The following is a 112,528-nucleotide window of genomic DNA, read 5'->3' as shown; positions in this document are numbered from 1 at the left end:
GCAACACCGAGGGTGGCGTTGGGGGTAGTGCGAGGGTCCATGACGCAAGCCTTCTTGCAGGGGGCAGAGGGTGATAATTTATTGCGTTGCGCCTGAAAAGTGCCCTCGTTTACCACCCAAAAAATGAGAAATTCTTGCACATGAAACCTGCGCTCGACGACTTCGACCTTGCCCTGCTCGATGCCCTGCAACAAGACAACAGCCTGCCCCTGCGCGAGCTGGCCGAGCGGGTGCACCTGTCCTCGGCGTCGGTGCAACGGCGCATCCAGCGGCTGAGAAAGACCGGCTACATCCAGGCCAATACGGCAGTGATCGACCCGGAAAAAGTCGGCCAGGTGATCACCTTGATGGTCGAGGTTCACGCCGACCGTACCCAGTCGGCAGACCTGGAATCAATGAAGCAGGCGTTTTCGGGGCCCGAGATCCAGCAGTGCTACTACGTCACCGGTGACGCCGACTTCATGCTGGTGCTGACGGTGGCGAGCATGAGCGAGTTCCAGGCCCTTACCCAACGGTTGTTCCACGATAATCCCAACGTGAAATGGTTCAGGACAATCGTGGTACTGGAGCGGGTCAAGTCGACCTTGCACGTGCCCCTTGCCTCTAACCCATGAGGGAGGCACGCAGAACTCTTGTGGGAGCAACTGTGCCGATCAGTCTGCTCGGTGGGAGCGGGCTGCAAGGGGCCCTACCTCAATCCTGCTCCAGCGCCTGGCGCAGTTGCTCGGCCGTGGCGAATTCACGCTGTGCCACTACCTGCCCCTTGTCCAGTTGCAACCACAGCACCTTGTCTTCGGCGCCTGCATAGCGCGTGGCGACGCTGCCCTCACGGTCCAGCAGCACGCGGTAGCTGTAGTCGCGCATCGCCGGGATGGCGAAGAGCTTGGAGATCAATGCCGGCATACGCTGGATGTCGGCGACAAACACCGCGTTGCGCTCCTCCAGGTAGCCCTTGGGGCGATCAGCCAGTGCAGCCTTGACCAGCTTGGCGCCATCCATGTTGCGCGCCACCAGCAAGGTGCGGGTCTGGTCGTTGAGGCTGTAGGCCTGGTCATGCTGATCCAGCAGGGTCCAGGGCGCCAGGCGCTCGCCAACCTCGACGGCCTGTGCCAACAGCGGCATCAGGCTAAGCAGCAGAACTATCGGGTATTTCACAGGTAACCTCGTTGCTGAAAAAAACCAATGCCGATCCTACCTTGAATGCCAGCCCAGGGTGTCACTACATCCACCCCAGCCACTTCCACCAGGTCGCCGCAAACACCAGCATCAGCAGGTACCCGATAACAGTGATCACTATACCGACGCGGGCGAACTGCCGGGCGCTGAAGGTTTCGGTCCCCAGGCACACCATGTTCTGCGGTGCGTTGATCGGCAAAATGAAGCCGTAGCTGACCACGAAGCCCAGGGCCATGGTCATGCCCAGGCGACTGAAATCACCCGGCAAGGTCTGCAACACCGAGATCAGTATTGGCAGCAGCGCCGAAGTCAGCGCCGTGGCACTGGCAAAGCCCAGGTGAATCAGAATCAGGAACGCCGCCAGGATCGCGAACACGCCAAGGGTGCCGAGTTGATCCAGCCCGGTGTGGGCCACTACCTGCGCGCCCAGCCATTGCCCGGCCTGGGTGGTCAGTAAAGTGGTCCCCAGGCTGATACCGACGCCGAAGACAATCACCGTGCCCCACGGAATCCGTGCCTGCACGTCTTTCCAGGTCATCACCCCAAGGCGCGGCAACAGCAGGATCACCAGGCCCGCATAAGTGGTCGAGGTGGTGTCGAAGTGGTGCAACTTGCCTTCGCTGGCCCAAGCCAGCAACAACAGGATCGAAACTCCCAGCAGTCGCTTCTGCGCCCCGCTCATCGGGCCGAGCTCGGCGAGGGTCTTGCTCACCGCAGCCTTGCCGCCGGGAATACTGTCACTCTCGGGCGGCATCATCTTGAGCACCACGAAGATCAGCACCGCCGACATGATCAGCGCCCACGGAGCACCGGCTATCAGCCAGTCGATCCACGACACCCGGGCGCCGAGCATCTTGTCCATGAAGCCCACCGTCAGCAGGTTCTGCGCCGCGGCCGTCTGGATACCGATGTTCCAGATGCTGGTGCCCTGGGCGACGATGATCATGATCCCGGCGGCGATGTTGGAGCGCTTGTCGACACCGAACGCTGCAATTACCCCCATCATGATCGGCACCACGCAGGCACTGCGCGCGGTGGCACTGGGCACCACCAGGCTGAGCAGGATGGTCACCGCCACCGCGCCGAGCAGAATGCGCCGGGTACTGACGCCAACGCTGGACAGCGTCACCAGGGCAATGCGCCGGTCAAGGCCGGTATGGGTCATGGCTGCGGCAATGAACAACGCGCCGACCACCAGGGCCAGGGCGCTGTTGGAGAACCCGGTCAGCGCCAGGCTGATCGCCGCAGACGAGCCATAGGTCACCGAGGGGTCGGCCACGGTCGGCGCCGTGCCGAGCAAAAAGGCCATGAGCGAAGTGATCATGATCGCACTGGCCTCGTACGACACCGCCTCGCTGATCCACACCACCACGGCAAACGCCAGGATCGCCAGCACCCGGTGTCCGGCCACCGGCAAGTCAGCCGGCAACGGCAGCAAGAGCACGCCAATCAAGGCGGCAACCCCCACCAGCAGCCCGACTGGAACCTTCATTCGGGTGGTTTGCGCATCGGGTGCGCTGGCCGACGAACTCATGTGAATCTCCCTGCAATGCATGAGTCATGCATGATCGAACACATCCTCGGCAAGTGAACTGATTCGCATCAATTCCCAAGGAATCGGGCATTGTCCGACAAAAATGTAGTGCTCGAAAAAAATCACTACAAAACATATTGACGCCGTTCATCGGCCCTTGCATGATGAGGCCGTCTCCCCGATCGGGGACACTGGCAAGGGTGTTCCAGGCAGCTCGAAGGATCCATGAGCTGTATGCGGATGGGTACTGCCCAAAAGGCAGCGTGTAAAAGCCCCCAGTTGCGACGCTGCTGTAGCAGCTTTCTTTCAACGCTACATGTGATGTGCGCCGAGTTTGAACTCAACTACGAATGGTCTAGGGGGCTTTATGATGAATCTGAACAATCAACCGACTGTCGACGAATTGGCCCGGCTGTTCGCCGCGCGCAAAGACACACTCGACAGCCACATCCTCTGGGTATGCGAACGCGGCGAAGTTCGCCTCGACAGCCTGGGGCCGCTGACCGATGAAGCGCAGTTCGAGCAACGTACGCCGAACATGCGCGCCCGGTTGAAGATGTACCGCCGTGGCCAGGGTTATGTCGGCAAGAAAGCCGCCGCCGACACCCAATACGTTGGCCGCGTCCTGCAGACCCTGCAACATGAGTGGGCTGCGCTGCAGGACAAACCGGGAATCGCGGTGATCGACCGCCTCTGCTGAGGTCACGCAACGGCAACACTGAAGCCCGATCCGCAAGGATCGGGCTTTTTTCATTGGCGGACGGCCTGGGTACAATGGCCTTTTCCCTTCAAGAGCCCCGACATGAACAGTCCCGCATTCGGCACCGGCGATGCCTCCTACCAGGCCGCTGGCGGCATTGATGGCCTGCGCCGCCTGGTCGATGACTTCTACCGCCTGATGGACCAGAGCCCAAGTGCCCAGCCGGTGCGTCGGATGCACCCGGACAACCTCGATACCTCGCGCGACAAGCTGGCCTGTTTTCTCAGCGGCTGGCTCGGCGGCCCGGCGCTGTTCAGCGAACGCTATGGGTCGATCGCCATTCCGGCCTTCCACGCCCAATGGCCGATCGATCAATCCCACAGTGATATCTGGTTGAGCTGCATGGAGCAGGCCATTGCGCTACAGCGCTACTCGCCGGAGTTCGCCGAGTACCTGCTGCGCCAGTTGCGCGTGCCGGCCCAGCGCATTGTCCAGGCCAGCCGCAACCGCCACGCTCAGGCCTGACGGCGCAGCGGCGCCTGTTCCAGCGGCAGCCAGCCGCTCACCAGCGCCCGCGCCCGCTCGACACCCCAGGCCATGGCCCGGGTCATGGTCTCGCCGGGGCGATTGTCGTAGTACTCCTCCACCATCGCCTTGCCCTGGCGCGCATAAATGCCCAGGAACAATTGCGTGGCGCCCGTGCGCGACAACCGGACCTGGACGTCGATGCTGGTGCCGTCACTGAGTGCCTCTTCATGGCTGCGGCTGTGCAATTGCGCATCCGCCCATTTCCAGAAAGTTTCTTCCCTGATACGCATCGGTTGGCTCCTGTGTAGTTAACGGCGGGGCAAGTAACTCACACATGCGCAACACAGGCGAGCGCCCGTTTCGCATACGTTGAGCAAGGTCAAACAATGCAGAAAAAACCCCGCCTCAACGGGCGGGGTGATGTGAACCTGTTCACTTTTTTGGCGGAACCCTGGGCATGAACCTGCCCTGCTTGGCGCGCTGCAAATGGCTGGGCTGAATCTGCTGCGAGTCATCCAGGGTCATGTGGGCAAAACCCAGGCGAAACGCCGCCTGACCGCACCGCACCTGGCTGTTGATGGGGAATTCGTCGCCGTTGTCCTCGAAGTAGGATTCGCTCATGCCCTGTCTCCCTCTGACAGCGGGACGGTACCGGCAAGCAGATGTTTGCCCAGGAAAGTACCGACCCAAGAGCCTCTGAGACTAGCCGGTCATTTACGGACTTCCTGCCCGAAAATCGAGTAGGAGGCGGATTCACACCCGCCGTCCTCTCACACCACCGTGCGTACGGTTCCGTACACGGCGGTTCAGGTTACGCGGCTAAGCCGGTTAATCGTATCCAGTATCGAGACCAGCCCGAGCCGGTCCCACAGTTTCTTTGGCAGCGCGTAGTTCATATGTTGCGCTCCCGAATTCCACCATGGACCTCGGCCATTGAAGGCTGACTTGTTGGCACGCTCCTCGCTCAACCCCAGGCGCATCAAGTTTCTCAGCCTCGTGGGAGGCTGCTTCCATTGACGCCAGATGACGCAGCGGAGTTTGTGCCTGACCCAACCATCCAGTTCCTCAAGCGGCCGCTTGCTCTGGCTGAGCTTGAAGTAGCTAGCCCAGCCTCTCAGGACGGGGTTGATCCGCTCGATGACAGTCGCCATTTTGCGAGCCCGTACGCTGCGCAGCAGCATTCTGAGCCGGTCGCGTAAGCGGTCTAGGCTCATCCTTGCCACGCGCAGCCTTGGCTGCTGGTGCCAGCTTATCCCATAGCCTAGGTAGTCGCACTTCCACGCCCTTGCCACTTGGCTTTTCTTCCTGTTCACCGTCAGCTTCAGACGTTCTCTCAGGAAGCGCTCGACGCTGACCAACACCCGTTCGCCGGCCCGGGGACTGCGTACATAGATGTTCGCATCATCGGCATAACGTACGAAGCGATGGCCCCGTCGCTCCAGCTCGCGGTCGAGTTCGTCGAGCAGGATGTTCGACAGCAACGGCGAAAGCGGGCCGCCTTGCGGCGTCCCCTCCTGCCGTGGGCTGACGACACCGCCCGACATGATCCCGGCTTCAAGGTAGCGGCGGATAAGCCTGAGTACGCACTTGTCTTTGATCCGACGTTCGATGCAGGCCATGAGGATGTCGTGATTGACCCGATCGAAAAACTTCTCCAGATCGAGTTCCACGCACCAGCGGTGTCCCGCTGTCACATGAGCACGAGCCATCTCGATGGCTTGATGCGTACTTCTGCCCGGACGAAAACCATAGCTGTAGTCCGAGAACAGTGGGTCGAAGATAGGTGTGAGCTGCTGCTGCAGTGCTTGCTGGATCAGGCGATCCACGACGCTGGGGATTCCCAGTTGCCGTGTGCCGCCCTGCGGCTTGGGAATTTCAACCGCTCGCACTGCTTGGGGCTGGTATTCACCGGCCAGTAACCTGGCCTTGAGGGTTGGCCAATACTGTCTCACGTAGCCCGCCAAGTCAGCAACCGTCATGCCATCGGCACCCGGTGCTCCCTTGTTGCTGACCACGCGTTGATACGCACGTCTGAGGTTGGCCGGTGCAAGCACCCGCTCCATCAGCGTGTCCGGCTCCGCGTTCGTCCACGTCACGGACGCCGTCGATACCTTTGCACTGTCAGGCGTCACCCTCGGCTTCTGGCCGGAGCTCGGGATGACAGTTTCCGCTGTGGGAAATTTCTGCATTACGGTTACCAACGAGACGGCGACGCCTACTGGCGGCATAACCTGTTCGGCCCTTGGTGGCGCGGTTAACCGCCACTTACTACGGCTTCGGCTGACTTCTGCACGCTCATCCCGTCGCCTTTCGACGCGCGGTAGCACAATGGCAAACGTACAGATCTCCCAGGGTAATTCGCGCGACCTTCCTGCTTATGCCTGTCGGATCTACGTCACAGCGTTCCGTGCAAGTATTGGGCTTTGGCGATTTGTGCCACCTCACCCCGCTGTGCCGCCTCTATCCGCTTCCTGTTCGTCAGGCCAGCATTTTGCCTCGGGCTTCCTTCAGATTCGCGGTCACCCGCGACACCCTTGCCTCCGGCTAACACTTCCCCTTGCCGGGTGTGTAGAGGACTTTCACCTCCAAGTCACCCGCTTGGCCACCACAGCCAAGCGGGTTGCGCTTACGCGCAACGCGCCATGCCTGGCGCACACAAAAAAGCCCGACCAATGGCCGGGCCAGATTGTCGCACCCCGGGCTTACCTGAGCTTGACCGCGGTACCGGTGACGAACACCACGACCATGCCGCCACGGGACGACGGCATGCTGATCTCGTAGTCCAGGCCTACCACGGCGTCGGCCTGCAGGCTGCGGGCCCGGGCCTTTATTTCATCGGTGGCCTGGATGCGGGCCTCTTTCAAGGCGCTTTCCAGGGTTTGCGAACGACCACCGAAAAAGTCGCGAAAACTGGTGAACACATCCCGTACCACGTTGATGCCCTGGACCGACTCGGCGCTGACCACGTCCAGGTAGGCGACGATCTGACGGCCTTCGACAGTGCCTGTGGTGGTGACAATCATGGAGCTCTCCTTCGGTGCTGCACGCGCCGGCAAAAGACGACGATGGTAGCAAAAACCCGTCCCTGGCCAGGCGCCTATTTATGCAAGCCATAACTTGTTTAACCAGACTCGCACACCTAGACTTCCTGCCACCCAGCCCGTGCGAAGGAGTCGCGCATGTCTACTACCCCTGCCCCTCGGAACGCCTCCTGGGCGCAACTGCTCAAGGGCCGCAACGCCCTGCGCTCGATTGCCCTGGCCGGTGGCGTGGGGTTGCATGCCATCAACGTCTACATCGTCACCACCATCCTGCCGACGGTGATTGCCGACATCGGCGGGCTGGCCTTCTATGCCTGGAGCACCACGCTGTTCGTGGTCACCTCGATCATTGGTTCCACCCTCTCGGCGCAGCTGCTTGAGCGCCTCGGCGCCCGGCGCGCCTACCTCCTGGCCCTGGTCGTGTTTGCAGCAGGCTCGGCCCTGTGCGCCGCGGCACCGAGCATGGCGGTGCTGCTGGCCGGTCGCAGTGTGCAAGGATTTGGCGGCGGCATCCTGTTTGCCCTGAGCTACGCCTTGATTCGCCTGGTGTTCGATGAGGCGTTGTGGCCGCGTGCCATGGCCATGGTCTCGGGCATGTGGGGCGTCGCCACCCTGTGCGGGCCCGCCATCGGCGGCGTGTTCGCCGAGCTCGGCCACTGGCGCTGGGCGTTCTGGTCATTGTTGCCGGTGGTGGCGCTGCTGGCCGCGATCGTGATCCAGCAATTGGGCAGCACCGTCGCTGCCGCGGCGGCGCGTTCGCGCCCGCCCTATGGCTTGATCGCCTGCCTGGTCGTCTCGGTACTCGTCGTCTCGACCGCCAGCCTGTCCAGCCAGTTGCTGTTCAACCTGCTGGGCATCGGCGCGGGCCTGGCCATCACCGTGCTGATCGCCCGCCTCGACCGTCACCCTGACCGGCGCCTGCTACCCACCGGGGCCTACTCGCTGGGCACGCGCCTGGGCGTGCTGTACGGGATGATGTGCCTGCTGATCACCGCCATGACCACCGAGATTTTCGTGCCTTATTTCCTCCAGCAGATCCACGGCCTCGGCCCGCTCGCCGCTGGCTACATGACCGCCGCCATGGCCGCCGGCTGGACCCTGGGCGCCCTGTTCGGAGCCGGGCGCGCGGGCGAATCGGCCGAGCGCCTGATGCGATCCGGGCCTGTGCTGATCGTCATTGCCCTCCTGGCCCTGGCGCTGATGACGCCCCGAATCAACTGGCTGGACAACAGCGCCGGCGTGGCGAGCTACTGCCTGGCCCTGGCCGGCGTCGGCCTGGGTATCGGCCTGGGCTGGCCGCACCTGCTGACCCGGGTCCTGAGTGCCGCGCGCCCGGGTGAAGAGAACCTTGCCTCGGCCTCGATCACCACCGTGCAGCTGTACGCCACGGCTCTCGCCGCGGCCCTGGCCGGCTCGGTCAGCAATGGCGCAGGCCTGGTCGACCCAGGCGGTGTGAGCGGCGCCCAGCATGCCGCCGCCTGGCTGTTCGGACTGTTCGCCCTGGCGCCGGTGCTGACCTTGGTGCTGGTCTGGCGAATCACCGGTACGCCGGCCAAGGTCCCGGCCTGACGCATGCGTTCAACCCCTTTGCAGGACGTCCATCGTGCATGACACCCCCGCTTCCCCGACCCCGACGGTTACCGCCGAACGCATCCTGTTCCTGCTCAAGACCCGCGGACCGCTGAAAACCACCGACCTTGCCAGACTGCTGCAAATCAGTTTCGAGGCCACGCGCCAGCAATTGCAGAAGCTGCAGGGCACCGACCTGATCACCGGTCTCAGCACCCCGGCCACAGGTGCCGGGCGGCCTTCGCAAAAATGGATACTCACCGAGGCCGCCCAACGGCGCTTCCCCGATACCCACAGTGTGCTGACCCTGCAACTGATCGAATCCGTCGAGCAGGTGTTCGGCACCCACGGCGTCGATCAATTGATCAGCCGCATGGAGGCCAGCAACCTCAAGGAATACCAACACGCCTGCAGCCAGGCCCGCAGCCTTGAAGACAAGGTCCAGGTCCTGGTCCGGCTACGCGACCAGGCGGGCTACATGGCCCGTATGCAAGCCTGCGACGATGGCTGGCTGATCATCGAACACCACTGCCCGATCTGCGTTGCGGCCAGCCGCTGCCAGGGCTTCTGTCGATCGGAGCTGCAGATCTTCCAGGCGGTAATCGGCGACCAGGCCCGGGTCGAGCGCTGCGAGCACCTGCTCGCGGGCGACCGGCGCTGCGTGTACCGGGTCACCCCCAGGCCGGCCCTCATGCCCACGGCAGGTTGAACACCACAAAGGCCAGTAACGCCCAGAGCACCAGCACCAGGTGCGTGAGTTGCAGGCCTTCCTGACGAATCCAGTAGCCGAACCACAGCCCGCCCAGCAGCATGCAGAAGGTAAAGCCGAGCATCGCGCTAAGGGCCAGGTTCAACCAGGGTCGCGCCGGCTCGAGACCCGCCCCGAACAGCAAGGCGTAGCTGCCGGTCAGCACCGCCAGCGCAGCGACACCCTGCAGCACCAGCACCACCGCCAGGGCAAGGCGGTGCGCCACCGGCGAATGCAGGGCACGCGATAACAGCGGGAGGTCGATCGCAGGTGCCTGGCGCAACGGTGCCATGGCCATGGTTGCCCCCACCGCTCCGACCGAGGCGGCAAAGGCCTGGAGGTTATTGAGTACCGCGATGCAGAGCCACAGGCTCAGGCCCAGCGCCAGGGTGACCTGAAACAGCCACAGGGAAACGTGCAATTCCATTTGATGCCTCGTCCTATTACACAAGTGAAAGCTTGGATATTAGGACCGCACCGGTGAATTCACAAGCGGGTTCCCTGCCTCAGGCCTCGCCCTGACTGGCCAGCCTGCGGGCCGCCAACAGCCGAGGGCCGAAAACATTGATCAGCAACCCGGCCATCACCAGCAGTGCACCCCACCCCTGCATCGGGCTCAGGCGCTCATCCAGCAGCAACGCCGAAGCGCTCAGGCCGACGACCGGAACCAGCAGCGAGAACGGCGCGACCTTGCCGGCCGGGTAACGCGACAACAGATAGCTCCACAAGCCGTAGCCCAGCATGGTGGCCACGAACGCCAGGTAGGCCAGCGACAGGATCGAACTCCAGCCGATACCCCGCAGGGCGCTTTCGATCAGCACCGGCCCTTCCAGCCACCACGACAGCGCCAGGAACGGCAGCGGTGGAATCAACCCGCCCCAGATCACCAATGCCACAAGGTCGATGTTGCCGAAGCGCCGGGTGATGATGTTGCCCATGGCCCACATGGCCGCTGCGCACAAGGTCAGGACCAAGGCGAAAAACGGTACGCTGGCACCGTTCTCGCTGCCGATCAGGGCCAAACCTGCCGCGGCGACCAACAGGCCCAGCACACTGGCTGCGCGCAGCCGCTCACCGAGGAAGATCGCGGCAAAGAACAAGGTGAAGAACGCCTGCGATTGCAGCACCAGCGACGCCAGCCCAGGCGGCATGCCATTGCCCATGGCCTCGAACAGAAAGGCGAACTGCCCCAGCGAAATGGTGGCGCCATAGGCGATCAGCCAGCGCCACGGCAACTGCGGTCGCTTGATCAAGAACACTGCCGGGAACGCCACCAGAGCGAAGCGCAAGGCCCCCAGCAACATGGGCGGCAGGCCATCCAGGCCCACCTTGATCACCACGAAGTTGACGCCCCAGGCAACGATCACCACCAGCGCCAACAGCAAGTCCTTTAATGGCATTGTCCACACCCGCTCTTTGTAATATTTCGCAACATCATAACCACGAAACAGCAGCGACCGCACACCCGCGGCTGGCTCTACAGCTTCGCCGAGGGGATGCGGTTATCGGGCCGTGCGCTTTCCAGCTTGATGGCAATGAACTTGGAGGTCGGCGTATAGGTCCGGTCGCCGTAGCTTTCCAGCGGCACCAAGGGGTTTGTTTCCGGGTAGTAGGCCGCCGCCTGCCCCACGGGAATGTCATAGGCCACCAGGGTAAAGCCGCTGACCCGGCGCTCGCGTCCATCCTCCCAGAGCGAGACCAGGTCGACCTTCTGGTTGGGCGTGAAGCCCAGGCGGCGGATGTCCTGCTCGTTGGCGAACACCACTTCTCGCAGGCCGAACACCCCGCGATAGCGATCGTCCAGGCCGTACAGGGTGGTGTTGTACTGGTCGTGGGAGCGCAGGGTCTGCAAGATCAGGTCCGGAGTGTCGCCACGCGCCAATACCGCTTCATTGACCAGTTGCGCGGGCAGCACGCTGGGGGTGAACTGCGCCTTGCCCGACGCGGTCTGCCACTGCCGCGCCGCAGCGGCATTGCTCAGGTGAAAGCCGCCCGGGTGCTGCAGGCGGGCGTTGAAGTCCGCAAAGCCTGGGAGGACGTCGGCGATCAGGTCGCGAATGCGCCCGTAGTCGGCCACGGTCCAGTCCCAGTCGATGGGCCGGTCGCCCAGGGTGGCCTTGGCCATGCCGGCGATGATCCACGGCTCCGAGCGCAGCAAGGGCGAACGCGGTTTCAACTGGCCATACGACACATGCACCATGCTGAAGGTGTCTTCCACCGTCACGCCTTGCGGGCCCTCGGCCTGCATGTCGATTTCGGTACGGCCCAGGCATGGCAGGATCAAGGCGTCGCGGCCGGTCACCAGGTGCGAGCGATTGAGCTTGGTGGCGATGTGCACGGTCAGCTCGCAGTTGCGCAGGGCCGCATGGGTGCGTGGGCTGTCAGGGGTGGCCTGGGCGAAGTTGCCACCCAGGGCGATAAATACCTTGGCGCGCTTTTCTTCCATGGCCTGGATTGCCAGCACGGCGTTGTGACCATGCCCGCGCGGCACGGTGAACGCGAAGCGCTGCTCCAGTGCATCGAGCAACCAGGTGGGCGGCTTCTCGTCGATGCCCATGGTGCGGTCCCCCTGCACGTTGCTGTGGCCTCGCACCGGTGACAGCCCGGCGCCCGGCTTGCCGACGTTGCCGCGCAGCAACTGCAGGTTGATGATCTCCTGCACCGTCGGCACCGAATGCCGGTGCTGGGTCACGCCCATCGCCCAGCACATGATCACCCGCTCGGCACGCCAGTACATCCGCGCTGCCAGCTCGAGCTCGGCCAGGCTCAGGCCCGACTGCTCGACAATGTGCGACCAGGGGGTGGCGTCCACTTCAGCCAGGTACGCATCCAGGCCCGAGGTGTGCTCGGCAATGAAAGCATGATCGAAGACTGCCGGTTCGCCGTTGGCCTGGGCTTCGCGTTCCCACTTGAGCAGGAACTTGGCGATGCCGCGCATCACCGCCATGTCGCCGCCCAGGGCCGGGCGAAAGTAGGCGGTGTTGGTTGGCCGGGACCCGTTGCTGAGCATCTCCAGCGGATGTTGCGGATGCTGGAAGCGTTCCAGGCCACGCTCCTTGAGCGGGTTGAAACACACTACCTGGGCACCGCGCTTGACCGCCTCGCGCAGGGGCTCGAGCATCCGCGGATGGTTGGTGCCGGGGTTCTGGCCAATCACGAAGATCGCATCGGCCTGTTCCAGGTCGTGGTACACCACGGTGCCCTTGCCCACGCCAAGCGCCTCGCCCATCCCTACCCCACTGGCCTCATGGCACATGTTCGAGCAGTCGGGAAAATTGTTGGTACCGAAGGCGCGCACGAACAACTGGTACAAGAATGCCGCCTCGTTGCTGGCCCTGCCCGAGGTGTAGAACTCGGCCTGGTCGGGCGACTCCAGTGCGTTGAGGTGCCGGGCGATCAGCGCGAAGGCCTCCTCCCACGAGGTCTCGACATAGTGGTCGGTGGCCGCGTCATAGCGCATCGGGTGTGTAAGCCGCCCCTGGTACTCGAGCCAGTAGTCGGTCTGGTCGGCCAGGGCGCTCACGCTGTAGCGGGCGAAAAAGTCCGGGTCGACGGAGCGGCCGGTGGACTCCCAGTTGACCGCCTTGGCGCCGTTTTCGCAGAACTTGACCATATCGCTTTCAGGCGACTCGCCCCAGGCGCAGCCGGGGCAGTCGAAACCACCGTTCTGGTTGGTCTTGAGCATGGCCCGCAGGTTCTTGAACGCGTTGTCACTGCCCAGCCAGCTCTTGGTGACACTTTTAAGTGCGCCCCAGCCGGCGGCCGGGCCATTATAGTTTTTGATGTGTTCGTCTTGACTCATCACGGTAGTCCTCGATGTGCACGCAAGCGATTTGAACAATTTCAAGGCAACACACAGCCACACGGCCAATTAACCGGTGTTATTCGAATAACAGTCAGTCACTGGCCAGCCACGGTTGAAGTTGTTCTACCGTTTGAGCCTATTGTTCCATTCACGGCACGTCCAATCGAAAGTAATGACAGCATGATCAAGGATCTCTATCACGCCAGAAGCTGCAAAATACGGTGCTTCCAGCCGTGATAGACGACACTTATCGGTTGGTCACTAAAAGCAATTTGACGCCCTCTCCCGCGCTACCTATGCTCGACACAAGTTGGAATATTTATTTAATTAACTTCAAACAATGCGTTCACCACCACGACCCATTCGCATTAAAAGAGGTAATGGCAACTGTGAATGCAACTGAAAAGACACTGGTCGACGGTTTCAATCGAAAGATTGATTACTTGCGCATGTCGGTAACCGACCGATGCGACTTTCGTTGTGTCTATTGCATGGCCGAAGACATGCAATTCCTGCCGCGCCAGCAAATCCTCAGCCTTGAAGAGCTGTACCAGGTGGCCGAGCGCTTCGTCGCCCTGGGCACCCGCAAGATCCGACTCACCGGCGGTGAGCCCCTGGTGCGCAGCGGCATCGTCGAGCTGTGCGCCCGTATTGCCGCGCTGCCTGGGCTGCGCGAGCTGTGCATGACCAGCAACGGCTCGCAACTGGGGCGCCTGGCCGGGCCATTGTTCGATGCCGGTCTGTCGCGCCTGAACATCAGCCTCGACAGCCTCGACGCCCAGCGCTTCAAGGCCCTCACCCGCACGGGTGACCTGGCACAGGTGATCGCCGGCATCGATGCGGCACGCGCCGCCGGCTTTCGTCGCACCAAGCTCAATTGCGTGGTGCTCAAGGGCCGCAACGATGGCGAAGTCAACGACCTGGTGCGCTTTGCCATCGACCGCGACCTGGATATTTCCTTCATCGAAGAAATGCCCCTGGGCATCATCAGCGAACACCAACGCAGCGAGTCCTACTGCTCGAGCGATGAAGTGCGCGCGCGCATTGGCGAGCAGTTCACCCTGATCGAATCGGCCGAAACCACCCAGGGGCCGTCGCGCTACTGGCGCCTGGCCGAAGCACCGCACATTCGCATCGGCTTCATCTCGCCCCACAGCCACAACTTCTGCGCCAGTTGCAACCGCGTGCGGCTCACCGTCGAAGGTCGCTTGCTACTGTGCCTTGGCAACGAGCACGCCAGCGACCTCAAGCAAGTATTGCGCGCCCACCCGGGCGACAGCGCCCGCCTTGACCAGGCCATATGCAACGCCATGGCCCTCAAGCCCTATCGCCATCACTTCGAGGTCGATGGCGATGTACAGATCCTGCGTTTCATGAACATGACCGGCGGCTGAGTGCTGCCGCCGATAGGACCCCCATGATCGTTCACCCCAAACCCAACCTGCTCAACGTCCTGATCAGCCTCAAAGGTTCCATCGCCAAGCGCATCGCCCGACGCACCCTCATGGTCACGGCGCTCGCTTCGCTGATTGTCCTGATCGAAAACCTGCACCCGGCGCTGTTCTCCAAGGTCAACGCCACCCCCTTCACCTTGCTGGGTATTTCGTTGTCGATCTTCATGAGCTTTCGCAACAACGCCTGCTACGACCGCTGGTGGGAGGGCCGCAAAGCCTGGGGGCTGGTGATCATCGAGATGCGCTCGTTCATCCGCGAGAGCTGCGTGATTGCCGACACCGCACTGCGCGAACAACTGCTGCTGGGCCTGTGCGGCTACGCCCACGCGCTCAATGCCAGGTTGCGCGGTGAAGACGAAGTGAAGGCGGCGCGCAAATGGGTGCCGCAGGTGCACACGCTGGCGCAACACAACGTCAGTGACGCCATCTTGCAAGACACCGGCAGCACCTGCTCGCGCCTGGCGCAAGAACACGCCATCAGCGAATGGCGCTACATGACCCTGGAGCAGCGCCTGCACGGGTTGTCCGAAGCCCAGGCCGTGTGCGAGCGGATCAAGAGCACACCGCTGCCCTTCCCCTACACCTTGCTGCTGCACCGCACCATCTACATCTTCTGCGTGCTGCTGCCCTTTGCCATGGCCCAGCCGCTGGGTTGGCTGGCGCCGATTTTCACCGCCATCGTCAGCTACACCTTCTTTGGCCTGGATGCCATCAGCGATGAACTGGAAGACCCCTTCGGCCGCGAAGAAAACGACCTGCCCACCGATGCCATGGTGCGCACCATCGAGCGGGAAATACTCACCGCGATCGGCCGCACGGACTTGCCTGCGCCCTTGCAGCCAGTGGACTTCGTGCTCAGCTGAGCCTCGCACCGCTGCGCTCTTACTGGCCTGCGCCGTACCTGTGGGAGCGGGCTTGCCGGCGATCGGCCGCTCTGCGGCCGTAGGCCAGCCCCCCGAAAGTGCAGGCTGTACCGGCCCCTCGCGGGGCAAGACGGTATCACTCCATCAGACTGGCAAACGGAATGAAGTCCAGCCAATCGCCCGCCTTGAAGGTGACGCCCACCGGTACCTCCAGCAGACCATCGGCCCAGGTGGCGCTGAGCAAGGTTCCCGAGCTCTGGTTGGGCTGCAATACCGCACGCCCCTGTTCAAGACTGACCCGCAAGTACTCCTGACGTGTTCCCGGCTTGGGCCAGTCGAACCCACAAGCCACCGGCAAGCGCATCGGTTCAACCTGGGTACGTCCCATCCGGCGCAGAATGTAAGGCCGGGCCAAGATCAGGAAGGTCACCAGCGACGACCCCGGATTACCCGGCAAGCCAATGAACGGCACGCCGTTGAAATGAGCGAAGGTGAAGGGCTTGCCAGGCTTGATCGCCATCTTCCACATCAGCACTTCACCCGACTCTCGCAGCAGTGCGCCGATGCAATCGGCATCTCCAACCGACACTCCGCCACTGCTGATGATCAGGTCGGCGCTGTCGGCCCGCTCGAGGGCTGCACGTATCAGCGCCGGTTCGTCTTTGACCTTGCCCAGGTCGATGACCTCGCAGCCCATGCGCTGCAATAACGTCTGCAACACCACACGGTTGCTGTCGTGGATCTGTCCGGGGGCCGGCACCTCGCCCTCGCCCACCAACTCGTTGCCCGTGGACAGCAAGGCGACCTTGAGCCTGCGCACCACCGAGATCCGGTAGATACCCTGGCAAGCCAGTACCCCGAGGGCCACCGGACTCAACACCGTTCCTTTGCCCAGCAGCAACTGACCGACGCCGGTCTCACTGCCCTGCAGGCGAATGTTGGCGCCTTCGCGCAGCGTACCGTGCACGGCAATCCTGCCGTCCTCCAGCACCGTGCAGTTTTCCTGCATCTGCACGCAATTGGCACCTTGGGGAACCGGCGCCCCGGTGAAAATCCGTGCACAGGTGCCAGGTGCCAGCGGCTCACCCGCCTGGCCGGCAAAAATGGTCTGGGAAACGGGCAACGCAAACCCAATGGCCTCGACCAGGTTGAAGGCGTAGCCATCCATGGCGCTGTTCGACCACGCCGGTGCATCGACAATCGCCAACACGTCACAGGCCAGCACGCGACCCTCGGCGTCGGCCAGGCGCAGCGTCTCGACGGAGTCGAGGAGCGCGCGCCCGGCCAGCGCCATCAGCTGGCTCAGCGCATCGTCAACCGCAACAAGCGCTGGTTTATTCATTGGCGCGACTCGCACAGCAGTCCGGGCTTGAGGTGGGCGACAAAGTTGCAAGGCCGGTGACGGGCGTCGAGCTGCTCGGCAAGGATCCCTTCCCAGGCGGTGCGACAGGCGCCGGTGGAGCCCGGCACGCAACATACCAGCGTGCCGTTGGCCAGGCCCGCGAGGGCGCGGGTCTGCACTGTCGAGGTACCGATATCGAGGATCGACAGGGCGCGGAACAATTCGCCAAAGCCCTCAATGTGCTTGTCGAGCAAACAGGCGACCGCCTCGGGCGTGCTGTCGCGGGCAGTAAAGCCGGTGCCACCGGTGACCAGCACCACTTGCACCTGCTCATCGGCGATCCAGGTCGCCACCTGGGCGCGGATCTTGTAGATATCGTCCTTGACCAGGGCACGGGCCACCAGGCGATGGCCCATTTCCACCGCCCGGGTGGCCAGCAGTTCCCCGGATGTATCGGTTTCGAAGGTGCGTGTATCACTGACCGTCAGCACGGCAATGTTGAGCGGCACGAAGACCGCGTCCAGTTTCACACTCATGTCGTCAGGCTCTTCAAGGTTCATTGTTCCCGGGCAAACTAGTGTCAAACGCCAAGGCCGTCCAATCGACAGTTCCCAACACCCCATCGACCACGTCTATTGGCCGCGCACCGCTCTGGTCCGGCCTTGATCGACCTCACCTATCGGCCGTTCACGATTTCTCATTGGACGGATATTACTGCCATCGGTGACACTGGATGATCGCTTCAAATCAACTGCCGGGCCGTGCCATGGACATCAAACAACTCAAGTTTCTCATCGCCTTGGACCAGACCCGCCACTTCGGCCAGGCTGCCGCCCTGTGCCACGTCACCCAGCCCACCCTGTCGATGCGCCTGCGCAACCTGGAGGACGAGCTGGACCTGGTGCTGGTTACCCGCGGCCAGCGCTTTGAAGGCTTTACCGAGGCCGGCGAGCGCATCCTCGCCTGGGCCCGGACCCTACTGGCCGCCTACGATGGCCTGCAGGCCGAAGCCGCCAGCTGCCGCGGGCAAATCGTCGGCAATCTGCGCCTGGGCATGGTGCCGCTGTCGAGCATCAACCCCATGAGCTTTCTCACCCCGCTGGCCCAGCGCTACCCAGAGCTGCAGTTCCAGCTCTCGTCGTTGAGCTCGGAGCAGGTCATCGATGGCTTGAGCCGCAACCAGCTTGACCTGGGTATCTGCTACCTGGACCAGATCAACACCGCCTACTTCGAGGTGATCGAACTGGGTTCCACCAGCATGGGCCTGCTGTACGACACGCGCCACTACCAGTTCGAGCAGCCCGAGCTGCCCTGGGACCTGATCAGCGATCTGCCCCTGGGGATGCTTTCCAAGGGCATGCACTATCGCCAGTCGGTAGACCTGAGCTTTCGCAGCCGTGGCCTGTACCCCAAGCCTGTGCTGGAGAGTGATTCCACCTACCAGTTGATCCAGGCGATCTGCACAGGCATCTGCTGCGCCATCATGCCGCTCAACTGCGGGCTGGACGACTTGAGCGAACACATTCGCATCGTGCCGATTGCCAGCGCCAGCGTGCATGCGCCGATCGGCCTGTTGCTGCGCCGTACCGAACCGCGCTCGGCCCTGGCGGAAAAATGCTTCGCCGAGGTCAAGGCGATGCTCGACGCGCCGTAACAGCGTGGGCACCGGTCACGGTGTGCGCTCGGCCAGTTCCTCGAGCAGATCGGCTGACGGCACGAAGAACAGCCCTCCGGTGACCGCCGTGCTGAAGTCCAGCAGGCGGTCATAGTTGCCTTCGGGGTTGCCGACGAACATGTTCTCCAGCATCCGCTCGATAGGCGCCGGCGAGCGGGCGTAGCCAATGAAATAGGTACCGAACTCACCGGCGCCGGGCCGGCCGAAGGGCATGTTGTCGCGCAGGATTTTCAGCTCCTGCCCGTTGCTGTCGGTGATGGTCGTCAACGCACTGTGCGAGCAGCTCGGCTTCACCGATTCGTCAAGCTCGATGTCCGACAGCTTGGTGCGCCCGATGACCCGCTCCTGGGCTTCGACCGACAACGCATTCCACGCCGTCATGTTGTGCAGGTACTTCTGCACCAGCACGTAACTGCCCGCCCTGTACGCCGGGTCTTCATCGCCGATCAGGGTGAAGGCCTCGGCCTTGCGCCCCTCGGGGTTCTCGGTGCCATCGACGAAACCGATGATGCTGCGCATGTCGAAGTAACGAAAGCCCTGCACCTCATCGACCACCGTGACCGCATCGCCCAAGCCCTGCATCAACTGGGTGGCCAGCTCGAAGCACAGGTCCATGTGCTCGGCGCGAATGTGCAGCAACAAGTCACCCGGGGTAGCCAGGGCGCGGCGCTCTGGCGGGCCGAACTCGCGAAAGCCGTGCAGGCTTGCCGGGCGCACCTGGCCGAACAGACGGTCCCAACCGTTGGCAGAAAAGCCACAGACGCACGACAGGTTGCCACCTTGCGAGCGCTTGCCCACCGATCGGGTAAGCCCGGCGATATCGGCGCACCAGCCACGGACCCGCTCGGCCGCCTCGTCGCCAGGGTTCAGGGTGACCACGAGGTAGATGGCGCTGCGGGTGATCGGGCTGCACACGGCTTGGGGTTCGGGCGTTGAATCAGGCATGGCGGTAGACCCTGTCGAGCTGAAAAGCTGCAGCCTAGCAGAGCTGCAATCTTTCGACACAATTGCTTGACCGTAATTGTATATACATGCTCATATCTGTAGCCATCACCGCCCCTGCGTCCGGCCGGTGATACGACCGCTCGACAACAACAATATGCGGAGATCCACAGCAATGTCCCAGGCCAGCGCTTCGCGCAGCAAGCCCTTGATCGAGCGTCGCTCGATCGACTACATCCCGGAAAACGAACGGCACGGACGCCTGTACAGCCAATTCACCCTGTGGCTGGGTGCCAACCTGCAGATCACTGCCATCGTCACCGGGGCCTTGGCCGTGGTGCTGGGCGGCGATGTGTTCTGGTCGTTGATCGGCTTGCTGATCGGCCAACTGGCCGGCGGCGCGGTCATGGCCCTGCACGCTGCCCAAGGGCCCAAGCTGGGTTTGCCGCAGATGATTTCCAGCCGGGTGCAATTCGGCGTGTATGGCGCGGCCATTCCGATCGCCCTGGTGTGCCTGATGTACCTGGGCTTCACCGCCACCGGCACGGTGCTCTCGGGCCAGGCCATCGGCCAGTTGCTGAGCGTCAGCGACAGCACCGGGATCCTGATCTTTGCCGCAGTCATCGTCCTGGCCACGGTGCTGGGCTACCGGGTGATCCACTGGATCGGCCGCATCGCCAGCGTGCTGGGGATCATCGCCTTCGTCTACCTGTTCAGCCGCATCATGGCCATCGCCGACATCAGCCAGTTGCTGGAAAACCGCCACTTCACCTGGGCTTCGTTCCTGCTCGCGGTGTCGCTGTCGGCGTCCTGGCAGATCGCCTTCGGGCCTTACGTGGCCGACTACTCGCGCTACCTGCCCAGCAGCACCTCATCGTTCAAGACCTTCCTTGCCGCCGGCCTCGGCTCGGTCGTCGGCGCCCAGGCGTCGATGATCCTCGGAGTGTTTGCCGCCGCCATCGCCAACGGCCAGTTCTCCGGTCGTGAAGTGGCCTACATCGTAGGCCTGGGCGGTACTGGTGCCACCGCCGCGCTGCTGTACTTCAGCATCGCTTTTGGCAAGGTGACCATCTCCACCCTCAACTCCTACGGCAGCTTCATGTGCATCGCTACCATCATCAGCGGCTTTCGCGGACACATGGACGTCACTCGCCGCCAACGGCTGTTCTTCGTGCTCGCCATTGTCGGTGCCTCGACCGTGGTGGCGCTGCTCGGCCAGCACTCGTTCCTCACCGCGTTCAAGTCGTTCATCCTGTTCCTGCTGACCTTCTTCGTGCCCTGGAGCGCGGTCAACCTGGTGGACTACTACTTCATCACCAAGGAGCGCTACGACGTACCGGCTCTGGCCGACCCCAAGGGCCGCTACGGACGCTGGAACATGCCGGGCATCATCGTCTACACCATCGGTGTACTGGTGCAGATGCCGTTCATTGCCACCAAACTCTACACCGGTCCGATGGTCGCGTACCTGGGCGGCGTCGATGTGTCGTGGATCATTGGCCTGGTCGTGCCGAGCGTGCTGTACTACCTGGTGGCCCGCGGCAAGGCCGCCCAGGCACCGGCACGGATGATCCTCCCGGACGCCGTTCGCTCTTGAGCTGAGCCCTGCGCTGCCCACCGCCCTGGCGGTGGGCAGCTACCGTTCGGCACCCCAGCCAATAGCGACATATTTTTATGCTGTAATTGATCTTGTAGGCCACTTCACCCCTCGAGGGTACTGCCATGAAGATCAGACTGCCTCTCGTGCTGCTGCTTGCAGCCTTGTGCACACTCCCCGCCCTGAGCCCCGCCGCACAACCCACCCCGCCTACGGCCGACTCGGCCGCCCTGACCACCCGACTGGCCCTGCGTGACCTGTGGGTTGAGCATATTTTCTGGATACGCAATTACGCCCTGGCCAACCAGGCCGGTGATCGCCCGCAAGCCGAGGTCGCAAGCCAGGAAGTGGTCAACAATGCCACGGCCATCGCCAACAGCATCGCCCCGCTCTACGGCCAGCCTGCCGCCGACCAGCTGTTGAAACTGCTCGGTGGACACTGGGGAGCGGTCAAGCACTACAGCGATGCCAGCGTCAGCCAGTCGGCCAGCGGCAAACAGGCCGCCGTGGCCGAGCTGTCCAGCAATGCCAAGGCCCTGGCCAATTTCCTCGCAACCGCCAACCCCAACCTGCCGGAGTCGACGCTCAACACCCTGCTCGCCGCCCATGGCGGGCACCATATCGCCCAGATCGACGAATTCGGCAAAAAGGACTACAAGGCAGAAGCGGCCACCTGGAAACACATGCGCGAGCATATCCTGGGCCTGGCCGATGCCCTGGCGGCGGCCTTGGTCAAACAGTTCCCGGACAAGTTCTAAACGAGGTCGGTCGATGTTCGAAGGCTTGGGACGTACCCAACAGGATCTGCTCTCGGCCCTGCTGTACAAGCCCGGGGGCATGAGCATCGAAGAACTGGCCAACCAGCTGGCGGTAACCCGCACGGCGGTGCGCCAGCACCTCTGGGCGCTGGAACGTGACGACCTGGTGGTGCGCGGCGACCTGCGCGCCACCGGTCGGCGCCCCGAGCAGTTGTACCGCCTCAGCCGCCAGGGCCAGGAGTTGTTCCCGCGCCACTACCACCTGCTGGCCAACCTGCTGATTGGCGAGGTCGCCAGCCTGATCGGCCATGAGGCACTGGTCAGCCTGATGCGCAGCCTGGGCGAGAAAATGGCCCGGGACCTGAGCGCAACCCGTCTCGACGAAGCGCAGATCGCCGCGCACATGAAGGAGGTCGGCTACGAAGCCGAAGTGTTTTTCCGCTCGGGGGGCCCTGCGCAGATCGTCGCCCATAACTGTGTGTTCCATCAGCTGGCCGAGGCTCACCCGGAAATCTGTGAGCTCGACCTGGCGCTGATCGGTCGCCTGGGCGGCGGGCAGGTGCAGCACCTGGAGTGCATGCTGCGTGGCGGACAAGTGTGTCGCTTTCAACTGGCGCGCGACGCCTCATAGCTTGGCGATCGACACCTCGGTGGATTTGACGAAGGCAATCACTTCGCTGCCCACCCGCAACTCCAGCTCGTGCACCGAGCGGGTGGTGATCACCGAGGTGACGATACCGGCGGAGGTCTGCACGTCGATCTCTGAAACCACCGGCCCTTCAATGATCTCCTTTACCGTGCCCTTGAACTGATTGCGTACGTTGATCGCCTTGATGGTCATGCCTGCTTCCTCGTTCTGGATGCACTGCCGCGCAGTGCTTGAGGTGAAGAGTGCGCTGCGGCGATTAAAATTAAAAAGAATAAATACTTACTTGATTAGATTTTTTAGAAATATCAAAAACGACATATCTAAAGATCTACAAGTTATTTATTTTCAGTTTTTTAGATCATTTAGCATCACTACATCTCTCAAAGCCCCTCAGTGAGCGCACCTTGCATATCGCCCCCTCAACCCCATTGCAGACGGCCCGGGCACTGGCCAGCGAATTTGCCCGCACCGTCGTCGAGCGTGATCGCCAGGGCGGCACGCCTAAGGTCGAGCGCGATGCCATACGTCGCAGCGGCCTGCTGGCCCTGAGCATTCCCCGCGAGTTCGGCGGCCTGGGCGGTAGCTGGACGCAGACCTTCGAGGTGGTCCGCGAATTTGCCCGGGTCGACAGCTCGCTGGCCCACGTCTTCGGTTTTCATCACCTGATGCTCGCCACCGTGCGCCTGTTCGCCACCCCGGCGCAGTGGCAGCCCTGGTTCGAACTGACCGCGCGCAAGCACTGGTTCTGGGGCAATGCCCTGAACCCGCTGGACACCCGCACCGTGGTCAAGGACCACGGCAGTTACCGCGAGTTTTCCGGCAAGAAGAGCTTCTGCTCCGGCGCCAGCGACTCACAGATGCTGATCGCCTCAGCCGTGGATGAAGGCGCCGGCGGCAAGCTGCTGATCGCTGCCATCCCCAGCGGCCGCAGTGGCATCACCCTGCATAACGACTGGCACAACATGGGCCAGCGCCAGACCGACAGCGGCAGTGCCACCTTCGAGCGGGTGCGGGTGGAGGAAAGCGACCTGCTGCTCGACCCCGGCCCCCTGAGCACGCCCTTTGCCTGCCTGCGACCGTTGATTGCCCAATTGCATTTCGCCCATGTCTTTCTCGGCATTGCCGAGGGCGCCTTCGAAGAAGCGCGCCACTACGCCCTGAACGAATCGCGGCGCTGGTTCAAATCGCCTGTCGATCAGGTGCACCAGGACCCATATGTGCTCAACCGCTTCGGTGACTTCTGGGTACGCCTGCAAGGGGCGCGGGGCCTGGTCCAGCAGGCCAGCGCCGCGCTGGACGACGCCTGGGCCAAAGGCTCGGCGCTCACCGCCGAGCAACGCGGACGCCTGGCGGTCACCATCGCCACGGCAAAGGTCGCCGCCAGCCGCGATGGCCTGGAGATTTGCAGCAAGGTCTTCGAAGTCACCGGTGCCCGTGCCACCCAGTCCTCGGTGGGCCTCGACCGCCACTGGCGCAACCTGCGTACCCAGAGCCTGCACGACCCGCTGGACTACAAGCTGCACGAACTCGGCGAATGGGCCCTGAACGGGCAACTGCCGACTCCGACCTTCTACTCATAGTGTGACCGCCATGCAATTGTTGACCCTCCCGCCCTCACCGGCCCTGGCCACCTCGATCCGCGCCACGGCGCAAGTGTTCGAGGACCCCAAGTCCCGGGCGCTGCTCGCGCACCTGCAACAGGTCGCCCCCAGTGAAGCCAGTGTGCTGATCATCGGCGAGACCGGTACCGGCAAAGAACTGGTGGCCCGCCACATCCACAACCTCAGTGGCCGACGCGACAAGCCCTTTGTCGCGGTCAACTGCGGTGCGTTCTCCGAGTCGCTGGTAGAGGCCGAACTGTTCGGCCATGAAAAAGGCGCCTTTACCGGCGCCCTGGCTGCCAAGGCTGGATGGTTCGAGGAAGCCAACGGCGGCACCCTGTTCCTCGATGAAATCGGCGACCTGCCCATGGCCATCCAGGTCAAGCTGCTGCGGGTTCTGCAGGAGCGCGAAGTGGTGCGCCTGGGGTCGCGCAAAAGCATTCCCATCGACGTCCGGGTGTTGGCGGCCACCAACGTACAACTCGAGAAAGCCATCAACGCCGGGCATTTTCGCGAAGACCTGTACTACCGCCTGGACGTCGTCAGCCTGGAACTGGTGCCCCTGCGCGAGCGGCCCGGCGACATCCTGCCGCTGGTGCGCCACTTCATCCAGTCCTACAGCCAGCGCCTGGGCTACGGCGCGGTGAGCCTGAGCAGCGAGGCCGAAGCCAGGCTGCGCAGCTATGGCTGGCCGGGCAACATCCGCGAACTGGAGAACGTGATCCACCACACCCTGTTGATCTGCCGCGACGGCGTGATCCGCCAGCAAGACCTGCGCCTGTCGAACCTGCGCATCGAACGGCCCGACGACAGCAGCGACGGCGACGACTCGGCCGAAGGGTTGCTCGAGCGCGCCTTCCAGAAGCTTTTCGAGCAAGCGCCGGGGGCCTTGCACGAGAAAGTCGACGATGCGCTGCTGCGTGCGGCCTACCGCTTCAGCCACTACAACCAGGTCCACACCGCCCAACTCCTGGGGCTCAGCCGCAACATCACCCGTAGCCGATTGATCAAGATTGGCGAGCTGGCGGTGAACCGGCGAAAACCTGCCGGGAGTGTCCAGGGAGAGCGGGTGTTGAACCTGTCGATATGAGCTGATCGCGGGGCAAGCCGCTCCTACAGGTAGACATCCCGTCCCGCCTCGGGTGCCAGGCGTCGAAACACCAGCGCCGACGCCATGCATACCAACGCACACCCGCCAATCACCGTGGCGATATCCGCCACCCCCACCTGCTGTTCACCCTTGAAGCTCATCAACGCACCCAGCAGTGAGGCGGCTATCCCCACCGACAGGCTCATGGTCAACTGCACCGTGGCCGCCGACAGGCTGCTGGCCCTGCTGTGCAAGTGCGCCGGCACATCGGCATAGGTCAATCCGCCCATGGCACTGAACTGCAACGAACGAATCAGTCCACTGCCAAACAGCACCATCACCACCAGCCAATAAGGCGTGTCCAGGTCGAAGCGGGCACAGGCCAGCAGGCTCAACCCAGTCATCAATGCGTTCAGGCTCAAGGTCCGCCGAAACCCCAGGCGTCGCACGATCCGCACTGCCAGCAGCTTCACCACGAACGCGCCCACCCCGCCGGTGAAGGTCAACAACCCCGCCTGCAACGGGCTCAAGCCAAAACACAGCTGAAACAGCAACACCATCAAGAACGGCTGCGCCGCAGTCCCCAATCGAAACAGGTTCCCGCCCCAGAAACTCAAGGCAAAACTGCGCACCCGCAGCGGCGAAAAATCCAGCAAGGGCTGCGCGCATCGCCGGGCGTGGCGTACATACAACAGCGCCGCCAACACCCCAACCGCCAGCAGCACCAGCACCCACGGGCGTGCCAGCAACCCATGGCCCAGGGCCTCGAAGCCAAACACCAGCGCCCCCAGGGCAACGCTGCTGAGCGCCAGCCCGCGTCCATCCAGCGGCCGCTCGCTCGCCCCCGGATAATCCGGGATATGCCGCAACACCAGCCAGACACCCAACACGCCGATAGGCAGGTTGATCAGAAAGATCCACTGCCACGACAGCAGCGTGACCATCAGGCCGCCTAGCGGTGGCCCGAGCATCGGCCCGATCAACGGGGGGATGGTCAGGTACGACATGTTGCGCAGCAGATCTTCCCGCGGCGACCAACGCAGCAGGATCATCATTCCCACCGGCACCATCATTGCTCCCGCGGCCCCCTGGCAAAGGCGCGCCAGGCACAGTTGCAACAACGAGCCGGCCATCGCGCACGCCAGCGAAGACAGGGTGAACAGCACCATCGCCAACACGAACAAGCGCCGTGGCCCGAAGCGGTCGGCCGCCCAGCCGCTGACCGGCACCGCCAGGGCGGCGGCGAGCATGTATAGCGATACCACCAGGTTCATCCGTACGCTGGGTACGCCGAACTCAACGCCCATCTGCGGCAAGGCGGTCATCACCACCGTGGCGTCGATCAGCTCCATCAACAGCGCGCAGCCGATGATGACCGGCACCCGCCGCGAGGTGCTGGCGACGGGTAGCAGGGGCGGCGCCTGTAGCGCGCCCAAGTCAGAACAACCCCGAGGTCGGCGGTGGCGTGTCGGTCAGGTGCCAGGCGCCCACCGCCGCCGCCTTCCAGTGACGCGGGTTGTGGTTGGCGACGGTGCGGGCATTGCGCCAGTGACGGTCGAGGTTGTGGCCACGCCCAGTGGTCGAGGCCCCGCCGACATCGAACAGCAGCTCACCGGCCTTGAGCGCCGACTCGGCGGCGATGTACTGCGCCTGGGCGACGTCGATGGCGGCCTGGTCGACCAGCGCCGGATCGAGGTCGGCAGCCCAGGCCCGGTCGATGGCGCCTGCCGCGCGCAGCACCACCGCTTCGGCGGCGAAGGCGCGGGCAGCGATGTCGCCAACGCTCTGTTGCACGTAGGGGTCATCCACCGAACGCGTGGCGCTGCTGTGCTTGATCGGCCGGGCGTGCTCGCGGGCAAAGCGGGTGGCATCGTCCAGGGCATTGCGGGCGATCCCGGCCTGCACCGTGGCCAGGAACAACTGCAGGAACGGCGTGACGATGGTGCGCTTGCCCTCCTCCACGGTGCGCGTGCGGATTTCGTCGGCATACACCCGCACATCGTTGAGCCGGGTGGTGCCGCTGGCCGTCAGGCGCTGGCCCATGGCGTCGAAGTCATCCAGCAGTTCAAGGCCCTGGCGGTCACGGGGCAGCACGAACGATACCGGCTGATCGTCCTCATCCAGGGCCACGGCACTGATCCAGTCGGCGTACAGCGAGCCCGTGCTGTAGTACTTGCTGCCGCTGGCGCGGTAGTGCTCGCCATCGCGCACGATGCGCGCAGTGATCGCGCCATTGACCCCGCCCACCTCCCAACCGGCATTGCCCAGCACCGCGCCGTCCAGGTAGCGGGCGAACCAGCGCTGGCGCTCGGCCTCGGCGCCCTCGGCGCGGGAGGCCAGCAAGCCTTCGACAAAGCCGAAGCCGGGGCGCAGCGCCTGGGCGACGTTGGAGTCCACTGAGGCGATGCGCAGCAGCAGGCCGATCACATCGCTGACGCTTGCGCCCGGTCCGCCATGCGCCTTCGGGATGCGGCAGGTGTAGAGCCCGGCCTCGGCGATCAGGCGCACCGCTTCATAAGGCAACTGGCGCTCGCGTTCACGTTGCGCGGCGCCTGCGCCAATCAGCGCCAGCAGGTTTTCGGTATTGCCCTTGAGCTCGTCCAGGTGACGGCGTTGGGGTACTGCAGATAAACCAGGCATAAAGCATCCTTGTAGAATCGGGCGAATCAGATCGCCAGGCGGAGAAATTCGAAGCTGGTGCGCCGGCCGCTTTCCAGGTGCGGGATGGCATCGAGCAAGGCGCGGGTATAGGGGTGCTGCGGACGATCGAAGACATCGCGCACCGGGCCGGATTCCACCGCCACGCCGTCTTTCATCACCAGCACCTGGTCACTGACATGGTTGATCACCCCCAGGTCGTGAGAGATGAACAGGCACGCCAGGCCCAGGCGTTGCTTGAGGTCGTCGAGCAGTTCGAGGATTTGCGCCTGCACCGACACATCCAGGGCCGAAACCGGCTCGTCGCACACCAGAATCTGCGGCTGCGCCGCCAGGGCGCGGGCAATGGCGATGCGTTGGCGCTGGCCACCGGACAGCTCGATCGGCCGACGCTCGAGCAGGCCTGCCTCCAGGCGCACCAGCTCCAGCAGCTCCAGGGCCCGGGCGCGCCAGCTGGCGCGCAGATGGCCGGCCACTTCCAGGGCCTCGAACAGCACGCGCTGCACGGTGTAGCGTGGATCGAAGGAGCTCAGCGGGTCCTGGAACACCACCTGGATACTGCGGCGCAACTGGCGTTTTTCAGCATCCGCCAGGCTCAACCAGGACCGGCCCTTGATCTGGATGTCGCCGCCATCGGGGGTTTCCAGGCCGAGGATCATTCGGGTCAGGGTGGTCTTGCCCGAGCCCGACTCACCGACGATGCCCAGGGTTCGGCCCTTGTGCAGTTGCAGCGACACCCCGTCGACCACCGTGCGCAGTTGCCCGTCCGGGCCCTTGAAGGCCTTGCTCAGGCCCTGCACCTGCAACAGCGGCGTGGCGGTTTCGACCGGGGCCTGGGCAACCGCCGCCAGCGCCGGCACTTGCGGCCGGCGAAAATGCACGGCAGCTCCGGCCTTGAGCAGGTACTGGGTATATGGGTGCTGCGGATCCTGCAGCACCGCCTCGACACTGCCCTGCTCGACGATCACCCCGTTGTGCATCACCGCCACCCGATTGGCCAGGCGCGAAACCACCGCCAGGTCATGGCTGACGATCAGCATGGCGGTGCTGTCGCCGCGCAGCGATTCAAGCAGGTCCAGCACCTGGGCCTGCACCGTGGCATCCAGCGCAGTGGTTGGCTCGTCGGCGATCAGCAGGCGCGGATTGCAGGCAATGGCCGAGGCGATCAGCGCCCGCTGGCGCAGCCCGCCCGACAACTGCCAGGGGTATTGGCGTGCGCGCAACTGGGGCGACGGCACGCCCACCAGGCGCAGCAGTTCCAGCACCCGTGCCTGGCGCTGCTCGCGGTTCAAGGCACTGTGCAGTTGCAGGGGCTCTTCGATTTCCTTGCCCACCGGGCGCAACGGGTCGAGCGAGCCCAGGGCATCCTGCATGACAAAACCGATCTGCGCGCCGCGCACCTGGCGCCAGGCACGTTCGTTGAACTGGCGCAGATCGAGACCGGCGAAGGCCAGGCGACTGGCCTGGACCTGGGCATGGGCACCGGTCAACCCGGCCAGGGTGCGCGAGGTGACGCTCTTGCCCGAGCCCGACTCGCCTACCAGCGCCAGGCATTCGCCGGCCTGCAAGCTGAAGCTGATGCCCTTGAGCACCGGTGCACCGTGGGCAAAACGCACCTGCAGGTCGCGCACATCAATCAGCGGCTCCGGCGGTTGAATGCGAGCGTTCATAGACGTTTACCTTCGTTGCGGCGCAGCAGTTCGCGGCCGATGGCGGTGATCGAAACCACCGTGAGGGTGATCGCCAGCGCCGGCCAGGCCGCCAGCCACCAGGCGTTGGCGAGATAATTGCGGCCGATGGCGAGCATGCCGCCCCACTCGGGCTCGGGAGGCGGCGCGCCAAAGCCAAGAAAGCTCAAGGCAGCACCGGCGACGATGGTGCTGCCGATGCCGATGGTGGCCAGGATCAGGATCGGCTTGATGGCGTTGGGCAGCACATGCCGCCAGATCACCTGGCGACGTGCCAGGCCCAGGGTGGTGGCCGCCTCGACGTAACCGGCACCGCGCACCACCAGGGTTTGCGCGCGCACCAGGCGGGCATAGCGCGGCACGCTGGCGATGCCCACGGCGATGATGGTGTTGACTGCGCCCTGGCCGAAAAAGGTGATGATCACCAGGGCCAGCAGCAGGTCGGGGAACGCCAGCAGCACATCCACCAGGCGCATCACCGCGCCATCCAGCCAACGCGGCCCCAGCCCCGCGGCCAGCCCCAGCACGGTCCCCAGCAACAGGCCCAGGGCGGTGGCGCTCAGGCCCAGTACCAGCGAGGGGCGCACCGCGTATACCAGCCGCGCAAGAATGTCGCGGCCGTTTTCGTCGGTACCCAGCCAGTGCAGGCTGCCCGGTGCCTGGAACGCCTGGCGCGCGCTGGCCTCCAGCGGGTCGGCCGACACCAGCCAGCCAGGGGCCAGGGCCGCCGCCACCAGCAGCGCGACGAACAGTGCAGCCAGCACCAGCCCCGGGCGCACGGCCAGTTGTTGCAGGCTCCGGCGCCGGGCGCCGAAGCGCGCCTGGGCCAGGATCGGCCCGGCGCTCGGCAACACCGCGGCAGTTGAATTGATCGGCGCCATCGGGCACCTCCACGTGCAAAGGGTTGCGGTTCAAGGGGCCGGGTTGGGCACCCGGCGATGGATCTGCTCGATGCGCGCCAACGCCTGCGGGTCGAGCTTGACGTCGAGCGCGCCGAGGTTGTCGGCCAACTGGGCAAGGCTGGTCTGCCCGGTCAGGGCGCTGCTGACAAAGGGCTGGTTGATGACAAAGGCCAGGGCCAGCTGCGCCGGGCTCAGCGACAGCTCGGCGGCCAGCGCCACATAGGCGGCGATGGCCTGGTGGGCGCCCGGGCTGTCGTAGCGATTGAAGGTGCGATACACCGACGACAGCCGCGACCCCTCGGGCAAGGCGCCGTTGAGGTACTTGCCGGTCAGGGCACCGAAGGCCAGTGGCGAGTAGGCCAGCAGGCCGATGTTTTCACGCTCGCCGAACTCCGACAGGCCGCCCTCGTACAGGCGATTGAGCAGGCTGTAGGGGTTCTGGATGCTGACGATGCGCGGCAGGTTCTGCTCACGGGCCTGGCGCAGGAACTCGGCCACGCCCCAGGGCGTCTCGTTGGACACACCGATATGGCGAATCTTGCCTGCGGCCACCTGCTCGGCCAGCACCTGCAAGGTTTCGCCGATGCTCACGACCTGGGCGTCATCGGCGCCGTAGGGGTATTCACGCTGGCCGAAAATATTGGTGGTGCGGTCTGGCCAGTGCAGTTGGTAGAGGTCCAGGTAATCGGTTTGCAGGCGCTTGAGGCTACCGTCCAGGGCCGCGACGATATTGGCCCGGTCATGACGGGTGCGTCCTTCGCGGATATGCGCCCCCGCCCCCGGTTGGCGCGCCGGGCCGATGATCTTGCTGGCCAGCACTACCTCACTGCGCCGCCCGCTTCTGGCCAACCAGCTGCCGATGAAGCGTTCGGTGCTGCCCCAGGTTTCGGCGTGGGTGGGCGTGGGGTACATCTCGGCGGTGTCGATCAGGTTGATGCCGGCATCCAGGGCCGCGTCGAGTTGCTGGTGGGCGTCGCTTTCGCTGTTCTGGTGGCCCCAGGTCATGGTGCCAAGCCCAAGAAGGCTGACCTGGATATCGCTGTTGCCTAGTGTGCGTTTGATCATGGTGAGTCCGTGTGCGCAAAAGTGGGATCAGACAGCCGCGGCTGCCCGTTGATACTGGCTGGCCGGGTACGGCAGGCCCAGGTGCTCACGCAGGGTGCTGCCCTGGTAGTCGTGGCGAAACACGCCGCGCCTTTGCAGCAACGGCACCACCTCGTCGACGAACACCTCGACGCCGGAGGGAAACATGTCGGGCATGATGTTGAAGCCGTCGGCGGCGCCGGCACGGAACCAGTGCTCCAGGGTGTCGGCCACCTGCTCGGGGGTGCCGACAATCAGCCGGTGCCCCACCAGGATCCGCCGCGACAGCTCGCGAATGGTCAGGTTCTCCCGACGCGCCAGGTTCAACTGGGCCTCGAGAAAACCGTGGGAGCCGCGCTCGAAGGCGTTGACCGGGCCGATCCGCGCCCACGGCAAGGGTGCATCCAGTTCCAGCTCGCTGACCGCCAGCCCGACCCGCGCCGCCACCTGGTTGATCAGCCCTTCTTCGCCGTAGTAGGCGTTCAACTCGTCGAACCGCGCCTGGGCCTCGGCCTCGCTGCTGCCGATCACCGTCGACAGCCCCGGCATGATCTTCAGGTGCTCGGGGTTGCGCCCCCATTGGCGGGCGCGCTGCTTCATCTCCTGATAGAACGCCAGGCCATCGACCAGGGTGGTCTGGGTGGTGAAGATCGCATCGGCATAGCGCGAGCCCAGGGCCTTGCCGCCTTCGGACGAGCCTGCCTGCACCAGCACCGGCCGCCCCTGCGGCGAGCGCGGCAGGTTCAACGGGCCCTTGACCGAGAAGTGCTCGCCGACGAAGTCGATGGCATGGACCTTGGACGGGTCGGCAAAGCGACCGCCTTGAGCATCGCCGATCACCGCGTCGTCTTCCCAGCTGTCCCACAGCTTGAGCGTCACATCGATGAACTCGTCGGCCCGGGCGTAGCGGTCGACATGCCGCGGCGCCCCGGCCAGGCCGAAATTCTGCGCGGCAGCATCGCCAGCGTTGGTGACCACGTTCCAGGCCGCGCGACCGCCGCTGATATGGTCGAGCGAACTGAAGCGCCGGGCCAGGTTGTACGGGTCGTTGTAGCTGCTCGATGCCGTGGCGATCACGCCGATGTGCTGGGTGGCGAGGGCCACCGCGGTGAGCAGCACGGTCGGCTCCAGGCGCCCGGCGGGCTGCTGGGCGATGTCACCGACCAGCGCCGGGCCGTCGGCGAGAAAGATCGCATCGAGCTTGCCGCGTTCGGCGATGCGGGCGATGTTGCGGTAGTACTCGACATCCAGGTAGGCATCGGCGGCCACCTCGGCCTTGCGCCAGGCCCCGGCGTGGGCGCCGAAGCCAAGGATGTTCATACCGATGCTCATCTGTGGGGTGGACTGGCTCATGGCAACTCCAAGGTAAGGGGGTTCAAACGGCACTGGCTTCATCGCGCGCGCCGGCATCCTGTTGCGCGGCGTGCAACACCCGCCAGGCCGCACCGGGGCTGATGCCGTTGAGGTAGTAGTTGCCCAGCGCCTGCTCGCGGTAGATCGCCGGGTTGTGCGAAGCCAGGGTGCGGGCGTTGCGCCAGTGGCGGTCCAGGCGTCGGGCCTGGCTGGTGGCCGAGGCTCCGCCCACCTCGAACAGCAGTGTGGTGGCTTCAAGCACCTGCTCCAGCACCACCTGCTGGGCCTGGAAGGTGCGAATGTCGGCTTCCACGTAGTCGGCCTCGGTGACCGTGCCACCCTGCTCGGCCTCATGGACCTGCTGCAGCACCTGGGCCACGTCCAGCACCACGGCCTGCGCGGCATAGGCCAGGCTCGACAGGCGTCCGACCACCCGTTGCACCAGTGGGTCGTCCTTGGGGCTGGACTGCCCCGGAATGCCGAAGGCGCGGGTGCGGCCCTGCACGAATGCGCACGCATCGCGCTGCACGGCGCGGGCGATGCCAGACAGGGTGGCCAGGTGGAACAGCTGGTAGAAGGCCGAGAGATACGACTCGGCGCGCAATTCGCCGGGCTTGAAGCGGCGCAGCACCTGCTCGGGTGCCACCGCCACCTGGTCGAAGCGGGTGGTGCCGCTGCCGCTCAGACGCTGGCCGAAGCCGTCCCAGTCGTCTTCAAGGCGCACTCCGGGCGCCCTGGTCGAGACCACCACACTGACAAAGTCCTTGTCGTCCACGGCCACCGCTGCCAGCCAGTCGGCATAGATAGCGCCGGTGCAGTAGTACTTTTCGCCGTCCAGCAACCAGCCAGCTTCAGGTGCCTGGGGGTCGGCCGGGCTGAGCAGCACCGAGTTGCCGGTGGTGTCGGTGCGCTCGGCCATGGCCGCGCCCCACAACTGCCCCGCCGCCACCTTGGCCAGCCAGTACTGTCGCGATGCGCCGTCGTCGCTGGAGAGTCGGCCTTCGACAAAACCGAAGTGAGCCCGGAAGATCTGCGGCAGATTGGAGTCTGCCTCGGCCAGGTCGATCAGCAGGCGAAACAGCACCGGCAGGCTGACCTGCGAGCCGTCCAGGGCCCGAGGCACACGCAGCGCGCCAAAGCCGGCTTCACGCAGCCAGGCCACTGGCTGGTGAGCCAGTTCACGCTGTTGTTCGCGCTCGATCGCGCCTTCGGCAATACGGGCGAACAGCGGCGCGAAGCGCGCCAGCAATTGCGGGTAGTCCAGGCCAGCGCTGGCGGTGGCCTGCGGGGTGTGCAGTTGATGGGCAGTCATGGTAGGTCCTTGATACGGGTTCATACCCGAGTGCTACGGGGGTCGACCCAGTGGTTGATCAGGTCGACGAGAAAGTTGACGACCACATAGATGGCCGCAGCCAGCAGGGTGATGCCCAGCAGCAACGGCATGTCCTTGCCCAGGGCAGCGTCGAGCATCAGCCTCCCGATGCCCTGGCGGGCAAACAGCAATTCAATGATCACCGCCCCGCCCAGCAGGCTTGCGAAGACAAAGCCCGACAGCGTCACCAGCGACACCAGGGCATGGCGCAAGGCGTGCTTGAGGCGCACGCCGGTCTCGGACATGCCACGGGCCCGGGCCATGGCGATAAAGGGTTGTTCGAGGATGTCCTCGAGCTCCTGGCGCAGTACCTGGGTCAACACCGCGGCAACCGGCAAGGCCAGCGCCAGGCTGGGCAGGATCAATGCCTGCCAAGTGCTGGAGCCCGACGGCGGCAACAGGTGCCAGCCGAACGAGAACAGCAACAGCAGCACGATGCCGATCACGAACGACGGCGCCGACGACAGCACCAGCTCCGTGCCGGACACCAAGGAACGCACCCAGCGTGGCCGGTTGGCACTGAGCACCGCGCACACCACCGCCAGCAGCACCGACAGCACTGCAGCGGCCAGCGACAGCTGCACCGTGGCGCCCAGTTGCCCGCCGATGACCTGCAGCACCGGCATGCGCAGCCGGTACGACTCACCCAGGTCGCCCTGGGCCAGGCGCCCCAGGTACTGGCCGTACTGCACCAGCAGCGGTTGGTCCAGGCCATATTCGGCGCGCACCTGGGCAATCAGCTCGGCGCTGGGCATCGCCTCGGGGCCGCCGAGAATCGCCAGCGCCGGGTCGCCGGCACTCAGGTTGATGGCCAGGAAGGTCAGGGTCGCTGCACCCCAGAGCACACCGATACCGGCGGCAAGGCGCCAGAAAATACGCTGCAGCGTGTTCATATGCCCTCCTGGTCGAGCCAGACGCTGGTGAAGAACGGGGTGTTGTGCGAGGTGTCGAAAATCACCCCCTTGACCGCCTTGCGGTAGGCCAGCAGCACATGGCTTTCGAACACCGGCACGGCGGGAATGGTCTGCGCCAGGCGCTCCTGGGCGGTGCGGTAGAGCCCGGAAAGTTCCACCGGATCGGTGGTGCGCCGGGCCGCGCTGAGTACCCGGTCCAGCTCGTCGTCGCGAAACCGCCCGACGTTCTGGCCGATCAGCTTGGCCGTGCTGATCGCCTGGCTGTGGTAGAGGATGTACAGCCCGTCCGGGGTGTTGGTATGCCAGTAGCCGCCGCCGATCAGTTGGAAATCGCTGGCGTAGCGGCGCTGGGTGACTTGCGCCAGCGGCAGCAGGTCGATGTCGATCTCCAGGCCGATCTTTTTCAGGTCCGACTGAATGGCCACGGCGATGCTGCTGGGGTAGGCAGCGGTCTCGTAGGTGAGCAGGTGCGCGGCCAGGCGCTGGCCGTTCTTGACCCGATAGCCCTGGGCATCGCGTTGCTGCCAGCCGGCCTGGTCGAGGATGCGGTTGGCCTCTGTCACGTCGTAGGTCAGTGCGTCCTTGAACGCCGGGTCGTAGTAGCGGGTGTTGGCGGCCAGGAAATCGCCCTTGGCCATGTATTCGCCAAAGCCTGTGATCCACGCCAGGCCGTCGCGGTCGATGGCCTTGGCCACTGCCCGGCGCACCGCGACATCCTCGAAGGGAAAGCGCTCGACGTTGAAGGTCAGGCTGCGAAACGGATTGGCCTTGCGGATGCGGCTGCGCAGTTCAAGCTCGGGGTTGGCGCGAATGGCCCGGGCATTCTGGGTCGGGGCATCGACGGTAAAGTCCGACTGGCCCGACTCCAGGGTGCTGAAGCGGATCATCGGTTCGGGGACGATGCTCAGTTCCAGGCGATCCAGGTAGGCCTCGCCCTGGTGACGGGTCACCGGCGGCGCCCAGTTGTAGCCCTTGCGCTTGACGAAACTTGCCCCCTGGTCGCGGGTGTAGCTTTCCAGCACGAAGGGCCCGGAGCCGATCGGATGCTCGGCGATGCTCTTCGGTGCCTCAAGGATCTGGCGTGGCGAAATCATGCTCAGCCAAGACTGCGCCAGCACATCGAGGAACGGCGAGTACGGCTCGCGCAGGTGCGCCTCGAAGGTGTACTCATCGACGATGCGCCCGTCCACATAGGGGGCGATGTAGGCCGCCGCCAGGGGCGACTTGGTGGCCGGGTCGCGCATGTGCTCGAGGTTGACCTGCAGCGCGCGGGCGTTGAATTTCTCGCCGTCGCTGAAGGTCACGTCATCGCGCAGGTGAAAGGTATAGGTCTTGCCGTCGGCGGAGATGTTCCAGGCCTTGGCCAGCCACGGCGAGATGTTGCCCTGCTCGTCCTGGTACAGCAGGCAATCGAACAGGATGCGCCCCAGCCACTGCACATTGCCGTGGGAAATCGAATGCACATCCAGGGTGGTGGTGTCCGAGGCGGTCGATACCCGCAAAGTGCCGCCGGGCCTGCCCGGTACAGCCTCGTAATAGTCCTGGGCGACATAGCTCAGGGTGCCGTTGCTGAAGCTGCCATCGATCGCGCTGGTAGCGCCCTGCCCCACGTCGCCCGCAGGCTCGCAGGCCGTGAGGGCCAGCAGCGCGCCGAGCACGCCCAGCCGTGTGAATACACTCATGTGGTTCTCCCGCAGGTGACGCGCGAACGGCACCTGCCCCTGGCTCAGAAGTTGTAGGCAATACCGGTGTAGGCACCGAAACCGTCGCCCGGATACAGCGCCGCGGTGTCCTGGCCCCTGGCGTCGTAGGTGGGCAACAGGGCGGTGGCGTAGTCCTTGTCGGTGAGGTTCTTCAGGTCCAGGTACACCTGCCATTTGTTGTTCGGCGCGTCGTAGCCCAGGCGTGCGCCCCACAGGGTGTAGGACGGCGCGTAGAAACTGTTGGCGTAGTCCACCGCCGTGCGCGAGGCCGAGCGCACGTTGACGCCTGCGTAGAAGCCGTTGGCGTACTGGTAGAACAGCTCGCCCTGGTAGATGTGCTTGGGCAGGCCGGGCAGCTCGTTCTTGCTGAACAACGGGTCGTGCTGGTAGTGGAAGTCGTTGAGGGTGTAGGCCTGGCGCCAGCTCAGCACATCGCCGTTGGCCCGTTGCCACAGCTTGGTGGTCAGCCCCGCCTCGACGCCCTGGTGAATGGTCGGGCTGGCGTTGGCGGTCGAGACCACAGAGGCCGAGGTGGTAGTCGCCGGGATGATCTCGACGTTGAGCAGTTCATCCTTGATCCAGGATTTGTACAGGGTCAGGCTGCCGTCGAAGATCTCCGAGCGACCGCGAATGCCAAGTTCCACGGTGTTGGCGCTTTGCGGCACCAGGGTCTTGGCGAAGTTGGTGGTGACCCCGGAGCCCGAGCTCGACCAGGAGCTGGGCGGGTCGATCGAACGGCTGACGTTGCCGAACACCTGCACATCGGGGGTCAGGTAGTAGCGCAGGCCTACCCGCGGCGCCAGCTTCCATTCCTGGTAGCGGTAGTGGCTGGGAAAGCTGCTGGTGTTGGGCCGGTCGCTGAAGGTCACATCGACATTGCGCTTGACCTCGATGGCCGAGACGCCGGTGGACAGGTACAGGTTGTCGGTCAGGCCCAGGTCGTTGCCCAGGGTGAACACGTGGTCGAAAGAGCCGTCGTACTCGACCTGTTTTTGCAGCACGCCGAGGTCTTTGTCGCCCCTGTAGGTGCGAACCCCCGAGCGGATGTGCTGGGTGCTGGTCCAGCCCGCGGTGGTGATGCTCGGCAGGCCCAGCAGCTCATCGTTGCGGGTGTAGTTGAGCGAGTAGTTGATGTCGCGCCAGTCCCAGTAGTTGGGGTTGACCGTGCTCTTCTTGCTGAGAATCTGCGGGTAATTGTGATAGACCAGGCCGGCGACCAGGGTCGAGTCGTCGTCGAAGGTGTAGGTGGTCTTGCTGCCGACCCAGGTCGAGCCCTCCTTGGTGGAGTCGGCCCGGGTGGCCTGGGTGGCCGGGTTGGTCTGGGAGGAATTCTTTTTCAACTGCGCCAGGGTCAGGGTGCCCGAGTTCTCGTGGTACTCCTCGCGGTAACGGATATACAGGCGGGTCTCGAGCTTCGGGTTGAAGCGATAACCGAAGTTGGTGACCACGCCCTTGGCCTTGGTGAAAGTGAAATCCTGGTACCCGTCGCGACGCGAATTGTCGACGCTGATGAAGTAGTCGCCATTGCCCGCCGCGCCGCCGGTGCTCAGGGTCTGCTTTTGCCAGCCGAAGCTGCCGCCTTCGACCTTGATGCGGTTGCCCGGCGCGGTGAGCCCCGACTGGGTGACGAAGTTGATCGCCCCGCCCAGCGACAAGGCGCCGAATTCGAATGCGTTGGCCCCGCGCAGCACTTCGGTGTAGTTCAGGCCCTGGGTGTCGAGCAGCTCATAGGGCGTGCCGCCGGCGCCGGTCAGGGCCAGGCCGTCGAACAGGAACTTGGTGCCTTCGCGAAAATAACCGGGCGAGGTATTGGCGCCCGAGCCACGGATGGAAATCTTGATCGCATCGTTGCCACCGGCAGCCTGGGCATACACGCCCGGCTGGTAGGCCAGGGTGTCTTCCAGGGTCGCCGAGCGGCCCTTCTCCACCTCGGCCTGGCTGACCAGGCTGGTACCGCCGGGGATCTCGTCCAGCTGTGCCTGCGCCTGCTCCACCGGGGTGACTTTGGCGGCCTCGACCGTGACGGTCTGCAGGCGTTGTTCGGGTGCTGCGCCGTCCTGGGCCTCGGCCAAGGGAGCCAGTGTCAGCAGTGCTGCGCCAACGCCGGCCAGTGTCCAGTCCCTCCCTACTACTTTGGTCGAATGAGTGCGTATTGCGGATGTTGCCCGAGGCACGAAATTCAAGGTCTTGCTCCCCACCTGATTAAAAAAATAGGCGAGTTTCTATTGGTATAGTCAATCTCGAAGGTAGCTGTTGCAGCGACCGTGCCAACCTTTAAAACCCTTGATTTACGGGCACTTGGGACACAACTTGAGGTTAAACAATTGTTCGAAATACAGGCTATGTGTGGATCTGCTGTTGCCTGGCGAACAGTTGGCCGAGCGATAGATAAAGCCTTGGTAAAGACAGCCTTGATAGATGCGCTCGATAGGATCATCGACACCCTTGATTAGCCCGTACATTCCGTAAGGGAATACACTACCGCGCATCCGCGTCATCCGAGCCCTGCGCCAGACAGGGCCCTCGACCAATCGTGACCTCACCCCAGCCAACTGCGCTTGCGACGCCTTGTTGCCGGGCATGCCTATGCCCGTGGCTTTGTGCAGCCGCCAGAAAATGGCCGCCACTAGAATAAGGAGATACTTATGGGACTCGGCAGACGCCAGTTCTTCAAGCTCTGCACCGCCGGTGTCGCCACCGCCACCTGCGCCACTCTGGGCTTTGCCCCCGGCATGGCCCAGGCCACGCAGTCGCGCCAGTACAAGCTGTTGCGCGCCAAGGAAACCCGCAACAACTGCACCTATTGCTCGGTGGGTTGCGGGATTCTGATGTACAGCCTGGGCGACGGTGCCAAGAACGCCAAGGCGCGCATTTTCCACATCGAAGGCGACCCGGACCACCCGGTCAGCCGTGGCTCGCTGTGCCCCAAGGGCGCGGGCCTGGTGGACTACGTGCACAGCGAACAGCGCCTGCTCTACCCCGAGTACCGCGCACCGGGCTCGGACAAGTGGCAGCGCATCAGCTGGGACCACGCCATCGAGCGCATCGCCCGGTTGATGAAGGACGACCGCGACGCCAACTTCATCGAAAAGAACGCCAAGGGCACCACGGTCAACCGCTGGTTGAGCACCGGGATGCTCTGCTCCTCGGCGGCCAGCAGTGAAACCGGTTCGCTGGACCAGCGCTTCACCCGCGCGCTGGGAATCCTGGGCACCGACAGCCAGGCCCGGGTGTGCCACGCACCGACTGTATCGGCCCTGGCGCCGACCTTCGGCCGTGGCGCGATGACCAACAACTGGGTCGACATCAAGAACGCCAACGTGGTGCTGATCATGGGTGGCAACCCGGCCGAGGCGCACCCGGTGGGCTTCAAGTGGGTGATCGAGGCGAAGATCCGCAATGGCGCCAAGGTCATCGTCGTCGACCCGCGCTTCAACCGCAGCGCCGCGGTGGCCGATATCTACTCGCCGATCCGCGCAGGCTCCGACGTGACCTTCCTGATGGGCGTGGTCAACTACCTGATCAGCCACGACAAGGTCCAGCACGAGTACGTGCGCCATTACACCAACGCCAGCCTGATCGTGCGCGAGGACTACCACTTCGACGATGGTCTGTTCAGCGGCTATGATGCCGGCAAGCGCAGCTACGACCGCAGCTCCTGGACCTACGAGCTGGATGAACAGGGCCATGCCCGGCGCGACCCGACCCTGAGCCATCCGCGCTGCGTGTGGAACCTGCTCAAGGCCCACGTCAGCCGCTACACCCCCGAGGTGGTCAGCAACATCTGCGGCACGCCCAAGGATGACTTCCTCGAGATCTGCGCGATCCTGGCCAGCACCTGCGTACCCGACCGCACCGCCACCTTCCTCTACGCCCTGGGCTGGACCCACCACACCAACGGCGCACAGATGATCCGTGGCTCGGGCATGATCCAGCTGCTGCTGGGCAACATCGGTATGGCCGGTGGTGGGGTGAACGCCCTGCGCGGTCACTCCAACATCCAGGGCTACACCGACCTGGGCCTGCTCTCGCTGCGCCTGCCCGGCTACATGAACCTGCCCTCCGACGAGCAGGCCACGTTGGCCACCTACCTCAAGCAGACCACGCCCACGGCGCTGCTCGAAGACCAGGTCAACTACTACAAGCACACGCCCAAGTTCTTCATCAGCCTGATGAAGAGCCTCTGGGGCGACAAGGCTACCCGGGAAAACGACTGGGGTTTCGACTGGTTGCCCAAGTGGGACGACAGCTACGACGTGCTCAACTACAGCAACCGCATGTTCGAAGGCAAGGTCAACGGCTACATCGCCCAGGGCTTCAACCCGGTGGCGGCCTTCCCCGACAAGAACAAGGCCCAGGCGGCACTGGCCAAGCTCAAGTTCCTGGTGATCATCGACCCGCTGGCCACCGAGACATCGAGCTTCTGGCAGAACCACGGCGAGCAGCACGACGTCGACACTGCCGCGATCCAGACCGAAGTGTTCCGCCTGCCCTCCTCCTGCTTCGCCGAGGAAGACGGCTCGATCGTCAACTCCGGGCGCTGGCTGCAGTGGCATTGGGCAGGCGCCGCGCCGCCCGGCGAGGCCTGGCACGACGGCAAGATCCTCGGTCACCTGTTCATGAAAATCCGCGAGCTGTATGCGCAGGAAGGCGGTGCCAACCCGGCACCGATCCTCAACATGGCCTGGGACTATGCCGACCCGTACGACCCCAAGCCCGAGGAAGTGGCCAAGGAGTCCAACGGCCGCGCCCTGGCCGACCTGCACGACGAGCAAGGCAACCTGATCCTGCGCAAGGGCCAGTTGCTCAGTGATTTTTCGCAGCTGCGCGATGACGGCAGTACCCAGTGCTTCAACTGGATCTTCGCCGGCTCCTGGACCGAGCAGGGCAACCAGATGGCTCGCCGCGACAACGCCGACAGCGGCCTGGGTTGCACCCCCGGCTGGGCCTGGGCCTGGCCGCAGAACCGACGCATCCTCTACAACCGCGCCTCGGCCGACCCCCAGGGCAACCCGTGGGACCCCAAGCGCAAGCTGATCGGCTGGGACGGCCAGCGCTGGAGCGGCGTGGATGTGCCCGACTTCGCCATCAATGCCGCCCCAGGTGGCAAGGTCAATCCGTTCATCATGCTGCCCGAAGGCCTCGGCCGGCTGTTCTCGGTCGGCGCCCTGAACGACGGCCCGTTCCCTGAACATTACGAACCGACCGAAAGCCCGCTGGCGAACAACCCCTTGCACCCGAACGTCACCTACAGCCCCACTGCACGGCTGTACGAAAGCGACCGCAAGCGCATGGGCAAGCGCGAAGACTTCCCCTACGTGGCCACCACCTATTCGATCACCGAGCTGTTCCGCCACTGGACCAAGCACGCGCGCCTGAACGCCATCGTCCAGCCCGAGCAGTTCATCGAGATCGGCGAAAAGCTCGCCCACGACAAAGGCATCGTCCAGGGCGACACGGTCAAGGTGACCACCCAGCGCGGCTACATCAAGGCCAAGGCCGTGGTCACCAAGCGCATACGCCGCCTGGCGGTGGATGGCCAGGATGTCGACACCATCGGTATCCCGTGCCACTGGGGCTATGAGGGCGCCACGCGCAAGGGCTTTTTGGCCAACACCCTGACCCCGGGCATCGGCGACTCGAACACCCAGACGCCGGAGTACAAGGCGTTTCTCGTGAACATTGAAAAGGTCTGAGGGCGAAACCATGTCCATGCAATCCCAAGACATCGTCCGCCGCTCGGCCACCAGCGTGCTGACCCCGGCGCCACACACCCGCGATCACCAGGCCGAAGTGGCCAAGCTGATCGACGTGAGCATCTGCATCGGCTGCAAGGCCTGTCAGGTGGCGTGCAACGAATGGAACGACCTGCGTGACGAGGTCGGCCACAACGTCGGCGTGTACGACAACCCGGCGGACCTGTCTGCCGAGACCTGGACGCTGATGCGCTTTGACGAAGTCGAAGACGAAAGCGGCAAGCTCGAATGGCTGATCCGCAAGGACGGCTGCATGCACTGCGCCGACCCCGGCTGCTTGAAAGCCTGCCCGCAACCGGGGGCGATCATTCAGTACGCCAACGGCATCGTCGACTTCCAGTCCGAACATTGCATCGGCTGCGGCTACTGCATCGCCGGCTGCCCCTTCGATGTGCCGCGCATCAGCCAGAAAGACAACAAGGCCTACAAGTGCACCCTGTGCGTGGATCGCGTCTCGGTCGGCCAGGAGCCGGCGTGCGTCAAGACCTGCCCCACCGGCGCGATCAACTTCGGCAGCAAGCAGGACATGCTGCACCAGGCCAGCGAACGGGTCAGCGAACTGCAGGGCCGCGGCTTTGCCGGCGCTGGCATCTACGACCCGCAAGGCGTGGGTGGCACCCATGTGGTGTACGTGCTGCAGCATGCCGACAAGCCGCAGCTGTACCACAAGCTGCCCACCGACCCGCGCATCAGCACCGCGATCCAGGGCTGGAAAGGCTGGATGAAACCGGTGGCGGCGGCCGCGTTCTTCGCGACCCTGGCCGGCACCCTGTTCCACTACATCGGCGTGGGCCCCAACGAGGTCGATGAAGCGGACGAGAAACATGAGGAGGATACCCACGCATGAACACCGACAAACTGATCCTGCGCACCCGCTTCATCGACCGCGCCTGCCACTGGTTCATGGTGATCTGCTTCTTCGCCGTGGCGCTCTCGGGGCTGTCGTGGTTCTTCCCCTCGTTCAATGGCCTGAATGCGGTGTTCGGCACCCCGCAACTGGCACGCATCCTCCACCCGTTCTTCGGGGTGGTGGTGTTCGTGCTGCTGATGTTCCTGTTCGTGCGTTTCGTGCGCTACAACCTTCCCGAACGCGAAGACGTGCAGTGGTTCAAGAACGTCAGGCAGGTGCTGGCCGGCAAACATGACCCGGCGCTGAACATCGGCAAATACAACGCCGGGCAGAAAATACTGTTCTGGGGAATCATGGGCCTGATCAGCCTGTTGCTGCTCAGCGGCGTAGTGATCTGGCGGCCGTACTTCGCGCCGCTGTTCAGCATCCCGACCATCCGCATCGGCCTGCTGGTGCACGCCCTGGCCGGCATCGCGCTGATCCTGCTGATCATTGGCCACGCTTACCTCGCGTTCTGGGTCAAAGGCTCGATTCGCGGCATGGTCACCGGCTACGTCAGCCGCGCCTGGGCCAAGACCCACCACGACCGCTGGTACCGCCAGATCAGCAAGCAGGACAAGCCCGGGAGCAAGCCATGAGCATCCAGATGACTCCACTGCAGACGCCCACCGGCGGCGTCAACGAAATCGTCGCAGTGCTGCTGCCCTCGCTCAAGGACCGCTACAGCAAGCGTGCGGCGCGCCTGCAACAACTGGCGCAAGCCCATGCCATGGGCGACTACCTGGACTTCTGCGCGCAACTGGTCCAGGCCCAGCACCAGCTGCTCGAACGCATGCCGCTGCCACCGGTGCTGGCGGCCGGGCTGGGCGAGCGGCTGGGCCGCGGCCAGGCCCCGCTCGACAGTGCCGACTACCCGCGTGACCCGTACTGGCAGCAGCTGCTGCAGGGCTTGATCGACGCCTTGCATGCCGACGCCAACCCGGCGGTGCGAGCGACCCTCGATGGCCTTCGCGAGCATACGCCTGAGCAACTGGAAAACCTCGCCGGCGCGTTGCTGGCTGGCCACTTCGAGCAGGTCGGCAGCGGCCAGGCGCTGTTTGTCTGGGCCGCGCTGTCGCTGTACTTCACCCAACTGGCCAGCGCCCTGCCGGCGTCGGCCAGTGCCGCGCTGGGCGAACAGCGCCAGCACTGCCCGGTGTGCGCCAGTGCGCCGGTGGCAAGCGTGGTGATGACCGGTGCCCAGGCAGGCTTGCGCTACCTGCACTGCAGCCTGTGCGAGTGCCGTTGGCACATGGTGCGGGTCAAGTGCAGCAACTGCGAAGGTACCGGCGCGCTGGACTACTGGTCGCTGGACCGTCAGGATGCCGCGCTCAAGGCTGAAAGCTGCAACGACTGTCACAGTTACCTGAAAGTCTTCTACCCGGAAAAGGACCGCGACCAGGAACTGCTGGCCGACGACCTGGCCACCCTGGCCCTGGATGCCGAGGTAGAACGTGAAGGGTACGGGCGTAGCGGCGTCAGTCCGTTTCTGTTTCCGGGTTGATGTCGCCCACTACCGAGGTTTCCCATGGGTCTGAAAAAATCGTCTGCTGAACTCAAGCGCGACCTTAAAAGCGTCGCCTCGAACCTTGAGCGCACGGCGGGAGAAATCAGCAAGCTGGCCGAACGCATCGACGGCGTCGACGTGGTGGCCGTGCTGCACCTGATGAACCGCCTGTACAAGGACTCCGACAAGCTTCACGCCTACGCCGACGAAATCAAGAGTGGGCGTATCGTGCGCGGCAAGGCCGAGTAGGACATCGCTGGGCAAATGTGGGAGCCGGATTTGCCCAGCGAACGCAGCAGGTCAACTCACCCGCCCCGCCACGATCAGTACGCCGATCTGCTCCGCCACCCCCAGCAGTTGCAGGTAGGCCGTACTGTCTGCCAACAGGCTGCGCCCTTGCCCCTGGCGCACCAGCGACCCCGCGCCGACCCGGTCGCCGAACAACATCAGCGCCCGCGCACTGTCGTCCTGGCGTGATGTCCAGCAAAGTCCCTGGACGTGCGCGCATTGCCGATGAATCGCCTCGGCCCAGCACCGGGTCAGCGGGTACTGATCCTTCTCGGTGTCGATCAACAACTTGCGCGGCACCCCCAGCTTGCGCAACGCCTTGCTGCCCAGGTCCACCAGCAGCAAGTCCTGCACGCAGTGCAGCAGCGAGTGCTGCTGACCTGCCAGCTTGCCCTTGTCATAGGTTTTGAAACCGGCGGCAAAGGGCACGTCATGAAACACTGTCTCCATGGCCGCACAGTCGAAGCTGGTGCCCCCGTAGAGCGTCGGGATCGGCTGCCCGTGCTCGTCGTGGATCGGGCTGAAGCGCGCATTGCCCCGGATACCCGGGTTGAACTGGTCGGCGCCATAACAGTCGAGATGCACCCGGTGGATCGGCGTTCCGGCCGCCCAGGTCAGGGTCGAGAGCTGCAGTGTGGCCGGCGGCTGCGGCGTATCAGCCATGGGCAACGACCTGCAGCTCGTCCTCGGCTGCAGCCAGCACCCGCGCAGGCTCCCGGGCCAGCAGGTCGAGGGGGCGCTGCCCGGCCAGGAAGCTGTTGGCCGACATGAACCAGTAGGCCAGGCCCCAGCTGTCCTTGTGCTCGCCAAACCGCTCCAGCACCGGGGCCATGGCCTTCAGGGGCCGGTACCCAGCGCCAGCGTCCAGTCCATAGGCCGGAAAGTAATCCACGCCATGGTGGCGCAAGGCAAAAATCGCCCCTTCACGCTTCCATTTGTTCGGTTGGGCGCTGGGGTTGCTCAGGCTGAACCCGGCCAACCCGGCGATCTGCGCCGCGGTCAACCACTCGCCGCTCTCCAGCACCGCCGTGCGCGCCTTGGCCAGCATTGCGGCCTCCTTGAGCGCGGTGGGCGTGGGCGGCACCTTGGGTACCAGGGCTTCGACGATGGACTCCAGGGCCTGCCGGTGCTGGCGGCCGACCAGGTCCTTGACCAACCCGGCAATGTTGGCAAAGGTTTCGGCGATGGCATCCGCCTCGCGCGGGCTGGCCTGGGCCAGGGCCACCGCGACGACTTTTTCGGCTTCGCGCAGGCGCTGTTGCTTGGAGTCGGTCCGGCGGTTCATGGGAGCTCCGTGTGATTAGATTGGATATGACGAATCCATACTAATCCAGATCATACATCACCACCATCCACGCACAGCCGTGCCGACGACCGGCGCGCAAATCCTCCGGGCCGTCTTACACTTGGGGGAGTGTCTTTCCTTCTGCGTGCATGGAGCGCAACACAATGCCGAACCTGGATTTCCTCATTACTTCCCTGATCGTCGTGCTGATTCCCGGCAGCGGTGTAATCCTGACGATTTCCACCGCCCTGGTCGCAGGCAAGCGGGCCAGCCTGTACACCGCGCTCGGTTGCACCGCCGGCATCGTCCCGCACCTGCTGGCTTCGATACTCGGCCTGTCGGCCATCCTGCACACCAGTGCCCTGGCCTTCCAGGGGCTGAAGTTCGCCGGTGTCGCCTACCTGCTGTACCTGGCCTACGCGACCTGGCGCGATCGCTCGGCCTTCGCCGTAGACAGCAACACCCAGGTCGGCAGCGCCGGCAGCCTGATGCTGCGCGCGGGCCTGTTGAACATACTCAACCCCAAGCTGACTATTTTCTTCCTGGCGTTCCTGCCCCAGTTCATCACCCCGCAGGGCGGTTCGGTGACCGCCCAGATGCTCGGCCTGAGCGGTGTGTTCATGCTCATGACGTTCGTGGTGTTCGTGTTGTACGGCCTGCTGGCCAACCTGTTCCGCCGCGCGGTGATCGAGTCGCCGCAGGTGCAGAACTGGTTGCGCCGCAGTTTTGCGGCATCCTTTGCCGGCCTGGGCCTGAACCTGGCGTTCGCCCAGCGCTGAGGAGCGCGTGCGATGAACCGTTGTGAGGTACTGATTGTCGGCGCCGGCCCCACCGGGCTGGTGCTGGCGTTGTGGCTGAGCAAACTGGGGGTGAAGGTACGCATCGTCGACCGCACCGCCGGCCCTGGCACCACCTCCCGGGCGCTGGCGGTACAGGCCCGAACCCTGGAGCTGTACCGCCAGCTGGACCTTACCTCGGCGATTCTCGAACAGGGCCACCGGGTGCCGGCGGCCAACCTGTGGGTCAAGGGCGAAGCCGCGGCGCGCCTGCCCTTCAGCGATATCGGTGCCGACCTTACCCCCTATCCCTTCCTGCACATCTACCCCAGGACCAGCACGAGCAACTGCTGATCGAACGCTTGCAAGGCTTTGGCGTGGAGGTGGAACGCCAGACCGATCTGCAGGGCTTTACCCAGGATGAGCGCGGGATCAGCGCGCAGTTGCACCACGCCGACGGCCTGCAGGCGCACTGCGAAGCGGCTTACCTGGCCGGCTGCGACGGCGCCCGCTCGACCGTGCGCAAGGCGCTGGGCATCGGCTTTCCGGGTGGTACCTACCAGCAAGTGTTCTATGTGGCCGATGTGCAGGCCCAGGGCCCGGCACTCAACGGTGAGCTGCATGTGGACCTGGACGAAGCGGATTTCCTGGCGGTCTTCCCCCTGGCGGGCAGTGGCCGTGCGCGCCTGATCGGCACCGTGCGCGATGAACGCGCCGAACACCCCGACACGCTGCGTTTCGAGGATGTCAGCCGACGGGCGATCGAGCATATGAAGGTGCAGGTGCAACAGGTGAACTGGTTTTCCACCTACCGGGTACATCACCGGGTGGCCGAGCAGTTCAGCCAGCAGCGGGCCTTCCTGCTCGGCGACGCCGCCCATGTACACAGCCCGGCCGGCGGCCAGGGCATGAACACGGGCATCGGCGATGCCATCAACCTGGCCTGGAAGTTGGCCAGCGTGTTGCGCGGCCAGGCCGAGGACAGCCTGCTCGACACGTTCGAGATCGAACGCAGCGCCTTTGCCAGGCGGCTGGTGGCAACCACCGACCAGGTGTTCAACTTCATCACCGCCGATGGCCGCCTGGCCGGCCTGCTGCGTACCCGCCTGGCGCCGCGGCTGTTCCCGCGGGTGGTGGCATTGAAGTCGGCGCGCGAGTTTCTGTTTCGCACCGTCTCGCAAATCGGCATCAACTACCGCGACATGCCGCTGAGCGTCGGCAGCGCGGGAGATATCCAGGGTGGCGATCGACTGCCCTGGGTGGCCGACGGTGGACGCGACAACTACAGCAGTCTTGCCCGCATGAGCTGGCAGGTGCAGGTATACGGCGCAGTGGGTGCCGACCTTGTGCAATGGTGCGGCACCCGTGGCATACCGGTGGAGGTGTTCAACTGGAGCGAAGCCCATGAAGCCGCCGGGCTGATGCGCGATGCCGTGTACCTGCTGCGCCCCGACAGCTACGTGGCCCTGGCCTGGAGCAATGCCGGGGCCGACGTGCTGGAGCAGTACTTTGCCGAACGCGGCCTGACCGGCCGCCTGTAGACGGACGTCAGATCATCGCCTCGCCGCTCTTGCGGGCCGCACGCACATCGCGCCAGAGGGTGACCAGCAGCACGATCAATACTCCCAGCGAGATCGCCGGCCAGACCAGAAAATACAGAGTCAACCACATACCACTTCTCCTTGGATCGAGGATTGTTCACGCTGGAACGAGGTCACCCGCGTTGCCAGCAGGTCGAAGTCGAAGCGCTCGTTGTTGCGCAGGCTCAGCGCCACGCAAACCACCGTGCTGACCCCATAGGCCGTCAGCGAACCCAATAGCACGATGTACTCGCGCAGGGTGCCGATGAACACCGGCAACATGAGCGCCAGCGCCAGCGCAGCCACCGCCAATGCCGCCGTGCGGCCGAAGAAGCCGAAGGTCATCAGCCCCAGTACCACTGCGCCACCGATTGCCGCGCAGACCTCGAAGAACACAGCTACCGCACCGTCGACCGGCACCAGCTCGAAGCGCACTACGGTGAACAGCAGCACCGCCGACAACACCGACCAGACAAACGCACGATTGTTGACCCGGTCCCAGTAGCAGCTGGCGATCACCGGGAACACGATCGCGCCCCACAAGGCGCCGACAAAGACCAGCATCACCAGGATGTCGAACTTGAGGCTGGCGAACACCACCCCGAACAGCGTGGCGATCACCATGGTCGCGCGTCCCCACCACAGCATGCGGCGCGGGTCGGGGTTGCCCCTGGCGAGGTTCTTGCCATACACATCGGTCATGACAATGGCCGAGAGTGCGGTGAGGTCGGAGTCGGCGGTCGATGACAGCGAGCCGATCACCAGGATGAAGAACAACGCGATACCGATGGGCGGCAGGTAGGTGGAGGCCATCTGCGGAATGATGTTGTTCATGTCGCCATTGACAGGCTCAAGGCCGGTGAACAGCGCCAGCAGGCCAAGCATGCCCAGCCCGATGACGATCGCGCCGTAACCGATGGTGGCGGTGAGGAAGGTGGGCTTGATGAGGTCTTCGCGTACGGCGAACAGGCGCTGGGCAATGGTCTGGTTGCCAATCGCGTAGGCCAGCACCGCGACAAAGTACGGGGCCCCCTGCTCCAGGATCGCCTTGGTGGAATAGAAGTCCGCCTGCTGGGCATCCAGGCGCCACATGTTGGCGGCCAGCAGGTCGGGACCACCGGCATTGAAGAAGATCAGCGGAATAATAATAACCGCGGCCAGGATCATCGCCACCAGTTGCGCGAAGTCGGTCATCACCGAGGCGCGAAAGCCCGACCACAGGGTATAGGACAACACGCCGAGGCCGGCGATCAGCACGCCCTGGATGAAGGTCAGCGGGCTGAGCATCGACACCAGTGCACCGGCGGCCGTGAAATTGACCATCAGGCTGATGCAACTGCCAATGATGTTGGACACCGCCATGATCATCTGGCTGGAGGTGCCGTGGCGGGCGTGAAGGATTTCGGCCAGGGTGTGGGCCTTGGGCGCCAGTTGGCGAAAGCGCTTACCGAAGGGATAGATGAACAGGATCATCAGCGCGCCCCAGAAGCCATAGTGCAATGGCCCGGAGAGGCCGTACTTGAAGCCTGAAGTGGCGCTGGCATAGAACGAGGCAGCCCAGATCCAGGTGGCGATCATGCTCGCGCTGGACAACCCGAAGCCCACGGCGCTGTTGGAGACCATGAAGCCATCGACGTTTTCGTTTTTCTCACGAATCAACAATGACAGCAGGAAGGTGGCGCCGTAGAAGCCGACCAGCAGCAGTATCGCTGAGGTGGCTGACAGCTGGTAAAAAGCAGTTTCTTGCATCGTGTTTTCCCTTGTCTTTCGCAGGTTCGGTCATGCATGACCAGAGGTGGCTGCGAGCAGGCCGTTTGCGCGGGATGCGATGGGCGGCGAGCCCCATGGCCGAGCCGTCGAAACACTGAGCAGAAATGCGGATGCGCGCAGACCTGCGCGAACGTGCAAGACGCGCCACCGGCGCGAGGTATCTGCAAAAAAGGCAGAGCGTGCTTCGACGCTTGGCGTCGGGTCACTGAGCGTGACCTGGATGGCGACCCCGCTGCTGCAGGGTCAAGGTGAATTGCGAGACGGGGAGTATAGGGATGTCGGGGGCGATGGTCCAGCCTAGGGATGGCGCCCCCTGTGCGCTACAGCGGGCGATCGGTCACACCGGCAGTTGCGAAGCGGTAGGTGGTCACCCCGCACAACAGCAGGCCGACCACGGCCAGCGAGCCTCCCACCAGGCCGATGTTGGCCAATCCCATGTGCACGCTGACCAGGCTGCCGATCAAGGCCCCGGCGCCGATACCGATGTTGTAGATCCCCGAGAACATCGCCATGGCAACGTCGGTGGCATCGGAGGCGAGGATCAGCACTTTTGACTGCAGCGCCAGGCTGAAGCACATGATCGAAATGCCCCAGAACACACTCAGCGTACCGAGCAGGCCGAAGTCGGCGGACAGCGGCAGCAACAGCAATAGGCAGGCCGCCAGCATGGCGATGGCGGCGATCAGGAAACCACTGGGGAAGCGCTCGCTGTAGCGACTGAACAGCACCGAGCCAAACACCCCGGCGCCGCCGAACAATAGCAGCAGCACGGTGGTCAGCTCGCCACTGATCTGCGCGACGTTCAAGGCGAAGGGCTCGATGTAGCTGTAGGCGGTGAACTGTGCGGCAATCACCAGCGCTACCAGCACGTACACCGTGACCAGCGCCGGACGCTTGAACAACACCGGCACACTGCGCAGCGAGCCCGAGTTCTGGCTGGGCAGCAACGGCAGCGACTTGACCAGGCAGATCAAGGTCGCCAGGGCTACGCCGCCAATCGCCAGGAAGGTGGTGCGCCAGCCCAGCGCCTCCCCCACTACCCGCCCCAGGGGAATGCCCATGACCATCGCCAGGGTGGTGCCGGTCGCCAGCAGCCCCAGGGCCTTGGCTTGTTGCCCAGGCGGCGCCACGCGCACGGCCAGCGATGCGGTGATGGCCCAGAACACGGCGTGGGCCAGCGCGATGCCGATACGGCTGAGCAACAGCATGCCAAAGCTCTGGGCCACGCCCGACAGCAGGTGGCTGACGATGAACAGCGCAAAGACAATGGTCAGCAACTTGCGCCGCTCGATGTTGCGCGTGAGCAGCATCATCGGCAGCGACGCCAGGGCCACCACCCAGGCATAGATGGTCAACATCAGGCCAACCTGGGCGGTAGGCATCTGGAAGCTTTCACCAATATCACTGAGCAGTGCCACCGGAACGAACTCGGTGGTATTGAAGATAAAGGCCGCCAGGGCCAGGGCGATCACACTGAGCCAGCTGCCGGCTCGCGCATCCACGGGGGTATTCATCGGTGGGGGTGTTACTCCAGATCGTTTGCAGTCGCAAGGCACGGATCGTGCGCCCAGCATGAAGCACCCAAGGCCATCGGACCTGAGTGGAAGCGTGTGCGCAGAGGAATTGGTTATAAGTATGCGGGGTATCGCTTGGCGGCAAGGATAGTACGTCGTTGGCCGGCTCACAACCGCGTGGCGGGCCGGCGGCGGCAGTTTCAGCGGGCACTGCTACACTGAATTCGCACGCGGAGGATTACACCATGTCCGACAAAGAAATCACCAAACTACTGACCCTTATCGACCATCGGCAGACTACATTGGCCAGCGCCTGCAAAGAGATTGCCGACTGGATCGACCGCCAGGGCGATATTCCGGTGGCCGGCAAGATCCGCGCCAGCCTCAAGGTGGTGGAGGCCGACGAAGCCCTGGTCAAGAAGACCCTGACCTCGCTCAACGTCGAACGGCCGCTGCCGCGTTTTCGCTGATCGTTGCCACACCCGACATAAGCTCAATCCGGCTTCATGGCTGTGCTGCCGCGTTTTCCATAATCGCGAGGACTTGTCATGCGTATGCGTACCCTTCTGCTTGCCGCCCTGCTTGTCGCCAGCCCGCTGGCGCTGGCCAAGACCGAATGTTCCAAGGCCGACAAGGTCCAGTGGCAGGACCCGGACAACTTCCAGCAAGAGCTGAAAAAGCAGGGTTACGAGATCAAGAAGTTCAAGATCACCGACGGCAACTGCTATGAGATCTACGGTTGGGACAAGGACAAGCGCAAAGTCGAAATCTACTTCGACCCGGTCACCGGCAAGAAGGTGAAGGAAGAGATCGACTGAGGTGAAGGCCGATACCCTGCGCCTCTGGGACCCATTGGTGCGGTTTTGCCACTGGTCGCTGGTGGTGGCCTTTGTCGGCGGTTACTTCTTTACCGAAGAAGGCGATGGCTGGCACCGCTGGCTGGGCTACTACGCCGTGGCCATCGTGCTGATCCGTACGCTCTGGGGTTTTGTCGGCACGTCTGCGGCGCGCTGGGTGGATTTCTGGCCAACCCCTGCCCGGCTCAAATGGCACCTGCACGCCTTGATCCACGGTGAGAACTATCACCGCCTCGGCCACTCGCCCATCGGCGCGCTGGTCATGGTACTGATGTTGCTGTTGATGGTCGGCCTGGGGCTCAGCGGCTTCCTGATGGAGGAAGTCGATTACTTCTGGGGTGAAGAACTGCCGCGCGATATTCATGAATACATGGCCAACATCTTACTGGGGCTGGTCTGTGTGCACATCGGCGCTGCCGTGTTCGAGAGCCTGCGCCTCAAGGAGAACCTGCCGCTGTCGATGATTACCGGTAAGCGGCGCAACCTCTGAAATCATTCGCGGGGCAAACCCGCTCCTGCAGGTAGGAGCAGGTTTGCCCCGCGATGCCGTTCATCAACCTCAGAAGCGGTAGTTGGTGCTCAGCTCCAGGGTACGTGGTGCGCCCGGGGTGATCAGGTCGACCGAGCCGTGGGCCGAGGCGTAGTAGTCGCGGTCAAAGACGTTGCGCAGGCGCAGCGCCATGTCCCACTTCGGCTGGTTGTACAGCAAGGCCGCATCTACCGTGGTGTACGACGGCATCACCACCACGTTGTCCAGCGCGGTGTAGCGCTCGTCCACATAGTTTGCGCCCATGCCCACCCGCCAGGTTTCGCTCAGGGAACGCACCAGCCACAGGTTGGCGCTGGTGCGCGGGGTCAGGGTCGGGGTCTGGCCTTCGTTAGGTACGCCATTGGTGCTGCTGTTGGATTTGGTGATTTCCGCATCCAGGAACGCGAAGCCGCCATACACCTGCCATTTGTCTGTCAACTGGCCACTGACCGTCGCCTCGAAACCATCGGTTCGCTGTTCGCCCGACAGCACCAGGTTGGCCGGGTTGGCCGGATCGGTGGTCTTCATGTTGGTGCGCTCCAGACGGAACAGCGCTGCGGTCACCGCCAGGCGGCTGTCGAGCAGGTCCCACTTGGCGCCGATTTCATAGTTGGTGGTTTCTTCGGGCTCCAGGCCCTGGTTGCCGGTGCTAAGGGCGAACACCTCGGAGGATGGCTGGTAGGAGCGGCTGACCGACACATAGTAGGACTGGATCTGGTCGGGCTGGAACACCAGGCCCACACGAGGACTCCAGGTGGTGTCGGTACGGGTAAGGTCGGCACCGCTGAGGTCATCGGCGTATTCCTGGTCGAACACGTCGTAGCGTACGCCGACCAGGGCCTTCCACTGCGGGGCCAGCTCGATCAGGTCCTGCACATAGAAGCCCGCGGTGTCCTGGGTGGTGGTGCCTTTGGCGGTCTGGCGGTTGGCCTGGAATGGCACGTCGACCAGTCCATCGCGGAACACCGGCACCTGGGCCACGTTGTTCTGGCTGAACACCGACTGGTCCTTGACCTGGCGGCCCAGTTCCATGCCATAGAGCAAGTTGTGGTTCATGCCGGCCAGTTGCGCCTGGTGCTTGAGCTCGGTCTGGTTGAACCAGCCGTCTTCGGTACGCTGCACGTTGCCACGGTTGAGCTTGACCAGCAGATCGCCGTTTGCGGCGGTGACAAAACGCGTGGGGCTGGTGTCGGCCAGGGTGTTGTTGCGGTCCAGGTCGTAATGGTAATAGCGACTGGTGTTGCTCAGGGTGAAGTCGTCGTTGAGGCGGTAATCAACCCCGGCGGTGAACGAGAACACTTCGCTGCGGGCGTAGTCGTCGTCCGGATCGCCGGCGCCGAAACGCTTGTCGCGGTCGACATCCACCGGCCGGTCGCCCAGGGCCGGAATCCCGAAGTCGATCAGGCGCTTGTCGTACAGGTAGGTGGCGCCTACGGTCAGGTCCAGGTCGTCGGAGAGCTTGAAATAGGCGGTCGGCGCGATGGCCTTGCGGTCGATGTAGCCGTCATCGCGAAAGGTGTCGCTGTCCTCCAGGGCACCGGTGACCCGAAAAGCCTTGTCGCCCTGCTGCTGGTCGGCCCAGCCGGCATCGAACTGGGTACGGCGCTTGCCTTCACTGTCGAAGCTTGCGCCCACTTCCTGCACCGGGCTGAAGGTGGGCTTCTTGCTGACGTTGTTGATCAGGCCGCCGGATGACCCGCGCCCGTAGAGTACGGCCGCCGGGCCCTTGATCACCTCGACTCGCTCGACGTTGGAAAGGTCGCGGTAGTACAGCGCATCGTCACGCAGGCCATCAACGTACATGTCGCCAATGGCGCTGAAGCCACGGATGGTGACCTGGTCGCGCTGGCCGTCGCCGTTGGACAGGCCAATGCCGGGCACGTTCTTGAGCACGTCTTCCATCGACTGTGCCCCCTGGTCCTTGATCACGCTTTGCGGCACGACGTTGACCGTCTGCGGGATGTCGCGCAGCGGTGCGTCGATCTTCAGCGCCGTTTTGCTTTCACTGGCCTTGTAGCTCTGTTCTTCATAACTGCTGTTGACCGAGGTTGCCGGAATGGCCAGGGTTTCGGCTTGCAGCGCTGGAGCGACCAGCATGCCCAGGACGGAGAGAGAAGCCGGGCGAATGCGCGAAAATGCCACCATGCGTTCCTTTTTTTATTTGTAAAGATTGTAAAGGGGCGCGAATGGTAACGATTTGTAAATGAGAAGTGAATGCTTTTACTGCGAAAATATTTGAAGCCACGCACAAAAAAGCCAGGCTGCCGTTCTTGACGGCAGCCTGGCTTGTTCATCGCGAGCGACGCGGGGCAAGCCCGCGTCTACAGCGAGCTGGCGATCAATGCATGTGTTCGTGGCCGTGCATTTCGGCGTTCAGTGCGCGCACCGGAGCCTTGATCTCGAGGGTCTGCTTCTGGCCCTTGGCGTCTTCGATCACCAGGGTCAGGGGCACCTGCTCGCCCTCCTTGACCTGTTGCTTGAGCTTCATGAGCATCACGTGATAGCCGTTGGGGTCGAGGCTGACCGCCTTGCCGGCCGGCAGCTCGACGCTTTGCACCTGCTTCATGCCCATGACGTCGTTGTCCATGGTCATCTGGTGTACCTGGACGATCTCGGCCACAGGCGATTGCACGTCCACCAGCTTGCTGTCGCTACTGGCGGTCAAGGTCATGAAGGCACCGGTGGACTGCTGGTGCGCCACGGTGGCGCGCACCCAGGCATCGGTGACGCTGGTGTCGGCGAAGGCCGGCAACGCCAGGCCGAAAACAGCCAGGGCGGCCAGGGTGCGTTTGAGAGTTGGGTAGCGCATCAACATACCTCCATGACCGTGAGCAGATCTTCCGTGCACTCTTTGGCGGTCAGTGAATGAGACAGTCCCAGGCGCAGCTGGCCACGGGAGTCGAAGACATAGCTGGTCGAGGTGTGCGAGATCGTATAGGTATCGCCCGCCGGGACCTTTTCATAGAACACGCCGAATTCCTTGGCGGCTGCGGCGGTTTCCTCGAGGGTGCCGGACAGCGCCACGAACGAGGGATCAAACGCCTTGACGTAGGCATCGAGCACTTCGGGCGTGTCGCGCTCCGGGTCCAGGCTGATGAACACCACCTGCAAAAAGCCGCCATCGCGGCCCATCAGCTTCTTGATCTGCGCCGCGCGCGCCAGGGTGGTCGGACACACCGCCGGGCACTGGGTAAAGCCGAAGAACACCATCGGCATGGTGCCCCAGAAGCTGGACAGCGTACGTTCGTTGCCCTGGGTGTCTTTGAGTTTGAAGGAGCGGCCAAGGATCTTGTTGCTCATGTCCTTGCCGTACTTGAACGACAAGGCGCCACCGCCTCTGTCGCAACCTGCCAGAACCCCGAGGCTCAGCAGGCTGATCCCGGCCATGACCTGGCGCCGGGTCAGTAAATCAGTCATGTAACCATCCTTTTGGGAGGGTGTTGCGCCTCGTAGGTGAGGCCTGTCGAAAAAGCGCGACATTTTGTCATGTGGGCCGCCCAGGGTTCCAGCGCCGATCGCCCCGTACGTCTGTAACCCTTTAGTTTCGGGGTGCGGCCCGTTGTCGCAGAATGTGACAAGAACCTCATCCGGCCTTTCCAGCCTGATCACCCTGCGCGGCTTTGCGCCAAGGGTTTCAGAAAGCCTATCTGTTTCGCTATATATTTTTGTATATTGCGAAGCGGGCAGACTGGCCAGACGAGAAGGCAGATGGAAAACATGCTGTATCAGGACACTCCGAACTCACCCACCGGCGTGACCTATGTGAGCGAACGACTGGTCGAGAAAAAACCCAATGAACCGGGCCGGCGCAATCGCGCGCTGATTTTGCGGGTCGCAGCCAAGGCCTTCGCCCGTAACGGCTTCGCCGCTACCACCCTGAGCGAGGTGGCGAAGCTGAGCGGCCTGCCCAAGGCCAACGTCAACTACTACTTCCAGTCCAAGGAAAACCTTTACCGGCAGGTGCTCGACAGCGTTGCCCAGCGCTATCTGGACGCGTTCGCCCAGTTGCACCCCGGCAATGCCCCACGGCCGGCACTGGAGCGTTTGATCGGCGCCAAACTCAAGATCATCCGCACGCGCCCCTGGGCGGCGAGAGTCTTCGTGGCAGAGATGATGCACGGTGCGCGGCACTTGCCCGGCGAACACGCCGCGCGCCTGCAGGATGAAGTGGGTAAAGCCGTTGCGTGCCTGCAGCAGTGGATCGACAACGGCCAACTGGTCGCTGTGGACGCCCGGCACCTGCTGATCAGCCTGTGGGCGACCACCCAGGCCTATGCCAATTTTGGCGCGCACTTTGCAAACGATGCGCACAAGGACAAGCCCCGCGACGAGGACCTCGACCACGCCGTCGCCAGCATCACTCGCCTGGTGCTGCAAGGGGTGTTGCCGGGTTAGACCGCCTGCGCCTGGGCGTCGTCGGCCACCACGCAATTTCGCCCCCCCGCCTTGGCCCGGTACAGGCGCTGGTCGGCGTGCTTGAGAATCGCCTCGGGTGTCGGCGTGTCCGCGCTGCGGCAGGCCACACCGATAGAGATCGTGAGGGTGCCCACTTGAGCTATTTCGGTGCTGGCAAGGGTCTGGCGGATACGTTCGGCAATATCCCTGGCCGCTTCCAGGCTGGCCTCGGGCAACACCAGCACGAACTCCTCTCCCCCGGCCCGGCAGCCCAGGTCCTGGTCCCGGGAGCACTGGCGGATAATGCCTGCCACCTGCTTGAGGGCCACGTCGCCTGCATCATGGCCGAAACTGTCGTTGACCCGTTTGAAGTGGTCGATGTCGAGCGCCAGTACCGCATAGTGCCGGCCCGACTGATCAAGCGCCTGAAGGGCCGCATCCATCGCACGGCGGTTGGCCAGCCCCGTCAACGCATCGCTTTGCGCGGCGTGGCTGAGGCTGCCGATCTGCTGTTGCACCAGTTGCACGCTGTTGAACAATGCCCGGCGAATGGCTGCGACCTCTTCGTACCAGGCATTGATGCCACGCAAGTCCTCGGTGGCGGCCGGGTCCGAGAGGTGGGTCGCGCTTTTGGCCAGTTGCCGCAAGGGCCGGGTGATCAGCATGGTACCGAGCAGAATCAACACCAGGCCTACCAGCCCGGCCGGCACGATCTTGATCAACATATCGCGCATCAGCTTGTTCAGCGGCGCCAGCGCCAGGTCCCGTGGCTGCTGCGCGACCACTGCCCAGTTGGCATTCGTCACCTGGGCGTAACCGGCGAGCATTTGAATGCCCTTGTAGTTCGGTACATCCATCGCCCCGTTCTCGCCCCTCAAGGCTGCATCGACGGTCGGGCTCGAAGTGAGCACCTCGCCAATGCGCGCATGATCGGAGTGGTACAGCAGGCGCCGGTTCTCGTCGGCAACGAAGGCGTACGTGCCGTCATGGTGATAGTGGTTGCCGATCAGCGTGTGCAGCACACCTTGCTGGCGGATGAACACCGACGCGCCGATAACACCTAGAAACTGGCCCTTCGCGCTGAAGATGGGGTTGGAAATGAACACGATCAGGTTGCCCGCTACCGTCACGTAGGCATGACTGACCAGTGGACGGCGTTCCTTCAGCGCCTGCTGGATTTCCTCGGACTTGAGGGTGGTGCCCGTGATGTGCGCCTGGTCGGGGTAGGCCTGCACGACCTTGCCGCTGGCATCGATGATGCGCACGGCGTTGAAGTCGGTGTCCTGGCCATGAAGGCGGACGGCTTCGTCCCGGAGCAATTGAGGGTTGCCGAAATCCTCGGCAACCCTCTGGCTGCTGTACCCCAGGTGCTGATGCGCCGAGCTCAGGAACTGCCCGATGCTGGAGGCCACCTTCGAGGCATAGGCGCGGTTGGCTTCCAGCCGTGAGTGGACCAGCGCATCGCGTTGCACCCCGTAAGCCACCCACAAGCTGTTGCACAGCGTGGCCATGACCGCGAGGAGGACGAAAGTAAGAATCAGGCCGCGCAGGCTTATGGAACTCGGACGTAAGTACTTCATGCTTCCTGCCGTAAGAAGATCCCGCGCTTGAGCCTAGCTGTTCTGGATCGCGGGGCAAGCTCGCACACAGCCCGTGATTATGGATGGCTAGACCACATCCACCCACTGCGCGCCGACCAAGGTCGCCATGTGCCCCGGCTCGATGCGTACGGCCGCGTTGGGCGCACCGCCCGCCGGGAACACTACCGGGAAGCTCTTGAGCGAGACATCGCAGTACACCGGCAACGGCCGGGCCAGGCCGAACGGACAGACGCCGCCGACCGGGTGGCCGGTCGCCTCTTCGACCTGCGCGGCATCGAGCATGCGCGCCTTGACGCCAAAGTGCTGTTTGTATTTGCGGTTGTCCAGGCGTGCATCGCCACGGGTGACCAGCAGGATGACTTCCTCGCCCACCCGCAGCGACAGGGTCTTGGCGATCTGGCCATGCTCGACACCCAGGGCCTCGGCGGCCAGGGCGACGGTGGCGGTGCTGGTGCCCAGCTCCACCACTTCGATGTCGGGGGCGTGATGGGCGAAATAGGCCCGGACTGACTGCAAGCTCATGGTTTGTCCTTGTTATCGAGGCGTTGCGATTTGACACAAAGCCCCAATGGAACATGACACCGCCACGCTTGGCAAGCGCAGCGCCGGTCAGTGCAGCGCCCGGGTTACCAGGTAGTTCTGCAAGTCGGGCTCATCAGTGAGCTCGATCATCCGGGTGGGTCGCGGCAGGTTGTCGAGCACCTTGCGCCAGAACGCCTGAGCGGTTTCGTCCTGGTCGTAGAAACGGATCAGCCAGTCGCTCTCCCCGCTCATCAATACCTGGCTGGCCAATGCGCTGGCGATGCCCTTGCGACGATAACGCTTGAGGATGAACAGGTCGGCCAACTCCAGCGCGTTGAGCCCCGGCAGTTCACTGCGCTCGATCAGCATGAAACCTGCAATGAAGCCATCGACCAGGATCAGGTTGGCGCTCCAGTCCGGCTCTTGCCAATAGCGCAGCAGATGCTCGTCGTGAACGTAGAAGCGGCCGTCCACCTCGACGTCCTCCTGTTCCCAGTCCGAGGACTCGTAGGCATAGAACTGGTACAGGTTGCGGATCAGTTCGACATGCTCCGGGCCGGTCTGCAGCAGCTCGACGGTGAGCTCGCTCATGACCGGGCCTCGTGGACGGTCGGGCAGGAATCGTGGATCGAAAGCATAGGGATCTCGGTCTATAAACAAGGGTGCCTGTTTGGCGGGCACCATTGTTATCAATGCCGGATCGCGGGGCAAGCCCGCTCCTACAAGGAGGTCCTTGATGAGCCCGATCGACCCACCACCGATGCGCCGGCGCACCGCCGTCGCCTACGCCATCGGCCTGCCCCTGGCACTGCTGGCCTTGATCTTCCTGCCCGCCGGCAACCTCGGCTGGGCACCGGGATGGTGGTTTCTGGGTGTAATGGTGGTGGGCTTCGGCGTCTCGGCATTGGTACTTGCACGGGTCAATCCGGTGATCTACCGCGCCCGCAGCCGCTTTCAACCTGGCACCAAAGGCTGGGACAAGGCGTTGCTGGCCATGATTCTGCCGGCGATGACGGCGGTGCTGCCTGTGGCGGCGCTGGATGCCGGGCGCTTTCATGGATCGGCGGTGCCGACCTGGCTGGTACTGCTGGGTTACCTCGGCATGCTGGCCGGGATCGCGGTCACCGCCTGGGCACAGGCCGTCAATCCCTTCTTCGAGCCCGGCGTGCGCATTCAGTCCGAGCGCCAGCAACGGGTGATCGACAGCGGCCCCTACGGTGTTGTCCGTCACCCAGGCTACATCGCCGCACTCTGGTTGTTCTTCGGCATGGCCCTGGCTTTGGGCTCGTTCTGGGCATTGCTTCCGGCCACCCTGGCCGCAGCGCTGCTGATCGTGCGCACTGGCTGGGAAGACCGACTGCTGCAGACCGGGCTTGCCGGCTATGCCGACTATACCCGGCGCGTGCGCTGGAAACTGATTCCCGGACTTTGGTAGAGGTGGCGCTCCCCCCGTCGAGCGCCGCGTTGCGCTCGATCAGTAAGTGCCGCGCAGGGTCAGCATGAAGTTGCGCGGGTCGCCGTAGTAGTTACCGTAGGTCGAGGTACCGACGGTCTGATAGTACTTCTTGTCGAACAAGTTGTTGCCGTTGAGCGCCAGGTCCCAGTGCTCGTCCAGTGTGTAGTCCACCAGCGCGTTCCAGGTGGCATAGCCGCCCTGGCTGAAGTCGAACGGCACGTTGCTCTGGGCCGCGCTGCCATCGGCATTGAAGCGCGTGGTGGTACCCGACACATACGTGGCGCTCTGCACCTGCACGCCGCCACCGACCTTGAAGTCCTGCAGCACGCCAGGCAGGCGGTAGGTGGTGTAGAGCTTGAACAGGTGCTTGGGCATCACCGTGCTCAGGGGCGAATCGGCGCTGCGGTTGCGATTGAGGTTGAAGGTGTAGCCACCGATCAGGGTCCAGTCCGGCAGCAGCTCGCCCGAGGCTTCGATGTCGACGCCCTTGCTCACCACCTTGCCGTTGCTCAGGTAGCAGCAACTGCCGGCGAACAGGCTGCTGGTACCGGCGTAGGCCGGGTCGATCACCGCCTCGTTTTCGCGAGTGGTGTAGTACAGGGCGATGTTGGTGTTCAAGGCGCCATCGAACAGCTCGCCCTTGAGGCCGGTCTCGTAGGTCTTGCCTTTCATGGGCTCGATCGGGCTGCCCGGCTGCGGGCCGGACAGTTTGTTGGCCTGCGGTTTGTAGATTTCCGAGTAGCTGGCATAGGCCGACCACTGGTCGTTCAGGTCATAGACCACACCGCCGAAGGGGGTGAGCTTGGTACCGATGCGCTGGTCGACATCCGACACCGGGCTCCACACATCGCCGTTACGGGTCTGGTAGGTCTGGTTGAAGTGATAGCGCTGGGCGCGGGCGCCGACGATCAGGTGCAACGGCTCGGCCAGTTGCAGGCGCAGGCTGGAGTACAGGCCGTACTGACGCTGGGCGTTGGGGTTGTAGTCGCGGCTGTAGTCGGTGTGGTTGGCCGGCTCCTCCCAGGGCGTGGCGCCCGGATCGAAGACGTCCACCGGCCCGCCGAAGCCCGGATGCGGCGCAGTGCCCAGCCAGCGGCTGTCGATGCGCTGGTAGTCGGCACCCAGCACCAGTTGATGATCGAGGCCAAAGGCCTGGAAGTCACCGGCCAGGTTGACGTCGTACAAGTGCTGCTCGTTTTCCTGGCGGCTCTGGGTGCCGTACCAGGTCACGCCAGTGCCGGTGGTGGGGTTGACCGCGTTGAGGGTGCTGGCGGTCTTGAACCAGGACACATCCCAGATGTTGGTGTACGACAGGTTGAGCTTCCAGTCGTCGTTGAAGCGGTGATCGTACTTGGCGAAGTACTCACGCGCGGTGGTGTCGGCAAACGCCCAGTTCTGGGTCAGGCCGGTGTGCCGGGGCAGGCCCAGGTCGGCGCCATCGCTGTAGCGTGGCACCGAGCTCTGCGTGCCGTTCTCATGGGATTTGTTGTACCGGACGCCGAAGGTGAGCATGTCGGCGTCGGTGATATCGGCTTCCATCACGCCGTACACCAGCGGCTTTTGCGTGCTGCGCTTGTCGACGAAGTACTGACGGTCGGTGTTGGCCACCACCAGGCGCCCCCGCAGGCGACCGTCCCAGCCCATCGGGCCGGTGAGGTCCAGCTCCTGGCGGTAGTTGTCCCAGCTGCCGGCGCTCAGGGTCAGCTTGAGCTGGTTGTAGGCCATCGGCCGCTTGCGCACCAGGTTGATAATCCCGCCAGGGTCGCCCGACCCACCGAACAGGGCCCCCGAACCCCGCAGCACTTCGACGTGGTCGAACTCGGCCAGGTCAAAGATGTTCGAGGAATAGAACGAGCCCATGGCAGTGCCCAGGGCCTGGGGCGCGGCGCCGTCGATCTGCAGGTTCTGGATGGAGAAGCCGCGGGAAATGAAGTCCTGGATACGGAAGGTGGTGCTCTGGGTAATCACCCCCGGGGTGGCCTTCATCGCCTCGTTGATGTCGGTCATCTGCTGGTCTTCGATCAGCTGGCGGGTAATCACCGAGATCGACTGCGGCGTTTCTCTCAGGCTGGTGGGCGACTTGGAGCCAACGCTGATCAGGCCCGGCGCGTAGCTGCCAGTGTTCTCCGTGCTTTCCCCCATGCCCTGGCCGGCAACCGTGGTCACACCCAGCTCAAGGGTTTGCCCGGACTGCAGGTCGACCACCGGCAACAGCACGTACCCCTTGTCACTCTGGCTGATGCGATAGCCGCTGCCGTCGAGCAAGGTGGCAAAGCCGTCCTCCACGGAGTAGGTGCCGATCAGGCCATGGCTGGTACGCCCTGCCAGATCATCGGCCTGGAACACCAGCGCCACACCGGCTTGCTGGGCAAAGCGGTTCAGCGCGGTGCCCAGCGGCCCGGCCGGAATGTCGTAGCGCTGCTGGGACTGGGCCACGGCCAGCTGCGGCATGGCCACGACCACCCCGGCACAGGCCAGGTGGATACACAGCGCTATGGGGCTCAGGGTCGGTGAAGCAGCAAATCGACGCATGGTGAAACGGCTCCTGTTTTAATCATGTTGGCCCTTTGCTTGACGGGCCACGCTGACAATGCGGAACCGATGGGAATGATTATTTTTCCGCAGGCAGTCGTTCGATGCGCGTCCACAGCGGGGTGAACGACTGCAGGCGGATCGGCAAGGCCTGGGCCAGCAACTGCAACGCACGCTCGGTATCGTCCAGCGGCAACACGGCAGACACCTTCAGGTCGGCCAGGGCCGAGGCATCGAATTGCACATGCCCGCGACGCTGGCGCCCGAGTGCCTCCAGCACCTGGGGCAGCGGCCATTGCTCGACCACTAGTTGATGCCCCTGCCAGGCCTGCTCGAAGCTGGCGGGGTCGATATCCGGCAGCCGGCCAAGCGCATCAGGGCGCACCCACACACGCCCACCGCTGCGCACCTGCAGCGACTGGCTGTGGTCCGCGCTTTGTGCCGCCACGCTGGAGTGCAGCATGCTCAACTCGCTCTGCTCGTCTCCACGGCTGACCACGAAGCGCGTGCCCAGGGCCGTGAAACTACCGTCGTCGGTCACGACCACGAACGGCCGGCCGGGATCGGGCGCAACGTCCACCAGCACCTGTCCGCGCTGCAGCTCGACACGGCGCTGGCCATTGTCGAAGTTCAGATCGACAGCGCTGTTGCCATACAGGGTGATGCGCGAGCCGTCCTCCAGCGTGCGGGTTTGCCACTCGCCAGGCGCGGTGTGCAGGTCGACGAACAGGTCATCGACGCGATATCCGCCCAGGTGCATTGCCAGGCCCAGGCTGGCCAGCAACACGCCGATGCCCAGCAGATGGCGCGCGCGCGGTATCTTGCTGCGGCGCTTGCCGCTGACCTCCAATGCGGCCCGCACGGCACGGCGCTGCGTGCGCAGGCTGTGCAGTTGCGCAACCACGCTGTCGATGCGGTCGAAGGTGGCCTGGTGACGGCTGTCGAGCTGGCGCCAGCGCTCGAACGCCTGGCGCTCCTGCTCGCTCAGTTCACCTTCGCTCAGGCGCAGGACCCACTCGGCAGCCTGGGCCTCGATGCTGTCATCGGCGTGCACCGGCCTCACACATCCAGTGCCTGGTTGCAGTGCATCAGCGCCTGCAGCAGGTACTTGCGCACCATGCGTTCGGACACCGCCAGGCGCTGCGCAATCTGCACCTGGGTCAGCTCGTCGAGGTAATAATCGACAAAGGCCTGGCGCACCTTGTCGGTCAGGCCTTCGAGCACGAAGGCGATCTGTTCCAGGGCTTCGAGGGTGGTGAGGATCTGCTCGGGTGACTGATGGCCTTCGAGCACGTCGACGGTCAGGGCCAGCTCGCGCAGGTAGGCGTCTTCGATATGTTGGCGGCGAGCCTTGTCGATGATCAACCGGCGCGCGGTGGTGCTGAGGAATGCCCGCGGCTCGCGAATGCCCACCAGCGAATCCCGTGAGCCCAGGATGCGCAGGAACGTATCCTGGGCGGTGTCGGCGGCATTCTGCGGGCAACGCAGTTTGCGTCGCAGCCAGGTGAACAACCATCCATGGTGCTCGCTGTACAGCTCATGGATCGCACGTTGGAAGGTCGGCTCGGCAGCAGACATGGACGCACCTGGCAGGGATGTAAGTGAGAATTGTTCCGAATGGTATCGACACAACGGTCTGCCGGCAACCGTAGAATCGGCAGGCGCCTGCCATTCAGCCCAACGCGCAGCTCCACAACTCCACCGCAGGCTGGCTCGCCTGTGGCGGCCCCAACCAGTGGCTCAAGGCCAGGCAGCGGCCATCGATACACAAGTGATAGTCCCCGGCCTCGGGCGAACGCCCCAGGCGCAGGGGCTGCAAGGGTGGCAACTGGCGCTGGAAGCGCCAACTGCCGTCATGCAGGCGGGCATCGTCGGGGATTTCCATACCCGCGCCGGAGCCCTTCACACGCGCCTCGCCCAGCAGCAACCCCGAGGGCGTGACGCGATAATCCTCTTCCCAGCGGATCTTCTCGATGCTGTGGTTCCAGGCCAGGGTGAAGTCGCTCAGCAGCAGCTGACTCCACACCACTCCGGCCAGGCCCATGCACAATCCGATCACGCCAGCGCCGCCACCCTGCGGGTACGCCACAGGTGCTGGCCGAGCAGCAGCAAGCCCAGGGCAAAGCCCACTTCATCGGTAAGCGGCACTGCCAGGATCAGCAGGCCGCCCGCGAGCAGCGCCAGCAAACGTTCCCACCAGGCCAGCGGCCCGGCCAGATAGCCGATCGACGCCGCGCCCCAGAGCCCGATGGCAAAGGCTGCCTTGCCTATCATGTAGACACTCGCCCACACGCTGTCGCCTTGCAGCATCAGCGCCGAGTCGTACACCGCCATGAACGGCACCACGAAACCGGCAGCGGCAATACGCACGGCCCACAGGCTGATCTTCAGGCCCGACGCCCGGGCGATCGGCGCAGCGGCGAAGCAGGCCAGTGCCACCGGTGGCGTGAGGTCTGCGAGGATCCCGAAGTAGAACACGAACATGTGCGAAACGATCAGGGGAACGCCGAGTTCCATCAATGCCGGCGCGGCGATGGAGCTGGTGATGATGTAGTTGGGGATGGTCGGGATGCCCATGCCCAGTACCAGGCAGGTAAGCATGGTCAGCACCAGCGACAGCAGCAGGCTGTCTTCACCGATGGCCAGGATGTAGCCGGCAAAGGTGGTGGCGATACCGGTGAGGCTGACGATGCCGATGATCACCCCCACCAGCGCACAGGCGATACCCACCGGCACGGCATGGCGGGCACCTTCGACCAGCGCATTGAGGCAGACCCGCAAGGTATCGCGCCCGCCCTTGATGAACCAGCACACCGCTACCAGGGCCGCGATCACCGCAAAGATCACACTGATACCCAACTGGAAGAACCCGGCGCACAGAACACCCAGCGCGATCCAGAACGCTATCCGCAAGCCGTTGCTGGACACCTTGAGAATCAGTGCCGAACCGAGAATGACGATCGCCGTCAGGGCAAGGCCGATAGTGCCCGAGAACAAGGGCGTGCGGCCGGAGAACAACAGGTAGACGAGCACGAACAAGGGAATCAGCAGGTACCAGCGTTCACGTACCGCGGCCCAGGCATTCGGGCACTGGTCCTTGGGCAGGCCCTTGAGGTCGGCCTGCTTGGCCGACAGATGAACCATCCAGAACACCGAGCCGAAAAACAGCAGCGCCGGGATCAGCGCAGCCTTGGCCACTTCGATATACGGCACATTGATGGTCTCGGCCATGATGAACGCCACTGCGCCCATCACCGGCGGCATCATCTGGCTGCCCATGCTGGCGGTGGCCTCGACGCCACCGGCAAAGGCCGACTTGTACCCGGAGCGCTTCATCAACGGAATGGTGAACTGCCCGGTGGTGACCACGTTGGCCACCCCGGAGCCGGTGATGGTACCCATCAGTGCCGAGGACACCACCGACACCTTGGCCGGGCCGCCCACCTTGTGACCGAACAGGCCCATGGAGAAGTCGGTGAACAGCTTGATCATGCCGGCCTGCTCGAGGAAGGCACCGAACAGGATGAACAGGAAGATGTAGCTGGCCGATACATAGGTCGGCGTGCCGTACAGCCCCTCTGTACCAAAGGACAGCTGGTTGACGATCTGGTCCAGGCCGTAGCCGCGATGGGCCAGCTCGCCCGGCAGGTATTCGCCGAACAGGCCATAGGCCAGGAACAGCCCGCAGATGATCGGCAAGGCACTTCCCATAACCCGACGTGCGGCTTCGAAGACCATGACGATCAGGATCAGTCCGATCACCATGTCCGCCTGGGACAGGTCACCCGATCGCTGGATCAGATCGCCTTCGAACCACCACTGGTACAACGCCGTGCCCAGACCCAGCAACCCCAGCAACCAGGCCAGGGGCTGGTAGGGGCGCGCCTTGCCCAGGGCCGGGTAGCTGAGGAACACCAGCATCAGCAAGAAGCCCACGTGCCCGGCACGTTGCACCTGGCTCGAGAACGGGTGGAAGGCTGCGGTGATTATCTGGAAGGTGGTAAAGGCCAGGGCGACGAAAAACAGCGCCTTGGGCCAATTGCCAACACCGGCCGTCAGGCCCTGTGGTTGTTCACTCATGGATCGGTACCTCGGTGATCACAAACGCGCAACAAGTCGAGCCTGGCGATACCAGGCCCGACCGGCGAATACGCGGGGGGAGTTAAAGGGCACCTTGCTCTTTGTAGTAACGCTCGGCGCCGGGGTGCAGGGGAATGGGCAGGTTCTGGGTCGCCGTCTCGAGCGCGATGTCCTTGGCCACGGAGTGGGCAGTGGACAGGCGGTTGAGGTTGTCGAACATCAGCTTGGTCATCTGGTAGGCCAGCTCGTCGGAGACTTTCTCCTGGCTGACCAGGATGTTGGCCACCGCCGCCGTCGGCACGTCCGTGTCCTGGCCGTCGTAGGTGCCGGCTGGGATGATGCCAGTCTGGTAGGCCGGGTTACCGATGCTGGCGACGACATCGTCAGGAATGGCCACGAAGCGGATCTTCATGGTCGAGGCCAGATCACGAATAGCCGCCATACCCAGGCCGGCCGACTGCAAGGTGGCATCGAGCTGGCGGTTCTTGATCAACTCGACCGACTCGGCGTAGGGCAGGTACTCGACCTTGCCCATGTCGTCATAGGAGAGGCCGGCAGCCTTGAAGATCGCCCGGGCGTTGAGCTCGGTACCCGACTTGGGCGCGCCTACCGAAATGCGCTTGCCCTTGAGGTCGGCCAGGGTCTTGATGCCGGACTCTTCGCTGGCAACCACCTGGATGTAGTTGGGGTAGGTACTGGCGATCGCCCGGAGTTTTTTCAGCGGCGTCTTGAAGCCCGCTTCCTCCTCGCCATTCCAGGCGTCGGCCACCGAATCGGCCAGGGCCAGTGCCAGTTCGCCACGGCCGGCTTGCAGCAGGTTGAGGTTTTCAACCGACGCCTTGGTTGCCTGCACTGACGTCCTGGAACCCTCGATACCCGCGCTGTAGGCCTGCGAAAGGCCTACGCCAATGGGGTAGTACACCCCGCTGGTTCCGCCGGTGAGGATATTGATGAAGGTGGGAGCGGCGAATGCCGCAGTGCTGGCGGTGAGGGCCGCCGCGGCAGCAAAAAGGCCCAGGCGCATGCTTGGTCGCATAGGGTTGACTCCACGATGATTTTGTTTTTCGAACCCCGGATTATAGGTATCGCCTACTTGATACCTCCTTCGGAAAGCTCTGAAAAAAACGTCAAGATTGTCTGCCCTGCTGGCCCCCTGCCCTCCGTCACATTGGCAAACTCACTTTCCTTTCAATAGCTTAGGTAGGCATCATGCGGGCTTATGGATTGACCCTTGCAACCGTTTTTCTCGCCACACTCTCCCTTGGCGCCCACGCCAAGGCACTGGGCCAGAATGATCGCTACGTGTGTAGCTGGGGGTCGGATATAGCTGCCGGCGCGCAACAATCGAAGCTTTCCGGGGTGACCCTGTACTCGGCGCGCAAACGGCTGCAGGTGCGCAAGTTCCCCAAGCCCTGGATGCGCATGACCGCCATGGGCATCACCGAGCAGACCTACAACAGCCAGTCGCGCCTCAAGCCTGCCGCCATCAAGCAGACCTACTACGAGCAGTGTGTTCGCCACGCGGTGGCACGCAGGTAACCGTCGCAGCGCGTGTATCATCCTCGCCGGACTTTCCACGGACGCTCGATTGATGAATGTGATCTACCACGGCAGTTGCTTGTGCGGCGCTGTTACCTACCACATCGACTCGCCGATCAAGGCCGTCAGCCATTGCCATTGCAGCCAGTGCCGCAAGGGCCATGGCGCAGCCTTTGCGTCCTATGGCAGCGTGCCCGTCGCCCACCTGACGTGCCTGGACCCACAGGGCCTGGTGCGCGTGTTCCATTCCTCGCCCACGGTCAGCCGCAGCTTTTGTTCATGCTGTGGCGCGAACCTGTTCTGGGCCGATGCAGCAGGCAGGTTTGCAGACTGGATCAGTGTCGCCCTGGGGACGCTGGACACCCCCTTCGAGCCCGCCCGGCAACAGCATGTGCATGTCGACTCGAAGGTGTGCTGGCTGGCGGCGCCCGTGGCGTGACCCGAGCACCCAGTTGGACAACCCCACAAAGCCCACCATACTGACTCGTCACTGCAAGCACGCACGCAAGCAGCCCCTGAATGATCTACACACTCCAAGGAGCTCCCATGGCAGGTTGGTTCGAGTTGGGCACCAGCAGTGACGGTCAGTACCGCTTTGTTCTCAAGGCCGGGAATGGCGAAGTCATCCTCACCAGTGAGTTGTACAAGGCCAAGGCCTCCGCCGAGACCGGCATTGCCTCGGTCCAGGCCAATAGCGGCACTGACGAGCGCTATGAAAAGAAGGAGGCCAGCAACGGCAAGTTCCACTTCAACCTGAAGGCGGCCAATCACCAGGTGATCGGCACCAGCCAGATGTACGCCAGCGCGCAATCACGCGACGCGGGCATAGCCTCGGTGAAAATCAACGGCAGCAGCAAAACCGTCAAGGACAACACCTGAGCGCGCCCTATCGCGGGGCAAGCCCGCTCCTGCCGATAGGAGCGGGCTTGCCCCGCGATACCAGGGTGACCCAGTAACGGCTGCGCGCCAGCACCGTCAGCGGCAGACTGACGGCCAGGCGATCAAGTATGGAATCGGTGTCATGCAGCTGGAACGTACCGCTGACCCTATGAGATTCCAGCTCCGGCTCCCAATGCAGCGCGCCTGGCCGATAGCGTGAAACCTCACGCAGAAAATCGCCCAACGGCTGATTCTCGACACTCAGCACACCGTCACGCCAGTCCGGTGCATGCGGATCGAGCCGCCCCATGGCGCCACTGCCATCGGCAAATACCGTCAACTGGTCGCCGTAATGCAGCGCCAGTGGCATCTCCTGTCTGACCTGCACCTGTACCGAGCCATACAGCACCGAAAGCCGGCACATCCTGTCATCGCAACGCACGGCGACCTGCGCCTGGCCCACGGTGACCCGGGCCACCCCGAAATCGACATGCAAGGGGCGCGCGTGGTTGACGTTCAGGGCGATCTCGCCCTCGATCAGCCTTACGCAATGCTGCGCCAGGTTCAGGTTGACCGCCGTTGCGGTGTTCAACTGCAGCACGCTGCCATCCTCCAGGCGCACCCCGCGCCGCTCGCCAACCGCCGTGCGCAGGTCGGCACTCCATGCAGCCAACGGCAAGTGCCGGGCCAGCAACCAGCTGCCCGGCACCGCGACCGCCAAGGCCAGCCCGCGCCGGAGCATGCTGCGACGACTGGCCTGTGTGCTCCCTGCCACCTTCATGGCCAACCCCTGTGGCACGAATAAAGCCGCAGATGCTAATTGGCCATCACCTGATCAGCCAGCACTTTCTGATTTTGTCCGCGCAGGTGTCTATTGCGTGGATTGAAACCGTGGACACTGCCCCTCCAACCGATAACGCAACGTCACCAGTCGCCCGCTCGCATCCTCATAGGTCATCAGCATCGGCGCCGCTTCACAACCGCGGGCCTGGGGGGTCTGCTCGATCAGGCGCGCCACCTCGACGTGAGTGCCGTAGGTGTAGTCCTGAACTGCAGGGACGTGTTTGCCGGTTCTTGCCGCATAGGCCTGCACTGCCTGCTCATGGGCAACCAGACGCGCATCCTTCACTTCTGGTACCGAGGCCAGCGCGTCCTGGCCGGCCAGTAGCACGATGGCTACCACCAAACCTTGCATGCGCTTCATTTTGGCTTACCTCGCACGTAGTGGAACGAATTGCCAAGCCAGACACTGCCGAGCTTACGCCCGCAATGGCGGACCGGCTACAAGGCGACACCCAGTGCATTGCGCAGCGTTGCGCCGCGGCTGTCGGACGCTGCGCTGATCAGGGCGTAGTTATAGTCACCCCGAGACCAGTAGCGGGCCTGCAACTGGCCGTCGGTTCGCTCGCCACTGGGCATGCGCGCATAGCGCTCGCCGGGTGAACGCAGAAACAGGCTGACCCGCTGGCCCTGGGCATCTTCGAACACCAGCAAGGCAGCCGGCCCCTGTTCGTTGCTCAACAGCCGTGCCCCCACCGGCGTGAAGCCGTAGACGGAAAAATCCGGCAGATTGCCGACATGCTTGAAGTGCTCGCCCAGCCAGGCCTGCAGGCGCGCCGGATCACGCGCGCTAAGGTCCAGGGCACTGGCATCGGCAAACAACCGGTGTGCCTGCACGGCATCGGCCATGGGCGGGCTACTGGCCAACAGGCTCGACTCGCGCACCTGCCACCCTCCCAAGCCGCCAATGCCCAGGGTCACCAGCAATACAGCGGCATTGGCCCAACGCCGCTGGCGCTTGCGCCGCAGGTCACGGCGAATCGCCGCGGGGTCCAGTCGCGGGTTGGGCGCGTGCCCGGCAAGGCCAGACAACGCCGCGCGCAAGTGCCGGGCATCGTTGCGCCAGCCCTCGACCCGGGCCGCCTGCTCGGGATTGGCAGCCAGGTATCGCTCCACCGCGCGCCGACGCTCGCTGTCCAGACGCTCGTCGACATAGGCATGCAGCTCTTCTTCAGAGGGGATCAACTGACTCATTTCAATCTCCGCAACGCCGGTGGCGGTGTATTGCCCTCGGCCAGTTCTCGCAGCGCCGAACGGGCTCGCGACAAACGCGACATCACAGTGCCGATGGGTACCTGCAACGCCTGGGCGGCCTCCTTGTAGCTCAGGCCCTCGACGCTGATCAACAGCAACAAGGCCCGCTGCTCGGTAGGCAGGTGGGCGAAGGCGGCGAGGCCCGACTGGGCCAGGACAATGTCTTCGGTGGCATTGCCGCCCTCCTCTGCACGCCCGAACCATGCCAACCAGCGCGCATGGCGACGCTCCCGACGCTTGCCGTCGATGAACTGCCGGTACAGGATCGAGAACAACCAGGCCCGCAGGCTACCCTCCTCACGCTGCTGGCCGCGGTGGGTCAAGGCACGCTCGACCGTGGCCTGGACCAGGTCGTCGGCACTGCTGGCCTCACGGGTCAGCCACAGGGCAAAGCGGCGCAGCCGCTCCAGCATCTCGCGCAGTTGGTCGTCTTCCAGGTCATTCATTGGCAGGGCCTTGGGTAGGAGCGGGCTCTCCCCGCGATCAAACTTCAAAACAGACGCCGAAGAAAACAGTTTATTCCCTGGTGCGGGAATAAATACCCGTCACCAGCGTCGTACCGGCTCATTCACTGACCGGATTGCTCCCATGAACACACCGTTACGCGGTGCACCGCGCGCCTTGCGCCTAGCAGCCATCGGTGTCGGGCTGGCGGCCCTCGGCGCAACCTTTGCCTACGCCGCCGGCTGGATCGGCGCCGAACGCCTGACCCCGCAGCGCATCATCGACACCTTCGAAGCCCAGGGCGGCCACTTTCCTGGCTACCGTAAAAACCACGCCAAGGGCCTGTGTGTCAGTGGCTACTTCCAGGCCAGCGGCAAGGCCCAGCCCCTGTCCCGCGCCAGGGTGTTCAGCCAGGACAAGGTGCCGGTGATCGGGCGCTTCGCCATCGGCGGCAGCAACCCCTACAGCCCCGACACCAGTGTGCCGACCCGCAGCCTGGCACTGCAGTTCAGCAGCGATGACGGCCAGTATTGGCGCACCGGCATGAATACCCCTCCCGTGCTGCCGGTGAGTACCCCCGAAGCCTTCTACCAGCAGGTCCTGTCCATGAAGCCCGACCCCGCCACCGGTAAACCGGACCCGGCCCGGATCCAGGCCTTCTTCGCCGCTCACCCGGAAAGCGCGGCCTTTCGCCAGTGGGCCAAGGACTACAAGGCACCCGACAGCTTCGCCAATTCCAGCTTCCACAGCATCAACGCCTTTGCCCTGGTCAACGCCAGCGGCGCCCGCCAGTACGTGCGTTGGCGCCTGGAGCCGCAAACCCCGTTCGCCGCCCTGCAAACCCCGGTGGATGACCGCGACTACTTGCAACACGACCTGCAGCGGCGCCTGGGCCTGGCCCCCCTGCGCTGGACCCTGCACCTGAGCCTGGCCGAACCCGGGGACCCGGTCGATGACCCGGCCCAGCCCTGGCCGGCGCAACGTCGCGACATCGACGCCGGCACCCTGGTGATCGAACAGGTCGACGGCCCCGAGCAAGGGGCCTGTCGCGACCTCAACTTCGACCCGCTGATCCTGCCCTCGGGCATCGAACCCTCGGACGACCCGATCCTGGCGGCGCGTTCGGCCGCCTATGCCGTGTCGTTCAATCGCCGCAGTCGCGAAGCCGGCCACCAGGGAGCGCAACCATGAACCCCTCCTCACCCTTTGCCTTTCACCCCTTGGCACGGCTGCTGCACTGGCTGATGGCGCTGCTGATCCTGGCCATGCTGTTCGTCGGGGTGAGCATGGTCGTCGACCTGTCGCCCCGCCACACCGTGCTGGTCAGCCTGCACAAAGCCATCGGCCTGGCCTTGCTGGTGCTGGTACTGGTGCGCATCGCCGTGCGCTTGATGCTGCCCCATCCACCGCTGCCCAGCGACCTGCCACCCTGGCAGCGCCTGGCCGCCGGGGCCTCGCACCTGATGCTGTACGCCTTGATGCTGGCCATGCCACTGATAGGCTGGGGCATGCTATCGGCCGGTGGCTACCCACTGCCACTGCAATTGCCGGCCCTGCTGCCCCACGACCTGGAGCTTTATGCCGTGTTGCGCCGGGCCCACGGCTGGCTGGCCTATGTGCTGTTCGCCACGGTGCTGGTGCACCTGGGCGCGGCATCGGTCCACGCCCTGGTACGCCGCGACAGCGTGATGCGCAGCATGTGGCCCGGGCCGGTTCGGCGCGATCAGTAGCCAAGCCATGGCAGGTATTGTCGGCCGGCCTTTTGCGGCACAATGCCCGGCCCGCCTTCACTGCCTTGGATAGCCCATGAACGCCGCACAGGACCCTGCCCAACCCGAGATTGCCCAGGCCAGCTTCGACCTGCGCCCGCTGCTGATCGCTAATATGGCCTGCACCATGGCGATGATGGCGTTCGTCGCCCTGATCGGCCCCATCGCGCGCACCTTGGGGCTGGCCACCTGGCAGGCGGGGGCCGCGGTCACCGTGGCCGGGGTGATCTGGATGCTGCTGGCCAGGCCCTGGGGCCAGGCCAGCGACCGCCTGGGCAGGCGCCGAGTGCTGCTACTCGGCACCGCCGGCTTCACCGTCGCCTACTGGGCCTTGTGCCTGTTCATCGACACCGCCCTGCATGCACTGCCGAGTGCGGCGCTGGCCTTCGCGGGCCTGGTGATCGGCCGCGGCCTGATCGGCGCGTTCTATGCCGCCCTGCCGGTTGCCGGCGCTGCGCTGATTGCCGACAACATCGCCCCGCAGTACCGTGCCCGCACCCTGGCCTCGCTGGGTGCGGCCAACGCCGTGGGCCTGGTGATCGGCCCGGCCCTGGCGGCGCTGCTGGCCCGCCACAGCCTGAGCCTGCCGTTCTATGCAATGGCGATCCTGCCGATGCTGGCATTCCTGGTGTTGCTGCTCAAACTCAAGCGCCAGGAGCTGCACCTCAAGCAACCCCCGCGCCCGGTGCGCCTGACCGATCCACGCCTGCGCCGTCCGCTGCTGGTGGCCTTCGTGGCCATGGTCAGTGTGTCGGTGGCGCAGATCACCGTCGGCTTCTTCGCCCTGGATCGCCTGGGAATGGGCCCGGCAGAAGCGGCGCAAACGGCCGGCATTGCCCTGACCATGGTGGGCGTCGCCTTGATCGTGGCGCAATTGCTGGTGCGCAAGCTGCAGTGGCCACCCCTGCGGATGATCGCCGTGGGCGCCAGCATCGCCGCCGTGGGCTTTGCCGCCGCCGCCTTTGCCACTAGCGCGACCCTGTTGTCGGCGTGCTTCTTTGTTTCGGCCTGCGGCATGGGCTGGGTGTTCCCGGCGTTCTCGGCCCTGGCGGCCAATGCCATGGACGCCTCCGAGCAAGGCGCCACGGCCGGCTCCATCGGCGCCGCGCAAGGCCTGGGCGTGGTAGTCGGTCCGCTGGCAGGCACCCTTGTCTATGCCGTCGACCCCCGCCTGCCGTACCTGATCGTCGCAGTCTTGCTGCTGCTGATCGGCCTGTGGCCGCACCCGCGCCCGGCAACCGTGCAAGCGGACCGCTAATACATGACGGAATGTGCTTTAATGCTTCGCCCAAAATTTTCAACTTATAAGGCGGCTATGGACACGGGGACACGACTCAAACTGGTGCGTGAACGCAACAAACTCTCCCAGCGGGAGCTGGCCCGTCGCAGCGGGTTGACCAACTCGACGATCTCCCAGATCGAGCAGAACCGCGTCAGCCCTTCGGTCAGCTCCCTGAAAAAACTGCTCGAAGGCATTCCCATGTCCCTGGCGGAGTTCTTCAGTTTCGATGAGCCGCCACGCGAGGAACGCTTTGTCTTTCGCTCGACCGAACAACCGGACCTCGGCAATAGCGGCCTGCGCCTGCTGCTGGTCGGAGCCAGCGTCGAAGGCCGGCAGATGCGCATGCTGCGCGAGCTCTATGCCCCTGGCGCAGACTCCGGCGACGAGCCGATCGTGCATGCCGAAGGCGAAGAGTGCGGCCTGGTGACCCGTGGCACCATCGAGCTGCGAGTCGATGGCCAGGTCAGCATCCTCAACTCCGGTGACGGCTACTACTTCCCCACCACCCTGCCCCACAGCTTCAAGAACATCGGCCCCGACGAAGCCGAGATCATCAGCGCCAACACCCCGGCGAACTTCTGACAGGGTGGCCGTCGTCGATCACGACGCGGCCTTGCCAGGCGCTGCAGCCGCCGCACCTGGCAAACGACCGTTGAGTACGCCATAGGCCAGCAGGCCGATCACCAGCCCCCAGAACGCACCACCAATGCCCAGCAGGTTGATATTGGCGGCTGCCGCCAGGAAGGTGATCAGCGAGGCTTCACGTGTGCGTGTATCGGCCACCGCGCTGGCCAGGCTCGCACCGATCGTACCCAGCAAGGCCAACCCGGCCAGGGTAGTGATGAAGCTTGCCGGAAACGCCATGAACAGCGCAGCCAAGGTCACGCCGAACACACCGACCACAAGGTAGAACAACCCGGCGGCGATGCCGGCGATCCAGCGTTTGGACGGATCCTCGTGCGCCTCCCTGCCCGTGCAGATCGCCGCCGTGATCGCCGCGATATTCAGCGCATGCGAGCCGAACGGCGCCATCAAGAACGACCCCAGCCCGGTGAGCGTGACAATCGGGTTGGCGCTGACCGTGTAGCCGTCATTGCGCAGCACCAGCATTCCCGGCATGTACTGGCCCGTCAGGGTGATCAGGAACAGCGGCAAGGCCACACTGAGCAATGCATTGACTGAGAATGTGGGCTCGGTGAACACCGGTGTTGCCACCTCCAGCCTCAACCCGGCCAGATCGACCCGCCCTTGCATCAGCAGCACGCCCAACCCCAGCAGCAGAATGCCAACCACCGCATAACGGGCGCTGAAGCGCTTGAACAACACGTAGGCGACGATCAGTCCGCCCACCAGCAGCGGATCCACGCTCAGTCCGGCAAATGCACCGAGACCGAACGGCAGCAGGATGCCGGCCAGCAGTCCTCCGGCAATCCCTGCCGGCACCAGGCGAATGATTTTCTCGAAGTAACCCGACATGCCCAGCAGCACGAAGGCAGCGGCTGAAATCAGGTAGGCGCCCACGGCTTCGGCGTAGGGTGTGTTGGCCAGGGCCACCACCAGGAACGCCGCCGCCGGTGTGGACCAGGCAGTGATGACCGGCTGGCGGCTGACCCAGCTGAGTACAAGCCCCGTCACCCCCACGCCAATCGATACCGACCCTACCCACGAGGCCGTGAGTGCGGGGCTCAGCCCTGCCACTTTGGCGGCCTGGAACACCAGGATGAAGGTACCGCCATAGTTGACGATGACCGAAATCAAACCGGCCACCAGCGGATGGAACAGGTCGCCAGGGCGTAACGTTGAATGAGGCATGAGGCTGTACTTCCTTGTCGGAGACTGGGACGTCGCAGGGCTGAAACGCCGTTGCGACCGCCCCAGTCTACGAATAAGCTGGCCTGCCAGATCAGGCCAGTTCACGGATGTACGGCAGACCACATGGCAACCACTTTCGAACTCGACACCCTCAAGATTCGCCTCAACGACCCCCACCTCCAGCACCTGGACCTGCACCAGCGTATTCAGCGAGCCTTGCGCGGCCTGATTCTCGACGGCGCGCTCGACCCCGGGTTGAAGCTGCCCGCAACCCGGGCACTGGCCCAGGCCCTGGGCATGGCCCGGGATACGGTGGAGAACGCCTATGTGCAGTTGCACCGCGATGGTTTCATCGAGCGGCGCAAGGGCTCGGGGAGCTACGTGTCGCAGACGCTGGGCATGGAACTGCGCGGCGCGGCCCGCCGGCGCATCAGGCGCCAGGATGCCCCGCCGCCGCTGCCCGCCGCCGCCGAGGGCTTGAGCCTTCGCGGCCGGGTGATCCATGCCAGCGGCGGGGTCAGTGATCAACAAGCGATCAAGGCCTTTGCCACCGGCCTGCCGGAAACCCGCTCGTTCCCCACCGATGTGTGGGAACGTCTGCAGCGCCAGGCCATGAGGGACCACCGCGGCCACGTATTGCTGCATGGCGACCCACAAGGCGCCGAGTCACTGCGCAACGCCATTGCGGTTTACCTGAACCTGGAGCGTGGCGCCAAGGTCTCGCCGGAACAAATCCTGGTGCTGAGCAGCACCCGCCAGGCCCTGTACCTGTGCGCGCAACTGCTGGTGGATGCCGACAAGCCGATCCTGATGGAAAATCCCGGCTATTTCGGCGCCTGGAAAGCCTTCGAAGCGGCCCAGGCCCGCGTGGTGCCTGTCGATGTCGATGCCCAGGGCATCCGCACCGACCTGCTGGTGGCCGACCGCAGCGGCGCCCGTTGCGTGTACGTGACGCCCTCGCACCAATACCCCACAGGCGCCACGATGAGCCTGGAACGTCGACTGGAGCTGATCAACTGGGCCGCCGACGGCAGTAAATGGATCATCGAGGACGACTACGACAGCGAGTTCCACTACGACGGATTGCCGACCGCCTGCGTGCAGGGCCTGGATGCAGCGTCGCGTACGCTGTACATCGGTACATTCAGCAAAACCCTCTACCCGGGCCTGCGCATGGGCTACATGGTGTTGCCCGCCGAGCTGGTCAAACCCTTCGCCCATGCACGCAGCATCATCGACGGGCATACCCCGCAGATCCTGCAGTTGACCCTGGCACGGTTCATGGAAGACGGCCACTACAACGCCCATGTACGGGCCATGCGCAAGCTCTATGCCACGCGCAGGATGGCGATGCTCGATGCCATTGACACACACTTGCCCGGCATCGTCAGCGCACTGCGGCCCCAGGGTGGGCTGCAGATACCCTGCTTGTTGGCCGAGGGCTGGTCAGAGGCGCAGACCATTGCCCAGGCCGCCAACGCCGGCATTCAACTGCCCGGCCTCAGCCGCCTGTATGCCGGGCCGCACAAGCGACAGGGCTGGCTGCTGGGGTATTCGTCGTTGACCGCCCATGAAATCGACACCGCCATGAAGCGCCTGGCCACAGCCCTGCAAAAGTGACCCAATGCCCGGCGGCTGCATTCACTCGGTCGCATCGGGTCGCGGGGCATGCCCGCGCTCGGCCAGCAGCTGCTGGATCACTTGTTCCTGCTCGGCATACGCCCCTTCACCGAAGTGCACGTAGCGCACCTGCCCGCTTGCATCGACAAAGTAATGCGCCGGCCAGAACTGATTGGCGAAGGCATTCCAGATCGCATAGCGATTGTCGATGGCGACCGGGTATTCGATGCCCAACCTGGCCACCTGCTCCCGTACGTTGTCGATGTCGTTTTCATAGTCGTACTCCGGCGTATGCACGCCGACCACCACCAGGCCCTGATCCGCGTACCGTTTGGCCCAGCTGTTCACATGCGGCAGACTGCGCCGGCAGTTGATGCAGTCGTAGGTCCAGAAGTCCACCAGCACCACCTTGCCCTTGAGTGCCTCGCGGTCCAGGGGTGGCGAATTGAGCCACTGCACCGCGCCACTCAAGGGCGGCATCGGCCCCAGGCTGTCCAGTTGCCTGCTGTCGGCGAACAACCGCCCGCCCAGGACCGCCAGGACACCGGTCAGCACCATGGCAATGCCGACCCTGCGCCGTGTGGGGGTGAGGCGGCGCAAGGCGCCACCCAGCGTAGTTTTCATTGGCATGGACCATCACTCCTTGTGGGGGCTTAGCCGCCTTCGTGGCAGCCATTGGTGGTGTAGGTCTGGTACTGCACGCTGCGCGGCTGGCCGTGGGAATCGAGGTAATCCATCTGCGCGGTGGTCACGCCACAGCCTCGGGCGTTGTCTTCATGCACAGCCAACACTTTCTGCACATCCAGTTGCTGACCGTAATGGTAGCGCTGCACCGGTACGCCAGTGCCGGCAAAGGCGCTGAGCGCACCCAGGCCAAGGGTGGCAAACAGGCCGATACGGGCCAGGGTCTTGAGGGTCATGTCGAGTCTCCCGGGTGAACACGTCACCGTTTGCCGAAGAGGAACAGCCCTCCCCGTCGAGACTTATTTGAAGCGCGCAAGGTATCGCCGATGTGTCTGCAAACCGCCGCATTGCCTCACCAGGTATCTGTAGCCGTTGCAGATACACTGCAATACAAACCCCGGCAGGCAGCCGCCACGGGGCTCGATACACTGGCGCCAGAACCCTTGAACAGGAGCCCGGCATGGACCATGTCGACCACGTACTGATCGTCGATGACGATCGTGAAATCAGGGAGTTGGTCGGCAACTACCTGAAGAAGAACGGCCTGCGCACCAGCATCGTCGCCGATGGCCGGCAAATGCGTGCCTTCCTGGAAGCCAATGCGGTCGATCTGATCGTGCTGGACATCATGATGCCCGGCGATGACGGCCTGCTGCTGTGTCGCGAGCTACGCGCCAGCAAGCACAAGGCCACCCCGGTGTTGATGTTGACCGCACGCAACGATGAAACCGACCGCATCATCGGCCTGGAAATGGGCGCCGACGACTACCTCAGCAAACCCTTCTCGGCCCGCGAACTGCTGGCGCGGATCAACGCCGTGCTGCGTCGCACACGCATGCTGCCACCCAACCTGAGCATCAGCGAAAGCAGCCGGCTGATCGGGTTCGGCCATTGGCGCCTGGACACCACCGCGCGCCACCTGCTCGACGCCGACGGCACCCTGGTGGCCTTGAGTGGTGCCGAGTACCGTCTGCTGCGGGTATTTCTCGACCATCCGCAACGGGTACTCAGCCGCGAACAATTGCTCAACCTCACCCAAGGCCGCGAGGCGGACGTGTTCGACCGCTCCATCGACCTGCTGGTCAGCCGCCTGCGCCAACGCTTGCAGGACGACGCCCGCGAACCGGCCTATATCAAGACGGTACGCAGCGAGGGTTATGTGTTCTCGCTGGCAGTGCAACGGGTCGAGGCCCAGCCATGAGCGCTCCCCTGCGCTGGCCGCGCACCCTGGCCTCGCGCCTGGCGCTGATCTTTTTCACCGGGCTGGTGCTGGCCTATGGGCTGTCGTTCAGCTTCCAGTTCTATGAGCGCTATGTCAGCGCACGCTCGATGATGCTGGGCAATCTGGAGCTCGATGTATCGACCTCGGTGGCCATACTCGAGCGCCTGCCTGCGGCGGAACGCGAAGCCTGGTTGCCACGCCTGGAACGACACAACTACCGCTATCGGCTCGATGGCGGCGAACCGGGCCAGCCCCTGAAGCTGAACGATGCGCCGATGGCCGCACAGTCCATCGACAAGGCCATCGGCGGCCACTACATTCTCGACTACCAGAGCATTCCCGGCCCGCGCCCACACTTCCAGGTGCACCTGCGCCTGGCCGACGGCGAGCCGCTGACCGTGGACGTCACCCCGACCACAGTGCCTTTGTCGACCTGGTTGCCGGTGGTGCTGGTGATCCAGTTGCTGGTGCTTCTGCTCTGCACCTGGCTTGCCGTCAAGACTGCCATCAGCCCGCTGACCCGCCTGGCCAAGGCGGTGGACAGCCTCGACCCCAACGTGCCGGGCCCGCGACTGGAAGAACGCGGGCCGCGAGAAGTGCAGTACGCCGCAGTGGCGTTCAACTCATTGCAGGCGCGGATCGCCGCTTATCTCAAGGAGCGCATGCAACTGCTGGCCGCGATTTCCCACGACCTGCAAACCCCGATCACACGCATGAAGCTGCGGGTCGAGGTGATGGACCCCTCCCACGAAAAAGACAAACTGTGGAGCGACCTCGAAGCCATGGAGCACCTGGTGCGCGAGGGCGTGGCCTATGCCCGCAGCATCGACGGCAGCACCGAGGCCCGCTGCCGGGTCAACCTGGACGCCCTGCTCGACAGCCTGGTGCTCGACTACCAGGACAGCGGCCAGCAGGTCGCGCTGGGGGCAACCACGGGCGCGGTCATCGACACCCGCCCCCATGCCTTGCGCCGGGTGCTGGCAAACCTGATCGACAACGCCCTGAAGTTCGCCGGCGCCGCACACCTGGAAGTGGTGGCGGGTACCGACGACAGCTCGGTGATCCGGGTGCTGGACGACGGCCCCGGCATTCCCGCCGAAGAGCTCGATGAAGTGCTCAAGCCCTTTTACCGCGTCGAAGGCTCGCGCAACCGCACCACCGGCGGCACCGGCCTGGGCCTGGCCATCGCCCAGCAACTGACCCAGGCCATCGGCGGCACCCTGACCTTGAGCAACCGGCCCGGTGGCGGCCTGTGCGCACAGGTAGAACTACCTTCCCGGCGAGCGAACCCTCGCACTTGACCAGCTCACTGCGCCGGCAGTACCGCCGCCTTGTTCACATCCTTGAGCAGGAACACCACGAACTTGGCCGGCTCGCTCTGGCTGGCATTGCGGCCCACGGTGTGGATGTCGGCCGGGCCCTCATGAAAGCTCTGACCCGGCATGAGGGTAACTTCCTTGCCGCCCTTCACGCCCATGACCACCGAGCCTTCCAGCACGTAGACAAACCCGTGGGCGTCATGGCGATGCACGGGATCGGCGCCGCCTGGCGGGTACTCGACTTCCAGGATCAACACTTCCTTGCCGGGATAGTCGGGCAGCGCTTGGGTCATCACGGGTTTGACGCTGGGCGGGGGCGCGCCGGGGGGCTGGGCATGAACGCTCATGACGCTCATCAAGGGTACAAGCATGATCAAAGGCTGGATGCGCATGTCGCTCTCCTGGTCCTGTGTATCAGCGTTGAACGGAGGTGGTTTTCAGCCAGGTCTGGAAATGAATGGCGCCAAGACGCGCACCCTCATCGGGCGTCAGCGAGCGGTCGTCGATGGGGGCGCCGAAGTAGGTGGCCTGGGGATCGGTGATGACTTCGCGAGAGTCGTGGTTGTACTGCAGGTAGGTGCGCACAAACTCCACCAACGGCAACCGCTCGGGACCGGCGACTTCCAGGGTGCGGTTGGCCGGGACCTGCTCGGCAATGTCGGCCAGGGCCAGGGCGACATCGGCGGACGCCACCGGCTGCAAGGCGGCGTTGGTCAGGCGCACCCGGTTGCCTTCCGCGCCGGAATACGCAATGCCCGCCATGAACTCGAAAAACTGCGTGGCCCGCAGGATGGTGTAGGGCACCCCCGACTGCTTGATCAGTTCTTCCTGGGCCAGCTTGGCGCGAAAGTACCCGCTGTCGAGCATGCGCTCGGTGCCGACCACCGACAGCGCTACGTGGTGGCCCACGCCTGCCGTCTTCTCGGCGGCAAACAGGTTGCGCCCGCAGGTTTCGAAGAACGACAGCGCCGCGGCATCCTCGAACGACGGTGAGTTGGACACATCGACCACTACTTCGGCGCCTTGCAGCGCCTTGTCCAGACCTTCGCCGGTGAGGGCATCGACGCCAGTCCTCGGTGACGCGGCCAGCACTGCGTGTCCCTTGGCGCGCAGGTTGTTGCACAGTTGGGCACCGATCAGACCGGTGCCCCCGATCACGACGACTTTCATGGCCGAATCTCCCACGGTAGGGTAGTAGCAACCCTTCATCGTAGCCCGTCGCACAACCGGGGGCGCGGGAGCGGATCAGCGGTTGGCGATGCGGCTCTGAATTCGCCATACCGAGGGTTCGACGAAAAACGCCCGTGCGTTGTCCTCCAGGCTTTCCAGGTGATAACCGCCCTCTTGCACGATCAGGCACGGCACGCCCAGGCCGCGGATCCGCTCGCCCAGGGTGGCGAAGCCTTCGCGGGTGACCGCGACCTTGCTTTGCGGGTCGAGCTCGAAGATGTCGAAGCCCAGCGACAGCACCAGCACCTGCGCGCCAAAGTCCGTCACGGCGGCCAGGGCCAGGTCCAGTTGCTCGATAAAGTCCGCTTCGCTGGCCCCGTGGGCCATCGGCAGGTTCAGGTTGTAGCCGGCCCCGGCGCCATTGCCGCGTTCGTCGGCAAAGCCGGCCACGCCGGGGTAGAAGTTGGTGGGATCGCCATGCACCGAGACGTACAACACATCATCCCGGTCGTAGAAAATCTCCTGGATGCCCTGGCCGTGGTGCATGTCGGTGTCCAGCACCGCCACTCGCCCGAATCGCTCGCGCAGCACCTGGGCAGCAATGGCGGCGTTGTTCAGGTAGCAGAAACCACCGGCGGCTTCGGCACGAGCGTGATGGCCTGGTGGCCGGCACAAGGCATAGGCGGCAGGCTCGCCATCGAGCAGCGCCCTGGCCCCGGCCACCGCGCTTTGCGCCGACCAGTAGGCCGAGCGCCAGGTCAGCTCACCCACCGGGCAACTGCCGTCGGCAAGGTAGCGGGCAGCCTGGGCGAGGATGCCGCGCAGGGCATTGGGTTCGCGCACGAAGATGTTCGACATCACTTCATCGCCCCAGTCTTCGGGCACCTCCTTCCAGCGCCGGTGGGCCTCCTCGAGGAACGTCAGATAGGGCGCGCCGTGCACCGCCAGTAGCGGCTGCAGGCCCGCGTCCACTGGCTCGGCGATCTCCAAGCCCAGGTGCCTGGCCGCCTGCAGCAGGTGCTGGGCGCGCTCGGGCACTTCCTGGGGGGTACGCATCTGGCCGCGGGAGTAGTAGCTGCGCGGATGGTGGAGCAGTTGTTCGGGGTGAAAGTAGCAACGCATGAGCTTCTCCTTATTCGACCCGGCCGGCACGCGCCAGCACGGCGTTGAGCAGTACGTCGGCGCCCTGGCGCACGTCTTCGGGCAACACGTCTTCGGCCTCGTTGTGGCTCAGGCCGCCCACGCACGGAATGAACACCATCGCCGTCGGGCAGTAGCGCGCCAGCAGGATCGCGTCGTGACCGGCACCACTGACGATGCTTTGCTGTGTGTATCCCAGGCCATCCACCGCCGCCTGCACCGCGGCCACGCAGTCGGCATCGAAGGGAGTGGCCGGGCTGACCCAGTGGCGATCGATGGTGACCTTCAAGCCACGCGCAGCGGCGATGGCCCGCAAGCGCGCCTCGACCTGCCGTTCCATTTCCTCGATGGCGCTGTCGTGGTGGTGACGCAGGTCGACGGTGAACTGCAGCAAGCCGGGGATGGTGTTGCGCGACGATTTGGCGATGCTCAGCTCGCCCACCGTGGTCAGGCCCTGGGGCGCGAAATCGCTGGCCAGTTGCTCGATGGCCTGGATCATCGGTGCGGCGCCATAGAGGGCATCTTTACGCAACGGCATCGGCGTAGTGCCGGCGTGGGCAGCCATGCCCTCGACCTGCACATCGAGCCAGCGAATGGCCTGGCCGCCGCTGACTACACCGATGCTCCTGGCGTTGTCTTCAAGGATCGGGCCCTGCTCGATATGCGCCTCGAAATAGGCATCCACCGCCCCGCCCAACGGGCGTTTGCCGGCGTAGCCGGTCTGCTCCAGCGCCTCGGCGACGCTGATCCCCTGGGCATCGCGCACCGCCAGGGCGTCCTCGAGTTCCATGCTGCCGGTGAACACCGCCGAACCGAACATGGCCGGTGTGAAGCGCGCGCCCTCCTCGTTGGTCCATACCGCGATTTCCAGCGGCTTTTGCGTCTGGATCTTCGAATCGTTGAGGCTGCGCACTACCTCAAGACCGGCCAGCACGCCATACACGCCATCGAAGCGCCCGCCTTCAGGCTGGGTGTCGAGGTGGCTGCCCATCATCACCGGGGCCGCATGGGCATCAACCCCCGGGCGACGGGCAAACAGGTTGCCAATGGGGTCGACACTCAGGGTAAGCCCCGCCTCACTGCACCAATGGGCGAACAGCGCGCGCCCGGCCTTGTCTTCTTCACTAAGGGCCAGGCGGCAGCTGCCACCTCGGGCAGTGGCGCCTACTTCGGCCATGGCCATCAGGCTCGCCCACAGGCGTTCGCCGTTGCTCTTCAACATCGCAGCTACTCCAGGATTTTTTGAGATTCAGGCCATTTCCAGGCGATGGGCGGCGGCATGGCGGCGTGCCAGGGCCAGCACGCAGAACAGCGAAATGGCGGCAATCACGCTGTAGAACACTGCCATCGGCCACCATTGGCCAATGAACTTGTGCGCAAGCCAGGTACCCACCAGTGGCGTCAGGCCGCCAGCAATTGCGCCACACACCTGATAGGCCAAGGAGATCGCGGTGTAGCGCACACGGGTTTCGAACATGCCACTGACATAGCCGGCGATCACCGCATAGAACGACGCCATGCAAATCACCGCCAGGGCGATGCCGACGATAATCAGCGGCGCATCGCCGGAGCTGACCAGCACGAACATCGGATAGGGCGAGGCCATCGCCAGCAGCGACACCAGGCACAGGAATCGCGTGGCACCGATTTTTTCCGCGACCCAAGCGGCCATTGGCTGGATACAGAACTGGATGATCGCCACCACGAACAGGCACTCGAGGATCAACGAGCGGGGCAAGGCCAACTGCTGGGTGCTATAGGCGATCATGAAGGTATTGGTGAAGTACACGCCGGCAATTCCCAGGGTATTGGCGCCGATGCACAGCAACAGGGGGCGCCAGGCGGTACGCAGCACCTCCATCACCGGTGCCTGCTCCTTGCGCTTGGCCTTGCTGGCTTGTTCACGACTGGCGAGGAACTCCGGCGACTCGTTGACCCCCAGGCGAATCGCCAGGCCCACCAGCAGCAGCAATGCACTGGCCAGGAACGGCAGGCGCCAGCCCCAACTCATCAGGTCTTCTTCGGGCAAGCGGGTAACAGCGCTGAAGGCCAGCAGCGACAGGATCAAGCCCGCCGGGCTGCCCAGCTGGGCGAAGGAGGCAAAGAAATTGCGCCGCCCCTTGGGGGCATGTTCCCCGGCCATCAATACCGCCCCGCCCCACTCCCCGCCCACGGCAATACCCTGGACGATACGCAACAGGACCAGCAGCACCGGTGCCGTGGCGCCAATCTGCGCATAGGTCGGCAGCAGGCCGATGCACACGGTGACCACCCCCATCATCAGCAGGGTGATCACCAGCGATTTCTTGCGGCCGATGCGGTCGCCGATATGGCCGAACACGATCCCGCCCAGGGGGCGGGCGAAAAAGCCCACGGCGAAGGTGCCAAAGGCGGCCATGGTGCTGAAGAGTTTATCGTCGGAGGGGAAGAACAAGGCGCCGAACACCAGGGCAGCGGCCGTGGCGTAGATGTAAAAGTCGTACCACTCGATCATCGTGCCGATAAAGGCAGCAGCCGCAGCCCGGCGGGGTTGGGGCGAAGCGGAAGGCGTCATGGGTCAGGCTCCTTTGATTATTTTTCTGGCAGGAGAGAACGGTGTGCCTGGCGCTCTGGCGGCGCCTGTGCAGGACCGATTTTTCGGCTCGGGGCTATGATTAGTCAATTTTCTATTTATTATTCGAACTATTAGCCACCCTTATATTCATGCCACAGGTGCCCGCCCATGCCTGACCGCCTGCTCAACGACCGCCTGGACTGGAACCTGCTGCGCACCTTCCGGGTAATCGGCCAGGAACTGAGCATCAGCCGCGCCGCGGCCCGCCTGCACCTCACCCAGCCTGCGGTGAGCCAGGCGCTCAAGCGCCTGGAAGAGCAGCTCGGCCGCCAACTGATTGCCCGTCGCGGCCCGCGCTTTGCCCTCACCGAAGTGGGCGAGCAGATCTTCCACCTGGCGGGGGAAATCTACGGGCAGATGTCGCAGGTCAGCGGTGTGCTGGAGCAGCCGGCCGACGAGGTGATCGGCAAGGTGCGGTTGCTGATGATCAGCCGGATCTGCTCGGAGCCCTTCGACGACTTCCTCGCCGAGTTTCATCGCCAGCATCCGCGGGTAGACCTGGAAATCGACGTGATGCGCAGCTCCGACATCATCAGCGCCCTGCAGGAAAAGACTGCGACCCTTGGCCTGAGCCTCAACCGCCGCCCGCAGCCGCGCCTGGAGCAGCGCTTGTTCCTGCGCCAGCGCTATGCCTTTTTCTGTGGCAGGCACCATGCACTGTTCGGCAAGGTGGACGTGGCCGAAGGCAACCTGCAGAAAGAGAACTTTGTAAGCTTCACCAGCGACCAGATTGGCGGCATGCTCTCGCCGTTGACCATTTTTCGTGACCAGCAAGGCTTCAGCGGGCGCATCGTCGCCTCGTCACCGAGCCTTGAAGAAGTGCGGCGCCTGGTGATCGCCGGGTTTGGCATTGGTTGTTTGCCTGCCCATGTGGTGGCGGCGGATGTCGAGGCCGGCTTGCTCTGGCAGCTGCCGCCCCATGAAGGGATTGCCGACGTCGACATTCACCTATTGTGGAACCGCGAACAGCGCATGAGCCGGGCCGAATCGGTGTTCATCGAAGCTTGTGGGAGCGGGCTTGCACCGCGATAAAGCGTGCACAGCCAACACACCTGGGGGCCTGGAATGGCCATCGCGGGACAAGCCCGCTCCAACCAGCTATTTGCCGATAAATATCGGCAACAAAATCCAGGCCGTCTATTTTAATAGACGCATCATCTGCGCTACACCCTGCTACAACCCGCAAGATAGAGCATTCACCTCGATAAACCCGACATACCCCTGAAACAATTTGTCAGAATTTAATTGACACACCCCTGCCACCTTCTTATTTTCCCTCCTGCCTCACCTCTCAAAAAAATAATTCCAAACAAAACACGGGCCAGTGCCATCCATGATGCCAGTCTCTTCACGCGCACCCAGCAAGCAGAACAAAGGACCCGTTCTCAGCGTTACCCCTCGCCCGTCCGCTCCACAGATCCAGGAGCGCGACCCGCATGCCCAGTAACAACGCCACAGCCCCCGACGCCCAACTCAAAAAAACCCTGAAACTCTGGCAGGTGGTGATCATCGGCCTGGCCTACATCGCCCCGATGACCGTGTTCGACACCTTCGGCATCGTCTCCGGCATCACCGATGGGCATGTGCCCAGCGCCTATGTGCTGGCCCTGCTCGGCATCCTCTTCACCGCCGTGAGCTACGGCGTGCTGGTTCGCCGCTTTCCCGAGTCCGGCTCGGCCTACACCTATACGCGCCGGGCGATCAACCCGCACGTGGGCTTTCTGGTCGGCTGGTCGTCGCTGCTCGACTACCTGCTGCTGCCGATGGTCAACGCCCTGCTGGCCAAGCTGTACCTGTCGGTAATGTTCCCCGAGGTACCGGCCTGGGCCTGGGTGGTGGGCTTCGTGACGATCATGAGCCTGATCAACATCCGCAGCATCAACCTGGTCGCCAACTTCAACACCTTGTTCGTGGCAATCCAGGCCATCATCATCGGTGTGTTCATCTACCTGACCGTGCGCGGCCTGCACAACGGCGAAGGCCTGGGTACCACCTGGAGCCTGCTGCCGTTTGCCGGAGAAGACACCCACTTCAATGCCCTGGTGGCCGGCGCCACCATCCTGTGCTTCTCGTTCCTGGGCTTCGATGCGGTCACCACCTTGTCGGAAGAAACCGAAAACGCCGAGAAGGTCATCCCGCGGGCGATCTTCCTGATTGCGTTGATCGGCGGCCTGGTGTTCATCATCGTGTCGTTCTACATCCAGTCGTTCTTCCCGAACATGGACCGCTTCCAGGACCACGAGGCCGCCCTGCCGGAAATCGCACTGTATGTGGGCGGCAAGCTGTTCCAGTCGATCTTCATCTGCTGCACCTTCATCAACACCCTGGCCTCGGGCCTGGCCTCCCAGGCCAGTGTGTCGCGCCTGCTGTATGTGATGGGCCGTGACAACGTCATCCCCAAGCGCTACTTCGGGCGCCTGCATGGCAAGTGGAAAACCCCGGCCATCAATATCGTCATCGTGGGTTTCATCTCGCTGTCGGCGATTTTCTTCGACCTGGTGACCGCTACCTCGGTGATCAACTTCGGCGCGCTGGTGGCCTTCAGCTTCGTGAACCTGTCGGTGATCGTTCACTGCTACTGGCGTGAAGGCCGCAGCAAGACCCTGGCCGACAAGTTCAAGTACCTGGTCGTGCCTACCATCGGTTTTTGTATCATCGCCATTCTCTGGCTGGACCTCGATGAACACTCGCTGCTGTTTGGCGGAGTCTGGGCCGCGACCGGGGTGTTGTACCTGGCGTACCTGACCAAAGCCTTCAAGGTTGCGCCGCCGAGCTTCATTGCCGAGTAGTGCCCCACTGAAAACAGCCCGTCGATATCGACGGGCTTTTGCGTTTAACACCGCCAACAATAAAAAAGGACGTCCCATGCTGCTACGCCGCCTGCTCATCCAATGGAAGATCACCCTGCTGGCGGGCCTGTGCCTGCTGGCCATCGTCGCGGTGCTGATGGCGGCGGCGCTGTTTCAATCCAGTCGCAGTGCAGCGCTGGTCAACACGGCCAACACGCAGATACTCGACCAGAACGCCCGCCTGCGCCTGCACACCTACGCCCAATTGCAGGCATCACGCATCCAGCGCTATTTCAAGGACGCCTACCTGTATGGCAATGGCGTCGCCCACCTGATGACGGTGCTCAAGGCCCAAGGCGCCGATGACCTGCGCCAGGTGCTGACTGCACAAGCAAAAACGGCACTGGCCGATAACCCTGAACTGCTGGGCCTGTACCTGGTGTTTTTGCCGGACGCGCTTGATGGCAAGGACAGTGCCTTCATCGATCAGGCCGAGCTGGGCAGCAATGAAAACGGACGCTTTTCCTTGTACTGGTCGCAACCAGCACCCGGCCAGCTGGAGTCCGAGGCCATGCCCGAATCCATGCTCGCCGACACCACCCTGGGTGCCAACGGCTTTGCCTACAATCGCTGGCTGACCTGCCCGCTGGAGACCGGCAGCACCTGCGTTATCGACCCCTATTTCGATACCGTCGGCGACCGCACGCCGCTAATGACCAGCATCGCCATCCCGCTCAAGCAGGACGGCAAGGTGATCGGCGTGATCGGCCTGGACATCAGTCTCGACAACCTGCAGCAACTGAGCCTGGACGGCCGCCAGGAACTGTTCGACGGCAACGGCCAGGTCAGCATCGTCAGCCCCGCAGGCCTGCTGGCCGGACACAGCCGTGACGGCAGCCAGCTGAGCAAGAACATCGAAACGGTGTTCGGCCCACAGTCCAGCGCCCTGACCACACAGATTCGCGCCGGCAAGGCGGCAGAATTCACCGACAACGGCCTGCTCCAGGTCAGCCAGTCGTTCGTACCGGTGCCCGGTGCGCAGCCGTGGAGCGTTTTGCTGGAAGTGCCCGAGCAGGTCCTGCAGGCTCCTGCCATCGAGCTCAACGCGCGCCTCGATGCCCACAACACGCGCGCCAACCTGACCAGCCTGCTCATGGCCCTGGGCGCCGCCGTGCTAGGGCTGCTGGTGATCTGGATGACCGCCCGGGGCGTGACTCGGCCGATCCTCAAGGTGGCGGCGATGCTCAAGGACATCGCCAGCGGCGAAGGCGACCTCACCCGGCGCCTGGACTACACCGGCAAGGATGAGCTGGGAGAACTGACGGGCTGGTTCAACCGCTTTCTCGACAAACTTCAACCAGTGATCGCCGACGTCAAGACCTCGGTACAGGATGCGCGCGGCACCGCCGACCAGTCGGCGGCCATTGCCAGCCAGACCAGCGCCGGCATGCAGCAGCAATTTCGGGAAGTGGACCAGGTGGCCACGGCCTCCCAGGAGATGAGCGCCACCGCCCAGGACGTTGCCCGCAACGCCGCCCAGGCGGCAGAAGCGGCGCGCGGTGCCGACCAGGCCACACGCGAGGGCCTGGCGCTGATCCGCACCACCACCCGCGCCATCGAACAACTGGCGTGTGAAATGACCGCCGGCATGGAGGAAGTCCAGCAACTGGCCAGCCGTAGCGAGCAGATCGGCTCGGTACTCGACGTGATCCGCTCGATTGCCGAACAAACCAACTTGCTGGCCCTGAATGCCGCCATCGAAGCCGCCCGCGCCGGTGAAGCCGGTCGGGGCTTTGCCGTGGTGGCCGACGAAGTGCGCAACCTGGCCAGGCGTACCCAGGACTCGGTGGATGAGATCCGCGTGGTGATCGAAGGGCTGCAGCAAGGTACCCGCGAGGTGGTGGGCTCGATGCACAGCAGCCATCGCCAGGCCCAGAACAGCGTGAGCCAGGCCGAGCAGGCGCTGCCGGCCTTGCAGCGAATTGGCGAGGCGGTGACGGTGATCACCGACATGAACCTGCAGATTGCCTCGGCGGCTGAAGAGCAGAGCGCGGTGGCTGAAGAGGTGAACCGCAATGTGGCGAGCATTCGCGATGTGACTGAGTCGCTCTCCGGGCAGGCTGAAGAGTCGGCGCAGATCAGCCAGGCGTTGAACCGCCTGGCCAATCATCAGCAAGGGCTGATGGCTACGTTCAAAGTGTAGGCGCAGGCTTGCCCTGCGAAAGCGATCGTTCAGTGACATCGCTTCGCGGGGCAACCCCGCTCACAGCACTCTGGCAGGCGACGAAGTCTTCTTTGCGCAGCACCGCCAGGGCAATCAGCGACACCACCCCGGTGCCGATATAGAAGTACCAGGGTGAGGAAATATCCCCGGTCTGCTGGATCAGCCAGGTCGAAATGAACGGCGCACTGCCGCCGAACACCGCCACCGGAATGTTGTAGGCCACCGCGATCCCCGTGGAGCGGATGCGCGTGGGCAGCAATTCGCTCATGGTCGCGTAGGTGGAGGAGGCATACAGCCCGAAGAAGATCGCCACCGCCATCAACGGCAGGAAGAACGAGGTTGGCGTAGCGGTAGGCGCCGCCTTGAAGAACCAGTACATCGCCAGCGTCGCCAATACTCCCACCACCATCAGGAAGGGTTTGCGCCCGTACCGGTCCGTGAACAGGCCGCCAAATGGCATGACGAACGCAGCCGTCAAACTGGCGATGAACACGTAGAGCAGCGTGGTGCCGCTGTCGAACTTGAGGATGCGCGACATATAGGTGGAGGCGAAGGTCAACACCAGGTAGAAGATCGAGCTGTGCAGGGTGATGATGAAGAACACCAGCGTGATCGCCCGCTTCCATTGCCACACTTCACGCAGTGGCGCCTTGGAGGTTTCGCCGGCTTTCTGCAGGGCCAGGAACTCCGGACTGTCCTCGAGCTTGAGGCGAATGTACATGGAGATCAGGCCCATGGGGCCGGCCACCAGGAACGGAATGCGCCAGCCCCAGTCCTGCATCAGCTCGGCGCCGAGCAACCAGGTCATGCCGTTGGCAACCACCCCGCCCAGCACCAGGCCAAGCACTGCGGTGACCATCAGCCAACAGGTGGAGAAGCCCCGCCGACCAGGCCCTGCGTACTCGGAAATGAAGCTGGTGATGGTGCCGATCTCGCCACCGGCCGAAAAGCCCTGCACGCAGCGAATCAGCACCAGCAGGATCGGCGCGGCGATGCCGATGGAGGCGTAGGTGGGCAGCATGCCCAGCAGGCAGGTGGAGCCGGCCATCATCACCAGCACGGTGATCAGGGTTTTGCGTCGACCGATCTTGTCGGCCAGCGGCCCGAAAAACAGCCCGCCCAACGGCCGGATGAAAAAGCTCAGGGCGAAGGCAGCAAAGCTGCTGAGCAGGCTGGTGGTGGGGTCGTCGGAAACAAAGAACGCCTGGCCGATGTACACCGCCAGAAAGCCGTACACGCCATAGTCGTACCACTCGATAAGGTGCCCGGAGGTCGCACCGATAAAGGCACGGCGCCGTTGCCGGGCCGGGTTGTGCTCACGCGTAGCCATAGGAGTATTCCTGTCTTGTTCTTATTGATGGAAAACAGTCACGGGGTAACAGCAGTACCGGCAGCCTCCTGCAGCCACTGACGCAGTGTGGTCTTGAGCACCTTGCCGTAGCTGTTCTTCGGCAGCTCGGCGAGGAACACATACTTCTTGGGCTTTTTGAACGAAGCCATGCGCTCGAGGAACCAGCTGGTGAGCGAATGTTGGTCCAGCGGCTGGTTGCCCCGGGCAACCACGAAGGCCACCACCGACTCGCCCCACTCCTCGTCCGCCTCGCCGACCACGCAAACCTCGAACACTTCGGGGTGCAGCGCCAGCACCTCTTCCACTTCACGCGGATATACATTGCTGCCACCGGAAATGATCACGTCCTTGCAGCGGTCGGTGAGGGTCAGGTAGCCCTGGTCGTCGAGGTAGCCGATGTCACCGGTCAGCAGCCAGCCATCGACCAGCGCTTCGCGGGTGGCGGTCTCGTTGCGCCAGTAGCCGTGCATGACCGTCGGGCCGCGCACGGCAATCTGGCCGGGCTGCCCTGCCGGCAACGGGCGCAGTTGGGCGTCGAGCACGCGGACATCCACGCAGGCATGGGCCAGCCCCACCGATGACGCGATGCGGGCCCAGTCCGGGCGTTGACGATCGGCAATCAGCTCGCGGGGCAAGGCACTGATGGTCATCGGGCTCTCGCCCTGGCCGTAGATCTGCACCAGCCGCGGGCCGAAGGTACTGACGGCGTCCTGGAGGTCGGCCAGGTACATGGGCGCGCCGCCGTACACGATGGTCTTGATGCCTTCGCCGGCGTAGCCACTGCAGCGGGCCTGCTCGACCATGCGCTTGACCATGGTCGGCGCTGCGAACAGGGTCACCTCGCCCAACTGGCTGGCGAGCGCGAACAGCTCATCGGCCTTGAAGCCACGGGACTCGGGTACCACATGCCGGGCACCGCAGCGCACATGAATGAAGTTGTACAGCCCGGCGCCATGGGACATGGGGGCGGCATAGACCACCGCGTCCCGGGCGCTGACCGCATCGACATCCAGCGGGTAGCACAGCGACATTGCCGCCAGGTTGCCATGGGACAGCATCACGCCCTTGGAGCGCCCGGTGGTGCCGGAGGTGTAGAACAACCAGGCCAGGTGATCGGCGTCGCACGTGTAGGGAATGGCCTGGGCATCGCCAGTGTTCGCCAGCGCCCGGCCGCGCCCCGCCACTTCGCGGCAGGCCAGCTCGTTGGCAGCGAACACCTGTCCGTCATCGGTGAACAGCACCCGCGCCTGGGCGTTATCGACGATCCAGCCGGCCTCGCTGCGGTGCAGCTTGCAGTTGATCGGCACCGCCACGGCACCGACCCACCACACCGCGTACATCAACTCCAGGTACTCGCAGCAGTTCTTCATGAACAGCGCGACGCGATCACCAGGCTCGACCCCGTGCTGATGCACCAATTCATGGGCAAGACCACGCACCCTGGCAGCAAAACCCTGATAGTCGGCAACCTGCCGTGCCCCTTCGAACAGCGCCGGACGCTCGGGCCAGCGCTGGGCGGCGGCGTGCAACCAGTTGGCAATATTCACCGTTACGCCCTCCGCGCCTGCAGCACCGAGGCGTAGTTGGCCACCGCCATCCCGCCCATGTTGAACAACAGCCCGAACTCGGCATTGGCGGCCGACAGGCCAATCGGCTTGCCCGTCAGCTGACCGAACGCCAGGGCATGCATCGACACACCCGTGGCTCCCACCGGATGCCCCTTGGCCTTGAGCCCGCCCGACAGGTTGACCGGCAGCTTGCCACCGGCCTGCACGATTCCGTCGTCCAGCGCACGATAGCCCTGCCCTTGCGGTGCCAGGCCCATGGCTTCATAGATCAGCAATTCGGCGATGGTGAAGCAATCGTGGACTTCGGCAAAACCCAGGTCATCCAGGGTCACCTGCGCCTTGCCCAGGGCCGTGCGGATGGCCCGCTGCGGCCCTTCGAACGCCAGCAGGTCGCGGCTGGACAACGGCAGAAAATCGTTGACCTGGACCATGCTGCGAATCGCCACCTCGCGGCGGAACTGACTGGCGCGCTGCTCCGACGCCAGCACAATCGCCGCCGCACCATCGGTGACCAGCGAGCAGTCGGTCAGGCGCAGCGGCTCGGCAATATAGGGATTGCTCTCGGACACCGTGTTGCAATGTTCAAAACTCATCGCCTTGTGCATCTGTGCCAACGGATTGGCCATTGCGTTGGCATGGTTTTTCGCGGCAATTGCAGCCATCGCCGACAGCGGGCTCTGGTAGCGCTGCCCGTATCCTGCGGCGGCCAGCCCGAACAACTGCGGGAAGCTCAAGCCAGCTTCCTCTGCGTCATGCTGGTACCCTGCCCCGGCCAGGGCCTGGGTCACCTGAGCGGTGGAGTTCGACGTCATTTTCTCGGCCCCCACCACCAGCACCAGCTCTGCGGCGCCCGAGCGAATCGCGTTGATCCCCGCCTGGATCGCCGCCGAGCCAGAGGCACAGGCATTCTCGCAACGGGTAGCGGGCTTGAAACGCAGCGCCGGGTCAGCCTGCAACATCAACGATGCCGGAAAACCGTCGGGCACCAGCCCCGAATTGAAATGCCCGAGGAACAGCGCATCGATCTGCGAAGCGGCAACATCCGCATCGGCCAGGGCGGCACGGGTGACATCGACAATCAGGTCTTCGAGCGTGGCATCGTGCAAGCGGCCAAAGCGCGAATGCGCGGCGGCGACGATGCTGACGGAGTCGGTAGCCATGGTTTTTATCCTTGTGGTTGAACAGGCGTTCCCTACAATGGCCCGAACCTCCAGGGCCTCGCTATTCGTACAACTACGTACAAGGATGAGTAGCGCAGCAGAATTTGTGGGGGCGGGCTTGCCCCGCGATTGCGATTTGCCCTACAAATCGCATCGCGGCGCAAGCCCGTCCCCATCCACATGCCCAAGGCAGGCCTGCCCATGACCGACCCAGCCCGACAACTGCAAGACCTCGAGCGTCTCGCCTTCCAGGTGTCGCCTGCGCCGCAAGTCATCACCGGCAATCGCCGCATGCTCGACCTCAACGAAGCCTTCCAGAGCCTGTTCGGCTACCAGCGTGATGAACTGATGGGTGAGCTGATCCTCAAGCTCTACCCCTCACAGGCCGACTACCAGGCCATCGGCGAACGCAGCCTGAGCTGGCTGCGCCACGCCAAGAACGGCGCCTACTCCGACGAGCGTTTCATGCAGCATCATAGTGGCGAAGTCTTCTGGGCCCGGGCCAACGGCTATACCCTGACCCCGGACGATCCCTTTCAACTGATGGTGTGGCATTTCGAGCGCATGGACCGTGTGTTCAGGCCTACCGTCAACCTTACGCCCAGGGAGCGAGAGATATCGGCGCATATCGTCAACGGGCTGACGTGCAAGGAGATTGGCCGCAAGCTGGCTATCTCGCACCGAACGGTGGAAGTGCATCGGGCGCGGCTGATGAAGAAGCTCTCGGCGAAGAACAGCGCAGAACTGGTGTCGCGGATCATTGTGTTGAATTGAGCTGAGGCAGCGGTCCTGCCATTCACCACCATTCGTCGCATTTGGAAACACTCCAGCCACACCCTACCAACCTCTGGCTTGCCAATTGCACAAGCCGGCTCCAGCGGCCTCGACAAGACGTAATTCTGACGCGGCAGCGGCCACAATAATTGCTTGTTATCGGAGATGTACCGTGTCGACGCTCAGTGAAATCGCAATGAACCACGCGAGAATGGTCAAAAGGCTGGCGCAGGAATCGCTTGAGCAGGAAGCTCGACAGCCACTGGTCGTGGGTGGTTTCGAAGTATCAACCCTTGATACGCCAGAGCACATGCCGCTGCACTTCATCATGGATACTCAAGACAGAAACATCGACCTGACCGCTGTAGCTGTCTGACAGACGCATAAGGTGCCGTGCCGCGGCCGTTGCCTGTTCGAAGGTCTTTGCCTGCCCTTTCAACGGTTTAGTTGAGACACGCGCAGACTTAGGGCAAGCTCCCAGGAACTCTCGCACCCGAAAAGGATTTCAAGGATGCCATTTCCACCGAACGAGCGAACGGCACTGCTGGCACTGAAAGGCGTAGGCCCTACCGTCCTCACCAGGCTTGAACAGATGGGGATCGATTCGCTGGCCGAGCTGGGCAAGTCGGATGTCGGCGACATCCTCGCTCAAGCGTCGGCCGCGGTGGGATCGACCTGCTGGAAGAACAGCCCGCAAGCTCGAGCAGCCATTACTGCGGCCGTTGAGCTTGCCAGAGGTTTTACTGGACGCGAACCGGGCCGGTAGCTCAGGCTCAGGATTTTCGAGATAAATCTGCTACTTCCTGCAAAAGCCTGGGCAGATTTTCCAAGGCTCTTTTTCGAGCCGCGGTAAATTGGTTCAACACAGCCAGCTTTGCAGGATCTCCTTCCTGCAGGCTCTTCAACACCGCCGGTAACAGATGCAAATGGCACTGGGCGAGCCAGTTGGACAATCCAGCGTGGTGCTTCCACTGGCGCTGGTTGCCAAGATAAACAGCCCACATTCTGATCCAGTCCACATCTGAACGTGGCGCAGGGACAACCCCACATAGGCTATTCATCTGTACCTGATCGTCGAGGTGGCTTTCTACGTAGGCGATGAGTGCGGCACTGAACAAGATCTGGTAACTGCTGACCGTCACCAAGTTGATGCGACTACCTTCAAATGCATGCACGCTTCCATCGGGAATGATTGGAACAGCACTCGCACTGCAGTCAATGTAAAGGGCGTCGGGATCTCCGGCTAAGCTGCCTCTTTCGAGGATTACACGATCGGATTCAATCGCCTGAACCCGGCCCAGGCGCACCACATCGCTGATACGCCGTAGCGCCTGTAATTCACCTTGTGAAACGGTTGCACCACGAAAACCATTAGGTTCGACAGCCGTATCTATGCGCAGCAGTTCCCCGGCACCTTCGAGCCTCAGGAACAGGTCAGAGATCGAATCAGCAGCGCCTATTGCGTCGAACTGCTTCACAAGGCTACCGATTGTTCGAACAAAGTTTTCCTGCCCGGGTTGGACGTTAGCGCGATCCAGCAGCCAGAACGCGTTTGGAACGATCCATTGAATCCTGCTGGGCGCCACGCCATTCTGCAGTAGCCACAGGCAGGCATCGATACCGGTCTTCCCTCCTCCCACCACAACATAACGCAAGGGAGGCTGTCCGATCCTTGGCAAGTCGTTCGGCGTGATACACCGTACACCTGGAGCGACCCGGTAGCGTGGGGCATGGGTGGAAGGAACGGCGGTCTGGGCGATAGTCGCGTCCACCAGCTTCCTGCGCACCTGGACAGCACGACTGTCGCCGGTGAGCAAGGAAGTGATGCAATGATTCGCAGTGCGATCCCCTTCGTAGCTGTGCATTGGAAAATAATGCACTCGACCCGAAGGCAAGAATCGCTGATGCATCAATTGATCGAAATAACTGACAATCTCGGCGCCTGAGGCCAGCTCATACATCCCACCGCCCCATTCGGACTCGTCCTTCCTACCAGAGCCAAGCTCGCGGGAGTTGACGCCATAGAAAGCAGAGGGTTGATGCAGCCGGACAAACGAGTAGGCATCGTTCCAGTGTCCACCCGGCTGAGCATGTCGATCCACCATCAACACACTCGCATCCGACTCATCAAGCAAGGTATCGACGAAGGCCATCGCTGTTGCCCCCGCGCCGATCACCAGATAATCGGTATTGATGGATGCAGTGCTCATAGAAACGCCCTCACTGCGATGGAGAACTCTCCTCCATCAATTCAGGCTAGTTCGCTTTGCATGTCGCAAGAGAACAGTTGTTCCTTATCTACATAGCCATCTGTGATGAGCGCTGTGCTGGGGCCGGGGGAGTAGAAAGTAAAGATATCAATCTCGCAAGCATACTTTCCAGCTGCTGAAACCATGGCCGGCTTTTTCAACCGTTTCGGCCAAAAGGAGACATTCGGATTTACTCCGAGTCTCCCTGCCAGCCTCGCCTCTGAAGGTTTAAGAATGCGAGTATGTTGATCAATTACACATTACAGATTTGTGGTGATTTGTTTTCCAGCTGTTTTTAGGTCATTCAGCAACAGCTTCTGAGATGCGTTCTCCAGCCTGTGACAATTGAGCTCGAACAGCAGGTATACGGCGGCTGACTCTGTCCACGAGGTAAACCAGCCCGTGGTAGTCGATGCCACTGTGTCGAGACAATCCGATCTCACACGTACGGCTGGTGGAGATGCCTTCGTCGCAAAACTGCACCGCCTCCTTGAGGCTACGCAAAGCGTGGCTGTTCAACTGCGGGGTGGTGAAGCCCTTGTCGCCGGCGAAGCCGCAGCAATGAATACCCTCGGGAATGACTACCTGCGTGGAACAGCGCCGGGCGATGTCGATCAGGGCTTGGGCCTCGCCGAGGTGCTGGGTGCTGCAGGTGACATGCACGGCGATCGGTGCATCCTGGGGCTCGAACTCCAGGCGGTCGAGCAGATAGGTGCGGATAAAGCGCACTGGGTCATGGATCTCGAGTCGCTCATCGGCCAGGTCCTGCATCAGCCGCAAGGTGCAAGGGCTGGTGTCGCAATAGATCGGGTCGAGCCCGCCGCGGCTGGCCTTGAGCAAGGCATCGCGGGTTTCCTGGCGTTTGTACTCGGCCTGTTCCGCGTAGCCCTTGGAGGCAAAAGGCTGGCCGCAGCAGAGCGCGTCCAGGTTGTCCGGGAAAATCACCTGGTAGCCCGCTTTTTCCAGCAGGGCACAGGTTTTGTCGAACAGCGGTTGCTGCTCCTGATCGCTGGCTGCCGGGCCCATGACACGGGACACACAGGCCGCCAGATACACCACCCGTGGACGTTCATCCGAAGTGGCCGGTTCAGGGAGCTGCAGACGCTGCACAGGCTGCGGCATCGCTGGCGTCCACTCGGGCAATTTGCCCTGGCTGACCTGGGTCAGGGTCGCGGTGGTCTTGGCGAACAACGGAGTGCCCAGCATCCGGTGCGCCGTATTGGCCACGTACAAGGTGAAGCGAGCGCCCTGCACCGCCGAGGCGAAATGCTCGGCCAGCCAATTGGCCGCACGGGGGCTGTGGGCCCGGGTGCCGCGCAGTTTTCGGACTAGATCACCAGTGTTGATGCCCACCGGACAGCGCTGGCCACACAGGCCGGTGGCCGCACAGGTATCAAGGCCATGGCGCTGGTAGGCGCGCTCCAGTTCAGCAGTATCGATGCCGGCACGCTTGCGCGCCTGGATGTCACGCCAGATGACAATGCGTTGACGCGGGGTCAGCGTCAGGCCGTTGGAGGGGCACACCGGTTCGCAGAAACCACATTCGATGCATTTGTCCACGATGTCATCGGCCGTCGGCATCGGCTTGAAGTTTTTCAAGTGAATGTGAGGATCCTCGGACAACACCACATCGGGGTTGAGGATGCCGCGAGGGTCGAGCAGGCGCTTGATTTTCCACATCAGCTGGTAGGCTTCAGTGCCCCATTCCAGCTCGACGAAAGGTGCCATATTACGCCCGGTGCCGTGCTCGGCCTTGAGCGCACCGCCGTATTCCACCGCCACCAGTTGGGTCACATCGCCCATGAAGGCCTCGTAACGGGCCACCTGGTGCGGGTCATCGAAGCCCTGGGTGAAGACGAAATGCAGGTTCCCTTCAAGGGCATGGCCGAAAATGATCGCTTCGTCGTAACCATGTTTGTCGAATAGCTGGATCAGTCGATTGACGCCCTCGGCAAGCTGTTCGACAGGAAAGGTCACGTCCTCGATGATCACCGTGGTCCCCGTCTGACGCACCGCACCGACTGCCGGGAAGGTGTCCTTGCGGATCCGCCACAGCTGGTTGTAGACCTGCGGGTCATCACTGAAGTCAACCTGTTTCTCCACCGGGAAATGCGCGATGGCGGCCATGACTTGCGCCAGTTGCTCTTGCAGCAGTGCACCGGTTGCCGCACGCGACTCAATCAACAAGGCACAGGCGCCCGCCGACAATTCACGCACCCACTGGGGCATACCGGCCATGTTCTCCACCGAGCGCAGGCTGCGCCGATCAAGCAGCTCCACAGCCGCGACAGGCTGTTGTTTGAGCACCGGTACGGCCTTGCAGCAGATGCCGACGTCGGGAAAGACGATCAGCGCGCTGGCTTTGTGCGGGTGGTCGGGCACGGTGTCATAGGTCACCGCACTGATGAACCCCAGGGTCCCTTCGCAACCCACCATCAGGTGATTGAGAATATCCAGCGGGTCCTCGAAATCGATCAGGGCGTTGATCGAGAAGCCCGTGGTGTTTTTCAGTCGGTACTTGTGGCGAATCCTGGCGGCCAAAGGCAGATTGGCTCGGGTCTGGCGCCCCAAATCGGCGAGCTGCTGCAACAGCTCGCCGTGGCTGGCACGGAAGGCGGCGATGCTGGATGGACTTTCGCTGTCTAGTACGGTGCCGTCGGCCAACACCAGGCGCAGGCCAGCGAGGGTGTGATAGGTATTCTGGGCCGTGCCGCAACACATGCCACTGGAGTTATTAGCGACGATACCACCAATCTTGGCAGCGTTGATCGACGCAGGATCAGGACCAATCTTGCGTTTGAAAGGGGCCAGTGCAGCATTGGCCTGGGCGCCGATGACGCCGGGCTGCAGACGGATCTGCTGGCCATTGCCACGGATATCACGGCGGTTCCAACGGTCGCCAAGCACGATCAATACCGAATCGGAAATGGCCTGGCCAGAGAGGCTGGTGCCGGCGGCGCGGAAGGTCACCGGCACGCGCTCGGCATTGGCCAGTTTGAGCAGCGCGACCACTTCGTGCTCGGATTCGACCCGCAGCACCAACTGGGGAATAAGCCGGTAAAAGCTGGCATCGGTGCCGAACGCGAGGGTCGAAAGCGGGTCATCGAAACGCCGGTCACGGGGAATCAGCCGCTCGACAGCGGTGGTAAAAGTCGCCGGTAACATTGCTTGTCTCCATCAATCACCCCGGCGGCCAGTTCGGGGGTGCGAGGCCGCAGGGGCTGGTCAAACGGCTGAAGCCACAGAGAACAGCCGGATTGTGCTTTGGTTGCAGAAACGGGGTGAGTCAGCGGATGCCATGCGCGACCGCTGACGGCCCGGTCACTTGGCCAAAATGCTTCGGGAACGGGTCTCTGAACGGGCCCGGCGGGTTTCGATAAGCCGGGCGAACCGGCGCTTGCTCGCTTCGGGATTGATGAGCAACAAGCCGATGACACTGGTGACGATGCACAGCGCGCCCGCGACTACGAAGCCCTTGTCATAGCCCAGCGCAGGTGTGTTGGAGCCCTGGATAAAAGCCCCCATCAGTGCGGGCGCGACCAGGCCGCCAGTGGTGGCCAGGGCGCTGTTGATGGACATCATCGAGGAGCGCTGCCCGGCCGGCATAATTTCGGCAACGATCGCCGAACTCAGCACGAAGGTGATCTGCGGCAAGTTGCAACCGATCGCCAACAGGATGACCTTGAGCAGCGGATTGTGCACAGCAAAGACCGCGAGCAGGATCAGCGCACCGCCAATCAGCACCAGCAAGGAGGTCAGCCAACCCCGTGCATACTTCGAGGCGAGCCCTGATTTCAGCAAACGCTGGGACACCCAGGAGCCGCAAAGGACGATCGGGATGTTGAACGCGGTGAACACCATGAACATCCAACCGGCATCAGTCGGGTCGTAATGCATCACCTTGCCCATGTAGGACGGTACCCAGGTGAACATCACCGAGAAGATCCAATAGCTGGTCCAGTACATCAGCATGTTCGCCAGGAAGGTTCTGTCGGTAATCAGCTCCCAGTAAGGCAGACGGGGCGCATCGCCATCGGCCTGCACCGCGCCTTGTTCAGTGACCTTGCCTTCGGCACCGAAATAAGTCCACAGCGCCATCCACACGAGGCTGGCCACACCGAGCACCATGAACGCCGCATGCCAGCTCCACTTCACCACGACAAACGTCAGGAGCGGGCCGGAGATCAGCAGTCCGGCAGTGACGCCCTGAAAGATCACCGCGGACGGCAAGTTGCGCTTGTCGTTGGGGAACCACTTGTAACAGGCGTGCAGCGCCAGCGGATAAGCCGGCCCCTCCCCCATGCCGAGCAGGATGCGTGAAAAGTACAGCAGCGGTACCGAGGCCACGAAGGCCAGCGGAAATTGCGCCACGCCCCAGATGCCGGCACATACCAGCAATAACTTCTTGGATGACACCCGCTCGGCCACAAAGCCGAACCCGATGGCCGACAACGAGAATAGAAGAAAGAAGCTACTGGCGATCATGCCGAACTCAGCGGGAGAAAGTCCCAGGTCGGCCATCAGGGGACCTGCGACGATGCCGAGAATCGCCTTGTCCATGAAGTTGATCACCATGAACACCGCCAGCAGGATCGTGATGACCCAGGCATGCGTTTTGGTACTTTTAAAGCGAGCCATATCCCACCTCAGAATTGATGTTGAAACCATCGGGTCGTCGTGATGCGAGCCGAAGTGGAATTAACTGGAACAATCTGAAACGTAGCGATCGGATGAGGTCCGGTCTTGCGGGCGGGGACATCCAGGCATGGAAAGGATATTACTCAAGGTAGCAGCAAACGTTGTGTGCACAGACATGACGTTCTCCAGGCTGACTGAAGGTACTTTGGCCCCAGTCGAGTTTATTGTTGTTGTTTTGCACCGCAGAATTACTATATAGCACTATAGCTTAGAAGGTATAGAAAATTTATCACCATCCATCAGAAGACGCCCAGCGCTATTCGCCCGCCCGGGGTGCATGTCAAATGTGTTTGTTTTCTGCGGAATCGGCAGTATTACCGCAGGCTGTGGTGAACCTGCAGCAGACCGATTCGTGTCTTGGTGGGATCGCACGGCAACGCCCATCAATAACAGGCAAGCGTGCGTTCAACCGGGACCAGGGGACGGCCCCGCTATGTAGACTCCGACGGGGTCAAGGCTCCAGATTGGCGTCCAGACGCAGCCGATAGCCATTGGGTGGAATGAACGCTTCCTGGTAATACAGCGGTCGACCATTGTTGCCCATGGCGTGAAATTCGAGCACCGCGCCGACCGTGCCCTCTTCAAGTGCCAACTGCTGGCAGACCTCGTCCGGGAAACGTTCGCAGCGCAGCTTCTGGTCGAGGCTGGCGATGCTGATGTGGTAGCGGTTGAACAGCAGCGCCTTGAAGTTCGCACCGGCAAAATCGAGCAGCTCCGCCTCGGCAAATGCCGGGAAACGATCGCTGTCGATGTAAAAGTGGGTGAAGCAGTGAAACAGTTCATCCACGGCAAACACCCGGTCGACCTTGACCACGTTACGCACGTTCGAGCCCAGCTTGTCGGCCCAATCCTTGCCGTCCAGGCCGGTTTCCTGACCAACCACTTCGGCATAGATCGGCAGGACTTGTCCGGCGTCGTCCTCGAAACGCAGGTGCATCGGCGACATCATCGGCATCGCTCGCTCGGCCACAAAAGTGCCATGTCCGTGACGGCGCACAATCACTTTGGCCTGAACCAGCTCACGCAATGCCTTCTGCACAGTGCCCAGGCTGAACGGGGTAATGGCCGCCAGCGTGGATTCATTGGGCAACTGCGAACCCGGTCCCCAGTAACCGTCATTGATTGCCGCCAGCAGGGTTTCCCGCAGTTGCGCGTATTTGGGCAAGCCGAGCACTTCCTGTGGCTGGTAACGATCGTAAAAATCGACCGTTTCTACTTCAGACATTTTTTGTACTCCTTCAGACCTCTCCGACGCTTTTGCCAGAGAGACATTGACCAAAGCTATATAGCTTTATATTATAGCTCATGACACCCGGAAATACTCCACCGTGTCTGCCCGACCTGACCCCCTGCCAACCGCCCGCGCGAGCGGCAAGAACAGCAGCCGATCCCGGCAGGATGATCCATGGAACTACACCCGGAATTCCACTCACTCCTCATCATTCTTGTCGCCGTAGCCATTGGCAGCTACCTGCAAGCGTTCACCGGGTTCGCGCTGGGCATTATCGTACTGGCGATTGCCGTACTCACCCACGCGGCCCCCATCGCCATCGTCGCCACCACCATCACTATCGTCGCCCTGCCCGGCATCGCCATCGCCCTCGCTCGCCACTGGCGGCACATTGACCGGGCATCGTTCTGCCAGACCCTCATCGGCTTGGCACCCGGCACGCTGCTGGGCCTATGGTTGCTTGGCAAAATGGGCGAAGAACATACCGCGCTGCTGCAACTGTTGCTGGGTGGGCTGATCGTGGCAGGCGGTATCGCCCTGCTCATCAAACCACGGCCTCATCCATCCCGCTCAAGCCCCATGAGCTTCGTCATGATGGGCCTGCTCGGAGGCCTGATGGGCGGCATGTTCAGCATACCGGGGCCACCGCTGATCTATCACTATTATCGTCAACCGGTGTCCATTCAGGCCATCCGTACCAGCTTGCTGGCGCTGTCCGGCGTCATGTCATTGATCCGCTTGATCATGCAGGTCCTGCAAGGGGAGCTAAGCGCCGAGGTCATCTCGCTGGGCATGCTGTCGATTCCGGTCGCCATGCTCGCCAGTTGGCTGTATGTGCGCTTTCCGCCGCAACTGTCCGACCTGAGCATGCGTCGCGGTGCCTTTGCGCTGTTTGTCGCGATGGGCGGTTTCATCTCGCTCACCGCAGTGCTGCCGAACGCCACGGCCGCCCCTGTGAAGCCGGCCATGAGCGCACGTCCAGGCAAAATTTTTCCCGCTGTGTCACCGCAGTTCTCAACGCCTATGCCTTGAGCTTGTAGCCCCCTGCCCTAGAGATAATAACAATGAAACATCTACGGTTAAGCGCACTACCTACCCCCTTGCTCGGCCTGTCCAGCCTCGTCTTGTGCTGCAATGCTTCGGCGGACTTCATTGCCGACAGCACGGCCAACCTGGACATTCGCAACTTCTACATGAATCGCGACTACCGGCAACCGGGTAGTCCAGAGACCCAGGATGAGTGGACGCAGGGATTCGTCATGCATGCTGAATCCGGCTTCACTGACACGACCGTTGGCGTGGGGCTGGATGCCCATGCCGCGCTCGGCCTCAAGCTGGATTCGGCCCGCGGTCGTAGCGGCGACAACGGCATCCTCCCGCAGAGTGCCGACGGTACACCCGCTAATGAATTCAGCGAACTGGGCTTCACTGGAAAACTCAAAGTTTCCAAGAGTGTCCTGCGCCTGGGTACGCTTTATCCGACCCTGCCTGTGCTGAATTATAACTTCGGACGCCTGCTGCCTTCGAGCTACAGCGGCGGGCTGTTGACCTCGAACGAAATCGACGGCCTGACCGTCAATGCCGGTCGCATCACCCAGGCCAACCTGCGCAACTCCAGCAGCAATGACCGCATCACCTATTACCGCGGCGGGGTGGAAAGCGATCATTTCGACTTTGCCGGCGGCAGCTACAAGCTCACTCCCCAGCTGACCACCAGCTACTACTATGGCGAACTCAAAGACATCTATCGGCAGCATTTCGTCGGCCTCGTCCACACCTTGCCCCTGAGCCAAAGTGCGAGCCTTCGCACTGACCTTCGGTACTTTCGCAGCAACGACGACGGCATGGCCAAAATGGGCCGCTTCGCCAACAACAACCTCAACGGCATGGTCAGCCTGACCTTGGGTGGCCACAAGTTCAGCGGCGCCTACCAGCGCATTTCCGGTGCCGGTGAATTTCCATTCATCGGCAACGATCCCTATGTCGTCAACTTGTCCTTCTACAACACCTTCGCCCGAGAAGAAGAGGATTCCTGGCAAGCGCGCTACGACTACGATTTCGCGGCGCTGGGTATGCCAGGGCTGACCTTCATGACCCGTTACGTCAGCGGCGACCACGCGCTAGTCGAAGGCCGCGATCAAGGTACCGAACGCGAGCGCAACATTGAACTGACCTATACGGTGCAGAGCGGCCCGCTTAAGAACGTTTACGTGCAGATGCGAAATATCAGTTTCCGATCCGGAAGCGGACTAACCCGCGATGTCGACGAGAACCGCGTGCTGGTCGGCTATAAACTGGCGGTCTGGTAAACACAAAATAGGCGCGGGGCAATCCCGCGTCGACTGGCAGGAGCAAGGTTCACCGCCGATGGATTGCCGTGGGTTGTCAGCAATACCGCGTCGTCGTTCATCGCGAGCAAGCTTGCTCCTGTCCTACAGGCGGCCGAGTACTGCCCAAAGAGACACTGCGGACAAACCGGCCACCACCCCGCCCGTAAACAAAACCGACACGACGTCGGCCCGCAGATGGCCTGTAAGAATGGCGTTGGCGCTGCGCCGGTAGCGACGCCGCTGCGTCATCCAGATGTATAACCCGGCCAACACACTGAGCACCGCCAGCATCGCGCCCAGCCAAACCCGGGTTTGCATCCAGCGCAAGTAAAGACAGGCCACGACCCATAACACCAGCAAGGTGCGCCCCCAGGCCAGGGAGGTGCGTTCCGGCTGCAGCCCGGCGTCATTGTGCGGCGCCTGAAGGGGGGGCATGTCATGGCGACGGCGTGCCATGGCTCAATGCACCTGGCGCAACAAGAAGACGCCGATCAACGTCAGCGTCACCAATGCACTGCCGATCGACAGCAGCGGAACCAGCAACGGCAGTGGCAAAGGCGCCTTGTTGCGCAGTGCACGTTCAACGTTCAGCCAGCGCTGGCAGGCCGAGCCGCTGATGAGCATTGCCATCAGCAGCAGTGCAACCGAAAGCATCGTGCGTACCACAGGGGTAAACACATCCAGGGTGAAGGCTTGCACGGCGATACCGCCGGCCAACAGTGCCAGCGCGGTGCGGATCCAGGCCAGAAAGGTTCGTTCGTTGGCCAGGGTAAAGCGTGGATCGGGCTCACTGCCGCCCGCCAGCAGCCGTGAGGAGCGCGGGCCACGATCGATGCGCTCAATTTTGCTCAAGTCTTCCGGATGTGCCGTCATGATGCTGTTTGCCTGTTGAATGCCAAAACCAAAAATGCCCTCGACGGCAGTCTGCCGTGAGGGCCTTTTGCTGCCGCCATGGATAGGCTATACCGCCATTGCGGGATTACCGACCGGCGCAGTGGATGAAGCGCGGGCAATGGGATAACGCTCATCTTCCTTGATCATGTCCGCGGCTTTTTCGGCAATCATTATCGCCGGGGCGTTGGTGTTGCCCGAGATCAGCGTCGGCATGATCGAGGCATCGACTACCCGCAGCCCTTCAAGGCCGTGCACACGCAGCCGCTCGTCAACCACCGCTTCCGGACCGCTGCCCATTTTGCAGGTGCCGACCGGGTGGAAAATCGAAGAACCGTTGCGGCGTACAAAGTTGAGCATGTCCTCTTCTGTCTGCACCGACACTCCTGGGGTGTACTCTTCGGCGATATACCCGGCCATGGCCTGGCTCGCCGCGAGTTTGCGGGCCATTTTGAAACCGCGAACCATTGTCTGCCGATCTTCTTCGGTCGCCAGGTAATTTGGCTCGATCCACGGGGCGTCTTTCGGATTCTTCGAACGAATCCGCAATTCACCGCGACTGCTCGGCCGCAACTGGCACACCGACATGGTGAAGCCGGGCCACTTGTGTGGCTTGCCGGCTGTCATGTCCGCACTCAGGGTGCCGAAGTGGAACTGGATATCTGGCGTCTTTTCCTCCTCACGGCTCCTGGCGAACATGCAGCCCTGCTGGATACCCACCGACAATGGCCCCTTGCGCAAAAAGGCCCACTTCATGCCGATCAGGGCCTGCCCCCACAAGGTGCGCAATTGATCGTTGGTGGTGATCGGCTTGGTGCACTTGAACATGATGCGGATCTGCAAGTGATCCTGCAGATTGCGACCAACGCCAGGCAGCTCGTGGACGACGTCAATGCCATGTTGCTCCAGCACGTCACGTGGACCGATCCCGGACAGCTGCAGCAACTGCGGCGATTGCAGTGCACCCGCGCACAGCAGGACTTCCTTGCGTGCCCTTGCCGACACCGATTGCCCCGCCCGCTCATAAGCAATGCCGACCGCGCGCTTGTCGATCATCAAGACTTTGCTGGCATGAGCGCCGGTTTCGACGGTCAGATTCTTGCGGTCGCGGATCGGCTTCAGGTAGGCCTTGGCCGCCGAACAACGCCAACCGTTGCGCGTGGTGAGCTGGAAATAACCCACCCCTTCCTGCTGCGCGCCATTGAAGTCATCGTTGCGCGGCACCCCGATCTGGTTGGCGCCGCGGATAAAGGCTTCGACCAACTCGTTGGGCTCGCGCAGATCCGATACATGCAACGGGCCGCTGCCGCCGTGGTAGGCGCTTTCGCCGCGCTCGTTACATTCCATTTTCTTGAAGTACGGCAACACGTGGCTCCAGCCCCACCCCTGGTTGCCCTGCGCTTGCCAGTGGTCATAGTCCTGCGATTGCCCACGGATGTAGACCAGTCCATTGATCGAGCTACAGCCGCCCAGGGTCTTGCCCCGAGGCCAGTAGATCGGACGGTTGTCCAGCGCCGGCACCGGCTCGGTATTGAAGGACCAGTTATAGGTCGGGTTGAACATGGTCTTGCCATAGCCTATCGGCAGGTGAATCCAGAAGTGCCGGTCGTTCGGGCCCGCTTCGAGTAGCAGGACAGTGTGTTTGCCGCCTTCACTGAGGCGGTTGGCCAGGGCACATCCGGCTGAGCCTGCGCCCACCACGATGTAATCGTATTCAGGTGCGTTCACGGGTGTTCTCCTCGTTGGGTGGCCGGTAGCGCCCTGTACAGCCCCGCCTTCGCTATGTGAAAGCGGGCGGCTGCAGGCACTTCCTTGTTCAAGCCTTATTGTTTTTCGGAGTCGAGGCAGGGCCTCAGTTGAAATCCACTGCAACCCCTGGAGGGGGCGAATAACCCAGGTCACCACGGGCCACCACCGCGTCGCGGCCACCATTTAGTTCCAGTAACTCGGCCTGACGTTTCCTGGCGCGGGCATCCACGTCTTTCGCAATGCAGATGGTTTCCATCTTCGCGCGGTACTCGGCCACCAGTGCCTCGTTACCCGGGATCTCCGCCAGGTTGAGCAATTCTTCCGGGTCTTCCAGCAGATCGAACAGATGCGGCGGGTAATCGACGTAGTGAACGTACTTGTAGCGGTCGTCGCGAATCATGAAGGCTCCAGTAGCCGACCCCATTCCGTGGTATTCGGCAAAGGCCAGACGGTTGCCATCGGGCTGGTTGGCCAGTTTGAACAGAGACTCGCCCGACAGGGATTTCTCTTCTTCGGTGGGTGCGATGCCGACCGCTTCAAGAATGGTCGGGTAGACGTCGATATGGGTAATCGGGGTCTTCTTTTCGACGCCCGCCGGGATGCCGTCACCGGAGATGATCAGCGGTACGCCAACGGCTTCTTCGAACATCGTCGACTTTCCCCACAGCCCCCGGCTACCCAGGTTGTCGCCGTGGTCGCTGGTGTAGATGATCCGGGTGTCGTCGCGCAGGCCGCTGCCTTCAAGGGCGCTCATCACCTTGCCGATGTTCTCGTCGAGGAAGCTGACAAGGCCGTAGTAGCCAGCCAGGCCGCGCCGCACCTTGTCTTCGGTGTCAAAGAATTCGTCATAGGCGAAGCTTGAGGCGTAGTCCTTGATAAACGGATGCTCAGGGCGATCGGCCTTGTCGTAAAGCTTTGGCCAAGGCAGGTTGTCATCCAGGTAGTAGCGATAGAAATGCTCGGGCGGCGCAGTCAGCGGGAAATGCGGAGCGACGAATGAGACAAACAGCACCCAGGGCTTGTCCTGGTATTTCGGTGCTTCTTCACGCAGCCATGTCTGCGCCAGCGCAGCAATGTTGCGGTCGTACATCGTGTACGACGATTCACCTGGCCCGGCCTGCCCGGCCATTTTCCAGGCACCGCCGCGACGCGGCAGGTCTTCGCGAACCAGGCCCATCAGGTCGCCTTTGCCTTCGATGACATGCATCGGCACGATTTCCTGGCTAAAACCATTGTCGTCATCGATGGAGCGGAAGTGCAGCTTGCCGATCGAGACGCAATGTTGCCCTTCATCACGAACCCGGTGGTGCCAACTGGTGACCGAACCATCGTAGGGGTCGGCGTTGTCCCAGAAGCCCATCTGGTGGATGTAACGGCCGGTGGCGAAGGTCGCACGGGCCGGAATGCACACCGGAGAGTTGCAATAGGCCGAGGTGAAGCGGGTACCGCTGGCGGCAATGGCGTCCAGATTTGGTGTCTTGACGAAATCATTGCCGTAGCAACCGAGGGCTTTAGGGTTATGTTCATCGGACATGAACACGATGAGGTTCTTGGCTTTAGTCATTTTGCTCTCCAAAGCTAGGCAGCTACATAGCTTTTCACGGGGAAATTTTTTTACAGGTCCAGCACCAGCGTCGAACTCTTGGAACGGGAGCAGCAGATCAGCAGGTGCTCCTGTTTCTCGTCGTCGCTGAGGATGAAATCGCGATGGTCGGCCTCGCCATCGATAAAGCGAGTCTTGCAGGTGCCGCAGATACCGGCCTCGCAAGAGGTCTCGCAAGGCAGGCCGGCTTCACGCAGTACTTGCGCAATGCTCTTGCTGCTCGGTACATCAAGGGTCTGGC

General features: G+C 63.3%; 107 protein-coding genes and 2 pseudogenes (2 of these 109 cut by a window edge). 44 read left to right on the top strand and 65 right to left on the bottom strand.

The features are described from left to right. Positions 1-41, bottom strand: the beginning of a protein-coding gene (gene rarD / locus NPS58_RS04745; RefSeq protein WP_274113987.1) for an EamA family transporter RarD. The gene continues 898 nt to the left of window position 1, outside the view; the window shows 41 of its 939 coding nt (coding positions 1-41); its start codon is at positions 39-41; its stop codon lies off the left edge, out of view. Positions 42-140: 99 nt separating this feature from the next. Here rarD and NPS58_RS04740 point away from each other — a divergent pair, with 99 nt between their 5' ends. Then, positions 141-614: an Lrp/AsnC family transcriptional regulator gene (locus tag NPS58_RS04740; RefSeq protein ID WP_274115359.1), complete on the top strand. Its 474-nt coding sequence runs from the start codon at positions 141-143 to the stop codon at positions 612-614. A 79-nt stretch (positions 615-693) separates the two neighbouring features. Here NPS58_RS04740 and NPS58_RS04735 read toward each other — a convergent pair whose 3' ends face one another. Next, positions 694-1,155, bottom strand: a complete 462-nt coding sequence (locus tag NPS58_RS04735; RefSeq protein WP_274113984.1) for an FAD/FMN-containing dehydrogenase — start codon at positions 1,153-1,155, stop codon at positions 694-696. 64 nt (positions 1,156-1,219) lie between these two features. Next, positions 1,220-2,710 carry a DASS family sodium-coupled anion symporter gene (locus NPS58_RS04730; RefSeq protein ID WP_274113982.1) on the bottom strand — a complete coding sequence of 497 codons (1,491 nt, stop codon included), beginning with the start codon at positions 2,708-2,710 and terminating at the stop codon, positions 1,220-1,222. A gap of 367 nt (positions 2,711-3,077) precedes the next feature. On the opposite strand from NPS58_RS04730, the gene NPS58_RS04725 reads away from it, so the two are divergent. Both NPS58_RS04725 and NPS58_RS04720 read left to right on the top strand, forming a co-directional pair. Further along, on the top strand, positions 3,078-3,410 hold the full coding sequence (locus NPS58_RS04725) for a hypothetical protein (RefSeq protein WP_274113980.1): 333 nt from the start codon (positions 3,078-3,080) through the stop codon (positions 3,408-3,410). A 102-nt stretch (positions 3,411-3,512) separates the two neighbouring features. After that, on the top strand, positions 3,513-3,935 hold the full coding sequence (locus NPS58_RS04720; RefSeq protein WP_274113978.1) for a group II truncated hemoglobin: 423 nt from the start codon (positions 3,513-3,515) through the stop codon (positions 3,933-3,935). On the opposite strand, the gene NPS58_RS04715 is transcribed toward NPS58_RS04720, so the two are convergent. The 4 genes from NPS58_RS04715 to NPS58_RS04700 form a co-directional block, all read right to left on the bottom strand. After that, positions 3,926-4,228, bottom strand: coding sequence for a hypothetical protein (locus NPS58_RS04715; RefSeq protein ID WP_274113976.1), 303 nt, complete (start codon positions 4,226-4,228; stop codon positions 3,926-3,928). The two genes, NPS58_RS04720 and NPS58_RS04715, sit on opposite strands and share 10 nt — an antisense overlap. 142 nt (positions 4,229-4,370) lie before the next feature. Next, positions 4,371-4,559: a hypothetical protein gene (locus tag NPS58_RS04710; RefSeq protein ID WP_274113974.1), complete on the bottom strand. Its 189-nt coding sequence runs from the start codon at positions 4,557-4,559 to the stop codon at positions 4,371-4,373. 185 nt (positions 4,560-4,744) lie between these two features. After that, positions 4,745-6,166: a group II intron reverse transcriptase/maturase gene (gene ltrA / locus NPS58_RS04705; protein ID WP_003253430.1), complete on the bottom strand. Its 1,422-nt coding sequence runs from the start codon at positions 6,164-6,166 to the stop codon at positions 4,745-4,747. A gap of 474 nt (positions 6,167-6,640) precedes the next feature. Next, positions 6,641-6,961, bottom strand: a complete 321-nt coding sequence (locus tag NPS58_RS04700; protein WP_105641771.1) for a YbjQ family protein — start codon at positions 6,959-6,961, stop codon at positions 6,641-6,643. 156 nt (positions 6,962-7,117) lie between these two features. Here NPS58_RS04700 and NPS58_RS04695 point away from each other — a divergent pair, with 156 nt between their 5' ends. Continuing rightward, positions 7,118-8,548 carry an MFS transporter gene (locus tag NPS58_RS04695; protein ID WP_274113970.1) on the top strand — a complete coding sequence of 477 codons (1,431 nt, stop codon included), beginning with the start codon at positions 7,118-7,120 and terminating at the stop codon, positions 8,546-8,548. 34 nt (positions 8,549-8,582) lie between these two features. After that, positions 8,583-9,257 (top strand): helix-turn-helix transcriptional regulator, encoded by a 675-nt coding sequence (locus NPS58_RS04690; RefSeq protein ID WP_274113968.1) that lies wholly within the window; start codon positions 8,583-8,585, stop codon positions 9,255-9,257. Here the strand turns inward: NPS58_RS04690 and NPS58_RS04685 are convergent. From NPS58_RS04685 to NPS58_RS04675, 3 genes are all read right to left on the bottom strand, one after another. Then, positions 9,238-9,723, bottom strand: a complete 486-nt coding sequence (locus NPS58_RS04685) for a DUF2165 family protein (RefSeq protein ID WP_274113966.1) — start codon at positions 9,721-9,723, stop codon at positions 9,238-9,240. The two genes, NPS58_RS04690 and NPS58_RS04685, sit on opposite strands and share 20 nt — an antisense overlap. 79 nt (positions 9,724-9,802) lie before the next feature. Further along, positions 9,803-10,696: an EamA family transporter gene (locus NPS58_RS04680; protein ID WP_274113964.1), complete on the bottom strand. Its 894-nt coding sequence runs from the start codon at positions 10,694-10,696 to the stop codon at positions 9,803-9,805. 77 nt (positions 10,697-10,773) lie between these two features. Further along, a complete protein-coding gene (locus NPS58_RS04675; RefSeq protein ID WP_274113962.1) occupies positions 10,774-13,098 on the bottom strand; it encodes an FdhF/YdeP family oxidoreductase in 2,325 nt (774 codons plus the stop codon). A gap of 392 nt (positions 13,099-13,490) precedes the next feature. Between NPS58_RS04675 and moaA the strand changes: the two genes are divergently transcribed. Both moaA and NPS58_RS04665 read left to right on the top strand, forming a co-directional pair. Next, on the top strand, positions 13,491-14,495 hold the full coding sequence (gene moaA, locus NPS58_RS04670) for a GTP 3',8-cyclase MoaA (protein WP_274113960.1): 1,005 nt from the start codon (positions 13,491-13,493) through the stop codon (positions 14,493-14,495). 23 nt (positions 14,496-14,518) lie between these two features. Continuing rightward, entirely contained in the window at positions 14,519-15,418 is a 900-nt protein-coding gene (locus NPS58_RS04665) for a bestrophin family protein (protein WP_274113958.1), read from the top strand. Between the two features lie 136 nt (positions 15,419-15,554). Here the strand turns inward: NPS58_RS04665 and glp are convergent, their stop codons facing one another. Together glp and moaB are read right to left on the bottom strand one after the other, a co-directional pair. After that, entirely contained in the window at positions 15,555-16,760 is a 1,206-nt protein-coding gene (glp, locus tag NPS58_RS04660; RefSeq protein ID WP_274113956.1) for a gephyrin-like molybdotransferase Glp, read from the bottom strand. Beyond that, on the bottom strand, positions 16,757-17,296 hold the full coding sequence (moaB, locus tag NPS58_RS04655; protein WP_274113954.1) for a molybdenum cofactor biosynthesis protein B: 540 nt from the start codon (positions 17,294-17,296) through the stop codon (positions 16,757-16,759). Before moaB ends, glp begins: the two co-directional genes overlap by 4 nt. Before the next feature lie 230 nt (positions 17,297-17,526). Between moaB and NPS58_RS04650 the strand changes: the two genes are divergently transcribed. Continuing rightward, complete coding sequence (locus NPS58_RS04650; RefSeq protein ID WP_274115358.1) at positions 17,527-18,414, top strand: LysR family transcriptional regulator; 888 nt, start codon at positions 17,527-17,529, stop codon at positions 18,412-18,414. A 15-nt stretch (positions 18,415-18,429) separates the two neighbouring features. Here the strand turns inward: NPS58_RS04650 and NPS58_RS04645 are convergent, their stop codons facing one another. Continuing rightward, positions 18,430-19,380, bottom strand: coding sequence for a Dyp-type peroxidase (locus NPS58_RS04645; RefSeq protein ID WP_274113952.1), 951 nt, complete (start codon positions 19,378-19,380; stop codon positions 18,430-18,432). 172 nt (positions 19,381-19,552) lie between these two features. Between NPS58_RS04645 and NPS58_RS04640 the strand changes: the two genes are divergently transcribed. The 3 genes from NPS58_RS04640 (at position 19,553) to NPS58_RS04630 (ending at position 22,363) form a co-directional block, all read left to right on the top strand. Continuing rightward, positions 19,553-20,974, top strand: coding sequence for a purine-cytosine permease family protein (locus tag NPS58_RS04640; RefSeq protein WP_274113950.1), 1,422 nt, complete (start codon positions 19,553-19,555; stop codon positions 20,972-20,974). Between the two features lie 125 nt (positions 20,975-21,099). Beyond that, entirely contained in the window at positions 21,100-21,732 is a 633-nt protein-coding gene (locus tag NPS58_RS04635) for a hypothetical protein (protein ID WP_274113948.1), read from the top strand. A gap of 13 nt (positions 21,733-21,745) precedes the next feature. Continuing rightward, complete coding sequence (locus NPS58_RS04630; protein WP_274113946.1) at positions 21,746-22,363, top strand: helix-turn-helix transcriptional regulator; 618 nt, start codon at positions 21,746-21,748, stop codon at positions 22,361-22,363. Here the strand turns inward: NPS58_RS04630 and NPS58_RS04625 are convergent. Further along, positions 22,358-22,573 (bottom strand): TOBE domain-containing protein, encoded by a 216-nt coding sequence (locus NPS58_RS04625; RefSeq protein WP_010227092.1) that lies wholly within the window; start codon positions 22,571-22,573, stop codon positions 22,358-22,360. The two genes, NPS58_RS04630 and NPS58_RS04625, sit on opposite strands and share 6 nt — an antisense overlap. A gap of 212 nt (positions 22,574-22,785) precedes the next feature. Between NPS58_RS04625 and NPS58_RS04620 the strand changes: the two genes are divergently transcribed. Then, positions 22,786-23,961 (top strand): acyl-CoA dehydrogenase family protein, encoded by a 1,176-nt coding sequence (locus NPS58_RS04620; RefSeq protein ID WP_274113944.1) that lies wholly within the window; start codon positions 22,786-22,788, stop codon positions 23,959-23,961. A gap of 10 nt (positions 23,962-23,971) precedes the next feature. Beyond that, a complete protein-coding gene (locus NPS58_RS04615; RefSeq protein ID WP_274113942.1) occupies positions 23,972-25,072 on the top strand; it encodes a sigma-54 interaction domain-containing protein in 1,101 nt (366 codons plus the stop codon). A gap of 23 nt (positions 25,073-25,095) precedes the next feature. On the opposite strand, the gene NPS58_RS04610 is transcribed toward NPS58_RS04615, so the two are convergent. The 10 genes from NPS58_RS04610 to NPS58_RS04565 are packed head-to-tail and all read right to left on the bottom strand — an operon-like array spanning position 25,096 to position 38,919. Continuing rightward, entirely contained in the window at positions 25,096-26,508 is a 1,413-nt protein-coding gene (locus NPS58_RS04610) for an MFS transporter (protein WP_274113940.1), read from the bottom strand. A gap of 1 nt (position 26,509) precedes the next feature. Beyond that, positions 26,510-27,712, bottom strand: a complete 1,203-nt coding sequence (locus NPS58_RS04605; protein WP_274113938.1) for an acyl-CoA dehydrogenase family protein — start codon at positions 27,710-27,712, stop codon at positions 26,510-26,512. Between the two features lie 26 nt (positions 27,713-27,738). Then, positions 27,739-29,400, bottom strand: a complete 1,662-nt coding sequence (locus tag NPS58_RS04600; RefSeq protein WP_274113936.1) for a dipeptide ABC transporter ATP-binding protein — start codon at positions 29,398-29,400, stop codon at positions 27,739-27,741. After that, positions 29,397-30,299, bottom strand: coding sequence for an ABC transporter permease (locus NPS58_RS04595; RefSeq protein ID WP_274113934.1), 903 nt, complete (start codon positions 30,297-30,299; stop codon positions 29,397-29,399). Before NPS58_RS04595 ends, NPS58_RS04600 begins: the two co-directional genes overlap by 4 nt. A gap of 30 nt (positions 30,300-30,329) precedes the next feature. Continuing rightward, positions 30,330-31,385 carry an NADP(H)-dependent aldo-keto reductase gene (locus tag NPS58_RS04590; RefSeq protein ID WP_274113932.1) on the bottom strand — a complete coding sequence of 352 codons (1,056 nt, stop codon included), beginning with the start codon at positions 31,383-31,385 and terminating at the stop codon, positions 30,330-30,332. Between the two features lie 27 nt (positions 31,386-31,412). Then, positions 31,413-32,756 (bottom strand): LLM class flavin-dependent oxidoreductase, encoded by a 1,344-nt coding sequence (locus NPS58_RS04585; protein WP_274113930.1) that lies wholly within the window; start codon positions 32,754-32,756, stop codon positions 31,413-31,415. Between the two features lie 22 nt (positions 32,757-32,778). Continuing rightward, a complete protein-coding gene (locus NPS58_RS04580) occupies positions 32,779-34,068 on the bottom strand; it encodes an acyl-CoA dehydrogenase family protein (protein ID WP_274113928.1) in 1,290 nt (429 codons plus the stop codon). 20 nt (positions 34,069-34,088) lie between these two features. Next, on the bottom strand, positions 34,089-35,021 hold the full coding sequence (locus NPS58_RS04575; RefSeq protein ID WP_274113926.1) for an ABC transporter permease: 933 nt from the start codon (positions 35,019-35,021) through the stop codon (positions 34,089-34,091). Further along, complete coding sequence (locus NPS58_RS04570) at positions 35,018-36,724, bottom strand: ABC transporter substrate-binding protein (RefSeq protein ID WP_274113925.1); 1,707 nt, start codon at positions 36,722-36,724, stop codon at positions 35,018-35,020. The genes NPS58_RS04575 and NPS58_RS04570 overlap by 4 nt, the downstream gene beginning before the upstream one ends. Before the next feature lie 44 nt (positions 36,725-36,768). Beyond that, a complete protein-coding gene (locus tag NPS58_RS04565) occupies positions 36,769-38,919 on the bottom strand; it encodes a TonB-dependent receptor family protein (RefSeq protein ID WP_274115357.1) in 2,151 nt (716 codons plus the stop codon). A 471-nt stretch (positions 38,920-39,390) separates the two neighbouring features. Between NPS58_RS04565 and fdnG the strand changes: the two genes are divergently transcribed. From fdnG to NPS58_RS04540, 5 genes are read left to right on the top strand one after another with little or no spacing between them, the layout of a single operon-like run. Then, positions 39,391-42,441, top strand: a complete 3,051-nt coding sequence (gene fdnG, locus NPS58_RS04560; RefSeq protein ID WP_274113922.1) for a formate dehydrogenase-N subunit alpha — start codon at positions 39,391-39,393, stop codon at positions 42,439-42,441. A 16-nt stretch (positions 42,442-42,457) separates the two neighbouring features. Beyond that, a complete protein-coding gene (fdxH, locus tag NPS58_RS04555; RefSeq protein ID WP_274115356.1) occupies positions 42,458-43,348 on the top strand; it encodes a formate dehydrogenase subunit beta in 891 nt (296 codons plus the stop codon). Then, complete coding sequence (locus NPS58_RS04550; RefSeq protein ID WP_274113920.1) at positions 43,345-43,989, top strand: formate dehydrogenase subunit gamma; 645 nt, start codon at positions 43,345-43,347, stop codon at positions 43,987-43,989. Before fdxH ends, NPS58_RS04550 begins: the two co-directional genes overlap by 4 nt. Then, entirely contained in the window at positions 43,986-44,894 is a 909-nt protein-coding gene (gene fdhE / locus NPS58_RS04545) for a formate dehydrogenase accessory protein FdhE (protein ID WP_274113918.1), read from the top strand. Before NPS58_RS04550 ends, fdhE begins: the two co-directional genes overlap by 4 nt. A 24-nt stretch (positions 44,895-44,918) precedes the next feature. Next, a complete protein-coding gene (locus tag NPS58_RS04540) occupies positions 44,919-45,146 on the top strand; it encodes a hypothetical protein (RefSeq protein WP_028941721.1) in 228 nt (75 codons plus the stop codon). A 51-nt stretch (positions 45,147-45,197) separates the two neighbouring features. Here the strand turns inward: NPS58_RS04540 and NPS58_RS04535 are convergent, their stop codons facing one another. After that, positions 45,198-45,848, bottom strand: a complete 651-nt coding sequence (locus NPS58_RS04535; RefSeq protein WP_274113916.1) for an RES family NAD+ phosphorylase — start codon at positions 45,846-45,848, stop codon at positions 45,198-45,200. Further along, complete coding sequence (locus NPS58_RS04530; protein ID WP_274113914.1) at positions 45,841-46,470, bottom strand: hypothetical protein; 630 nt, start codon at positions 46,468-46,470, stop codon at positions 45,841-45,843. The genes NPS58_RS04535 and NPS58_RS04530 overlap by 8 nt, the downstream gene beginning before the upstream one ends. A gap of 164 nt (positions 46,471-46,634) precedes the next feature. Here NPS58_RS04530 and NPS58_RS04525 point away from each other — a divergent pair, with 164 nt between their 5' ends. Together NPS58_RS04525 and NPS58_RS04520 are read left to right on the top strand one after the other, a co-directional pair. Further along, a complete protein-coding gene (locus NPS58_RS04525; RefSeq protein WP_274113912.1) occupies positions 46,635-47,249 on the top strand; it encodes a LysE family translocator in 615 nt (204 codons plus the stop codon). 12 nt (positions 47,250-47,261) lie between these two features. Next, a pseudogene (locus NPS58_RS04520) lies at positions 47,262-48,787 on the top strand (FAD-dependent monooxygenase). 7 nt (positions 48,788-48,794) lie between these two features. Here the strand turns inward: NPS58_RS04520 and NPS58_RS04515 are convergent. The 3 genes from NPS58_RS04515 to NPS58_RS04505 all read right to left on the bottom strand — a co-directional run bounded on the left by NPS58_RS04515 (position 48,795) and on the right by NPS58_RS04505 (position 52,110). Continuing rightward, positions 48,795-48,917 carry a putative transporter small subunit gene (locus tag NPS58_RS04515; protein WP_274113910.1) on the bottom strand — a complete coding sequence of 41 codons (123 nt, stop codon included), beginning with the start codon at positions 48,915-48,917 and terminating at the stop codon, positions 48,795-48,797. Then, a complete protein-coding gene (locus tag NPS58_RS04510) occupies positions 48,908-50,575 on the bottom strand; it encodes a sodium:solute symporter family protein (RefSeq protein WP_274113908.1) in 1,668 nt (555 codons plus the stop codon). The genes NPS58_RS04515 and NPS58_RS04510 overlap by 10 nt, the downstream gene beginning before the upstream one ends. A gap of 341 nt (positions 50,576-50,916) precedes the next feature. After that, positions 50,917-52,110, bottom strand: a complete 1,194-nt coding sequence (locus tag NPS58_RS04505) for a sugar transporter (protein ID WP_274113906.1) — start codon at positions 52,108-52,110, stop codon at positions 50,917-50,919. 245 nt (positions 52,111-52,355) lie between these two features. On the opposite strand from NPS58_RS04505, the gene NPS58_RS04500 reads away from it, so the two are divergent. The 3 genes from NPS58_RS04500 (at position 52,356) to NPS58_RS04490 (ending at position 53,457) form a co-directional block, all read left to right on the top strand. Beyond that, the gene (locus tag NPS58_RS04500; RefSeq protein WP_274113904.1) at positions 52,356-52,580 is read left to right on the top strand and encodes a hypothetical protein; all 225 of its coding nucleotides are present in this window, start codon (positions 52,356-52,358) and stop codon (positions 52,578-52,580) included. Positions 52,581-52,664: 84 nt separating this feature from the next. Beyond that, on the top strand, positions 52,665-52,928 hold the full coding sequence (locus tag NPS58_RS04495) for a PepSY domain-containing protein (protein WP_274115355.1): 264 nt from the start codon (positions 52,665-52,667) through the stop codon (positions 52,926-52,928). Between the two features lies 1 nt (position 52,929). Continuing rightward, a complete protein-coding gene (locus NPS58_RS04490) occupies positions 52,930-53,457 on the top strand; it encodes a cytochrome b/b6 domain-containing protein (RefSeq protein WP_274113902.1) in 528 nt (175 codons plus the stop codon). A 69-nt stretch (positions 53,458-53,526) separates the two neighbouring features. Here NPS58_RS04490 and NPS58_RS04485 read toward each other — a convergent pair whose 3' ends face one another. The 3 genes from NPS58_RS04485 to NPS58_RS04475 all read right to left on the bottom strand — a co-directional run bounded on the left by NPS58_RS04485 (position 53,527) and on the right by NPS58_RS04475 (position 56,913). Then, positions 53,527-55,641 (bottom strand): TonB-dependent receptor, encoded by a 2,115-nt coding sequence (locus NPS58_RS04485; RefSeq protein WP_274113900.1) that lies wholly within the window; start codon positions 55,639-55,641, stop codon positions 53,527-53,529. A 193-nt stretch (positions 55,642-55,834) separates the two neighbouring features. After that, entirely contained in the window at positions 55,835-56,305 is a 471-nt protein-coding gene (locus NPS58_RS04480) for a copper chaperone PCu(A)C (RefSeq protein WP_274113898.1), read from the bottom strand. Further along, positions 56,305-56,913: an SCO family protein gene (locus NPS58_RS04475; RefSeq protein WP_028941709.1), complete on the bottom strand. Its 609-nt coding sequence runs from the start codon at positions 56,911-56,913 to the stop codon at positions 56,305-56,307. The genes NPS58_RS04480 and NPS58_RS04475 overlap by 1 nt, the downstream gene beginning before the upstream one ends. A gap of 291 nt (positions 56,914-57,204) precedes the next feature. On the opposite strand from NPS58_RS04475, the gene NPS58_RS04470 reads away from it, so the two are divergent. Further along, entirely contained in the window at positions 57,205-57,891 is a 687-nt protein-coding gene (locus NPS58_RS04470; RefSeq protein WP_274113896.1) for a TetR/AcrR family transcriptional regulator, read from the top strand. On the opposite strand, the gene NPS58_RS04465 is transcribed toward NPS58_RS04470, so the two are convergent. The 3 genes from NPS58_RS04465 to NPS58_RS04455 form a co-directional block, all read right to left on the bottom strand. Next, on the bottom strand, positions 57,888-59,471 hold the full coding sequence (locus NPS58_RS04465) for a sensor domain-containing diguanylate cyclase (protein ID WP_274113893.1): 1,584 nt from the start codon (positions 59,469-59,471) through the stop codon (positions 57,888-57,890). The genes NPS58_RS04470 and NPS58_RS04465 overlap by 4 nt on opposite strands. Before the next feature lie 87 nt (positions 59,472-59,558). Continuing rightward, on the bottom strand, positions 59,559-60,014 hold the full coding sequence (locus tag NPS58_RS04460; RefSeq protein ID WP_274113891.1) for a YbaK/EbsC family protein: 456 nt from the start codon (positions 60,012-60,014) through the stop codon (positions 59,559-59,561). 87 nt (positions 60,015-60,101) lie between these two features. Continuing rightward, positions 60,102-60,605, bottom strand: coding sequence for a GNAT family N-acetyltransferase (locus NPS58_RS04455; RefSeq protein WP_274113889.1), 504 nt, complete (start codon positions 60,603-60,605; stop codon positions 60,102-60,104). A 145-nt stretch (positions 60,606-60,750) separates the two neighbouring features. On the opposite strand from NPS58_RS04455, the gene NPS58_RS04450 reads away from it, so the two are divergent. Next, entirely contained in the window at positions 60,751-61,449 is a 699-nt protein-coding gene (locus NPS58_RS04450) for a methyltransferase family protein (RefSeq protein ID WP_274113887.1), read from the top strand. A 39-nt stretch (positions 61,450-61,488) separates the two neighbouring features. Here NPS58_RS04450 and NPS58_RS04445 read toward each other — a convergent pair whose 3' ends face one another. From NPS58_RS04445 to NPS58_RS04420, 6 genes are all read right to left on the bottom strand, one after another. Beyond that, entirely contained in the window at positions 61,489-64,002 is a 2,514-nt protein-coding gene (locus NPS58_RS04445; protein ID WP_274113885.1) for a TonB-dependent siderophore receptor, read from the bottom strand. Positions 64,003-64,081: 79 nt separating this feature from the next. Beyond that, complete coding sequence (locus NPS58_RS04440; RefSeq protein ID WP_274113883.1) at positions 64,082-65,056, bottom strand: FecR family protein; 975 nt, start codon at positions 65,054-65,056, stop codon at positions 64,082-64,084. Positions 65,057-65,061: 5 nt separating this feature from the next. Beyond that, positions 65,062-65,580: a sigma-70 family RNA polymerase sigma factor gene (locus NPS58_RS04435; RefSeq protein ID WP_274113881.1), complete on the bottom strand. Its 519-nt coding sequence runs from the start codon at positions 65,578-65,580 to the stop codon at positions 65,062-65,064. A 94-nt stretch (positions 65,581-65,674) separates the two neighbouring features. Next, positions 65,675-66,061 (bottom strand): DUF1850 domain-containing protein, encoded by a 387-nt coding sequence (locus NPS58_RS04430; protein ID WP_274113879.1) that lies wholly within the window; start codon positions 66,059-66,061, stop codon positions 65,675-65,677. Beyond that, complete coding sequence (locus NPS58_RS04425) at positions 66,058-68,082, bottom strand: TRAP transporter permease (protein ID WP_274113877.1); 2,025 nt, start codon at positions 68,080-68,082, stop codon at positions 66,058-66,060. The genes NPS58_RS04430 and NPS58_RS04425 overlap by 4 nt, the downstream gene beginning before the upstream one ends. A gap of 82 nt (positions 68,083-68,164) precedes the next feature. Beyond that, the gene (locus NPS58_RS04420; RefSeq protein WP_274113875.1) at positions 68,165-69,118 is read right to left on the bottom strand and encodes a TAXI family TRAP transporter solute-binding subunit; all 954 of its coding nucleotides are present in this window, start codon (positions 69,116-69,118) and stop codon (positions 68,165-68,167) included. A gap of 173 nt (positions 69,119-69,291) precedes the next feature. On the opposite strand from NPS58_RS04420, the gene NPS58_RS04415 reads away from it, so the two are divergent. From NPS58_RS04415 to NPS58_RS04405, 3 genes are all read left to right on the top strand, one after another. After that, positions 69,292-69,621, top strand: a complete 330-nt coding sequence (locus tag NPS58_RS04415) for a hypothetical protein (RefSeq protein ID WP_274113873.1) — start codon at positions 69,292-69,294, stop codon at positions 69,619-69,621. Between the two features lie 52 nt (positions 69,622-69,673). Next, on the top strand, positions 69,674-70,060 hold the full coding sequence (locus tag NPS58_RS04410) for a GFA family protein (RefSeq protein WP_274113871.1): 387 nt from the start codon (positions 69,674-69,676) through the stop codon (positions 70,058-70,060). A gap of 107 nt (positions 70,061-70,167) precedes the next feature. Continuing rightward, positions 70,168-70,500, top strand: coding sequence for a YegP family protein (locus NPS58_RS04405; protein ID WP_274113869.1), 333 nt, complete (start codon positions 70,168-70,170; stop codon positions 70,498-70,500). Between the two features lie 7 nt (positions 70,501-70,507). Here NPS58_RS04405 and NPS58_RS04400 read toward each other — a convergent pair whose 3' ends face one another. The 4 genes from NPS58_RS04400 to NPS58_RS04385 all read right to left on the bottom strand — a co-directional run bounded on the left by NPS58_RS04400 (position 70,508) and on the right by NPS58_RS04385 (position 73,040). Further along, a complete protein-coding gene (locus NPS58_RS04400) occupies positions 70,508-71,281 on the bottom strand; it encodes a FecR family protein (RefSeq protein ID WP_274113867.1) in 774 nt (257 codons plus the stop codon). A 90-nt stretch (positions 71,282-71,371) separates the two neighbouring features. Then, the gene (locus tag NPS58_RS04395; RefSeq protein WP_274113854.1) at positions 71,372-71,704 is read right to left on the bottom strand and encodes a DUF2790 domain-containing protein; all 333 of its coding nucleotides are present in this window, start codon (positions 71,702-71,704) and stop codon (positions 71,372-71,374) included. 77 nt (positions 71,705-71,781) lie between these two features. Beyond that, complete coding sequence (locus NPS58_RS04390; RefSeq protein WP_274113853.1) at positions 71,782-72,534, bottom strand: anti-sigma factor family protein; 753 nt, start codon at positions 72,532-72,534, stop codon at positions 71,782-71,784. Beyond that, positions 72,531-73,040 carry a sigma-70 family RNA polymerase sigma factor gene (locus NPS58_RS04385; protein ID WP_274113852.1) on the bottom strand — a complete coding sequence of 170 codons (510 nt, stop codon included), beginning with the start codon at positions 73,038-73,040 and terminating at the stop codon, positions 72,531-72,533. The genes NPS58_RS04390 and NPS58_RS04385 overlap by 4 nt, the downstream gene beginning before the upstream one ends. Positions 73,041-73,182: 142 nt before the next feature. Here NPS58_RS04385 and NPS58_RS04380 point away from each other — a divergent pair, with 142 nt between their 5' ends. From NPS58_RS04380 to NPS58_RS04365, 4 genes are all read left to right on the top strand, one after another. After that, on the top strand, positions 73,183-74,229 hold the full coding sequence (locus NPS58_RS04380; RefSeq protein ID WP_274113851.1) for a catalase family peroxidase: 1,047 nt from the start codon (positions 73,183-73,185) through the stop codon (positions 74,227-74,229). Beyond that, entirely contained in the window at positions 74,226-74,768 is a 543-nt protein-coding gene (locus NPS58_RS04375) for a cytochrome b (RefSeq protein WP_274113850.1), read from the top strand. The genes NPS58_RS04380 and NPS58_RS04375 overlap by 4 nt, the downstream gene beginning before the upstream one ends. A gap of 76 nt (positions 74,769-74,844) precedes the next feature. Next, positions 74,845-76,065, top strand: a complete 1,221-nt coding sequence (locus tag NPS58_RS04370; protein WP_274113849.1) for an MFS transporter — start codon at positions 74,845-74,847, stop codon at positions 76,063-76,065. Positions 76,066-76,122: 57 nt separating this feature from the next. Next, entirely contained in the window at positions 76,123-76,671 is a 549-nt protein-coding gene (locus NPS58_RS04365; protein WP_028941688.1) for a cupin domain-containing protein, read from the top strand. An 18-nt stretch (positions 76,672-76,689) separates the two neighbouring features. On the opposite strand, the gene NPS58_RS04360 is transcribed toward NPS58_RS04365, so the two are convergent. Then, positions 76,690-77,901 (bottom strand): benzoate/H(+) symporter BenE family transporter, encoded by a 1,212-nt coding sequence (locus NPS58_RS04360; protein ID WP_274113846.1) that lies wholly within the window; start codon positions 77,899-77,901, stop codon positions 76,690-76,692. A gap of 123 nt (positions 77,902-78,024) precedes the next feature. Between NPS58_RS04360 and NPS58_RS04355 the strand changes: the two genes are divergently transcribed. Continuing rightward, positions 78,025-79,521: a PLP-dependent aminotransferase family protein gene (locus NPS58_RS04355; RefSeq protein ID WP_274113844.1), complete on the top strand. Its 1,497-nt coding sequence runs from the start codon at positions 78,025-78,027 to the stop codon at positions 79,519-79,521. A 21-nt stretch (positions 79,522-79,542) separates the two neighbouring features. Here the strand turns inward: NPS58_RS04355 and NPS58_RS04350 are convergent, their stop codons facing one another. Together NPS58_RS04350 and NPS58_RS04345 are read right to left on the bottom strand one after the other, a co-directional pair. Then, the gene (locus NPS58_RS04350; RefSeq protein WP_425313051.1) at positions 79,543-80,145 is read right to left on the bottom strand and encodes a thioredoxin family protein; all 603 of its coding nucleotides are present in this window, start codon (positions 80,143-80,145) and stop codon (positions 79,543-79,545) included. 29 nt (positions 80,146-80,174) lie between these two features. Then, positions 80,175-80,441 carry a DUF2790 domain-containing protein gene (locus NPS58_RS04345; protein ID WP_274113842.1) on the bottom strand — a complete coding sequence of 89 codons (267 nt, stop codon included), beginning with the start codon at positions 80,439-80,441 and terminating at the stop codon, positions 80,175-80,177. A gap of 224 nt (positions 80,442-80,665) precedes the next feature. Here NPS58_RS04345 and NPS58_RS04340 point away from each other — a divergent pair, with 224 nt between their 5' ends. Next, positions 80,666-81,406 carry a response regulator gene (locus NPS58_RS04340; protein WP_274113840.1) on the top strand — a complete coding sequence of 247 codons (741 nt, stop codon included), beginning with the start codon at positions 80,666-80,668 and terminating at the stop codon, positions 81,404-81,406. An 8-nt stretch (positions 81,407-81,414) separates the two neighbouring features. Continuing rightward, positions 81,415-82,728 carry an ATP-binding protein gene (locus NPS58_RS04335; protein WP_274115353.1) on the top strand — a complete coding sequence of 438 codons (1,314 nt, stop codon included), beginning with the start codon at positions 81,415-81,417 and terminating at the stop codon, positions 82,726-82,728. A 5-nt stretch (positions 82,729-82,733) separates the two neighbouring features. On the opposite strand, the gene NPS58_RS04330 is transcribed toward NPS58_RS04335, so the two are convergent. The 5 genes from NPS58_RS04330 to NPS58_RS04310 all read right to left on the bottom strand — a co-directional run bounded on the left by NPS58_RS04330 (position 82,734) and on the right by NPS58_RS04310 (position 87,610). Then, on the bottom strand, positions 82,734-83,138 hold the full coding sequence (locus NPS58_RS04330) for a cupin domain-containing protein (protein WP_274113838.1): 405 nt from the start codon (positions 83,136-83,138) through the stop codon (positions 82,734-82,736). Between the two features lie 22 nt (positions 83,139-83,160). After that, positions 83,161-83,916, bottom strand: coding sequence for an SDR family oxidoreductase (locus tag NPS58_RS04325; RefSeq protein ID WP_274113836.1), 756 nt, complete (start codon positions 83,914-83,916; stop codon positions 83,161-83,163). A gap of 75 nt (positions 83,917-83,991) precedes the next feature. Further along, on the bottom strand, positions 83,992-85,038 hold the full coding sequence (locus NPS58_RS04320) for a histone deacetylase family protein (RefSeq protein ID WP_274113834.1): 1,047 nt from the start codon (positions 85,036-85,038) through the stop codon (positions 83,992-83,994). A 10-nt stretch (positions 85,039-85,048) separates the two neighbouring features. After that, positions 85,049-86,278 carry a Zn-dependent hydrolase gene (locus tag NPS58_RS04315; protein ID WP_274113832.1) on the bottom strand — a complete coding sequence of 410 codons (1,230 nt, stop codon included), beginning with the start codon at positions 86,276-86,278 and terminating at the stop codon, positions 85,049-85,051. A 27-nt stretch (positions 86,279-86,305) separates the two neighbouring features. Next, positions 86,306-87,610, bottom strand: coding sequence for an MFS transporter (locus tag NPS58_RS04310; RefSeq protein WP_274113830.1), 1,305 nt, complete (start codon positions 87,608-87,610; stop codon positions 86,306-86,308). 168 nt (positions 87,611-87,778) lie between these two features. On the opposite strand from NPS58_RS04310, the gene NPS58_RS04305 reads away from it, so the two are divergent. The 4 genes and pseudogenes from NPS58_RS04305 (at position 87,779) to NPS58_RS29545 (ending at position 92,662) form a co-directional block, all read left to right on the top strand. Then, the gene (locus NPS58_RS04305; protein WP_274113828.1) at positions 87,779-88,702 is read left to right on the top strand and encodes a LysR family transcriptional regulator; all 924 of its coding nucleotides are present in this window, start codon (positions 87,779-87,781) and stop codon (positions 88,700-88,702) included. A gap of 404 nt (positions 88,703-89,106) precedes the next feature. Further along, positions 89,107-90,459, top strand: a complete 1,353-nt coding sequence (locus NPS58_RS04300; protein ID WP_274113826.1) for an APC family permease — start codon at positions 89,107-89,109, stop codon at positions 90,457-90,459. A 76-nt stretch (positions 90,460-90,535) separates the two neighbouring features. Beyond that, a pseudogene (locus tag NPS58_RS29550) lies at positions 90,536-91,804 on the top strand (HAMP domain-containing protein); the annotation flags it as partial. A 102-nt stretch (positions 91,805-91,906) separates the two neighbouring features. Beyond that, a complete protein-coding gene (locus tag NPS58_RS29545; protein WP_425313050.1) occupies positions 91,907-92,662 on the top strand; it encodes a methyl-accepting chemotaxis protein in 756 nt (251 codons plus the stop codon). Here the strand turns inward: NPS58_RS29545 and NPS58_RS04290 are convergent. From NPS58_RS04290 to NPS58_RS04280, 3 genes are read right to left on the bottom strand one after another with little or no spacing between them, the layout of a single operon-like run. After that, positions 92,652-94,013, bottom strand: coding sequence for an MFS transporter (locus tag NPS58_RS04290; protein WP_274113822.1), 1,362 nt, complete (start codon positions 94,011-94,013; stop codon positions 92,652-92,654). The genes NPS58_RS29545 and NPS58_RS04290 overlap by 11 nt on opposite strands. A gap of 38 nt (positions 94,014-94,051) precedes the next feature. Continuing rightward, positions 94,052-95,581, bottom strand: coding sequence for a class I adenylate-forming enzyme family protein (locus tag NPS58_RS04285; RefSeq protein WP_274113820.1), 1,530 nt, complete (start codon positions 95,579-95,581; stop codon positions 94,052-94,054). Between the two features lie 2 nt (positions 95,582-95,583). Beyond that, on the bottom strand, positions 95,584-96,762 hold the full coding sequence (locus NPS58_RS04280) for an acetyl-CoA acetyltransferase (protein WP_274113818.1): 1,179 nt from the start codon (positions 96,760-96,762) through the stop codon (positions 95,584-95,586). 201 nt (positions 96,763-96,963) lie between these two features. Between NPS58_RS04280 and NPS58_RS04275 the strand changes: the two genes are divergently transcribed. From NPS58_RS04275 to NPS58_RS04265, 3 genes are all read left to right on the top strand, one after another. Next, the gene (locus NPS58_RS04275) at positions 96,964-97,536 is read left to right on the top strand and encodes a LuxR C-terminal-related transcriptional regulator (RefSeq protein WP_274113816.1); all 573 of its coding nucleotides are present in this window, start codon (positions 96,964-96,966) and stop codon (positions 97,534-97,536) included. Between the two features lie 172 nt (positions 97,537-97,708). Continuing rightward, positions 97,709-97,912 carry a hypothetical protein gene (locus NPS58_RS04270; RefSeq protein WP_274113814.1) on the top strand — a complete coding sequence of 68 codons (204 nt, stop codon included), beginning with the start codon at positions 97,709-97,711 and terminating at the stop codon, positions 97,910-97,912. A 135-nt stretch (positions 97,913-98,047) separates the two neighbouring features. After that, entirely contained in the window at positions 98,048-98,302 is a 255-nt protein-coding gene (locus tag NPS58_RS04265) for a helix-hairpin-helix domain-containing protein (protein ID WP_274113813.1), read from the top strand. Between the two features lie 7 nt (positions 98,303-98,309). Here the strand turns inward: NPS58_RS04265 and NPS58_RS04260 are convergent, their stop codons facing one another. The 4 genes from NPS58_RS04260 to NPS58_RS04245 all read right to left on the bottom strand — a co-directional run bounded on the left by NPS58_RS04260 (position 98,310) and on the right by NPS58_RS04245 (position 105,708). Continuing rightward, positions 98,310-99,746, bottom strand: a complete 1,437-nt coding sequence (locus NPS58_RS04260; protein ID WP_274113812.1) for an NAD(P)-binding protein — start codon at positions 99,744-99,746, stop codon at positions 98,310-98,312. A gap of 339 nt (positions 99,747-100,085) precedes the next feature. Further along, positions 100,086-102,950, bottom strand: coding sequence for an FAD-binding and (Fe-S)-binding domain-containing protein (locus NPS58_RS04255; protein WP_274113811.1), 2,865 nt, complete (start codon positions 102,948-102,950; stop codon positions 100,086-100,088). 156 nt (positions 102,951-103,106) lie between these two features. Further along, positions 103,107-104,423 carry an MFS transporter gene (locus NPS58_RS04250; protein WP_274113809.1) on the bottom strand — a complete coding sequence of 439 codons (1,317 nt, stop codon included), beginning with the start codon at positions 104,421-104,423 and terminating at the stop codon, positions 103,107-103,109. 511 nt (positions 104,424-104,934) lie between these two features. Next, positions 104,935-105,708: a GntR family transcriptional regulator gene (locus tag NPS58_RS04245; RefSeq protein WP_274113807.1), complete on the bottom strand. Its 774-nt coding sequence runs from the start codon at positions 105,706-105,708 to the stop codon at positions 104,935-104,937. Positions 105,709-105,888: 180 nt separating this feature from the next. Here NPS58_RS04245 and NPS58_RS04240 point away from each other — a divergent pair, with 180 nt between their 5' ends. Both NPS58_RS04240 and NPS58_RS04235 read left to right on the top strand, forming a co-directional pair. Further along, the gene (locus NPS58_RS04240) at positions 105,889-106,746 is read left to right on the top strand and encodes a TSUP family transporter (RefSeq protein ID WP_274113805.1); all 858 of its coding nucleotides are present in this window, start codon (positions 105,889-105,891) and stop codon (positions 106,744-106,746) included. 32 nt (positions 106,747-106,778) lie between these two features. Next, positions 106,779-108,023 carry an OprD family porin gene (locus NPS58_RS04235; protein ID WP_274113803.1) on the top strand — a complete coding sequence of 415 codons (1,245 nt, stop codon included), beginning with the start codon at positions 106,779-106,781 and terminating at the stop codon, positions 108,021-108,023. 123 nt (positions 108,024-108,146) lie between these two features. Here NPS58_RS04235 and NPS58_RS04230 read toward each other — a convergent pair whose 3' ends face one another. The 5 genes from NPS58_RS04230 to NPS58_RS04210 all read right to left on the bottom strand — a co-directional run. Continuing rightward, positions 108,147-108,500, bottom strand: a complete 354-nt coding sequence (locus NPS58_RS04230) for a DUF202 domain-containing protein (protein ID WP_274113801.1) — start codon at positions 108,498-108,500, stop codon at positions 108,147-108,149. A gap of 3 nt (positions 108,501-108,503) precedes the next feature. Then, positions 108,504-108,917 carry a YidH family protein gene (locus NPS58_RS04225; protein WP_274113799.1) on the bottom strand — a complete coding sequence of 138 codons (414 nt, stop codon included), beginning with the start codon at positions 108,915-108,917 and terminating at the stop codon, positions 108,504-108,506. An 87-nt stretch (positions 108,918-109,004) separates the two neighbouring features. Further along, positions 109,005-110,663: a GMC family oxidoreductase gene (locus NPS58_RS04220; protein WP_274113797.1), complete on the bottom strand. Its 1,659-nt coding sequence runs from the start codon at positions 110,661-110,663 to the stop codon at positions 109,005-109,007. A gap of 124 nt (positions 110,664-110,787) precedes the next feature. Beyond that, positions 110,788-112,248 carry a sulfatase-like hydrolase/transferase gene (locus NPS58_RS04215; protein WP_274113795.1) on the bottom strand — a complete coding sequence of 487 codons (1,461 nt, stop codon included), beginning with the start codon at positions 112,246-112,248 and terminating at the stop codon, positions 110,788-110,790. Between the two features lie 50 nt (positions 112,249-112,298). After that, positions 112,299-112,528, bottom strand: the end of a protein-coding gene (locus NPS58_RS04210) for a PDR/VanB family oxidoreductase (protein WP_274113793.1). 721 nt of this gene lie beyond the right edge of the window; the window shows 230 of its 951 coding nt (coding positions 722-951); its start codon lies beyond the right edge, outside the window; it ends in the stop codon at positions 112,299-112,301.

Source organism: Pseudomonas putida (assembly GCF_028682455.1).
Taxonomy (GTDB): Bacteria; Pseudomonadota; Gammaproteobacteria; order Pseudomonadales; family Pseudomonadaceae; genus Aquipseudomonas; species Aquipseudomonas putida_AA.
Note: the sequence above shows the minus strand (reverse complement) of the source record. Positions and strands in the feature narration are given on the sequence as shown.

What these genes read in the sequence shown, in the direction of transcription:
- NPS58_RS04320 (WP_274113834.1), bottom strand. Translation starts at nt 85,038, where the DNA reads ATGCGTTGCTACTTTCACCCCGAACAACTGCTCCACCATCCGCGCAGC.
- NPS58_RS04585 (WP_274113930.1), bottom strand. Translation starts at nt 32,756, where the DNA reads ATGAGCCAGTCCACCCCACAGATGAGCATCGGTATGAACATCCTTGGC.
- NPS58_RS04675 (WP_274113962.1), bottom strand. Translation starts at nt 13,098, where the DNA reads ATGAGTCAAGACGAACACATCAAAAACTATAATGGCCCGGCCGCCGGC.
- NPS58_RS04405 (WP_274113869.1), top strand. Translation starts at nt 70,168, where the DNA reads ATGGCAGGTTGGTTCGAGTTGGGCACCAGCAGTGACGGTCAGTACCGC.
- NPS58_RS04605 (WP_274113938.1), bottom strand. Translation starts at nt 27,712, where the DNA reads ATGCCTGGTTTATCTGCAGTACCCCAACGCCGTCACCTGGACGAGCTC.
- NPS58_RS04640 (WP_274113950.1), top strand. Translation starts at nt 19,553, where the DNA reads ATGTCCCAGGCCAGCGCTTCGCGCAGCAAGCCCTTGATCGAGCGTCGC.
- NPS58_RS04720 (WP_274113978.1), top strand. Translation starts at nt 3,513, where the DNA reads ATGAACAGTCCCGCATTCGGCACCGGCGATGCCTCCTACCAGGCCGCT.
- NPS58_RS04665 (WP_274113958.1), top strand. Translation starts at nt 14,519, where the DNA reads ATGATCGTTCACCCCAAACCCAACCTGCTCAACGTCCTGATCAGCCTC.
- NPS58_RS04615 (WP_274113942.1), top strand. Translation starts at nt 23,972, where the DNA reads ATGCAATTGTTGACCCTCCCGCCCTCACCGGCCCTGGCCACCTCGATC.
- NPS58_RS04215 (WP_274113795.1), bottom strand. Translation starts at nt 112,248, where the DNA reads ATGACTAAAGCCAAGAACCTCATCGTGTTCATGTCCGATGAACATAAC.
- NPS58_RS04575 (WP_274113926.1), bottom strand. Translation starts at nt 35,021, where the DNA reads ATGAACACGCTGCAGCGTATTTTCTGGCGCCTTGCCGCCGGTATCGGT.
- NPS58_RS04695 (WP_274113970.1), top strand. Translation starts at nt 7,118, where the DNA reads ATGTCTACTACCCCTGCCCCTCGGAACGCCTCCTGGGCGCAACTGCTC.
- NPS58_RS04225 (WP_274113799.1), bottom strand. Translation starts at nt 108,917, where the DNA reads ATGACGGCACATCCGGAAGACTTGAGCAAAATTGAGCGCATCGATCGT.
- NPS58_RS04685 (WP_274113966.1), bottom strand. Translation starts at nt 9,723, where the DNA reads ATGGAATTGCACGTTTCCCTGTGGCTGTTTCAGGTCACCCTGGCGCTG.
- NPS58_RS04630 (WP_274113946.1), top strand. Translation starts at nt 21,746, where the DNA reads ATGTTCGAAGGCTTGGGACGTACCCAACAGGATCTGCTCTCGGCCCTG.
- NPS58_RS04305 (WP_274113828.1), top strand. Translation starts at nt 87,779, where the DNA reads ATGCCTGACCGCCTGCTCAACGACCGCCTGGACTGGAACCTGCTGCGC.
- NPS58_RS04650 (WP_274115358.1), top strand. Translation starts at nt 17,527, where the DNA reads ATGGACATCAAACAACTCAAGTTTCTCATCGCCTTGGACCAGACCCGC.
- NPS58_RS04370 (WP_274113849.1), top strand. Translation starts at nt 74,845, where the DNA reads ATGAACGCCGCACAGGACCCTGCCCAACCCGAGATTGCCCAGGCCAGC.
- NPS58_RS04700 (WP_105641771.1), bottom strand. Translation starts at nt 6,961, where the DNA reads ATGATTGTCACCACCACAGGCACTGTCGAAGGCCGTCAGATCGTCGCC.
- NPS58_RS04265 (WP_274113813.1), top strand. Translation starts at nt 98,048, where the DNA reads ATGCCATTTCCACCGAACGAGCGAACGGCACTGCTGGCACTGAAAGGC.
- NPS58_RS04730 (WP_274113982.1), bottom strand. Translation starts at nt 2,710, where the DNA reads ATGAGTTCGTCGGCCAGCGCACCCGATGCGCAAACCACCCGAATGAAG.
- NPS58_RS04515 (WP_274113910.1), bottom strand. Translation starts at nt 48,917, where the DNA reads ATGTGGTTGACTCTGTATTTTCTGGTCTGGCCGGCGATCTCGCTGGGA.
- NPS58_RS04425 (WP_274113877.1), bottom strand. Translation starts at nt 68,082, where the DNA reads ATGAGTGAACAACCACAGGGCCTGACGGCCGGTGTTGGCAATTGGCCC.
- NPS58_RS04445 (WP_274113885.1), bottom strand. Translation starts at nt 64,002, where the DNA reads ATGCGTCGATTTGCTGCTTCACCGACCCTGAGCCCCATAGCGCTGTGT.
- NPS58_RS04365 (WP_028941688.1), top strand. Translation starts at nt 76,123, where the DNA reads ATGGACACGGGGACACGACTCAAACTGGTGCGTGAACGCAACAAACTC.
- NPS58_RS04600 (WP_274113936.1), bottom strand. Translation starts at nt 29,400, where the DNA reads ATGAACGCTCGCATTCAACCGCCGGAGCCGCTGATTGATGTGCGCGAC.
- NPS58_RS04510 (WP_274113908.1), bottom strand. Translation starts at nt 50,575, where the DNA reads ATGCAAGAAACTGCTTTTTACCAGCTGTCAGCCACCTCAGCGATACTG.
- NPS58_RS04340 (WP_274113840.1), top strand. Translation starts at nt 80,666, where the DNA reads ATGGACCATGTCGACCACGTACTGATCGTCGATGACGATCGTGAAATC.
- NPS58_RS04460 (WP_274113891.1), bottom strand. Translation starts at nt 60,014, where the DNA reads ATGAGCTTGCAGTCAGTCCGGGCCTATTTCGCCCATCACGCCCCCGAC.
- NPS58_RS04450 (WP_274113887.1), top strand. Translation starts at nt 60,751, where the DNA reads ATGAGCCCGATCGACCCACCACCGATGCGCCGGCGCACCGCCGTCGCC.
- NPS58_RS29545 (WP_425313050.1), top strand. Translation starts at nt 91,907, where the DNA reads ATGCAGCAGCAATTTCGGGAAGTGGACCAGGTGGCCACGGCCTCCCAG.
- NPS58_RS04235 (WP_274113803.1), top strand. Translation starts at nt 106,779, where the DNA reads ATGAAACATCTACGGTTAAGCGCACTACCTACCCCCTTGCTCGGCCTG.
- NPS58_RS04375 (WP_274113850.1), top strand. Translation starts at nt 74,226, where the DNA reads ATGAACCCCTCCTCACCCTTTGCCTTTCACCCCTTGGCACGGCTGCTG.
- NPS58_RS04715 (WP_274113976.1), bottom strand. Translation starts at nt 4,228, where the DNA reads ATGCGTATCAGGGAAGAAACTTTCTGGAAATGGGCGGATGCGCAATTG.
- NPS58_RS04590 (WP_274113932.1), bottom strand. Translation starts at nt 31,385, where the DNA reads ATGATCAAACGCACACTAGGCAACAGCGATATCCAGGTCAGCCTTCTT.
- NPS58_RS04385 (WP_274113852.1), bottom strand. Translation starts at nt 73,040, where the DNA reads ATGAATGACCTGGAAGACGACCAACTGCGCGAGATGCTGGAGCGGCTG.
- NPS58_RS04330 (WP_274113838.1), bottom strand. Translation starts at nt 83,138, where the DNA reads ATGCGCATCCAGCCTTTGATCATGCTTGTACCCTTGATGAGCGTCATG.
- NPS58_RS04495 (WP_274115355.1), top strand. Translation starts at nt 52,665, where the DNA reads ATGCGTACCCTTCTGCTTGCCGCCCTGCTTGTCGCCAGCCCGCTGGCG.
- NPS58_RS04240 (WP_274113805.1), top strand. Translation starts at nt 105,889, where the DNA reads ATGGAACTACACCCGGAATTCCACTCACTCCTCATCATTCTTGTCGCC.
- NPS58_RS04415 (WP_274113873.1), top strand. Translation starts at nt 69,292, where the DNA reads ATGCGGGCTTATGGATTGACCCTTGCAACCGTTTTTCTCGCCACACTC.
- NPS58_RS04350 (WP_425313051.1), bottom strand. Translation starts at nt 80,145, where the DNA reads ATGAAAACTACGCTGGGTGGCGCCTTGCGCCGCCTCACCCCCACACGG.
- NPS58_RS04635 (WP_274113948.1), top strand. Translation starts at nt 21,100, where the DNA reads ATGAAGATCAGACTGCCTCTCGTGCTGCTGCTTGCAGCCTTGTGCACA.
- NPS58_RS04290 (WP_274113822.1), bottom strand. Translation starts at nt 94,013, where the DNA reads ATGGCTACGCGTGAGCACAACCCGGCCCGGCAACGGCGCCGTGCCTTT.
- NPS58_RS04245 (WP_274113807.1), bottom strand. Translation starts at nt 105,708, where the DNA reads ATGTCTGAAGTAGAAACGGTCGATTTTTACGATCGTTACCAGCCACAG.
- NPS58_RS04300 (WP_274113826.1), top strand. Translation starts at nt 89,107, where the DNA reads ATGCCCAGTAACAACGCCACAGCCCCCGACGCCCAACTCAAAAAAACC.
- NPS58_RS04420 (WP_274113875.1), bottom strand. Translation starts at nt 69,118, where the DNA reads ATGCGACCAAGCATGCGCCTGGGCCTTTTTGCTGCCGCGGCGGCCCTC.
- fdhE (WP_274113918.1), top strand. Translation starts at nt 43,986, where the DNA reads ATGAGCATCCAGATGACTCCACTGCAGACGCCCACCGGCGGCGTCAAC.
- NPS58_RS04530 (WP_274113914.1), bottom strand. Translation starts at nt 46,470, where the DNA reads ATGAACCGCCGGACCGACTCCAAGCAACAGCGCCTGCGCGAAGCCGAA.
- NPS58_RS04480 (WP_274113898.1), bottom strand. Translation starts at nt 56,305, where the DNA reads ATGCGCTACCCAACTCTCAAACGCACCCTGGCCGCCCTGGCTGTTTTC.
- NPS58_RS04315 (WP_274113832.1), bottom strand. Translation starts at nt 86,278, where the DNA reads ATGTTGAAGAGCAACGGCGAACGCCTGTGGGCGAGCCTGATGGCCATG.
- NPS58_RS04250 (WP_274113809.1), bottom strand. Translation starts at nt 104,423, where the DNA reads ATGGCTCGCTTTAAAAGTACCAAAACGCATGCCTGGGTCATCACGATC.
- NPS58_RS04485 (WP_274113900.1), bottom strand. Translation starts at nt 55,641, where the DNA reads ATGGTGGCATTTTCGCGCATTCGCCCGGCTTCTCTCTCCGTCCTGGGC.
- NPS58_RS04740 (WP_274115359.1), top strand. Translation starts at nt 141, where the DNA reads ATGAAACCTGCGCTCGACGACTTCGACCTTGCCCTGCTCGATGCCCTG.
- NPS58_RS04540 (WP_028941721.1), top strand. Translation starts at nt 44,919, where the DNA reads ATGGGTCTGAAAAAATCGTCTGCTGAACTCAAGCGCGACCTTAAAAGC.
- NPS58_RS04435 (WP_274113881.1), bottom strand. Translation starts at nt 65,580, where the DNA reads ATGTCTGCTGCCGAGCCGACCTTCCAACGTGCGATCCATGAGCTGTAC.
- NPS58_RS04580 (WP_274113928.1), bottom strand. Translation starts at nt 34,068, where the DNA reads ATGACTGCCCATCAACTGCACACCCCGCAGGCCACCGCCAGCGCTGGC.
- moaB (WP_274113954.1), bottom strand. Translation starts at nt 17,296, where the DNA reads ATGAGTGTGAAACTGGACGCGGTCTTCGTGCCGCTCAACATTGCCGTG.
- NPS58_RS04680 (WP_274113964.1), bottom strand. Translation starts at nt 10,696, where the DNA reads ATGCCATTAAAGGACTTGCTGTTGGCGCTGGTGGTGATCGTTGCCTGG.
- NPS58_RS04280 (WP_274113818.1), bottom strand. Translation starts at nt 96,762, where the DNA reads ATGGCTACCGACTCCGTCAGCATCGTCGCCGCCGCGCATTCGCGCTTT.
- NPS58_RS04355 (WP_274113844.1), top strand. Translation starts at nt 78,025, where the DNA reads ATGGCAACCACTTTCGAACTCGACACCCTCAAGATTCGCCTCAACGAC.
- NPS58_RS04325 (WP_274113836.1), bottom strand. Translation starts at nt 83,916, where the DNA reads ATGAAAGTCGTCGTGATCGGGGGCACCGGTCTGATCGGTGCCCAACTG.
- NPS58_RS04505 (WP_274113906.1), bottom strand. Translation starts at nt 52,110, where the DNA reads ATGAATACCCCCGTGGATGCGCGAGCCGGCAGCTGGCTCAGTGTGATC.
- NPS58_RS04380 (WP_274113851.1), top strand. Translation starts at nt 73,183, where the DNA reads ATGAACACACCGTTACGCGGTGCACCGCGCGCCTTGCGCCTAGCAGCC.
- NPS58_RS04525 (WP_274113912.1), top strand. Translation starts at nt 46,635, where the DNA reads ATGCCGAACCTGGATTTCCTCATTACTTCCCTGATCGTCGTGCTGATT.
- NPS58_RS04400 (WP_274113867.1), bottom strand. Translation starts at nt 71,281, where the DNA reads ATGAAGGTGGCAGGGAGCACACAGGCCAGTCGTCGCAGCATGCTCCGG.
- glp (WP_274113956.1), bottom strand. Translation starts at nt 16,760, where the DNA reads ATGAATAAACCAGCGCTTGTTGCGGTTGACGATGCGCTGAGCCAGCTG.
- NPS58_RS04345 (WP_274113842.1), bottom strand. Translation starts at nt 80,441, where the DNA reads ATGACCCTCAAGACCCTGGCCCGTATCGGCCTGTTTGCCACCCTTGGC.
- NPS58_RS04360 (WP_274113846.1), bottom strand. Translation starts at nt 77,901, where the DNA reads ATGCCTCATTCAACGTTACGCCCTGGCGACCTGTTCCATCCGCTGGTG.
- NPS58_RS04390 (WP_274113853.1), bottom strand. Translation starts at nt 72,534, where the DNA reads ATGAGTCAGTTGATCCCCTCTGAAGAAGAGCTGCATGCCTATGTCGAC.
- NPS58_RS04535 (WP_274113916.1), bottom strand. Translation starts at nt 45,848, where the DNA reads ATGGCTGATACGCCGCAGCCGCCGGCCACACTGCAGCTCTCGACCCTG.
- NPS58_RS04470 (WP_274113896.1), top strand. Translation starts at nt 57,205, where the DNA reads ATGGAAAACATGCTGTATCAGGACACTCCGAACTCACCCACCGGCGTG.
- NPS58_RS04465 (WP_274113893.1), bottom strand. Translation starts at nt 59,471, where the DNA reads ATGAAGTACTTACGTCCGAGTTCCATAAGCCTGCGCGGCCTGATTCTT.
- NPS58_RS04475 (WP_028941709.1), bottom strand. Translation starts at nt 56,913, where the DNA reads ATGACTGATTTACTGACCCGGCGCCAGGTCATGGCCGGGATCAGCCTG.
- NPS58_RS04710 (WP_274113974.1), bottom strand. Translation starts at nt 4,559, where the DNA reads ATGAGCGAATCCTACTTCGAGGACAACGGCGACGAATTCCCCATCAAC.
- NPS58_RS04260 (WP_274113812.1), bottom strand. Translation starts at nt 99,746, where the DNA reads ATGAGCACTGCATCCATCAATACCGATTATCTGGTGATCGGCGCGGGG.
- NPS58_RS04410 (WP_274113871.1), top strand. Translation starts at nt 69,674, where the DNA reads ATGAATGTGATCTACCACGGCAGTTGCTTGTGCGGCGCTGTTACCTAC.
- NPS58_RS04645 (WP_274113952.1), bottom strand. Translation starts at nt 19,380, where the DNA reads ATGCCTGATTCAACGCCCGAACCCCAAGCCGTGTGCAGCCCGATCACC.
- NPS58_RS04310 (WP_274113830.1), bottom strand. Translation starts at nt 87,610, where the DNA reads ATGACGCCTTCCGCTTCGCCCCAACCCCGCCGGGCTGCGGCTGCTGCC.
- NPS58_RS04275 (WP_274113816.1), top strand. Translation starts at nt 96,964, where the DNA reads ATGACCGACCCAGCCCGACAACTGCAAGACCTCGAGCGTCTCGCCTTC.
- NPS58_RS04395 (WP_274113854.1), bottom strand. Translation starts at nt 71,704, where the DNA reads ATGAAGCGCATGCAAGGTTTGGTGGTAGCCATCGTGCTACTGGCCGGC.
- NPS58_RS04595 (WP_274113934.1), bottom strand. Translation starts at nt 30,299, where the DNA reads ATGGCGCCGATCAATTCAACTGCCGCGGTGTTGCCGAGCGCCGGGCCG.
- fdxH (WP_274115356.1), top strand. Translation starts at nt 42,458, where the DNA reads ATGCAATCCCAAGACATCGTCCGCCGCTCGGCCACCAGCGTGCTGACC.
- NPS58_RS04255 (WP_274113811.1), bottom strand. Translation starts at nt 102,950, where the DNA reads ATGTTACCGGCGACTTTTACCACCGCTGTCGAGCGGCTGATTCCCCGT.
- NPS58_RS04500 (WP_274113904.1), top strand. Translation starts at nt 52,356, where the DNA reads ATGTCCGACAAAGAAATCACCAAACTACTGACCCTTATCGACCATCGG.
- NPS58_RS04625 (WP_010227092.1), bottom strand. Translation starts at nt 22,573, where the DNA reads ATGACCATCAAGGCGATCAACGTACGCAATCAGTTCAAGGGCACGGTA.
- fdnG (WP_274113922.1), top strand. Translation starts at nt 39,391, where the DNA reads ATGGGACTCGGCAGACGCCAGTTCTTCAAGCTCTGCACCGCCGGTGTC.
- NPS58_RS04550 (WP_274113920.1), top strand. Translation starts at nt 43,345, where the DNA reads ATGAACACCGACAAACTGATCCTGCGCACCCGCTTCATCGACCGCGCC.
- ltrA (WP_003253430.1), bottom strand. Translation starts at nt 6,166, where the DNA reads ATGCCGCCAGTAGGCGTCGCCGTCTCGTTGGTAACCGTAATGCAGAAA.
- NPS58_RS04455 (WP_274113889.1), bottom strand. Translation starts at nt 60,605, where the DNA reads ATGAGCGAGCTCACCGTCGAGCTGCTGCAGACCGGCCCGGAGCATGTC.
- NPS58_RS04725 (WP_274113980.1), top strand. Translation starts at nt 3,078, where the DNA reads ATGATGAATCTGAACAATCAACCGACTGTCGACGAATTGGCCCGGCTG.
- NPS58_RS04570 (WP_274113925.1), bottom strand. Translation starts at nt 36,724, where the DNA reads ATGAGTGTATTCACACGGCTGGGCGTGCTCGGCGCGCTGCTGGCCCTC.
- NPS58_RS04230 (WP_274113801.1), bottom strand. Translation starts at nt 108,500, where the DNA reads ATGGCACGCCGTCGCCATGACATGCCCCCCCTTCAGGCGCCGCACAAT.